Source organism: Pseudomonas sp. HMWF032 (genome assembly GCF_003060885.1).
Lineage (GTDB): Bacteria > Pseudomonadota > Gammaproteobacteria > Pseudomonadales > Pseudomonadaceae > Aquipseudomonas.
Map to the genome: position 1 here is coordinate 1 of NZ_QAIG01000007.1, position 115,343 is coordinate 115,343.

At 57.9% G+C, this 115,343-nt stretch carries 103 protein-coding genes and 1 pseudogene (1 of these 104 running past the window's edge); 40 read left to right on the forward strand and 64 right to left on the reverse strand.

Annotation, left to right across the window (positions count from 1 at the left end):
• On the forward strand, positions 1-1,976 hold a 1,976-nt coding region (gene mnmC, locus DBR00_RS11085; RefSeq protein WP_256582992.1), incomplete at its 5' end, for a bifunctional tRNA (5-methylaminomethyl-2-thiouridine)(34)-methyltransferase MnmD/FAD-dependent 5-carboxymethylaminomethyl-2-thiouridine(34) oxidoreductase MnmC.
• 97 nt (positions 1,977-2,073) lie between these two features.
• Here mnmC and rlmKL read toward each other — a convergent pair.
• Positions 2,074-4,347 (reverse strand): bifunctional 23S rRNA (guanine(2069)-N(7))-methyltransferase RlmK/23S rRNA (guanine(2445)-N(2))-methyltransferase RlmL, encoded by a 2,274-nt coding sequence (gene rlmKL, locus DBR00_RS11090; protein ID WP_108488215.1) that lies wholly within the window; start codon positions 4,345-4,347, stop codon positions 2,074-2,076.
• A gap of 425 nt (positions 4,348-4,772) precedes the next feature.
• On the opposite strand from rlmKL, the gene rmf reads away from it, so the two are divergent.
• Positions 4,773-4,988 (forward strand): ribosome modulation factor, encoded by a 216-nt coding sequence (rmf, locus tag DBR00_RS11095; RefSeq protein ID WP_090255928.1) that lies wholly within the window; start codon positions 4,773-4,775, stop codon positions 4,986-4,988.
• 170 nt (positions 4,989-5,158) lie between these two features.
• On the opposite strand, the gene DBR00_RS11100 is transcribed toward rmf, so the two are convergent.
• Both DBR00_RS11100 and DBR00_RS11105 read right to left on the reverse strand, forming a co-directional pair.
• Complete coding sequence (locus DBR00_RS11100; RefSeq protein ID WP_108488216.1) at positions 5,159-6,193, reverse strand: quinone-dependent dihydroorotate dehydrogenase; 1,035 nt, start codon at positions 6,191-6,193, stop codon at positions 5,159-5,161.
• A 90-nt stretch (positions 6,194-6,283) separates the two neighbouring features.
• Positions 6,284-6,505 (reverse strand): DUF2835 domain-containing protein, encoded by a 222-nt coding sequence (locus DBR00_RS11105; RefSeq protein WP_108488223.1) that lies wholly within the window; start codon positions 6,503-6,505, stop codon positions 6,284-6,286.
• A gap of 225 nt (positions 6,506-6,730) precedes the next feature.
• Here DBR00_RS11105 and DBR00_RS11110 point away from each other — a divergent pair, with 225 nt between their 5' ends.
• Positions 6,731-7,609, forward strand: a complete 879-nt coding sequence (locus tag DBR00_RS11110) for a DUF6685 family protein (RefSeq protein WP_108488217.1) — start codon at positions 6,731-6,733, stop codon at positions 7,607-7,609.
• Between the two features lie 113 nt (positions 7,610-7,722).
• Here the strand turns inward: DBR00_RS11110 and DBR00_RS11115 are convergent, their stop codons facing one another.
• Positions 7,723-19,599: a retention module-containing protein gene (locus DBR00_RS11115; RefSeq protein WP_146180688.1), complete on the reverse strand. Its 11,877-nt coding sequence runs from the start codon at positions 19,597-19,599 to the stop codon at positions 7,723-7,725.
• A 438-nt stretch (positions 19,600-20,037) separates the two neighbouring features.
• On the opposite strand from DBR00_RS11115, the gene DBR00_RS11120 reads away from it, so the two are divergent.
• Genes DBR00_RS11120 through DBR00_RS11130 form a run of 3 tightly spaced genes read left to right on the forward strand, consistent with a single transcriptional unit; the run spans position 20,038 to position 24,944 of the window.
• Positions 20,038-21,393: a TolC family outer membrane protein gene (locus DBR00_RS11120; RefSeq protein ID WP_108486401.1), complete on the forward strand. Its 1,356-nt coding sequence runs from the start codon at positions 20,038-20,040 to the stop codon at positions 21,391-21,393.
• Positions 21,394-21,426: 33 nt separating this feature from the next.
• Positions 21,427-23,577, forward strand: a complete 2,151-nt coding sequence (locus DBR00_RS11125; protein ID WP_108486402.1) for a type I secretion system permease/ATPase — start codon at positions 21,427-21,429, stop codon at positions 23,575-23,577.
• 8 nt (positions 23,578-23,585) lie between these two features.
• On the forward strand, positions 23,586-24,944 hold the full coding sequence (locus tag DBR00_RS11130; protein WP_108486403.1) for an HlyD family type I secretion periplasmic adaptor subunit: 1,359 nt from the start codon (positions 23,586-23,588) through the stop codon (positions 24,942-24,944).
• Positions 24,945-24,950: 6 nt separating this feature from the next.
• Here DBR00_RS11130 and DBR00_RS11135 read toward each other — a convergent pair whose 3' ends face one another.
• The 5 genes from DBR00_RS11135 to aceK all read right to left on the reverse strand — a co-directional run bounded on the left by DBR00_RS11135 (position 24,951) and on the right by aceK (position 31,368).
• Entirely contained in the window at positions 24,951-25,559 is a 609-nt protein-coding gene (locus tag DBR00_RS11135; protein ID WP_108486404.1) for a tRNA-uridine aminocarboxypropyltransferase, read from the reverse strand.
• Positions 25,560-25,635: 76 nt separating this feature from the next.
• Positions 25,636-27,201 (reverse strand): PAS domain-containing methyl-accepting chemotaxis protein, encoded by a 1,566-nt coding sequence (locus DBR00_RS11140; protein ID WP_108486405.1) that lies wholly within the window; start codon positions 27,199-27,201, stop codon positions 25,636-25,638.
• 176 nt (positions 27,202-27,377) lie between these two features.
• Positions 27,378-27,503 carry a PA1414 family protein gene (locus tag DBR00_RS21045; RefSeq protein ID WP_256582993.1) on the reverse strand — a complete coding sequence of 42 codons (126 nt, stop codon included), beginning with the start codon at positions 27,501-27,503 and terminating at the stop codon, positions 27,378-27,380.
• An 89-nt stretch (positions 27,504-27,592) separates the two neighbouring features.
• Positions 27,593-29,632, reverse strand: a complete 2,040-nt coding sequence (locus DBR00_RS11145) for a TonB-dependent receptor (RefSeq protein WP_256582994.1) — start codon at positions 29,630-29,632, stop codon at positions 27,593-27,595.
• 5 nt (positions 29,633-29,637) lie between these two features.
• Entirely contained in the window at positions 29,638-31,368 is a 1,731-nt protein-coding gene (gene aceK, locus DBR00_RS11150) for a bifunctional isocitrate dehydrogenase kinase/phosphatase (protein ID WP_108486406.1), read from the reverse strand.
• A 202-nt stretch (positions 31,369-31,570) separates the two neighbouring features.
• Here aceK and DBR00_RS11155 point away from each other — a divergent pair, with 202 nt between their 5' ends.
• Positions 31,571-32,464, forward strand: a complete 894-nt coding sequence (locus DBR00_RS11155) for a DMT family transporter (RefSeq protein WP_108486407.1) — start codon at positions 31,571-31,573, stop codon at positions 32,462-32,464.
• An 81-nt stretch (positions 32,465-32,545) separates the two neighbouring features.
• Here DBR00_RS11155 and DBR00_RS11160 read toward each other — a convergent pair whose 3' ends face one another.
• Complete coding sequence (locus tag DBR00_RS11160; protein ID WP_108486408.1) at positions 32,546-32,848, reverse strand: DUF1883 domain-containing protein; 303 nt, start codon at positions 32,846-32,848, stop codon at positions 32,546-32,548.
• Positions 32,849-33,003: 155 nt separating this feature from the next.
• On the opposite strand from DBR00_RS11160, the gene DBR00_RS11165 reads away from it, so the two are divergent.
• Positions 33,004-34,038, forward strand: coding sequence for an RNA methyltransferase (locus DBR00_RS11165; RefSeq protein ID WP_108486409.1), 1,035 nt, complete (start codon positions 33,004-33,006; stop codon positions 34,036-34,038).
• Positions 34,039-34,061: 23 nt separating this feature from the next.
• Here the strand turns inward: DBR00_RS11165 and DBR00_RS11170 are convergent, their stop codons facing one another.
• Positions 34,062-35,039, reverse strand: coding sequence for an alpha/beta fold hydrolase (locus DBR00_RS11170; RefSeq protein WP_108486410.1), 978 nt, complete (start codon positions 35,037-35,039; stop codon positions 34,062-34,064).
• A gap of 219 nt (positions 35,040-35,258) precedes the next feature.
• Positions 35,259-36,089: an undecaprenyl-diphosphate phosphatase gene (locus DBR00_RS11175; RefSeq protein WP_108486411.1), complete on the reverse strand. Its 831-nt coding sequence runs from the start codon at positions 36,087-36,089 to the stop codon at positions 35,259-35,261.
• A 383-nt stretch (positions 36,090-36,472) separates the two neighbouring features.
• On the opposite strand from DBR00_RS11175, the pseudogene DBR00_RS21475 reads away from it, so the two are divergent.
• The 8 genes and pseudogenes from DBR00_RS21475 to DBR00_RS11210 form a co-directional block, all read left to right on the forward strand.
• Positions 36,473-37,183 (forward strand): annotated as a pseudogene (locus tag DBR00_RS21475) (cache domain-containing protein); the annotation flags it as partial.
• A 123-nt stretch (positions 37,184-37,306) separates the two neighbouring features.
• Positions 37,307-38,041 (forward strand): methyl-accepting chemotaxis protein, encoded by a 735-nt coding sequence (locus DBR00_RS21480; RefSeq protein WP_371920653.1) that lies wholly within the window; start codon positions 37,307-37,309, stop codon positions 38,039-38,041.
• 7 nt (positions 38,042-38,048) lie between these two features.
• Positions 38,049-38,666 (forward strand): hypothetical protein, encoded by a 618-nt coding sequence (locus DBR00_RS11185; RefSeq protein WP_108486413.1) that lies wholly within the window; start codon positions 38,049-38,051, stop codon positions 38,664-38,666.
• Between the two features lie 425 nt (positions 38,667-39,091).
• A complete protein-coding gene (locus DBR00_RS11190; RefSeq protein ID WP_108486414.1) occupies positions 39,092-40,750 on the forward strand; it encodes a nitrite/sulfite reductase in 1,659 nt (552 codons plus the stop codon).
• Positions 40,734-41,231, forward strand: coding sequence for a DUF934 domain-containing protein (locus tag DBR00_RS11195; RefSeq protein ID WP_108486415.1), 498 nt, complete (start codon positions 40,734-40,736; stop codon positions 41,229-41,231). Before DBR00_RS11190 ends, DBR00_RS11195 begins: the two co-directional genes overlap by 17 nt.
• 118 nt (positions 41,232-41,349) lie before the next feature.
• Positions 41,350-43,179, forward strand: a complete 1,830-nt coding sequence (locus DBR00_RS11200) for a hypothetical protein (protein ID WP_218276615.1) — start codon at positions 41,350-41,352, stop codon at positions 43,177-43,179.
• Between the two features lie 104 nt (positions 43,180-43,283).
• Entirely contained in the window at positions 43,284-45,152 is a 1,869-nt protein-coding gene (locus DBR00_RS11205; RefSeq protein ID WP_108486416.1) for a class I SAM-dependent DNA methyltransferase, read from the forward strand.
• On the forward strand, positions 45,124-46,098 hold the full coding sequence (locus DBR00_RS11210) for a restriction endonuclease subunit S (RefSeq protein ID WP_218276616.1): 975 nt from the start codon (positions 45,124-45,126) through the stop codon (positions 46,096-46,098). Before DBR00_RS11205 ends, DBR00_RS11210 begins: the two co-directional genes overlap by 29 nt.
• Positions 46,099-46,506: 408 nt before the next feature.
• On the opposite strand, the gene DBR00_RS11215 is transcribed toward DBR00_RS11210, so the two are convergent.
• Positions 46,507-47,265, reverse strand: coding sequence for a GntR family transcriptional regulator (locus DBR00_RS11215; protein WP_108486417.1), 759 nt, complete (start codon positions 47,263-47,265; stop codon positions 46,507-46,509).
• A 605-nt stretch (positions 47,266-47,870) separates the two neighbouring features.
• Between DBR00_RS11215 and DBR00_RS11220 the strand changes: the two genes are divergently transcribed.
• The gene (locus tag DBR00_RS11220) at positions 47,871-49,220 is read left to right on the forward strand and encodes an NCS2 family permease (protein WP_108486418.1); all 1,350 of its coding nucleotides are present in this window, start codon (positions 47,871-47,873) and stop codon (positions 49,218-49,220) included.
• Between the two features lie 69 nt (positions 49,221-49,289).
• A complete protein-coding gene (locus DBR00_RS11225) occupies positions 49,290-49,916 on the forward strand; it encodes a LysE family translocator (RefSeq protein WP_108486419.1) in 627 nt (208 codons plus the stop codon).
• A gap of 150 nt (positions 49,917-50,066) precedes the next feature.
• Here the strand turns inward: DBR00_RS11225 and uraH are convergent, their stop codons facing one another.
• Positions 50,067-50,450 (reverse strand): hydroxyisourate hydrolase, encoded by a 384-nt coding sequence (gene uraH / locus DBR00_RS11230; RefSeq protein WP_177479977.1) that lies wholly within the window; start codon positions 50,448-50,450, stop codon positions 50,067-50,069.
• 380 nt (positions 50,451-50,830) lie between these two features.
• Between uraH and puuE the strand changes: the two genes are divergently transcribed.
• From puuE to DBR00_RS11260, 6 genes are all read left to right on the forward strand, one after another.
• Complete coding sequence (gene puuE / locus DBR00_RS11235; RefSeq protein ID WP_108486421.1) at positions 50,831-51,772, forward strand: allantoinase PuuE; 942 nt, start codon at positions 50,831-50,833, stop codon at positions 51,770-51,772.
• Complete coding sequence (gene uraD, locus DBR00_RS11240) at positions 51,769-52,299, forward strand: 2-oxo-4-hydroxy-4-carboxy-5-ureidoimidazoline decarboxylase (RefSeq protein ID WP_108486422.1); 531 nt, start codon at positions 51,769-51,771, stop codon at positions 52,297-52,299. The genes puuE and uraD overlap by 4 nt, the downstream gene beginning before the upstream one ends.
• Before the next feature lie 49 nt (positions 52,300-52,348).
• Complete coding sequence (gene alc, locus DBR00_RS11245) at positions 52,349-53,344, forward strand: allantoicase (RefSeq protein ID WP_108486423.1); 996 nt, start codon at positions 52,349-52,351, stop codon at positions 53,342-53,344.
• Positions 53,345-53,403: 59 nt separating this feature from the next.
• Complete coding sequence (locus DBR00_RS11250) at positions 53,404-53,907, forward strand: ureidoglycolate lyase (protein WP_108486424.1); 504 nt, start codon at positions 53,404-53,406, stop codon at positions 53,905-53,907.
• Between the two features lie 47 nt (positions 53,908-53,954).
• Positions 53,955-55,262 carry a urate hydroxylase PuuD gene (locus DBR00_RS11255; RefSeq protein ID WP_108486425.1) on the forward strand — a complete coding sequence of 436 codons (1,308 nt, stop codon included), beginning with the start codon at positions 53,955-53,957 and terminating at the stop codon, positions 55,260-55,262.
• A 605-nt stretch (positions 55,263-55,867) separates the two neighbouring features.
• Positions 55,868-56,740: an outer membrane protein OmpK gene (locus tag DBR00_RS11260; protein WP_108486426.1), complete on the forward strand. Its 873-nt coding sequence runs from the start codon at positions 55,868-55,870 to the stop codon at positions 56,738-56,740.
• 221 nt (positions 56,741-56,961) lie between these two features.
• Here the strand turns inward: DBR00_RS11260 and DBR00_RS11265 are convergent, their stop codons facing one another.
• Both DBR00_RS11265 and moaA read right to left on the reverse strand, forming a co-directional pair.
• On the reverse strand, positions 56,962-57,783 hold the full coding sequence (locus DBR00_RS11265; RefSeq protein WP_108486427.1) for an ABC transporter substrate-binding protein: 822 nt from the start codon (positions 57,781-57,783) through the stop codon (positions 56,962-56,964).
• Between the two features lie 52 nt (positions 57,784-57,835).
• Positions 57,836-58,828, reverse strand: a complete 993-nt coding sequence (gene moaA, locus DBR00_RS11270; RefSeq protein WP_371920650.1) for a GTP 3',8-cyclase MoaA — start codon at positions 58,826-58,828, stop codon at positions 57,836-57,838.
• Between the two features lie 215 nt (positions 58,829-59,043).
• On the opposite strand from moaA, the gene DBR00_RS11275 reads away from it, so the two are divergent.
• A complete protein-coding gene (locus DBR00_RS11275) occupies positions 59,044-59,688 on the forward strand; it encodes a TetR/AcrR family transcriptional regulator (protein WP_108486429.1) in 645 nt (214 codons plus the stop codon).
• A 170-nt stretch (positions 59,689-59,858) separates the two neighbouring features.
• Here DBR00_RS11275 and DBR00_RS11280 read toward each other — a convergent pair whose 3' ends face one another.
• Complete coding sequence (locus tag DBR00_RS11280; RefSeq protein ID WP_108486430.1) at positions 59,859-60,299, reverse strand: heme-binding protein; 441 nt, start codon at positions 60,297-60,299, stop codon at positions 59,859-59,861.
• 338 nt (positions 60,300-60,637) lie between these two features.
• Between DBR00_RS11280 and gcl the strand changes: the two genes are divergently transcribed.
• The 6 genes from gcl to DBR00_RS11310 all read left to right on the forward strand — a co-directional run bounded on the left by gcl (position 60,638) and on the right by DBR00_RS11310 (position 68,178).
• On the forward strand, positions 60,638-62,413 hold the full coding sequence (gene gcl, locus DBR00_RS11285) for a glyoxylate carboligase (protein ID WP_108486431.1): 1,776 nt from the start codon (positions 60,638-60,640) through the stop codon (positions 62,411-62,413).
• A gap of 62 nt (positions 62,414-62,475) precedes the next feature.
• On the forward strand, positions 62,476-63,258 hold the full coding sequence (hyi, locus tag DBR00_RS11290; RefSeq protein ID WP_108486432.1) for a hydroxypyruvate isomerase: 783 nt from the start codon (positions 62,476-62,478) through the stop codon (positions 63,256-63,258).
• A gap of 17 nt (positions 63,259-63,275) precedes the next feature.
• Positions 63,276-64,166, forward strand: coding sequence for a 2-hydroxy-3-oxopropionate reductase (locus DBR00_RS11295; RefSeq protein ID WP_108486433.1), 891 nt, complete (start codon positions 63,276-63,278; stop codon positions 64,164-64,166).
• A 241-nt stretch (positions 64,167-64,407) separates the two neighbouring features.
• Positions 64,408-65,694, forward strand: coding sequence for a glycerate kinase (locus DBR00_RS11300; protein ID WP_108486434.1), 1,287 nt, complete (start codon positions 64,408-64,410; stop codon positions 65,692-65,694).
• The gene (pyk, locus tag DBR00_RS11305) at positions 65,691-67,106 is read left to right on the forward strand and encodes a pyruvate kinase (RefSeq protein WP_108486435.1); all 1,416 of its coding nucleotides are present in this window, start codon (positions 65,691-65,693) and stop codon (positions 67,104-67,106) included. Before DBR00_RS11300 ends, pyk begins: the two co-directional genes overlap by 4 nt.
• A gap of 121 nt (positions 67,107-67,227) precedes the next feature.
• The gene (locus DBR00_RS11310; protein ID WP_108486436.1) at positions 67,228-68,178 is read left to right on the forward strand and encodes an urea transporter; all 951 of its coding nucleotides are present in this window, start codon (positions 67,228-67,230) and stop codon (positions 68,176-68,178) included.
• An 8-nt stretch (positions 68,179-68,186) separates the two neighbouring features.
• Here the strand turns inward: DBR00_RS11310 and argR are convergent, their stop codons facing one another.
• The 10 genes from argR to DBR00_RS11360 all read right to left on the reverse strand — a co-directional run bounded on the left by argR (position 68,187) and on the right by DBR00_RS11360 (position 79,817).
• Positions 68,187-69,167, reverse strand: a complete 981-nt coding sequence (gene argR, locus DBR00_RS11315) for a transcriptional regulator ArgR (RefSeq protein ID WP_108486437.1) — start codon at positions 69,165-69,167, stop codon at positions 68,187-68,189.
• 67 nt (positions 69,168-69,234) lie between these two features.
• Positions 69,235-69,999, reverse strand: a complete 765-nt coding sequence (locus DBR00_RS11320; protein ID WP_108486438.1) for an ABC transporter ATP-binding protein — start codon at positions 69,997-69,999, stop codon at positions 69,235-69,237.
• A gap of 18 nt (positions 70,000-70,017) precedes the next feature.
• On the reverse strand, positions 70,018-71,130 hold the full coding sequence (locus DBR00_RS11325) for a succinylglutamate desuccinylase/aspartoacylase family protein (RefSeq protein ID WP_108486439.1): 1,113 nt from the start codon (positions 71,128-71,130) through the stop codon (positions 70,018-70,020).
• A gap of 10 nt (positions 71,131-71,140) precedes the next feature.
• Positions 71,141-71,839 carry an ABC transporter permease gene (locus DBR00_RS11330; RefSeq protein ID WP_108486440.1) on the reverse strand — a complete coding sequence of 233 codons (699 nt, stop codon included), beginning with the start codon at positions 71,837-71,839 and terminating at the stop codon, positions 71,141-71,143.
• Between the two features lie 15 nt (positions 71,840-71,854).
• Positions 71,855-72,544, reverse strand: coding sequence for an ABC transporter permease (locus DBR00_RS11335; RefSeq protein ID WP_108486441.1), 690 nt, complete (start codon positions 72,542-72,544; stop codon positions 71,855-71,857).
• Positions 72,545-72,720: 176 nt separating this feature from the next.
• Entirely contained in the window at positions 72,721-73,500 is a 780-nt protein-coding gene (locus DBR00_RS11340; RefSeq protein ID WP_108486442.1) for an ABC transporter substrate-binding protein, read from the reverse strand.
• Between the two features lie 524 nt (positions 73,501-74,024).
• Positions 74,025-75,980, reverse strand: coding sequence for an acetate--CoA ligase (gene acs, locus DBR00_RS11345; RefSeq protein WP_108486443.1), 1,956 nt, complete (start codon positions 75,978-75,980; stop codon positions 74,025-74,027).
• Positions 75,981-76,247: 267 nt separating this feature from the next.
• The gene (locus tag DBR00_RS11350; RefSeq protein ID WP_108486444.1) at positions 76,248-77,111 is read right to left on the reverse strand and encodes a DUF4824 family protein; all 864 of its coding nucleotides are present in this window, start codon (positions 77,109-77,111) and stop codon (positions 76,248-76,250) included.
• The gene (locus tag DBR00_RS11355; protein WP_108486445.1) at positions 77,108-78,181 is read right to left on the reverse strand and encodes a DUF2157 domain-containing protein; all 1,074 of its coding nucleotides are present in this window, start codon (positions 78,179-78,181) and stop codon (positions 77,108-77,110) included. Before DBR00_RS11355 ends, DBR00_RS11350 begins: the two co-directional genes overlap by 4 nt.
• Before the next feature lie 82 nt (positions 78,182-78,263).
• Positions 78,264-79,817: a sigma-54-dependent transcriptional regulator gene (locus DBR00_RS11360; RefSeq protein WP_108486446.1), complete on the reverse strand. Its 1,554-nt coding sequence runs from the start codon at positions 79,815-79,817 to the stop codon at positions 78,264-78,266.
• Between the two features lie 257 nt (positions 79,818-80,074).
• Here DBR00_RS11360 and phhA point away from each other — a divergent pair, with 257 nt between their 5' ends.
• The 3 genes from phhA (at position 80,075) to DBR00_RS11375 (ending at position 82,502) form a co-directional block, all read left to right on the forward strand.
• Positions 80,075-80,860, forward strand: coding sequence for a phenylalanine 4-monooxygenase (phhA, locus tag DBR00_RS11365; RefSeq protein ID WP_108486447.1), 786 nt, complete (start codon positions 80,075-80,077; stop codon positions 80,858-80,860).
• A 95-nt stretch (positions 80,861-80,955) separates the two neighbouring features.
• On the forward strand, positions 80,956-81,309 hold the full coding sequence (locus DBR00_RS11370) for a 4a-hydroxytetrahydrobiopterin dehydratase (protein WP_108486448.1): 354 nt from the start codon (positions 80,956-80,958) through the stop codon (positions 81,307-81,309).
• Positions 81,306-82,502: an amino acid aminotransferase gene (locus DBR00_RS11375; RefSeq protein ID WP_108486449.1), complete on the forward strand. Its 1,197-nt coding sequence runs from the start codon at positions 81,306-81,308 to the stop codon at positions 82,500-82,502. The genes DBR00_RS11370 and DBR00_RS11375 overlap by 4 nt, the downstream gene beginning before the upstream one ends.
• Positions 82,503-82,554: 52 nt before the next feature.
• Here the strand turns inward: DBR00_RS11375 and DBR00_RS11380 are convergent, their stop codons facing one another.
• The 4 genes from DBR00_RS11380 to DBR00_RS11395 all read right to left on the reverse strand — a co-directional run bounded on the left by DBR00_RS11380 (position 82,555) and on the right by DBR00_RS11395 (position 86,040).
• The gene (locus tag DBR00_RS11380; RefSeq protein ID WP_108486450.1) at positions 82,555-83,937 is read right to left on the reverse strand and encodes an ATP-binding protein; all 1,383 of its coding nucleotides are present in this window, start codon (positions 83,935-83,937) and stop codon (positions 82,555-82,557) included.
• Complete coding sequence (locus tag DBR00_RS11385) at positions 83,934-84,611, reverse strand: response regulator (RefSeq protein ID WP_108486451.1); 678 nt, start codon at positions 84,609-84,611, stop codon at positions 83,934-83,936. Before DBR00_RS11385 ends, DBR00_RS11380 begins: the two co-directional genes overlap by 4 nt.
• Before the next feature lie 60 nt (positions 84,612-84,671).
• Positions 84,672-85,277, reverse strand: coding sequence for an outer membrane beta-barrel protein (locus DBR00_RS11390; protein WP_108486452.1), 606 nt, complete (start codon positions 85,275-85,277; stop codon positions 84,672-84,674).
• A gap of 154 nt (positions 85,278-85,431) precedes the next feature.
• Positions 85,432-86,040: a short chain dehydrogenase gene (locus tag DBR00_RS11395; RefSeq protein ID WP_108486453.1), complete on the reverse strand. Its 609-nt coding sequence runs from the start codon at positions 86,038-86,040 to the stop codon at positions 85,432-85,434.
• Between the two features lie 92 nt (positions 86,041-86,132).
• On the opposite strand from DBR00_RS11395, the gene DBR00_RS11400 reads away from it, so the two are divergent.
• On the forward strand, positions 86,133-87,044 hold the full coding sequence (locus DBR00_RS11400; protein WP_218276617.1) for a LysR substrate-binding domain-containing protein: 912 nt from the start codon (positions 86,133-86,135) through the stop codon (positions 87,042-87,044).
• Between the two features lie 491 nt (positions 87,045-87,535).
• On the opposite strand, the gene DBR00_RS11410 is transcribed toward DBR00_RS11400, so the two are convergent.
• The 33 genes from DBR00_RS11410 to DBR00_RS11565 form a co-directional block, all read right to left on the reverse strand.
• Positions 87,536-87,997, reverse strand: a complete 462-nt coding sequence (locus DBR00_RS11410) for a DUF1353 domain-containing protein (protein ID WP_108486455.1) — start codon at positions 87,995-87,997, stop codon at positions 87,536-87,538.
• Entirely contained in the window at positions 87,994-88,500 is a 507-nt protein-coding gene (locus DBR00_RS11415) for a hypothetical protein (protein WP_108486456.1), read from the reverse strand. The genes DBR00_RS11410 and DBR00_RS11415 overlap by 4 nt, the downstream gene beginning before the upstream one ends.
• Positions 88,497-88,805 (reverse strand): phage holin family protein, encoded by a 309-nt coding sequence (locus DBR00_RS11420; protein WP_108486457.1) that lies wholly within the window; start codon positions 88,803-88,805, stop codon positions 88,497-88,499. The genes DBR00_RS11415 and DBR00_RS11420 overlap by 4 nt, the downstream gene beginning before the upstream one ends.
• Entirely contained in the window at positions 88,798-89,169 is a 372-nt protein-coding gene (locus DBR00_RS11425; RefSeq protein WP_108486458.1) for a putative holin, read from the reverse strand. The genes DBR00_RS11420 and DBR00_RS11425 overlap by 8 nt, the downstream gene beginning before the upstream one ends.
• Before the next feature lie 24 nt (positions 89,170-89,193).
• On the reverse strand, positions 89,194-89,646 hold the full coding sequence (locus DBR00_RS11430) for a hypothetical protein (RefSeq protein WP_108486459.1): 453 nt from the start codon (positions 89,644-89,646) through the stop codon (positions 89,194-89,196).
• Positions 89,646-90,749, reverse strand: a complete 1,104-nt coding sequence (locus DBR00_RS11435; protein WP_108486460.1) for a hypothetical protein — start codon at positions 90,747-90,749, stop codon at positions 89,646-89,648. The genes DBR00_RS11430 and DBR00_RS11435 overlap by 1 nt, the downstream gene beginning before the upstream one ends.
• A 24-nt stretch (positions 90,750-90,773) precedes the next feature.
• A complete protein-coding gene (gene terL / locus DBR00_RS11440; RefSeq protein WP_108486461.1) occupies positions 90,774-92,396 on the reverse strand; it encodes a phage terminase large subunit in 1,623 nt (540 codons plus the stop codon).
• Positions 92,386-92,724: a hypothetical protein gene (locus tag DBR00_RS11445; protein WP_108486462.1), complete on the reverse strand. Its 339-nt coding sequence runs from the start codon at positions 92,722-92,724 to the stop codon at positions 92,386-92,388. Before DBR00_RS11445 ends, terL begins: the two co-directional genes overlap by 11 nt.
• Before the next feature lies 1 nt (position 92,725).
• The gene (locus DBR00_RS11450) at positions 92,726-95,167 is read right to left on the reverse strand and encodes a hypothetical protein (protein ID WP_108486463.1); all 2,442 of its coding nucleotides are present in this window, start codon (positions 95,165-95,167) and stop codon (positions 92,726-92,728) included.
• Between the two features lie 366 nt (positions 95,168-95,533).
• Positions 95,534-97,447, reverse strand: a complete 1,914-nt coding sequence (locus DBR00_RS11460; protein WP_108486465.1) for a hypothetical protein — start codon at positions 97,445-97,447, stop codon at positions 95,534-95,536.
• Positions 97,444-99,468 (reverse strand): hypothetical protein, encoded by a 2,025-nt coding sequence (locus DBR00_RS11465; RefSeq protein ID WP_108486466.1) that lies wholly within the window; start codon positions 99,466-99,468, stop codon positions 97,444-97,446. The genes DBR00_RS11460 and DBR00_RS11465 overlap by 4 nt, the downstream gene beginning before the upstream one ends.
• Entirely contained in the window at positions 99,468-100,016 is a 549-nt protein-coding gene (locus tag DBR00_RS11470) for a hypothetical protein (protein ID WP_108486467.1), read from the reverse strand. Before DBR00_RS11470 ends, DBR00_RS11465 begins: the two co-directional genes overlap by 1 nt.
• Before the next feature lie 2 nt (positions 100,017-100,018).
• Positions 100,019-100,477 carry a hypothetical protein gene (locus DBR00_RS11475; protein WP_108486468.1) on the reverse strand — a complete coding sequence of 153 codons (459 nt, stop codon included), beginning with the start codon at positions 100,475-100,477 and terminating at the stop codon, positions 100,019-100,021.
• Entirely contained in the window at positions 100,474-100,929 is a 456-nt protein-coding gene (locus DBR00_RS11480; RefSeq protein WP_158271564.1) for a GNAT family N-acetyltransferase, read from the reverse strand. Before DBR00_RS11480 ends, DBR00_RS11475 begins: the two co-directional genes overlap by 4 nt.
• Before the next feature lies 1 nt (position 100,930).
• Positions 100,931-101,374: a GNAT family N-acetyltransferase gene (locus tag DBR00_RS11485; RefSeq protein ID WP_108486470.1), complete on the reverse strand. Its 444-nt coding sequence runs from the start codon at positions 101,372-101,374 to the stop codon at positions 100,931-100,933.
• Between the two features lie 10 nt (positions 101,375-101,384).
• Positions 101,385-103,535, reverse strand: a complete 2,151-nt coding sequence (locus tag DBR00_RS11490) for a hypothetical protein (protein ID WP_108486471.1) — start codon at positions 103,533-103,535, stop codon at positions 101,385-101,387.
• Positions 103,535-104,116, reverse strand: coding sequence for a hypothetical protein (locus DBR00_RS11495; RefSeq protein ID WP_218276618.1), 582 nt, complete (start codon positions 104,114-104,116; stop codon positions 103,535-103,537). The genes DBR00_RS11490 and DBR00_RS11495 overlap by 1 nt, the downstream gene beginning before the upstream one ends.
• 69 nt (positions 104,117-104,185) lie before the next feature.
• Positions 104,186-104,710, reverse strand: a complete 525-nt coding sequence (locus DBR00_RS11500) for a hypothetical protein (protein ID WP_108486472.1) — start codon at positions 104,708-104,710, stop codon at positions 104,186-104,188.
• 61 nt (positions 104,711-104,771) lie between these two features.
• Positions 104,772-105,635, reverse strand: coding sequence for a phage capsid protein (locus DBR00_RS11505; protein WP_177479973.1), 864 nt, complete (start codon positions 105,633-105,635; stop codon positions 104,772-104,774).
• Between the two features lie 181 nt (positions 105,636-105,816).
• Positions 105,817-106,656, reverse strand: a complete 840-nt coding sequence (locus DBR00_RS11510; RefSeq protein ID WP_108486473.1) for a hypothetical protein — start codon at positions 106,654-106,656, stop codon at positions 105,817-105,819.
• Positions 106,653-106,910 (reverse strand): hypothetical protein, encoded by a 258-nt coding sequence (locus DBR00_RS11515; RefSeq protein WP_108486474.1) that lies wholly within the window; start codon positions 106,908-106,910, stop codon positions 106,653-106,655. The genes DBR00_RS11510 and DBR00_RS11515 overlap by 4 nt, the downstream gene beginning before the upstream one ends.
• Entirely contained in the window at positions 106,907-108,496 is a 1,590-nt protein-coding gene (locus DBR00_RS11520) for a portal protein (protein ID WP_108486475.1), read from the reverse strand. The genes DBR00_RS11515 and DBR00_RS11520 overlap by 4 nt, the downstream gene beginning before the upstream one ends.
• The gene (locus DBR00_RS11525; protein WP_108486476.1) at positions 108,493-108,711 is read right to left on the reverse strand and encodes a hypothetical protein; all 219 of its coding nucleotides are present in this window, start codon (positions 108,709-108,711) and stop codon (positions 108,493-108,495) included. The genes DBR00_RS11520 and DBR00_RS11525 overlap by 4 nt, the downstream gene beginning before the upstream one ends.
• A 4-nt stretch (positions 108,712-108,715) precedes the next feature.
• Positions 108,716-109,153: a hypothetical protein gene (locus DBR00_RS11530; RefSeq protein WP_108486477.1), complete on the reverse strand. Its 438-nt coding sequence runs from the start codon at positions 109,151-109,153 to the stop codon at positions 108,716-108,718.
• A gap of 115 nt (positions 109,154-109,268) precedes the next feature.
• Positions 109,269-109,496 (reverse strand): hypothetical protein, encoded by a 228-nt coding sequence (locus DBR00_RS11535; RefSeq protein ID WP_108486478.1) that lies wholly within the window; start codon positions 109,494-109,496, stop codon positions 109,269-109,271.
• Between the two features lie 469 nt (positions 109,497-109,965).
• Positions 109,966-110,241: a hypothetical protein gene (locus DBR00_RS11540; RefSeq protein WP_108486479.1), complete on the reverse strand. Its 276-nt coding sequence runs from the start codon at positions 110,239-110,241 to the stop codon at positions 109,966-109,968.
• A gap of 2 nt (positions 110,242-110,243) precedes the next feature.
• On the reverse strand, positions 110,244-110,483 hold the full coding sequence (locus DBR00_RS11545; RefSeq protein ID WP_108486480.1) for a hypothetical protein: 240 nt from the start codon (positions 110,481-110,483) through the stop codon (positions 110,244-110,246).
• Complete coding sequence (locus DBR00_RS11550) at positions 110,477-110,932, reverse strand: RusA family crossover junction endodeoxyribonuclease (protein WP_108486481.1); 456 nt, start codon at positions 110,930-110,932, stop codon at positions 110,477-110,479. Before DBR00_RS11550 ends, DBR00_RS11545 begins: the two co-directional genes overlap by 7 nt.
• Entirely contained in the window at positions 110,925-111,053 is a 129-nt protein-coding gene (locus tag DBR00_RS21050; RefSeq protein WP_256582995.1) for a hypothetical protein, read from the reverse strand. Before DBR00_RS21050 ends, DBR00_RS11550 begins: the two co-directional genes overlap by 8 nt.
• Positions 111,046-111,618, reverse strand: a complete 573-nt coding sequence (locus DBR00_RS11555) for a hypothetical protein (protein WP_108486574.1) — start codon at positions 111,616-111,618, stop codon at positions 111,046-111,048. Before DBR00_RS11555 ends, DBR00_RS21050 begins: the two co-directional genes overlap by 8 nt.
• The gene (locus DBR00_RS20545) at positions 111,560-112,534 is read right to left on the reverse strand and encodes a DnaT-like ssDNA-binding domain-containing protein (RefSeq protein WP_146180689.1); all 975 of its coding nucleotides are present in this window, start codon (positions 112,532-112,534) and stop codon (positions 111,560-111,562) included. Before DBR00_RS20545 ends, DBR00_RS11555 begins: the two co-directional genes overlap by 59 nt.
• A gap of 2 nt (positions 112,535-112,536) precedes the next feature.
• Positions 112,537-112,845 carry a CII family transcriptional regulator gene (locus DBR00_RS11560; protein WP_108486482.1) on the reverse strand — a complete coding sequence of 103 codons (309 nt, stop codon included), beginning with the start codon at positions 112,843-112,845 and terminating at the stop codon, positions 112,537-112,539.
• Between the two features lie 2 nt (positions 112,846-112,847).
• The gene (locus DBR00_RS11565; protein ID WP_108486483.1) at positions 112,848-113,081 is read right to left on the reverse strand and encodes a helix-turn-helix transcriptional regulator; all 234 of its coding nucleotides are present in this window, start codon (positions 113,079-113,081) and stop codon (positions 112,848-112,850) included.
• Between the two features lie 108 nt (positions 113,082-113,189).
• Between DBR00_RS11565 and DBR00_RS11570 the strand changes: the two genes are divergently transcribed.
• The 5 genes from DBR00_RS11570 to DBR00_RS11585 all read left to right on the forward strand — a co-directional run.
• A complete protein-coding gene (locus DBR00_RS11570) occupies positions 113,190-113,843 on the forward strand; it encodes a LexA family transcriptional regulator (RefSeq protein ID WP_108486484.1) in 654 nt (217 codons plus the stop codon).
• A gap of 196 nt (positions 113,844-114,039) precedes the next feature.
• Positions 114,040-114,270: a hypothetical protein gene (locus DBR00_RS20550; protein WP_146180690.1), complete on the forward strand. Its 231-nt coding sequence runs from the start codon at positions 114,040-114,042 to the stop codon at positions 114,268-114,270.
• Positions 114,271-114,693: 423 nt separating this feature from the next.
• Entirely contained in the window at positions 114,694-115,011 is a 318-nt protein-coding gene (locus DBR00_RS11580) for a hypothetical protein (protein WP_108486486.1), read from the forward strand.
• On the forward strand, positions 115,008-115,148 hold the full coding sequence (locus DBR00_RS20670) for a hypothetical protein (protein WP_158271565.1): 141 nt from the start codon (positions 115,008-115,010) through the stop codon (positions 115,146-115,148). The genes DBR00_RS11580 and DBR00_RS20670 overlap by 4 nt, the downstream gene beginning before the upstream one ends.
• On the forward strand, positions 115,145-115,343 hold the 5' portion of the coding sequence (locus DBR00_RS11585) for a hypothetical protein (RefSeq protein ID WP_108486487.1). The gene runs 116 nt beyond the window's last position; the window shows 199 of its 315 coding nt (coding positions 1-199); its start codon is at positions 115,145-115,147; its stop codon lies beyond the right edge, outside the window. The genes DBR00_RS20670 and DBR00_RS11585 overlap by 4 nt, the downstream gene beginning before the upstream one ends.

The following is a 115,343-nucleotide window of genomic DNA, read 5'->3' on the forward strand; positions in this document are numbered from 1 at the left end:
TGCCCACCCCAGAAGCCCCCACCCAGCACGCACACCTTGAATGGGATGAGCAGGGCCAACCGCTGTCCAGCCAGTTCGCTGATGTGTACTTTTCCAACGAGAATGCGCTGGCCGAAACCCGCTATGTGTTTCTCGCCAACAACCAGCTGCCGGAACGTTTTGCCGCGCTGACGGCTCATCAGCAACTGGTCATCGGCGAAACCGGCTTCGGCACCGGGCTGAACTTCCTCTGTGCCTGGCAGCTGTTCGAGCAACACGCCACGGCAACTGCGCGCCTGCACTTTGTCAGCGTGGAAAAATACCCGCTACACAAAGCCGATCTGCAGCGCGCACTGGCGCTGTGGCCAGAGCTGACGCCCTACGCCGAGCCGTTGCTCACCCAATACGTGGCGCTGCATCCGGGCTTTCAACGGATCGTGCTGGCGGGTGGGCGCATCGTCCTGACGCTGCTGATCGGCGATGCGCTGACCCTCTTCGGGCAACTGGACGCCCAGGTCGACGCCTGGTTCCTCGACGGTTTCGCCCCGGCGAAAAACCCAGACATGTGGACGCCGGAGCTGTTTGCTCAACTGGCCAGGCTGTCCCACGGCGATACGACGCTGGGCACTTTTACCAGCACCGGTTATGTGCGCCGCCGGCTCAATGACGCCGGCTTCAAGATGAAGCGCGTACCGGGTCTGGGAAAAAAATGGGAAGTGCTTAAAGGCACTTTTATCGGCACCGCTGACTCGGCAGAAAAACCCTGGTTTGCACGCCCCACAACGGTCACAGGCGCACGCACAGCACTGGTGATCGGCGCGGGGCTGGCCGGCTGCGCCACCGCCGCCAGCCTGGCGCAGCGCGGCTGGCAGGTCACCTTGCTGGAGCGTCACCATGGCATCGCCCAGGAAGCCTCGGGCAATCCGCAAGGCGTGCTGTACCTCAAGCTGTCCGCCCATCACACCGCTCTGTCACGCTTGATTGTCAGCGGCTACGGCTACACGCGTCGTGTGCTGGAGCACCTTCACAAAGGACAGGACTGGGACAACTGCGGCGTGCTGCAACTGGCCTTTGATACCAAGGAAGCCCAGCGTCAGGCACAACTTGCAGCGGCTTTTCCCGCCGATTTGCTACTGGAACTGGCGCAAGCCGAGGCTGAGAATATAGCCGGCACAGCCCTGAGCAGTGGCGGCCTGTTTTATCCCGAGGCGGGCTGGGTTAATCCGCCGGCGCTGTGCCAGTGGCTGAGTCAGCAGCCCAGCATTGACCTGCAACTGCATCAGCAGGCGCTGGAGTTGCGTCGGGTTGACGACCAGTGGCACGCCTGGAACGGTGAGCAGTTGCTGGCCAGCGCCAGTGTGGTGATCCTGGCCAGTGCCGCCGAAATCAAAGGCTTTGAGCAGGCCGCGCACTTGCCGCTCAAACGTATTCGCGGCCAGATCACCCGCCTGCCTGCTACTGCCACCAGCCGCGCCTTGCGCACGGTGGTGTGCGCTGAAGGTTATATCGCACCGGTACGCGAAGACGAACATACCTTGGGCGCGAGCTTCGACTTCAACAGTGACGACCTGACGCTCAACAGCACTGATCATGCGAGCAATCTGCAGTTGCTGGGAGAAATCTCACCAGAACTGAGTCGCCAACTAAACGCCCCCGAACTCGACCCAGAGTACCTGCAAGGCCGCGCCGCGTTTCGCTGCACCAGTCCGGACTACCTGCCGATTGTCGGCCCACTGGCTGACGCTACGGCATTTGCCGACGCCTATGCCGTGCTGAGCAAGGATGCGCGCCAAGTACCCAACACACCCTGCCCGTGGCTCGATGGCCTGTATATCAACAGCGGGCATGGTTCGCGCGGGCTGATCACCGCGCCACTGTCCGGCGAGTTGATCGCCGCCTGGCTAAATAACGAACCGCTGCCCGTGCCTGTCGATGTGGCACAGGCCTGTCATCCGAATCGTTTTGCCTTGCGTTCGCTGATCCGCAATAAACCCTAGGTTGGGTCGCGCGGGCGTTCCGAGGCGCGCGGCGACAAAGCCCTACGGAGGCGGCCCCAATCGCAGCCAAAAGCCCCGCCCACAAGGCATGGCGATTTCAACCGCGCAGGCTAAACCGCCAAGCACGGTGGATTTTCGGGTTACGGGCAAAGTCCGGATCAAGGGTCGAGGCGCTGATTTCTTCCACCTGATAACGCGCGGCCAAGCTCTGATCGAGCTCAAACTTGCGGAAGTTGTTGGAGAAATACAGCACACCGTCTTTAGCCAGACGAGCCATGGCTAAGTCGAGCAGCTGCACGTGATCACGCTGCACATCGAAGATGCCTTCCATGCGCTTGGAGTTGGAGAAGGTCGGCGGATCGATAAAGATCAGTTCGTATTCACCACGGTCTTCGCCCAACCAAGCCATTACGTCGCCCTGCTCCAGACGGTTCTTGTCGGAGAAGCCATTGAGCGACAGGTTGCGCCGCGCCCAATCCAGGTAGGTTTTCGACAGATCGACACTGGTGGTGGTGCGTGCGCCGCCCTTGGCGGCATGCACAGTGGCGGTAGCCGTATAGCAGAACAGATTGAGGAAACGCTTACCGGCAGCCTCTTGCTGAATACGCAAACGCAGCGGCCGGTGATCGAGGAACAGGCCGGTGTCCAGATAATCGGTGAGGTTGACCAGCAGTTTCACGCCGCCCTCACTGACTTCCAGAAACTGCCCCTGCGTGGCCTGCCGTTGATATTGCTTGGTGCCACTCTGGCGTTCGCGGCGTTTGATCACCACCTTGTTCTTGTCGACGCCCAGCGCTTGCGGAATCGCGGCGATGGCATCAAACATGCGCGCCTTGGCTTTCTCAGGATCAATCGACTTGGGCGCGGCATATTCCTGCACATGCACCCAATCGCCGTACAAATCCACCGCCATGGCGTATTCCGGCATGTCGGCATCGTACAGGCGGTAGCACTCAACGCCCTCCTTACGCGCCCACTTGCCCAATTGCTTGAGGTTTTTCTGCAGGCGGTTGGCAAACATCTGCCCGCCTTCGCTCAAGCGCGCCTGTTCAACCACAGGCGCCGGTGCTGGCGCAGGTTTGATCGGATTGCCGTTCTTGTTGTACTGACGCTCCAGCGGCGCAAGCGGTGCCTTATCGACCTCGGCCTGTTCGCGCTCGCGTTCACGCTGCTCAGGGGTACGGCGCTCGCCCGTGACGAACTGCTCGGGCTGCACTTTGATCAGCAGCAACTTGCACGGCAACGCGCCGTTCCAGAAGGCGTATTGCTTGTGGCTGCGAATGCCCATGCGCTTGCCCAGGTCCGGCGCGCCGGTAAACACCGCTGCTTCCCAGCCCATGCAGGCCTGACGCAAACGCTCGCCGAGGTTCTGGTAGAGGTACAGCAAACTGGCCTCATCACCCAGGCGCTCGCCGTAGGGTGGGTTGCAGATCACCAGGCCTTTTTGGTTCTGATCCGGGCGCGGCTCGAAGGTCGCCACTTCCCCCTGATACACCTTGACCCAATCACCCATGCCGGCACGCTCGATGTTATTACGCGCCGGCTGAATCAGCCGTGGGTCGGCCTCATAACCGCGAATCCACAGCGGTGGTTTGGCCATGCCCGCTGCTGCGCGCTCTTCGGCCTCGGCATGGACTTTCTTCCACAAGGCGGGCACGTGGCCCAACCATTTGCTGAAGCCCCATTGCTCACGGGTCATGTTCGGTGCGATGTCGGCGGCGATCATCGCCGCCTCGACCAAGAAAGTACCCACGCCGCACATCGGGTCCGCCAGTGCACCACCTTCGGCAGCGATGCGTGGCCAGCCGGCACGGATCAATACGGCGGCAGCGAGGTTTTCCTTCAGCGGCGCGGCGCCCTGCTGGAGACGATAACCGCGCTGGTGCAGGCTATGGCCAGAGAGATCGAGGGAGAGAATCGCCTCGCCGCGATCCAGACGCAGGTGCACGCGCAGGTCCGGGTTGAGCTTGTCGACCGAAGGCCGTGTGCCGTCTTTCAGGCGCAGCTTGTCGACGATCGCATCTTTGACCTTCAGTGCGCCGAAATGAGTGTTATCGATGCCCGAGCCATTGCCACTGAACTCCACCGCCAGGCTGCCGCTGGATTCGAGGTGTTCGAACCAGTCCACTTCCAGTACGCCTTCATACAGGCTCTGAGCGTCTTGCACGCTGTAGCGCTTGAGCACCAACAGCACGCGGTTGGCCAAGCGCGACCATAAACACAAGCGATAGGCGGTTTCCATGTCGGCCATACCGCGAATGGCAGAGGTGTGCTCACGTGCGTCTTCAAGGCCGAGGCCGCTGGCTTCTTCAAGCAGCAGGCCTTCAAGGCCCTTGGGGCAAGTGAGGAAGAGTTCGTAACGATCCGACATGGGAGTTTCCAGTGCCTAAGGCAATCAACGGCGCGCAGACAAATCAGCACGGCCAAAATAAGTGACAAAGCGTCGCAACGCGACCCTTCGTCGGAATAAACAACAATCTCAATCGCTACACATTCGCGATAGCACAACACCAGCACACCCGACGCATACGCCCACAGCATAGGCGCTGCAGCGGAAAATCCAGGCGCTGGTCATGGCGGCTTATGGCCTGACCAGCAAAAAGGTTACGGCCTTATGACGAAACGGTCATTCACAGGCCCCCACGCATTCGTTAGAAATCTACTCAGGCCAGCACCGCAATGGTGCTTGCAAGGAGGCTCGCGACGCCGGCAGCGGACTCCGTAGGCAGACCATTTCTGCCTGACCTTGCTTCAAGGTCTAAGGGACATAACAGTCAACATTGAGGGCTTCACCCTATGAGAAGACTTAAGCGTGATCCGTTAGAAAGAGCTTTTTTGCGCGGCTATCAATATGGCATCAGTGGCAAATCCCGCGAACTCTGTCCATTTACCCTCCCCTCTGTCCGCCAAGCTTGGTTAAACGGCTGGCGCGAAGGGCGCGGTGACAACTGGGACGGCATGACCGGCACCGCCGGCATCCATCGCCTCAACGAACTTCACGCTGTCGGCTGATTCAGGAACCTACCGACTCACCATGCGCGCTCCATCCGAGCGGCGGGCGCGAGCCCAGGGGCTCCTTTAGGGAGCCCTTTTTATTGCCTGCCATTCATGGGAGCAACCCTTAGGGCCGTCGCGAAGCGACGTTAAAAATGGCTCCACGCCATTGTTTATTGACCCCAGGTTTAGGCCTGAGGCTTTTGCGGCAGCGCCGCAATCGCATCGACCGCTTCGCGGATCAATGCCGGCCCCTTGTAGATAAAGCCTGAGTAAATCTGTACCAGGCTGGCACCTGCGGCGATCTTCTCAGCTGCATGCTTGCCTTCGGTAATCCCGCCCACGGCGATGATCGGCAAACGGCCTTTCAACTCAGTGGCCAATACTTGAACAATGTGCGTGCTCTTCTCACGCACCGGTGCACCGGACAATCCACCGGCCTCGTCGGCACACTCCAGGCCATGCACACCCTCGCGGCCCAGGGTAGTGTTGGTGGCAATCACCGCATCCATACCGGCTTCAATCAGCGCATTGGCCACCTCGATGGTTTCCTCATCGCTCATGTCCGGCGCGATCTTGATCGCCAGCGGTACACGCTTGCCATACTGGACAGCCAGATCTTCCTGACGCTTACGCAGGGCTTCGAGCAATTGTCTAAGTGAGTCACCAAACTGCAGGCTGCGCAGTCCTGGGGTATTCGGCGAGCTGACGTTAACGGTGACGTAGCTGGCGTGTTGATAGACTTTGTCCAGGCACAGCAGATAGTCATCCACCGCGTTCTCGACTGGGGTATCGAAGTTCTTGCCGATATTAATGCCCAGCACGCCGTTGTATTTGGCTGCCTGCACACGGGCCAGCAGGTGATCGACGCCGTGGTTGTTAAAACCCATGCGATTGATGATCGCCTCAGCCTCAGGCAAGCGGAACAGACGTGGCTTGGGGTTACCCGGCTGCGGACGCGGCGTTACGGTGCCAATTTCCACAAAACCGAAGCCCAATTGTGCAAAGCCATCAATGGCGTCGCCGTTCTTGTCCAAGCCAGCCGCCAAACCGACCGGATTGGGAAAGTCCAGTCCCATCACCTTGACCGGCAGCGCGGCTGGGCTCTTGGTCACCAAGCCGTTAAGCCCCAAACGACCACCGGCACCGATCAAGTCGATGGACAGTTCATGGGAGGTTTCGGGGGAAAGTTTGAACAGCAGCTCGCGGGCCAGGGTATACATGGGCAGGCTTAGCTCGATAAAGTTACAAAGGCCGCGATTATAGCCGCCTGCGTAGCTGATAGGCGAGGCACACGGCACTATCAGCCCAGATCAGCCCAGGCGGCGCAGACTGAGTAACTCACCGGACAAGCTGAACTCAAGTTCGAAGGAACCATAGACACCGTCATGGGTCAGAAAGGGGCGGAAATGGTGAGCCGGCACACTGACACTCCGCCCGTCGCGACTTTGCACTAATATCCGGTTGGCACGCCCTTGATAAACCACGCGCAAGCGCTCGGCCGATAACGCAATATCAAACACCAGACTGGGCATGGAGGCACCTTTGCAACTGACTGCAGCAATCTTGCCACACACCGTGCGCCTGCCCGGTAAAAAATGGCCGGCATCCCTTCTTGGTACCACCTGCGGCGTCCTGTCGGACCGTCACCCATGCTATATAAACCTTAAAATACCTGCCCAAACCGCCGATAAAGCCTGTGCAGCGCCTTGCAGCGTCTGCCAAACTGCTTACGGTGATTATGGAGTTTGTACCTGGCCATGAGTTTGTCTGAGCAGCCTTCTACCCTCAGCTCACGCCTTGGTGCTTTGGCGCAACGGCTAGGCCTTATTGGTCGCGGGCAACGCCAGATACTTGAACGTGCCAGCCACCTACGCCTCCCCTTTAGCCCCCTGCCTGTCCCACGCCAAAACATCTGCTGGCAAAACGCTCCGCAGCTGCATCGCCTGGTCGATCTGCCCCGCAGTGCGTTGTCCGGACCGGTTCAGGAAGACAAGGCACAGGCTCACGCCATGCTCGTGCGCGTAGTAGAAGTCCATGAGCAGCCATTAAGCTCCTTCGATCTACGCCTGATTGATGGCCTCTCCACCTGCAGCCCACAACAAGCCGAGCAGCAGAGCTTCGAAACCTTTGCCGCCAGCGAGAGCTGTCGCCAAATTCGCATCATCAGCTACAAGGATTTCGTCAAAACCATCAGCCTCGCACTACCGCGTTTTTTAGCCGGTGAGTGCATCAGCCTGAGCCAGGCAAGCTGGCGCGGTGAGCGAGTGTTCTGGACTGGCGATCACCACAATGAGGCCTTCGCCTGTGCGATTGCCTATGCGCGGCGACGCGAGCTTGAGGTCAACTTGCCTGCGGTGATCAGTCATTACCACCTCAGCGAACAAGGTCTGAACAGCCTACAGCAGCGCTATCATGTACTGGCCATGCCCAATGCGGCCTGGAGTGACCCCGCCTTTATGGCCCTGCTGCTGGATAACGGCCTGCCTTATGCGCGCCTGTCACAACTTGGCGGTCCTGGGTCACCGGAGTTCCTTCTTCTTCCCAAACATTCAGCCGAAGCCACTGCCTTGGGGGAAGGCCTGCGTCTGGCCGGGGCACCCGACGTGGTGGGATATTTACAAAAACTGCACAGCTAGACCGAGCGTTACTCAAACACCCCTTAAACACATGGGATAAAAAACCGCCACCGGTCAGAGTGGCGGAAGTCTTCATGAAGGTGTCAAATCTGTTCCAACACCCGACCTGGTTATCACGCTACTTTCAAAGCATTGTCATCGAGCATTCCACTGATAATGGCCGCGGTGTCTGCACTGCCGTAATACGCACTGCTGGATAGATCCACACCCTCAAGCACGATCGTCTGATCGACAGCCCCTCCATCACCAGCTTTATCCACACTGATTGTCGTGCTGCCACTGGCAAAACCAAAACTCAGGTAGCTGCTCAATGCACTGGCTCCGGGCTGATCTGGGAGTCCCGAAAGCAGGTCTGAAAGATCCAGCATGTCAGAACCGATACCGTTAATGTCGACCGAGAAACCAAACACCCGATCCACACCACCCTCCTCTCCAGCGCGCCATACATAAGCATCCTTGCCGGCGCCACCGGTCAGTGTGTCGTTGCCCAGACCTCCAATCAGAATGTCATCGTCGGCATCGCCCAGCAGATTGTCATTACCGGCCCCTCCGAGTAGCGCATCACTGCCTGCGCCGCCATAGAGCTGATCATCGCCAGCACCGCCTTCAAGAATATCGTTGTTGTCATTACCGTTGAGGATATCGTCTCCAGCGCCTCCTACCAGGTGATCATTGCCCGAACCACCACTGAGGGTATCGTTTCCAGCGCCGCCATAGACGATGTCGTTGCCGTTCAGCCCATTCAGGGTGTCATTGACATCCTCACCCCCAATGAAATCACTGCTGTTCGAAGCTGTTGCAGGGTAATTATGATCCACCAGGTTAATGGTCAGTATCGCACTGGACGTGCTGCCATCAGCATCAACAATGCTGTAGAAAAAACTGTCCGATGCACCTGTGTGGTAGTCCTGCTGATGCTGTGTGTAGGTGTACTGGCCATTAGAGGCTATTTGCAGCGTGCCGTAGTCCCCAGCAATGCTTACCCCACCGACCACAACTGCAACACCGTCAACGGCAGTGACCTTGAGACCTGCATCGGCACCGGGTTGGTCATTGGCGAGTAGATTGCCACTCAGCATGGCTGCGACCCACATCAGTGCCGGTGCAGTAACGTTCACTGTTTGAGTACTAGGCTGGGTGTAACTGTAACTACTGTAAGAGAATCTACTGATATCAAGATCCGCACGGTTACTGGTGGAGTTATCGAACACTGTAAACCTTACGTAATAGGCTCCAGACTCGGTTATCCCGCCGATGGTTTTGTTCGCCACACTACCAGTCTGCCCCAGCAGCTCAGCAACAGGAGAAGAAGAACCGACTTTGAATACCTGAGCCTGCCAACGGTCGGCACTGTTGAAATCATTAACGGTGGCGTTAAAACGTATCTCAACTGGATGAGCCGTATCTGCAACGACAGTAAACCCTGACGAATCACTGGATTTCTGACCACCGTTGGGTGTGTTGGAAATATCACCACCTGTCAGGGACTGAGACACTGGAGTAACACTCCAGCTGCCGTCTACCTCAAACACTGCCGAGTAGAGATCATTGCCAATACCCACGGCCCAATGACCTTCGTTCAGACTGCGAACATCATTGACTGCAAGGGGAACACTGTCCGTTACATTGATAATCAGATCTGCACTGGAAGCATCACCATCGCTATCAGCAATCGTGTAGGTAATAACTTCCTGTACGCCTGAGACAACGTTACCTGGTGAGCTGTAATGATAAGAGCCTGTTTTATCGATGCTCAGCGTACCACCCAATGGGGTTTCGATAATCAGATCGCTGCCATTTGCCGGAACATTGAAAGTCACCATCGTGGTTGTGGAACCAACCACCAAGGTAGCGCCCTGCCCCTGATACTGGGCCAACAACGTCAGGTTGGCATTATCTACAGCAAAATTGATCTGGGTGAGCGTCACAGGCAAATCATTGCCTGGTAGGTCTTTCCCAGCCACGCTATCCACATCCAGAATCACGTTGCCATCAATTGTTCCGGGCACTGTCTCACCGAGCGCGGCAGAGAGTTCAGCCGGGTTCTGCACCAGTACAGCTTCCTCGCGAGCATTTGCGACTTCTTTGAGCTCATTCTCTGCATCGGAGCCGTCGGGGATTTGAATCCCGACGGCAATCACATCAATGCCATTACCATCGACAAAGCTCTGCCAGTCATCCGGCGCATCTGCACTGCTCGGGTTTGGCTCACCGTCAGACAGGAAGTAGACCTTGTGCTGGTAGCCCGCCAGGTACTCAGAGCCACCTGGGGTCATTTCATCCTCAATCTCACTGCGCGCCATATTCAGTGCAGCAGCGTAGTTAGTGCTGCCGCTGGCCCCCAGAGAACCATCGAGAATGGCCTGCTTGGCCGCAAGCAGATCATTGCCCTCATAGCGCAATGAGGCATTTTCGCTGAAGGCAATAAAGTTGATATTGAGCAGCCCCAGATCACCCAGTGCAGCATAGCTGTCAATCAAATTCACCAGCGCCTGTTTCGCTACCTGCAGCCGAGTTGTATTTTCCAGAGTACCGTCACCATCCAGATCGGCCTTAATGACGTCATCATCCATACTGCCTGAGCGGTCCAGAATCAGGGTGAGGCTGAATGGACGCAAACCACTTTCCTCAACACTGACGGTATTGTTCCGTGCCACCGGTGCACCATCCTCGATGCACACAGTCAGCTTGGCTTCAGAACTGCTGCCATCGGTATCTTTGACGCTATAGGTGAAGACCTCTTGGCTATCCCCTGCGACATTGGCGGGTGCACTGTAGGTATAAGTCCCGTCCCCCGCGACTTTGAGCAAGCCACCTTTAGGGGTGTCAATTAATCCAGTCGTGCCCCCCTCAACCTTGTAGGTGACCAGAAACTGTCCTGCGCCCAGATTGGCCACGCTATCGGCATCATTACCGCTACCATCCTGGTAAGCCGACGCGTCAGCAACAATGAAGCTGATATGTGTCACCGTAACCGGGCCGTCAGCTCCTGGTAGATCAGCGCCTGCCACAGCGTCCACATCGGTGATCAGGTTACCCGTAACCGGATCAGGCACAGTGGCATCGAGAGCGGCAGATAATTCATCTGGATTCTGCACCAGCACGGCCTCTTCAGTGCCATTGGCGACCTCTTTGAGTTCTCCTTCCGCATCAGAGCCGTCAGGGATTTGAATACCCACAGCAATGACGTCAATGCCATTACTGTCGACGAAGGGTTTCCAACTGGCCGGGGCATCGTTACTGCTTGGGTACGGCTCACCGTCAGAGAGGAAGTAGACCTTGTGCTGATAACCGGGGAGGTATTCGCCACCGGGGCTCAGTTCATCTTCAAGATCACTTTTCGCCAGGTTCAGTGCAGCTTCGTAATTAGTCGTGCCATTGGGGCTCAGACCGGGATCAAGGATCGCCGCTTTGGCAGCCGCCGCATTGCTTCCTTCATAAAGCATGCTGGCGTTGCTACTGAAACCAATGAGATTGAAATTAACGGGTACACCCAGCGACACATAGCTATCAATCAAATTGACCAATGCCTGCTTCGCGACTTGCAACCTGGAAACCGTATCAAGGTCACCATCACCGTCAATATCGGCCTCTACCAAGGAAGACATACTGCTGGATCGATCGATAATCAGGGTGACACTGAACGGTGGCAACCCCGTTTCTGGAACGCAGATCGAATTATCCTTAGCGATCGGTACGTCATCGACAATGTCGATAGTTAGCTTGGCCGGCGCAGAGGTTTCTGATGCGTCACGGGTGGTCAACGTAAACTCATCCTGCTCAGGGCCAGGTACATTCTCGGTGCGCTCCGTCAACTCATAACGGTATTGCGCAACACCTGTCTCCGTGTCGTAAGCCGTTATAGTCAGAGTGCCGTGATTCCCAATTATTGGGTTGTTAGTGCCCAGAGCGCCGATCAGGATTTCCTGTCCATTTATGGTTACCGCCAGGATCTCACTCAGGCCATCGGGGTCAGAGACCTTGAATGTACCCACAGCAAACTCACTGCTACTCAATGCTTCAGTTCCGCTGCCATCAAGCCCCGCTTCGAAGACTTGGTTACTCACCGGATCAACACTAATTTCTGGAGCACTGTTATTGCCCACAATAGTGATGGTCAGCTTGGCGGTAGAAATATCCCCGTCCGCATCACGCATGCTGTACTTCAGACTCTGGGCGATGGTCTGACCATCAAGCAGGTTGATGACATCCGTATCGCTGTTGTCCAGAACAAAGCTATAGCCACCACTGGCATGGTTAAGCACCAGAGTTCCGTAGCGGGCCAATTCGGCTATCGCTGCGCCATTGGCAGCATTATCCCAGGCCACAAAAACCTTGCCGCCATCATTACCAGCAGCATCATTGTCCAGAACGCTCCCAGAGACTTGGCTAGCCGCCGCACTGCCTTCCACCAGCTCGGTTGGATTGTCATCAACGGCCAATGGCCCATCATCCCTGAAGCTGACGACCTTGCCGATGTCGAGGTTAGCGCTGCGGGTATCTCCATCGCCGTCAGTAACAGTGGCTTTCAGGCTGACATACCCTGCGCCAAGGAATTTGGCTTCATTCGCATCACCGGTGGGGTGCATTACCGCGCGCACTTGATTCAAGGTGACAGTGCCGCCAGCATCCACCGAAAGGGTAAACACCAGTTCACCATTTGTGCCCGCGCGCCCTTCTATTACGCCAGCAGGATTGACACCGAGCACGACAGGCTTGTTAGTGAGCGTGTCAACCAGACCGGTGGTAGTGGTTTGTACGGTCAGCTCATAATCGACTTTCTTCAGGCCATCGGCGCCAGCCTGAACATTGAATACACCGTTGAAATTGGCCTTGGCATCAACATCGAAATTCGATTCGTCAACCTGCAACGATGAACCCCAGGTAACACTGGTGCTGACATCGTTGTAGTCGTAGTCAGACGTTTCAGTCTTGTCTTCCCAGTTCTGATTCCCTGCGTTGCTGGTGTCTTGCAGGTGTGAACCGCCAGGATTGAGCCCAGCTGCGCTGAACAGCACATTGGCACCATCTGCGCCGGTCAGCGGGTTCCCACCTAGCATCGCGGTCCATTTGCCTTCAATCAGTTTGAAGGTCAGGTCAGTATTATTAGCCAAGCCTGGGTTGACCCCACCATTCGGGATGATGAAGAAGCCAACACTGTTGGGGTCCAAACCATTCAGGCTGGCGGTATCGCCTGCCTCTTGATCGTGCACATTTGCCCAGATCACTTTGCCGCTGATGGGGGAACCATCAGGGCCTTTTATATAATACCCGTAACTATTGGCGTAACCCGCATCCGTGCCATAGAAAGTGACATAGGAGCCCGTATCAATGTTGCCGGCCTGGATGGTGGGGGTGTCATCATCAATCGTGACGACCAGAGAACCATCAACATGGTCATCGTCACCGTCAGTTACCCTGTAGCCAATATTAAGGGTTATGTTGTCTTCGGTATCCGCAACAGGGTGCATCAACGGTTTCAACAGATTGACGGTATAAGCCCCCGTAGCCGGATTGGTCAGCGTTACGTTAACCAGAAGCCCGCGAACACTGCTGATACTCAGCGTGTTTGTGGCTGCATGCCAGGTTGAGGTAACAGCTTCACTGCCCAGACTAAGTGGCCCGCTGAGCACAATGCTCTTGAGTCCATCAGCCCCTGCACTGTAACCCAGAGAACCGCTGATACTGGTCAAGGCTTCCGCAACATCAGCGTCACCGCCATTGATGCCACCCGGCAAGCCTTCATCGTCCAGGGGTTTGGCCGCAGTGACATGACTGGCCGTTGGCGTGTCGTCATCCACGTCGATCTGCAACATACCGTTAGCGTAATCACCGTCCTTGTCGGTAACGCGGTAGTTCAAGGTAAAGCCGATATTGTTCTCGTTGTTACCAGCCTCATGGCGAATGGCTGCTAACTGGATAACCCGGTATTCGCCCGTGATGATATCCAACTCGATACGCAGTACATCGGTGCTGCCCTGCTTGATCAAGAGGTCGTCACCATCCTTCACATAGCTGAAACCAGCTGGGGCTGTTCCACTTTCAAGCAGCTGCACACTGCCCGCGCGATCTGCTCCAAAATCATGCCCGAGAATGCCCTGCAAGGGCGAAACGCCATCGTCGCCAGTGCCGCCAGGCAACCCAGCCGGGAGATCATCGTCATCCAATTGCACAAGGCTGTTTGGCGTCGAACGCGGACCATCATCGCGGAAACTGATCACTGCCCCCAGGTCGATGCTGGCATTGGCAGAGTCTCCGTCCTTATCTAAAACTGTGGCGGTGAGTGAGATATGACCTAAGCCAAGGAACCTGGCCTCATCAGGATCTACTGTGTTGTGAAAAATTGCGCGCTGTTGGTCGAGGGTGACTTTACCCGCGGTATCAACGCTGAGTTTGAATACCAGCTCACCGCTACCCGCCGTGCGCCCTTCAAGTACACCAGACTCATTGACACTCAACATCACGGCTTGATTGGTAAGGGTATCGACCAGCCCACTGTCACTGTCGTTGACATCGAATTGGTAGCTCAGGCGTTGCAGCCCATCCGCTCCGGGCTGCACATTGAAGACGCCGCTAAAATTGGCACTGACATCAATATCCAGGCGTGTTTCATCAACCTGCAGCTGCAAGCCACTGCCCCAAGTGACATTTGTGCTGACGTCGTTGTAGTCATAATCAGAGCCAGTGGTCACATCCTCCCAGTTCTGATTGCCAACGCCGCTGTTGTCCTGCAGGTGTGAGCCACCTGGATTGAGGGCGGCATCACTGAACAAGACATTGGCCCCCAAATCACCGGTCAACGCCGTTGAGCCAAGGAACGCTGTCCATTTACCCGCCACCTGCTGGAACGTCAGTTCAGCACCATTGATCAAGCCGCTATTGGCGCCGCCATTGGGGATGATGAAGAAGCCGACTTGGGCCGGGTTGAGTCCAGCCAGGCTAGAGGTATCGCCATCGACCTGATCCTGCACATTGGCCCAGATTACTTTCCCAGTCTGTGGCGTGCCATCGGCGCCCTTGATGTAGTAGCCATAACTATTGGCATAGCTGGCATCAGTGCCGTGATACGTCACAAACGAATCGGTAGAAAGGTAGCCTGCCTGAATGGTCGGCGTGTCATCGTCGATACTAACTACCAGTGAACCGGTCGCTGTGTCGTTATCACCGTCCGTCACCTTGTAGCCAATATTCAGGGTGATATTGTCCTCAGTGCCACTTGCGGGGTGCATCAACGGTTTCAACAGGTTGATGGTGTAGGCACCGGTAGCGGGATTGGTCAATACAACGGTCACCAGCGAGCCACGTGAGCTGCTAATGGTTAGCGTATGACTCACGGCATCCCAGCTGGAAGAAACCGTTTCAGTGCCCAGCGTTGCCGGCCCACTGAGAGCAAGTGACTTCAAGCCATCAGCCCCTGCTGCAAACACCAGATTACCGCTGGTGCTCGTAGCGGCTCCTAGGGTGTCTGCCGGGCCACCATTGATCCCACCAAGCAGGCCTTCGTCATCCAGCACAAGCGCAGCCGTGGTTTGACCGGCGCTTGGGGCGTCATCCTCGAAGCGAATCACATGGCCGATATCGACTTTGTCCACCGCGACATCACCATCACCATCAGTAATGGTCAATACGGCCTTGATCTTGCCGCTGAGTGTCCGGGCTTCATCAGCACTGCCGCTATCAAGGTGCTGAATGGAAATGTACTGCGCCACACTCAACTTGCCGTCACTGCCAATTGCAACGGCAAAGGCAGCTTTTCCGTTCTCGCTGCCACCATCCACTCGGCCGACGACAAGTGAGCCTTCAACACTCAAGCGAATGGTAAAACCGTCAGTCGTCTTCAGACCGGAATCTTGCCCATTACTCCCCTGCAGAGCCAGGCTAAGCACGGACGTCGCACCTTCCTCGTCCTGGCCGACAGAACTCCCTGCCGTACTCACCACTGAAGTGGCGCTTTGCGCATAACCGGTTGTACCGAGATCAGTGCCCGGATGCATTACACCACTGAACAAGGCAGACAGATCCGCCACGTCGTTATCATCTGCATCCCCCACAATTGAGGGAGTCAGCACTGCATTCTGCAGGCCTGCTGACTCGTCATGGGTCACAGACGCATTCCGTACCAGGCTGATGCAAGCGGTGGGGCCGTCATCCTCAAAACGGATCACGCTGCCAATATCAACTGTATCGACCGCTACATCATCGTCGCCATCGGTCACTGTAACCACGGCGAGAATCTTGCCAGCTAGTGTTTCGGCATCGTCGTAGTTGCTACCACCGAGCGAATGCCGCAGCGACACATACTGAGCCAGGCTCAATGAACCGTCTGCGCCAATAGCTATCGCAAACGCAGCCTTGCCAGTATCGCCGCCACCAACAATACGCCCAACGACCAAGGCACCCTCTAGATGCAGCGTAATGGTGTGGCCGTCAGTGGTTTTCAGGCCAGAGTCTGTTCCATTGCCATTTTTGACCAGCAAGCTGAGCTGGGTGGTAGCCCCCTCTTCATCCTCGCCATAGCTGCTGCCCTGGGTCGTCACTACAGGCGTCGTGCTTTTGGCATAACCGGTGGGGGTGATATCAGTGCCTTTATTGGCCACACCGTTAAACGCTGACAGGAACGCCACATCATCATCGCCGATATCACCGGGCGTCCAGGTCGTCCAGAAGTTCTGCAATCCGGCCGTTTCATCGTGGGTGACGTCGACCCACGGGCCTTTGAGATTAATGTTCGCGCTGGGGCCATCATCCTCGAAACGAATAGCGCTACCGATCTGGACCTTGTCGATCGCAACATCGCCATCACCATCGGTCACCGTCAGTACTGCCTGCACTTTGCCTGCGAGACTTATCGCTTCGTCATAGCTACTGCCACCGGTAGGATGCTGCAGCGAGACATATTGCGCCACGCTGATCGTTCCATCCGCGCTGATGGCAACAGCAAAGGCTGCCTTGCCATTATCTGGCCCACCCACAATACGACCGACAACCAGGTCGTTTTCCATGTACAGCTTGATGGTGAAACCCGCAGTGGTTGTACGCCCAGAATCAACCCCATTACCCCCAACAATCGCCAGGCTGAGTTTTGAAGTAGCACCTTCCTGATCCTGGCCATAGCTGCTGCCAGCGGTACTTACCAAAGGACCATTGCTTTGCGCATAACCTTTAGGGGAAAGATCACCACCTCTGTTGACCACACTATTGAACAGGCCGGATACGCCATTACTGTCATGGTCATTGGCATCCTCAGGAGCAGCAGGTGTTGCGCTGGCATTCTGCAGCGCATGCGATTCGTCATGTACAACGACCGCCCCCTGAATCAGTTTGACGCTAGCAAGCGGGCCATCGTCCTCAAAACCGATCACATGGCCAATACTGACCTTATCCACTGCCACGTCACCATCGCCGTCGGTGACAGTCACGACTGCTTTGATCTTGCCAATCAGATTCACGGCTTCGTCATAACTGCTGCCACCAGCCGGGTGCTTCAGTGACATGTACTGGGCCACACTGATCGAACCATCGCCACCAATGGCCACCGCGAAGGCTGCTGGACCAACAGCGTCGCCACTGGCAACACGCCCCACGATCAACGCACCCTCAAGGTAGAGGTTGATCGGTTTGCCATCGGTGGTTCTGAGGCCCGAGTCACTGCCTTGGGCACCGCTCAGTTCCAGACTGAGCACAGTACTGCCCTTGCCATCCGCGCCATAACTGCTGCCGAAAGTACCGACAATTGGCGTCAGACTCCGGGCAAAACCAGCAGGATCAATGTCAGAGCCTTTATTGCTCACACCATCGAAAACAGAAGCTGAGCTGACATCATTGTCCCAGTCTCCCGGCTTCCACCAGGAAGTGAAGAAGTTCTGCTGCCCCGCACTTTCATCATGTACGACCTGTGCCCATGGACCTTTCAAATGGATGCATGCCTGCGGGCCATCGTCTTCAAAACTGAATGCCCCGGCAGCACCAAGGTCGATCGATGCGCTGTCGCTGTCGCCGTCACCATCGGTCACGGTCTGCGTCAGCAGCAGTGCATTTTCAGCCAACTTCAGCACTTCGCTGTCATCAGCATCCGCAGTGTTGTCATGCCAGATGTTATCCAGCAGATCCAAGGTCACAGCACCGCTGACTGGGTCGATAGTCAGGGTAAAGTAATCCACACCACCGGCACTGCCAGTGATGATATTGCCGAGTTGATTCAGAACAATGGGCTCGCCCTTGCCTTGCGGAGCATCCGCATTGACCGCAAACAGCCCGCTCGGCACATCCTCCCCGCTCAGCTCCAGGCTGTACACCGTGCCGGCATTGCCTGCGGCAGCACCATCAGCGCCGAACACACTGGAAAACTGCGACTGCACTATCTCGCTACTCAGGACAGCAGAAGCATTGCCATCGGAATAGACGCCACCTAGAACCGCCAGACTTTCATCCACCGGTTTAGCGACTAGCTGACGAGACTCTTCACTGAGTTGAGCCAATGGGCCATCGTCTTCAAAGCTGAATGCCCCGGCAGCGCCAAGGTCAATCGACGCGCTGTCGCTGTCGCCGTCACCATCGGTCACGGTCTGCGTCAGCAGCAGGACATCTTCCGCCAACCTCAGCACTTCGCGGTCATCGGCATCCGTGGTGCTGTCATGCCAGATGTTATCCAGCAGATCCAAGGTCACAGCACCGCTGACTGGGTCGATAGTCAGGGTAAAGTAATCCACACCACCGGCACTGCCAGTGATGACATTGCCGAGTTGATTCAGAACGATGGACTCGCCCTTGCCTTGCGGAGCATCCGCATTGACGGCAAACAGCCCACTCGGCACACCCTCCCCACTCAGTTCCAGGCTGTACACCGTGCCGGCATCGCCTGCGGCAGCACCATCGGCACCGAACACACTGGAAAACTGCAACTGCACAACAGCCGCGCTCAAGACCGCCGAGGCCACACCATCGCCCAAGGCACCGCCCAGGGTCTCCAGACTTTCGTCCACCAGGACAGAGGGCAACTCGCCAGCTTGCTCACTGACGGAAGCCACTGGTCCGTCATCATTGATGAGAACATCGATAAAGGCCGTTGGAGATACATCACCATCCAGATCAAACACGCGCACAGCAAAACGATCAGTGACCTGATCATCAGCGCCTGTAGCATTGGGATTGGTGTGATCGAACGTGTTGCCGGTCAGCGTATATGTCCAATTACCGGTTGCATCAACACTCAACGTGCCGTACTGGCCCTGTACAACACCACCAACGGTGACATCTATCCAGTTGCCATCAACGTCTTGAACCTGCAAAGCAGAAACGCCATCAGGCGAAGTGATGAGAATGCTGCCATTGGCCTGCTCAGCATTGCTTGCTGAGTTGCTCCCATTTTCCAGTCCCTCTTCATCCACCACCACCGGTCCTGCAAAAACAGTCCCGCCCACATCCTCGTACTGCACATCAACGGCTGGGCTGAAATCTGGCGCTTCATCAACATCAACAGGATCGGGGTCTGGGAACTCCGGTCCGTTATCCAAACCTTCGGTCGCAAAACCGATGATCGGATCCAAGGCTCCACCCGTTTCCCCCAGCAACACAAAAGAATGGCCACCGCCTGCGCCACCGGCACCACCTGCACCACCAGCGCCTGGACCAGCCGCAGTGGCTTCACCTTCCAGCGTAGGGTCTACGCCAGCCTCAATAGCGGCCTGCAGCTGCTCCACATCGGTCAATTCCCCATCGTTCGGGGTCGCCGGTGTCGAATCCGCATCAGAATTTGCCGGATTGCCACCTGCAGATACCATCTGCTCGATGAGGTTCAGACTGCTGTCACGCCCCAGCGTTAATTGCTGTCCATTGCTCATGGCAACCGCAATAGATCCAGCGACTCCAGTAACGATCTGCTCCCCTGCAAATACTCGATCACCATCACTGAGTGGCCGACGCGTTCCATCGCCAGCTACTGCATAGACTTCGCCGATAACCTGGCTGACGACACCAATCAAAGTAGCCATGATTCCATCCTCACTACAGCTGTCGACCACCGTCGACACGTATGCCAAAAAAGGCCGGAATACCTTTCAAGGAGAGAACAAAACCACTGGCCGATCACAACGACGTAAAACTTAAAAACTCTAACGACAAAAAAATGTCACCCCAACCCGCGCCGTTTACCGCACCAGCAAGATCCCGCCCCTTTGTGTATCTGACCGCTTGTTTTAGCCGCGTAAAACCCACGAAAAGCACGAAGTACACGGCTTCTGATTGAAAACAATGTGCTGGTTTTCGCAGTCTGCATAAGATTTTTTTCTCATATGCGTAGTAGCAATTTTTTCTTAGCTACGCTGAAAAGTGTTCTTAGCTATGAGGTTACAAACTCAGAACAAAACATCAGGGAAAAGAGCCATTTTTTTGGCGACTGGATTGATACTTTAATAAAGGAGAGTTACCAGATGCGCTCACTCAACCCTCTATGGAGCAGTATTGTGTTGGCCATGGCCTGTACACAGGCACAAGGCATAACGTTATCGGAAGCGATCCAAAGTACGCTGGACAACCACCCAGAAATTCATGCAGGCGTCAACAGCCGTCTTTCATCAGATGAAGAAGTCAAGATTGCCAAAGGCGGCTACCTCCCGACTGTTGACTTGTTGGTGGGCTATGGCCGTGAACATACCGACAGTCCCAGCACGCGAGCCTTGGGTAATCACAACACTGAAACACTGAACTACGGCACGTCGGAGTTACGCCTGCGGCAAATGCTGTTTGATGGGTTCAACACCCCCAATGAAGTTGAACGCACCAAAGCCGTGGTCAACTCTCGGGCTTACCGCCTGCTGGGTACATCTGAAAGTCTGGCATTGCGTACTGTTGAGGTGTATCTAGACCTGCTGATGCGCCGCGAAATGGTCGAGCTGGCCCGCAATAACCTGCAGGCTCACCAACGCATTAATGATCAGATCAGCCTGCGTAGTCAGCAGGGTGTAGGCAGTACGGCTGATCTCGATCAGTCTGAAGCGCGCCTGGCCCTGGCAGAAAACAATCTCTATACCGAAAAGGTCAACCTGGCCGATGCCGAAGCCAATTTCTTCAGCGCCGTTGGTCGTATGCCAGATGAACTGGACTCGCCCGCCTCACTGAAAGGCTCACTGCCAGCCACGCTTTCCGATGCGCGCCAAACGGTGATCGAGAACAACCCTTTCCTCAAGTCGGCACAAGCTGACGTGCACGCCGCTGAGAAGCAATATGAAGTCGCCAAATCCACCTTTTACCCACGCGTAGATCTCGAACTGGCCACCAATGCCGATAATGACACTCAAGGTGATGAGGGGCACACCAAGGGTTGGCGGGCCGCGGTGGTGATGAATTACAACTTGTTCAACGGTATGCGCGACAAAGCACGCCTGCAGTCAACCGCGCACCAGATCAATGAATCGATGGATATCCGCAACAACGCCCTGCGTGTACTCAACGAAAACCTTTCCCTGGCTTGGAACGCCATGGAGAACGCCCAGCTGCAAACCCCGAAAGCCCGCGATTATGCGGATTACACCCAACGCGTCCGCGAAGCTTATCAACAGCAGTTCAGTCTCGGTCAACGTACCCTGCTCGACCTGCTCGACAGTGAGAACGAGCTGTTCACTGCCAACCGTCGCTACACCGAAGTGCGTTTTCTCGAAGAGTTTTCCATGTACCGCGTAACCACTGCGATGGGGGATCTGTTGCGGCAGCAACAAGTAGTCGTACCGGTAGAAGCAGTAGCCCTCACCGAAGTGAAAAGTGAGGCGCGTCTGCCGGACATGAAGTAGAACCGGCATAAGGAGTAGTAGACCTTGACCACCATGGAACGGCCAGGGCCAGCCAGCGATCCACGCCTCAACCACGATGACCCGCTGCTAGATGGCTTGTTGATTCTTTGCAAACTCCACGGTTGTTCAGCCAGCCGTGGCAGCCTGAGTGCTGGCCTGCCATTACCTGAGCAGCGCCTGACTGCCGATCTACTGCCACGAGCTGCAGCAAGAGCGGGATTGCAGGGACGCCTTCTGCAACGCGACCTGACAAGCATCTCGACCCTCAACCTGCCGGTATTACTGTTATTAAAAAACGGTCGCAGTGCCGTTTTGCGACAGTGGGGGCCTAATAATCAAGCGCAGATTTTACCGTGCGAAGCTGATGGCGGCGAACAGTGGGTCAGCCTCGAACAGCTTAAAGCGGAATACAGCGGTAAAGCGTTTTTCGCCCGTCCACGGCATGAACTGGAAGAAACACGAAACCCATTGGTGCCGCGAATTGAAGCCTGGTTTCGTGACACCCTCAAGTTGTCACGCTGGCTGTACACCGACGCCATTCTCGCCAGCCTGCTGATCAACCTGCTTGGCCTCATGGTGCCGCTTTTTGTCATGCAGACCTACGACCGTGTCGTACCCAATCAGGCAACCTCGACGCTGTGGGTTTTAAGTATCGGCTTGCTGATCGGAATGGGCTTTGAACTACTGCTGAAAGTCCTACGCTCGCACCTGCTCGATACGGCCGGAAAAAAAACCGATGTCGTACTCTCGGCAACACTCTTCGAGCGAATAACCGGCATGTCCATGAAGGCCCGGCCGGCGACCATTGGTGGTTTTGCGCAGAGTATTCATGACTTCCAGGGATTACGAGAGTTTCTTACCGCCGTAACCCTGACCAGCCTGATCGACCTGCCGTTCTCGATTTTGATGATTGTGGTGATCTGGCTTATTGGCGGCTGGTTGGTTGCCATCCCCTTGCTGGCTTTCCCAATTACAGCCTTGTTTGCCTTCATCATTCAGGCCCGAATGCGCGATACGGTTGAGAAAAGCCTGCAATTGGCCTCACAACGCCAGGCACTGCTGATTGAAACACTTGGCGGCTTGGAAACACTCAAAGCCTGCAGCGCGGAAAGTGAGCGCCAACACCAATGGGAGAAAACCCACGGCGCACTCACCCGTCTGGATGTACATGCCCGCTCTCTGGCCGCCATAGCCACCAACGGTACCCTGTTTCTGCAACAGTTTGCCGGTATGGCCACCATCATCTGCGGGGTGTACATCATTATTGCCGGCAACCTCAGCGTAGGCGCTCTGGTCGCCTGCTATATGCTGGGAAGCCGTATTCTTGCGCCCTTGGGGCAGATTGCCGGACTTATTACCCGCTATCAGCAAGCGCGCCTGACCATGACCAGCACCGACGCGCTGATGGCCTTACCCCAGGAACGTCAGTCGAAACAGCGCCCATTGGATCGTACCCAATTACACGGTGCCCTCGATGTACGTGACGTGACCTTCAACTACCCTGGGCAAAGCACCCCTGCCCTGGCCGGCGTAAGCCTGCGTATGACAGCTGGCGAGCGGATTGGCATCATCGGCCGCAGCGGCTCTGGCAAGAGCACGCTTGCCCGCCTGGTAATGGCCTTCTACAGCCCGGACAAAGGGCAGATTCTGCTCGACAACCTCGACCTGCGTCAGCTTGATGTAGCCGATCTGCGCCACCAGATTGGTTATGTCGCTCACGATTTGCCATTGCTCGCTGGAAGCCTGCGCGACAACCTGACGCTAGGTGCCCGCTACGTCAGTGATGCGCGCATGCTTGAAGTGGCCGAGTTAACCGGTGTCGTTGACTTGGCGCGGCAACACCCACAAGGCTTTGACCGCCCGGTGGGTGAACGCGGTCAATTGCTTTCTGGCGGCCAACGGCAAGCCGTACTGATGGCCCGTGCGTTGCTACTCGATCCTCCCATCCTGTTGCTCGATGAACCCACCAGTGCAATGGACAATACGAGCGAAGAAATTCTGCGTAACCGCCTGCAAACCTTCGCTCAGGGCAAGACCATGCTGCTCATTACCCACCGCGCTTCCATGCTCAGCCTGGTTGATCGCCTGGTGGTACTGGATAACGGCCACATTGTTGCGGACGGCCCGAAAGAAGCAGTGATTGAGGCGCTACGCAAAGGTCGAGTAGGCCCAGCAGCGGTATAGGAACAGCCATGTCCACACGCCACTCGATTCGCGATTACTTTGCCAGCATGCACCAGCGCAAGCAGGATACCGAGTTCATGCCAGAGGTCGACGGGGCCATTCTCGAAGACTCACCTTGGTTCACCCGAATCACCATCTGGGTGGTCAGCACCTGCCTGTTAGCGGCATTGGCTTGGGCCCATTTCGCCATTTTGGAAGAAGTCACTACCGGTGAAGGTAAAGCTATTCCTTCTAGCAAGATCCAGGTCATCCAGAATCTTGAAGGCGGCATTGTCAGTGAAATTTTCGTGCGCGAAGGCCAAGTGGTGGAAAAAGGTGCCGTGCTGTTGCGCCTGGATGACACACGCTTCCTCTCCAACCGTGGTGAGACCGAAGCCGACCGACTGGCCCTGGTCGCCAGGGTCGAACGCCTGACGGCTGAGGCTGAAGGCCGACCACTCAATATGCCCACCGATATCCTGAACCAGGCACCGCAGCTGGCCGAGGATGAATTGGCGCTTTACCAGTCGCGGCAAAATCGGCTGCAAAGCGAGCAACGCACACTCGGCGAACAACTGCGACAGAAGACTCAGGAACTGGCCGAGTTTCGTGCCAAATCCCAGCAGTACCGTTCCAGCATGGGCCTTTTGCAGCAGGAACTGGACATGTCGCAACCATTGGTAGCTACCGGTGCCATTTCGCAGGTAGAAATTCTCCGCTTGCGCCGTAGCCTCGTGGAAATACGCGGCTCACTAGACGCGACCAACCTGGCCATTCCCAGAGCCGAATCGGCGATGGATGAGATCAAGAGCAAGATCGAGGAGTCAGAGCTGAGCTTCCGCTCGGAAGCCTTCAAAGAGCTCAACGAAATCCGCACGGAACTGCAAAAAATTACCGCCACCAGCCTAGCCATCGATGACCGGGTCAGCCGCACGACAGTAGTTTCACCCGTACGTGGCATCATCAAGCAGCTCAAGGTCAACACCATTGGCGGCGTTGTCCAGCCCGGTAGTGACATGCTGGAGATTGTCCCGCTGGATGACAGCCTGCTGATTGAAGCCAAGGTACGGCCACAGGATGTAGCCTTTCTGCACCCGGGCCAAAAGGCCATGGTTAAGTTCACCGCCTATGACTACACCATCTATGGCGGACTCAAGGCCAACCTTGAACTGATCAGCGCCGATACCATCACCGACGAAGAAGGCAACAGTTTCTACCTGATCCAGGTGCGCACCAATAAGAGCCATTTGGGCAGCGAGGAACGTCCACTGCTAATCATCCCCGGCATGGTCGCTACCGTGGACATCATCACCGGAGAGAAAAGCGTGCTCGACTACCTGCTCAAACCGGTACTCAAGGCGCGCTCAGAAGCCATGCGCGAACGCTGAGGACACTTAGCCCACCGCATCAGCATGGTTACGCTGAAAGGTGTGCTCACCCATCGCCTGGATCTGTCCCTCGATCAACGCCTCGAATGGCGCAAGCAGTGTATCGAAACAACTGGGCGCCTCAATAATGTTGAGCGCTGACACAATCGCTTCGATAGTCGATATCGCCCCTGGCATGGGCGCTTTACGCAAGCGATAGCGCGACTGCAGCCCCGGCGGCAACATCACCCGCGGCAAAGCTGCCAGAAGCGGGTTCAGGTGCAACAGTTTACGAGCCTTACGCCAGGTGCCATCAGGCACTACCAAAAGTAACGGGATGTCATGGCTCTGTTCGGCAAACGGCAATAATGCCTCGGCCTGCTCTCCAGGGAACAAGAGGCAGGCACGATAGCCAGGCTGCTTGAGCAACGCAGGCAGCGTGTCGAACACTTCACCTACCCACAACTCAGCATTGGTCAATCCCAATACAGCCAGACGTGCCGTGTTAAGTGCATGCTGCACCTCACTCGGGTGCTGCAATATCAACACCCGAGTACGGCTCGGCAAATGGGGAATCAGCGCACAGAGGCAGCGATTGCTTGGACGGGTACAGCGCGGGCATTGCAGGCGTGGCATGGTGTTCTCCTCTGCCACGCAGTGTGCCACAGACACTATTCGGAGGCGCCAACCTCACAGGGATCTGAGGCTGACTTCAGCGGTTGAATCGTTCGGCCAGGCTATGCAGGTAGTCAGCCATGTCCTCTAGTTCCTGACCAATCTGCGCGCCCTGATGCGCTTGATCAGCACTGCGATCAGATAGCTGGGCAATCTGAGTAATCTGCCGACTGATGTCTTCAGCCACATGGCTCTGCTCTTCGGATGCGGCAGCCATCTGTTGGCTCATACTCGTAATACGGCTTACCGCCTCACTTATTCCAGCCAATGCGGTACGCACAGATTCGACACTACCGACACTTTGCTGGGATATCTCCTCGCCTTTACCGGCCGTGACCACTGCACGTTCAGCACCAGCCCGCAGCGACGAGATTATTTGATGGATTTGTTCAGTGGACTCACGAGTACGCGAGGCCAGCGAACGAACCTCATCGGCTACCACGGCAAAACCTCGTCCTTGCTCACCAGCCCGAGCCGCTTCGATGGCGGCATTTAATGCCAACAGATTGGTTTGCTCAGCAATTGAGGTGATTACATCTGCCACACTACCGATGGACTGTGTTGAATTAGCCAAATCATTTACAGCCTGACCAATATCCATCACCGCGTTGGCCATCTGCTGCATCGAACTCAGACTGCCACTGGCCAACGCCAGCCCCTGCTTGGCCAACCGATCAGCATCTTCGGCCGCATGTGAAGTGTTTTGCACGTTGTGCGCCACCTCTTGAATGGTGGCGGCCATTTCGTTGATCGCCGTCGCTGACTGATCCGTCTCAGTGCGTTGTTGATCCAGCATCTGTGCGCTGGAACGAGACAAGTCGGCAGAACGTGCGGCATGTTTCTTGACGTTATTACCGGCATCCTCGATCCGTGTAAGCGCTGTCTGCAAACGCGCCTCTTCGCTGATCATGGCCATATCGAGCAGCGCTTGCGCGCCACGACTGTCGGTATAGGTAAGCGCAACGAGGGCGCTGGTAAAGGCTTTGGGATGTTCTGCCAGCGTCCTACGTATAAGGCTGCGTTTGCTGTAAAGCTGAAAAGAGCCGAGACCAAACATGGCCGCCACGATAAACCCTAATAACCAGAGATCGGTCAATACAAAGTGTGCCCCCAGAATAATCAGACCAATGAGAATAAGCGGCCATGACTGAATAATGTCGAGGGTCCAGTACTCAAGCTTCGGCACCGGTGATTTACCTTCACGCAAACGCTTATATAAGTCATCTGCACGACGCTTCTGGGCATCGTCAGGTACTGAGCGGACTGACTCATAACCCACAACGCGCCCATTTTCGTAAATGGGCGTAACGTATGCACTGACCCAGTAAAAATCACCATTCTTCGCACGGTTCTTGACCATGCCCATCCAGGGTTTGCCCTGTTTGATGGTCTCCCACATATGAGCAAAAACGCTGGGAGGCATATCAGGGTGGCGCACCAGATTGTGGGGTTGCCCCAGCAACTCTTCGCGGGTAAAGCCGCTGATTTCTACAAACGCATCATTGCAATAGGTAATGATGCTGTTGATGTCGGTTGTGGAAATAAGCCGTTCATCCTTGGGGAAAGTTCTTTCTCGCCGGGTCACTGGAAGGTTCTGGCGCATCGAAGCTATCCCTGTTTTACGATTTACAACTCTAGGTCTAGCACAGCCCCTCAAAGCCGCTAGGTCATGCGCCGTTGAATATGTATTTATGATGACTTGGAGCAATTCACAGACAATACGACACAGCAGCTAAATACATGACTGCTGTGTTGAGGATAAACAGAGTGAATGGGCGGTTAGTGACGGGGGCCTTTCGGGTTCACCGCATGGTTATGCACAGGAATCGGCTGCAGTTGCGGTTGCCTACGCAAGCCGAGAATAACTAACAGATCCAGCAAGACAGTCTGCAACTTGGTATTCATGAAATTGCCTCCAGCCAGGAACATCGGACAGGTGCATGCACACCTGTCTCAAGCCTAGATCAGGCCTGAGTAATCTGCTGGCACAACCGTTAAAACATCACCCGCACGCCGGCATACACAGTGCGCCCCGGACCTGGCTCGAAGTAGCGCGCATTGCCGTCATTGATACGCAGGTTGTCGAAGTAGTCGCGCCCCAGCAGGTTATCGATGCCCAAGTACGGCTCCAGGCTTTGCTCGGCAAACTGCAGACGTTTGCCAAGCCGCAGGCTGAGCAAGGCATGCCTAGGGGCAGACTGAGTATTTCGGTCATTGGCGTAGACCTGCGTCTGCGCTGTGACGCCCAGGCGCAGATAGAAGTCTTGATGTTCATAAGCCACTTCACTGAACAGGCTCTGCGCCGGAATACCCGGCACACGCTTGCCAGAAAAATCCTCAGCCTGGGCCTGATAATCGATAAAGCGGTAGCGGTTGTAGGCATAAGCCAGGGACCAACGCCAGGCATCGGCAAGCTGCCAGTCGAGGCTCAGCTCCACACCATCGCGCCGTGATTGCCCGGCGTTGCGGTAAAAGTTGCGTCCCGGTTGCGCCGGCAAGCTAAACGCCAGCAGTTCATCCTCCAGATCGATGCGGTATAGCGCCAGGGCATAGCGCAGCGCAGGCCATTCCCCCTTGATGCCCAGTTCACGACTGAACGCCTGAGCCGGTTGCAAAGTGCTGTTGAAGCCTGCGCCTTGGGGGTTCCCCAGCTCGTTGATGGTGGGCGTTTCGAACGAACTGGCCAGACGCGCATAGAGTGATTGCTGAGCGCTGAAGCGATAACTCAAACCGCTGCTGTAATTCCAATCAGCCAGGCGCCGTGAACCAGAGTCATCACGGTTATCGATCAGGTAGGCATCATCCACCGCCAGGCGCACGCGGTCGTAGCGCAGCCCGAGCGCCGCCTGCCATTGCTCGCTGAGGTCGATCTGATCCTCGACAAACAGCCCCTGACTCAGCGCCGACTCCTCCTGTTGCTGGCGCAACGTGCCGCGTTCGCCGAGTAGGTTGTCATGGCGCAGCCGATCGTCGCGCTGCGCCTCCAGGTCAAAACCGGCGCTGAGTTTATGCGCCAGACCGGCCACATCACGGTAATGGCTGTACTGTCCACCCACGCCGCTGAAATAGCGCTCAAAGGTGGTCTGCCCGTTTCGCTCAAAACCCAGGCGGTTGCCAAACTCGCGATGCCCCAGGTAACTGCGCAGCTGATACTGGTCAGCTCCCGCGCCATAACCCTCCCAGACCAAGCCAAGGCGTTGCTGGCGGATATATTCATCAGCATCAAAGCGCAGGTTGCCGGCTGCCGCCTGGCGGCGATCTGCCTTGACTTCAGCTGCCGTCAGGCCACCTGGGTCTTCAGCGCGGTTGTCGATGGCATTGACGCTTAAGCGCAGTTGGCCGTTAGGCGCATACCAGCGCAGCTTGCCGGTCAGGCTGTTGGTCTGCGCGCGGCTGTGCTCACGGTAACCGTCCAGCTGGCTGCTGTTGAAGGCCAGCAGACCACCCAGATTGCCATCACTGCCGCCCAACTCACCACGCCAGCGCTGATAACCTAACCCGGCTGCGCTCAGGTCCAGCTGCATGGACGGCAGACTTGGCGGCTCGCGGGTGTCGATGACCAGTACGCCGCCAGCGGCATTGCCATACAGCACTGAGGCGGGGCCGCGCAGCACCTCCATACGCTCGACCAGGCCAAGGTCGAGGCCATCGAGTTCAGTCTGGCCATCCGGCATGGTCAGGGGCACACCGTCGACCAGTACCCGAATCCCACGCACACCAAAATTACTTCGCGCGCCAAAACCGCGAATGGCCGGACGCAGCCCTTGAGCCAGGTTGTAGCGGTTGAGGCTAAACACACCGGGCACGCGGGCCAGCCAGGCACCCAGGGCGAGGGACTGCTCGCCCTGGGTGGTCGATGCGTCAACCACGGTTACCGCAGCAGGCGTACTCAGCCAGCGCACATGGCTACGCGGGCTGGTAATCAGCAGCGGCGAGAGTTCTACCGCCGTCGCCTCGACCTCGGCCGCCAGCAGCTCTGGGCGCTCCGCCAGTAGCCACAGCCCGGCAGTCAGTGCGGCACAGGCAACACGCACGCGGCTCAATACTCCTTGTCGGCCTGATCCTTGCGCCGATAGGGGAATACGTCGATCACCTTGCCGGCACGAATGGCCTCCTGCAGGCTCTTCCAGTAATCGGCGTCATACAGGTCGCCATGCAGTTCGCTGAACAACTTGCGCTGCTTGATATCGGCAAACAGGAACGGCGGAAACTCCTCGGGGAACACATCCAGAGGGGCCACCGAATACCAGGGTTCAGAGGACATTTCATCCTCGGGGTAGCGCGGTGGCGGAATGCGTCGAAAGTTGGCTTCGGTGAGGAAGCAGATCTCGTCGTAGTCGTAGAACACCACACGGCCGTGGCGGGTAACGCCGAAGTTCTTCAGCAGCATGTCGCCGGGAAAGATGTTTGCTGCCGCCAACTGCTTGATCGCCAGGCCGTAGTCGTCCAGCGCCTCGCGCACCTGAGCTTCGCTGGCACTTTCCACATACAGGTTGAGCGGGGTCATGCGCCGTTCTGTCCAGCAGTGGCGCACCAGCACCGTGTCGCCATTGACCTCGACGGTGGACGGCGCTACTTCCAGCAGCTCCGCCAGGCACTCGGGGTCGAACTTGCTTAATGGGAAGCGGAAATCGGCAAATTCCTGGGTGTCAGCCATACGCCCTACCCGGTCGACGGTTTTCACCAGGCGGTACTTCTCAATCACCGTGGCGCGGTCGACGTTCTTCGAGGGTGAGAAGCGGTCCTTGATGATCTTGAACACGGTGTTGAAGCCCGGCAGGGTGAATACGCTCATCACCATGCCACGCACCCCCGGGGCCATGACGAACTTGTCGTCGGTGGTGGCCAGGTGGTTGATCAGCGAGCGGTAGAACTCCGACTTGCCGTGCTTGTAGAAACCGATCGAGGTGTACAGCTCGGCAATGTGCTTGCCCGGTAGGATGCGTTTGAGGAAGCCGACGAACTCCGCCGGATAGCCGACCCGCACCATGAAGTAGGAACGGGTAAAGGAGAAGATGATCGACACTTCGGCTTCGTCGGTAATCAGCGCATCGATCTGAATCCCCTGCCCTTCGCGGTGCAGCAACGGAATCACCAGCGGCCATTGCTCGTCGCGGGTGTAGATACGCCCCACCAGATAGGCACCCTTGTTGCGGTACAGGCGCGAAGCGAACAACTCGATGCGCAGATCAGGGTCCTTGCACACCCAGTCCGGCAGGCTGTCGCGCAATTGCTTGAGCAGGCGCGCGAGGTCACGCTCAAGGTTCTCGTAGCCGACTTCGAAACTGAAATCTTCGAAGATCTGCCGCAGAGCCGGCTCTACATCGCCCTTGGGCTCGTACACGCGGGTTTGCGGGGCGCGCTCATTGACCCGCAGAGCCGGGCGGGTGGTGTGGATGAACATGCAGCCGTCGTTGATCTGATCATGGCTGAACAGGCCGCAGAAGATCGAGTTGAACCAGGTTTCCGCCAGTTCATCGTCGTAGCGCAGGTCGATCAGGGCGATATAGGCCGACTTGACCAGCGGCCACTGTTCCACATCCAGCAGCACGTCCGCTTCATAGGCCTTGCGCAGGCGCTCGCTGACCGCCGTGACATATTCTTCATACAAGGCAATCCGGGCCGCAGATGCCTGCTGGATCTCCTGCCACTGGGCCTGTTCGAAACGCACCCGCGCCCCGTTGGTAATCTGCCGGAACTGCTCGCGGTAATCGTCGAAGCCTTCGAGGATAAGTGCGGCAATCGCGCTGGCCGGCCATTGTTGTGGCATAAACGAACCCCTACAGAAGAAATGCGGATAATCCGCCGAGCTTATCCAGTGGCCGCGCCAAGTAAAAGCCGGCAATGCATGGATAGACGCTTATCTACAAGGAAATATTGCCAGTTCAGTACTTTGAAGGCGTATTTCGGATTGCCTTGGCAGACGCTCCCGGCAACACTGCTCGGCCTGTTTCGCTGTCGTGGAGTCTGTTGTGCGTCTTGCTGACCTGATCCGTCTGCTATTGCTTGCTGCCATCTGGGGTGCCAGCTTTCTCTTCATGCGCATCGTCGCGCCGGTACTGGGCAGCATGCCGACCGCGTTTTTCCGCGCCAACCTGGGCATGCTCGGCCTGCTGGTGATTCTCCTGCTGATGCGCGTGCGCTGGGACTTCAGTGGCAAGCTCAAGCACTGCCTGATGCTTGGTGTGATCAACGCCGGCCTGCCCTCGGCCATGTATTGCATGGCCGCGCTGGTACTGCCGGCCGGCTATTCGGCGATTTTCAATGCCACCACCCCTATGATGGGCGTCCTGATCGGCATGCTGTTCTTCGCCGAAGCCCTGACCCTGAGTAAGGCGGTCGGCGTGGCCATCGGTCTGTTCGGGGTGGCGGTGCTGACCCGCACCGGCCCGGTGGAATTCGACCTTAATCTGCTGCTGGGCGCGGCCGCCTGCCTGGTGGCGACCGCCTGCTATGGCGTTGCCGGTTTTCTCACCCGCCGCTGGATTGGCCAGCAAGGCGGTCTGGACAATCGCCTGACGGCCTTCGCCAGCCTGTGTGGTGCCAGCCTGTTTCTGCTGCCCTGGTTTGCCGGCTCCCTGGTGATGCAGGCACCAGCCAGCTGGGGCGGGCTGGAGGTCTGGCTTTCGCTGGCCGGGCTGGGCTTTATCTGTACAGCATTCGCCTACGTGCTGTATTTCCGCCTGCTCAGTGATATCGGACCGATCAGGGCCAGCACCACCACCTTCCTGATCCCGCCCTTCGGCGTACTCTGGGGCGCCTTGCTGCTCGATGAGCCGCTGTCCTGGGCCTACCTGTATGGCGGAGTACTGATCGCCATCGCCCTGTGGCTGGTGGTTCGCCCGACAGCCGGAAAACCCGCTTGATGCCAGCTTGGGTCAGGAAAAACCGCATAAAAAAGCCCGCTGTGATGCGGGCTTTTTTATGCAAAACCGCTCAAGCAGCGCTCAGCTCAGGCGCGAGGTCGACTTGCGAATGATCTTGATCGAATGTTTGAGTGTCGGCTTGCGCGTCACGCTGATGGCACGGCGAGTCACGGTGTCGATCGTGATATTCCAGAAGCCGCTGCTAGGCACAGTGATCTTCGCTGGGAAGGTGTCGAATGCGCCACCGTGGTAGGTATGCCGACCGCCATTTTTAAAGCTGCGGAAGTTGGCATCACTCATCAGGCGAATGTTGCAGGTCTGCGAACACTCGATCACGACGATATCGTCTTCGTTGAGGTGTTCGCGCTGGTGTATAAATTTCATTTACCGCTCCGCACAGCTGGGTCAGGCCAATCAGGTTGCCAGTATGAGTGCCCGGCGCGGCTTGAGCAAAGGCTAGTCGTTTTGTATGCGCATCCGATGCTTGTCCATCTCAACGCATACCACCGCAACCTGGCCGGTGGTAGCATGCGCGCCCCATGCATATTCACGAATTTCAGCAACGCCTGACCGACCTCGGTGCCAAACCCATGCACATCGGGCGCATTACCCGTGCCTGGCTGCGCGGGATGCCGCTGGACACCGGTACGCGAAACCAGAAGACCGAGAACTTTCTGCCACTGGCAGTGCGCAATGCTCTGCCCGAAATCAGCAGCGAACTCGATGGACTGGCGCGCCTCAGCTCCGAGCACTCAGCAACGGACGGGGCGGCACGCTTGCTGGTGGAGTTGGCCGACAAGCAGATGGTGGAAAGCGTGCTGCTACCACGCGATGGCCTGTGCGTCTCCAGCCAGGTGGGTTGCGCAGTGGGCTGCGTGTTCTGCATGACCGGCAAGAGCGGCCTGCTGCGCCAGCTGAGCACCGCCGAGATTGTCGCCCAGGTGGCCCTGGCGCGGCGCTTTCGTGCAGTGAAAAAGGTGGTGTTTATGGGCATGGGTGAGCCGGCGCACAACCTTGATAACGTGCTCGAAGCGATCAATCTGCTCGGCACCGAGGGCGGTATCGGCCAGCGTAATCTGGTGTTTTCCACCGTCGGCGATCCACGGGTGTTCGAGCGTTTGCCGCAGCAGCAGATCAAGCCGGCCCTGGCGCTTTCGCTGCATACCACCAATGCTGAACTACGCCAGACGCTGCTGCCGCGCGCGCCGCGTATCGACCCTGAAGAGTTGGTCGAGCTGGGCGAAGCCTATGCCCGACAGATCGATTACCCCATTCAGTATCAGTGGACACTGCTCAAGGGCATCAACGACAGCCAGGCGGAAATGGATGGCATCCTGCGTTTATTGAAGGGCAAGTACGCGATCATGAACCTGATTCCCTACAACAGTCTGGAAGCGGATGCGTTTCAGCGCCCCGAGGGTGACCGTATCGTGCAGATCGTGCGCTACCTGCACAGCCGTGGCGTGCTGACCAAAGTGCGCAACTCGGCCGGCCAGGATATTGATGGCGGCTGCGGACAATTGCGCGCCCGCGCGAGTGAACTCGTCAGCAAGCGCAAGACTCGCACTGAATAGCCGGGCCAGGTTTTCTCTAATGCTTACGCCGTAGCCGGCACATATTGGCGCTGCAAAAAATCCAGCAGTAAGCGGTTAACCTGCTCGGCCTTCTCGTTCTGAATCCAGTGCCCGCACTCACTCAGCACATGCTGCTCCAACTGGGGCACACGTTTGGGCATCTGCTTGAGGGTGTAAGCCTCAAGAGTGCCGACCGGGTCCTGATCACCCAGAAGAAATAACGCAGGCTGTTCAATCTGCCGATCCGCCAGGGCCTCAGTGCGCAGCCAGTTGCGTTCGAAATTGCGGTACCAGTTCAGCGCACCATAAAAGCCGCGACCCTCGAAGGTTTTCCGGTAGTGATCGAATGCCGCGTTATCACACCAAACAGGCAGAGCGCCGGGGTCGAGCATGCCCTCGAACAGCCCTGCCCCAGCCGGCTTTTCCTGCAGAAAGTGGTCCTTGGGCACAGCCGCCGACGTGTTGTGCATCATCATGCGCAGGGTGCTTGGGATGTCAGCATCCATTTCCGCCTCGGCTACTCCAGGCTGCTGAAAATGCAGGATGTAGTGAAAACGTTCGGCGTACAGCTGACGCATGATCTCGATGGCCGGTTGCCTGGGGCGTCCGCCAAACGGCACCGCCATGCCGACTACGGCCTGCACCCGTTCAGGTTCAAGCAAGGCCAGGTGCCAGGCAACGGGTGCGCCCCAATCGTGGCCGACCACGCACACCTGTAACTGGCCGAGTTGGTCCATGGCTGCCTGGATATCGGCGCAGATGGTCAGCAGATCGTAAGCCGCAGGATCACGCGGCGCGCTGCTCTGGCCATAGCCGCGCATTTCCGGAATCTGCACGCGATAACCGGCAGCCGTTAACGGCTCGATCTGCTGGCGCCAGGAATGCCAGCACTCGGGAAAGCCGTGCAGCAACCAGACCGGTCGCCCAGTCGCGGGACCGGCGCTGTATAGACTCAGGTCAATGCCGTTGACCTGAAGGATGTGCTGCTCGAGCTGATGCATATAAGCCTCCATTAACCGAGGCCACTATGACAAAGGCACATCCAGGAGTGGGCCTTTATTTATCCGCCGAATATCTGGAGCTTGTTGCCGTTTCGTTCGCGGCCGCGCCGTCGCCTGTTTTAGCGCGAGGCAAGGCACGAGACACGAAGTTTGGTTGTTGCAAATGAGTGTCGAGAATCCAGTACCGCGCTAAAACAGCGCCAGGCTCTTACCCAGCAATCAAGATTGCGCCGTGCTCCAGTCAATCCACTGCAGCTGCCAGGTCGCCAGAATCAGCAAGCCAAAGCCGATGCGGTACCAGGCAAACGCCGCATAGCTATGTTTACCGATAAAACTGAGCAACGCCCGTACTGCAATCATGGCGAAGATAAACGAGGTGACAAAGCCAATTACAAACACCGGCAAATCACTGGCCTGAAACAGGTCACGGTACTTGTAGCCAGAGTACACCGCAGCACCAACCATGGTCGGCATGGCAAGGAAGAAGGAAAATTCGGTCGCAGCCTTGCGCGACAGACCGAACAGCAGGCCACCGATAATCGTCGCGCCGGAGCGTGAAGTACCGGGAATCATTGCCAGGCACTGCGCGAAACCGATCTTCAGCGCATCCTGCCAAGTCATGTCATCCACGCTCTCGGCGTGTACCAGATGCGTACGCTGCTCAGCCCAGAGCATGATCACCCCACCCACCACCAACGCCAGCGCCACGGTGATCGGGTTGAACAGGTAATGATGAATAAGATCGGCGAACAGCACGCCCAACGCCACGGCCGGCAAAAACGCAATCAGCAGATTGGCGGTAAAACGTTGTGCCTGCGGCTCTCTAGGCAAGCCGACAACAATGCCGAGAATCTTGCGCCGGTACTCCCAGACCACAGCAAGAATCGCCCCAAGCTGAATGATGATATTGAAGGCCATCGCCCGCTCACCGCCAAAACCGATCAGATCAGCAACGATGATCTGATGCCCGGTGCTGGAAATCGGCAGGAACTCGGTGAGCCCTTCCACTACGCCCAGAATCAATGCCTGAGCGGCAACCCAAAGATCCATCCCACTCCCCCAAAATGTGCGTTACCCCGCACGACACAACGATGATGAATCCGCGAGGGCTTCTACAGTCTGTCCGAATGCAGGGATTTAAAAGACACAAGTCCAGCCAAATCACAGGCTTAACGTACAGCGGCGCAAATCCTAGCAGAGAACATGCGCCCCAGTACGGGCAACCGTGTGTCTTGTACCCACCTGACTTGCTGCAGCCAGCGGCTCTCTACACGGCGTTTATGCCCTGATTGGCCTAATGTCTAACGTAAGAAACGGCGCAGCACGCTTGTAAAAGCGCCTCATGGAAAAACACGGGAGCATCCCCCATGAATAGCTTACGCAGTCTGCCCATCAATCGTCGTCTTTGGCTGATACTGGCAGTGGCGATCATCATGCTGGTAATCCAGGGCGGCCTGTTACTTAAGCAGATTCACACCGACCTGCACGCAGCGAAAAGCGAAAAAACCCAGCATGTTGTACAGAGCGCAGCGGGCATCCTGAAGTTCTTTCAGGATCAAGAAGCAGCCGGCAGCCTTAGTCGTGAGCAAGCGCAGAAACAGGCGATGGAAGCCATACGCAGCATGCGCTATGCCGGCCAGGAGTACTTCTGGATCAATGATCAAACGCCAACGATGATCATGCACCCCACCAATCCCAAGCTTGAAGGGCAAAACCTGTCAGGTTTCAAGGACCCTGATGGCAAGGCACTGTTTAACGAGATGGTTGCGATCAGCAAGAGCCAAGGCTCAGGCCAGGTAAACTATCGCTGGCCCAAGCCTGGGGCCAGCGAGCCAGTCCCCAAGATTTCCTATGTGCAACTGTTCAAACCCTGGGGCTGGATCATCGGCTCAGGCGTCTATGTCGATGATGTGCAGGTCGAGTTCCAAGAGCACGCGCTGCACGCAATGTTGATCGGGCTGGTCATTACCGCGCTGGTCGCGCTAATCATTGTGTTGATCATTCGCAGCATCACCCAGCCACTGCAGCAAGCCGTTAACGCGATGATCAACATAGCCAGCGGTGATGGCGACCTTACACGCCACCTCGACACCCATGGCAGCGATGAGCTGTCCACCCTGGCCAGGCACTTCAATGCCTTTACCGAAAGACTGCGCCTGGTCATTCGACAGGCACTGGCATCTGCTAGCAAACTGGATAGTGCAGCCCGCGAACTTGGGCTGGTATCCAACCAGGCGCAACACTTCAGCGAACAACAATCACAGCAGATGCAGCAGATCGCCACAGCCATCAACGAGGTGACATATGGCGTACAAGATGTCGCGAAGAACGCAGAGCACGCCTCTTCGGAAGTGCATAACGCCGAAGAGCAGACACAGCAAGGTCAGCAAAACATTGAAAGCAGCCTGCGTCAGATCAATGATCTATCCACAACCATCAGCCAAGCGGTCAGCGTGATTCAGGCCTTGGCCCAGGAAAGTACACAAATTGGCAGCGTGCTCGAAGTAATCCGTTCAATTGCCGAACAGACCAACTTGCTGGCGCTCAACGCCGCGATTGAAGCGGCTCGCGCCGGCGAGCAAGGGCGCGGATTTGCGGTGGTTGCCGATGAGGTGCGCCTATTGGCTCAACGCACGCAAAAATCCACAGCTGAAATCCAGGTCATGATTGAACGCCTGCAAGGTAACTCTGAGGCGGCAGTAAAAGTTATCAACGAAAGCAGTCAAGCCTCACACCTGACGATTGAACAAGCCAGCCAAGCTGGCGGGAGCCTCATTCAGATCGCAGGCGGCTTGCGCAAACTCAGCGTGCTCAACACTTCCATCGCCAGCGCGACACTGCAACAATCCCACGTCGTCGAAGACATCAATCAGACTATTACCCAAGCGGCAGGCCTGGCTCATAACAATGCACAGGCCGCTCAGCAATCCAGTGTGGCGGGACAGCAGCTTGGCCTACTTGCCGAGCAGCTCAATAAACTCCTTGGGCAGTTCAGAGTATGAGACGTCGATGAGCAGCATGGAACATCAGGAAGTTGACCTGAGCAAACCGCAGAATCAGGACCTCATATGGGACCTGGACAGCATTGCGAGACGCGAGCTGGCGGAACGCTTTATCAAGCTGTTTGAGAACCGTCTATGCGTGTATTCGGAATCTACACGCCAGCTCTATACCAACTATGACCTGCATTTTCCCAGTGATCTGGGCCGCAAGATGGTCGTGTTACCAAACCCTTATGCCTTTCATGACACATTGCATGGCATCGAAGCTCATGCCGTACGCAAAACCGGCCTATGCGTTCTCCCCGGTATCGTGCTGCAAAAGCCCGGCTTACTACTAACCACGGTCATCAAAGACGGCGGTCCAACACCAAAGACCATGCCATTCAAACCCGCACTGGCGCAAATCATCAGCAACCAGAAAAAGACGGGGGATATTTTTCTGCCCATTATGATGAAAGGCGACCTACGCGAATTTGATCAACACATGCCCTACATCCACCTGCATCGCCTGCAGATCGGCCGTCTTGCACGCCTATCAACCTTCGAGCGCGATGATATCCAGCAGACCATTACTCGAAAGCTGCTGATGCTCTACCGCCAGGCCGACAGCCTGAGTTGCCATTGAGGCTGAGCGCAGGGCAATAAAAAAGCGAGCACCAGCCCACTGATGCCCGCCTTGTTGTATTGGTCGCCGGGTCTTACTGCTGACTGACCCAGAACACCGCAGTGGCGACAAAGATCAGAATCAAGGCAAAGATGGCCCTGGCATCGACCACGCTGTCAGCATTATCCGGTTCACTGTGTTCGGTCATGGACTACCCCTCTTGTTGTGTTTATGGGTGAAGCGCCTCTAGCAGTTAAGACCAGCGTGCGGGCTTCCTCAAGCCGTCCGGCTATGTTGGCTCGCGTCCTTATCACTTTAAGTTCTGTCCATATACTCAAACATCACTTTTGCGCATATCCCTGAACTGATATCTTCCACCGGCTCCGCAGGGAGTGCGCGGCCGTGCGCGCTGATTAGCTGTAAAAAGCCTGATAACAGGACACTCCATGTACGTATACGACCAGTACGATCAAAAAATCGTCGAAGACCGCGTTAAGCAGTTCCGCGATCAAACCCGCCGTTACCTTGCCGGTGAACTGAGCGGTGAAGAATTCCGCCCGCTGCGCCTGCAGAATGGCCTGTACATCCAGCGCTTTGCGCCCATGCTGCGCGTTGCCGTGCCGTACGGTCTGATGTCGTCCACCCAAGTGCGCATGATGGCCAAGATTGCCCGTGACTACGACAAGGGTTACGCGCACATCAGCACCCGTCAGAACGTCCAATTCAACTGGCCAGACCTGGAAGATGTGCCTGACATTCTTGCCGAGCTGGCCACCGTGCAGATGCATGCGATCCAGACCAGCGGCAACTGCATCCGCAATACCACCACCGACCAGTTCGCTGGCGTGGCCAAGGATGAAATCCTCGATCCGCGTCCGTGGTGCGAAATTATCCGTCAGTGGTCAACCTTCCACCCCGAGTTCACCCACCTGCCGCGCAAGTTCAAGATTGCCGTCAACGGTGCAGTGAGCGACCGTGCCGCGATTGAAGTGCACGACATCGGCCTGGAAGCGGTACAGAACGACACTGGCGAACTGGGCTTCCGTGTTTCCGTCGGTGGCGGCCTGGGCCGCACCCCGATCGTTGGCAGCTTTATCAACGAGTTCCTGCCATGGCAGCACCTGATCAGTTACCTCGACGCCATCCTGCGTGTGTACAACCGCTATGGCCGTCGTGATAACAAGTACAAGGCGCGCATCAAGATTCTGGTCAAGGCGTTGACCCCTGAAATCTTCGCCGAGCGAGTCAATGCTGAGTGGATCCACCTGAAAGACGGTCCGACCACCCTGACCGAAGCTGAAGTGGCTCGCGTTGCCGCGCACTTTATCGACCCGGCTTACAAAGCCCTCGAGGATCAGGATGTAACACTGGCTGCCCTGGATGCCGAACACCCAGGCTTTGCCCGCTGGCGTCAGCGCAACACCTTCGCCCATAAGAAACCGGGCTATGTGGCCGTGACTCTGTCGCTCAAGCCAACCGGCGTGGCACCGGGCGATGTCACCGACAAACAGTTTGACGCGATTGCCGACCTGGCCGACCGCTACAGCTTTGGCGAAGTGCGCAACAGCCACAACCAAAACATCATCCTCGCGGATGTTGAGCAGGCGCAGCTGTTCACCCTGTGGGGCGAACTGCGTGAAAACGGTTTCGCCACGCCGAACGTCGGCCTGCTAACCGACATCATCTGCTGCCCCGGCGGCGACTTCTGCTCGCTGGCCAACGCCAAGTCGATCCCAATTGCCGAAGCCATCCAGCGTCGTTTCGACGACCTGGATTACCTGTTCGATATCGGCAATATCGATCTGAATATCTCCGGCTGCATGAACGCCTGCGGTCACCACCACGTTGGCCATATCGGCATCCTCGGGGTGGACAAGAAAGGTCAGGAGTTCTATCAGGTATCGCTCGGCGGCAGCGCCGGTCGCGACGCGAGCCTGGCGCAGATCCTCGGCCCCTCCTTCGCCGAAGCGGACATGGCTGACGTGATCGACAAGATCGTCAAGGTCTATGTTGAGCGCCGCACCGAAGAGGAGAGTTTCCTCGACACCTTCCGCCGTATCGGTGTAGACCCGTTCAAGGAGCGCGTATATGCAGCGAATCATTAAGAACGCTCAGCTGATTGACGAAAGCTGGCACCTGCTGCCCAAGGACGCCACGCTGGACGGCATTCCCAACTGCGACGACCTGATCGTACCGCTGGGCTTGTGGGTCGAGCACAGCACCGCGCTCAAGGCCCGCGATGGCGGCCTGGGAGTGTGGCTGGATGCCGGAGAGGAAATCGAGGAAATCGCCGATCAACTGGATAACTTCCAGGTCATCGCGCTGAACTTCCCTGCTTTTACCGATGGCCGCCACTGCTCCACCGCCTACCTGCTGCGCAATCGTTACGGCTATAGAGGCGAAGTGCGCGCCATCGGCGATGTTCTGCGTGATCAGTTGTTCTCCTACCAGCGCGTTGGCTTCGATGCCTTTGCTCTGCGGGAAGACAAAGACCCAGTGGACGCTTTGAAAGCCTTCGAGGAATTCAGCGAGGTGTATCAGGCCTCCACCGATCAGCCGCTGCCGCTGTTCCGTCGGCGTGCCTGAAGACCTGGACCACAATAAAAAGCCCCGCATAAGCGCAAGCCGTTGGGTTAATCTGTTGAAAAAATGAAACGCATAGTCTTGAATGAGGCTGTGCGCTTCGTCTTTTCAGGGGTTGACTGTGCAGAAAAAATCTTCTGCGGGTGATGGTGATGCCATCAAGCCCTCAACCGTCCCCTCTCAAGCCACTAAAGGGGATCTGCACCCCGAGCATCCTCGGCGTCACAAGCGCCGCACCCCGGATGAATTCCATGGCATCCAGGTCAACTACTGTAAGAACCCACAATGCTCCAATTTCGGCGTGCCCATTGGCAAGAAAACAGCCATAGGAACGAATGCCTACCGGATCGTAGCCTCAGCTAAAGGTTTTCCGCAGGGGCATTGCAATGGCTGTGGCGAGCACTTTCCGCTAAAGAGTAATCAGGGCATCTACGAGGAGCTTTCACGCATGATGAAGGCTCTGGAGCCTGCTGAGCCAGCACCTTCTTGCCCAGTCACTTCATGTCGGAATCATGGGACGGAGGTTTCTCAGGGAAAAGCCTTCTACTCGTCGTTTGGTGTCACCTCCACGGGTAGTCAGCGCTACAAATGCAAAGCCTGCCAGAAGACCTTCTCCGTCAGCTCCAGGCCCCAGACTCGGCAGCGCCTGTCGCATAAGAACAAGACCCTGTTCAAGCTCATCGTCAACAAGACCCCGATCAGGCGAATGGCCGAAATCGCCGATATGGACGTCAAGACCGTCTATGCCAAGATCGATTTCATTCACCGTCAGTGCATGGCATTTGCGCAAAGCCGGGAATCTAAGCTGCCGGTGATGAGCTTTCCGCGCCTATATGTCAGCGTTGACCATCAGGACTATGTGATCAACTGGGTTAAGCGCGAAGACAAGCGGAACACTGTTCTAACAGCCGTCGCGACCGCAGAAAACACGACCCAATACATCTTTGCCATGCATCTGAACTTTGATCCCTCTGTTGATGCCATGGCAACAGAGGAAGATGCCGTTCAACGCTGTGATCATGAACTGCCGGCACCTTATAGGCGCTATGCAAGGCTATGGACGCAGGCTGACTATGAGAAGACAGTCAAAATTTCAAAAGCCGCCAAGAGCAAGAAAACCCTTTCAAGCTCCATTGAGTCCACATACCAGGCGGCTGAAGAGCGTGATGACATTGAAAGCCCAGACGAAATAATCTCAACCGAGAAGCTGCCCGAAATGGGTATGCAGGTGCACTCGGAATACACGCTGTATGCGCACTTCATGTACCTGAGCCACCTTTTTCAGGGTGCTGAGAAAGTCCGAATCTTCATGGATCAGGACTCAGGCATCCGAGCGGCTTGCCTTGCGGCCTTCAAAGAGCGCATCAAGGAGCGAGCTGCTGACTCCTTTTATGTGAGCATCAACAAGGAATTTACGGTTGATGAGAAGCGCCGCGCAGTAGCTGAGGCCAAGAAGACCATTGCCAAGCTCATGAAAGATGAGGGTATTGAGAACAAGCAAGATGCCATCCTCACGCTACTCAAGAGAAGAATTTCGGAAGCGCAGATTCTGGGGAAGTGGAAAGATCGCTGGGTATTTCACCCATTAGCAACGATGAGTGAGCCCGAGAAGGCCATGTGCCATCTGACCGACCTAGGTGGGTATGACGAAAATCATTTAGCCTGGCTTTACAACAAGGCCAGCCTACATGGTGTGGATGCGTATTTTAACCAGGTCAGGAGGCGTCTCTCACTGCTTGAGCGGGGCATTCACACCAGCTCAAACTCTGGGCGCGTTTGGAATGGTTATGCCCCCTATAACCCAAGCATGGTTCAGAAGATGCTTGATGTGTTGAGGGTTGTTCACAATTTCACGCTTGCAGGCGCGACAGATAAGAAAACGCCAGCAATGCGAATTGGACTTGCAAATGCCGTGATAACTTATGAGGACATTCTGTATTGGAAATCATAACTATTTATTTGCGATTGACAACCTGATTTCGTTACATGTTAATTGACCGCTTTCGAATGCGACTATAAAATCGCATAATACTAATAGAACGCGGCGAATCCCCAATGGCTAACGAAAGAATTACAGAAAACCTAATACGAGAAAAGCTAAGGGCTCTTGGGCATGGCTCTCCATCTGGCGACACAATAATAGAAGAACAGAAAAGCCAGATAGCTGAGGTCACAAAGCTATTGAAAAATGCCAGCAAGCAAGGCGCTGGAGGAAAGGGGGCTCCGGAATTTATTGTCAGTTCCGCATCCTCTCCTGACTTTATTATTGTAGTCGAATGCAAAGCAAAAACGCTCCAGCACGAAAGCACGGGAAGAGATAAGCCTGCCGGCTATGCAGTCGATGGAGCGGTTCATTATGCAAGTTTTTTATCAAAGTCATTCAATGTTATATCAATAGGCGCTAGCGGTCAGTCTGACGCCGAACTGATGATTTCTACATTCCTTTGGCCGAAGGGCGTTGACTCATACAAGGAGTTGACAAATGAGGCGGGTGAGTCGGTAAAAGAAATAATTAAGTTTGACGACTATGTACGACTTGGGTCATACGATCCAGAGGTTACCCATAAACGACATCAAGACCTCATGGCCTTTAGTCGTGATATTCACGACTTCATGAGAGACCATGCAAAGCTAACAGAGTCTGAAAAGCCACTTCTTGTGAGTGGTACGTTAATAGCATTAAAGGATCCCATTTTCTCCAAGACATTTGAGATGTACGATCCGGCTGCCTTGCAGAAGCGCTGGATCGCAGTTATTTCGGAGCAGTTAAAGGCAGCAAAGATTCCAGGCGAGAAAGAAATAAACATGGTACAGCCGTACTCAAGTATAGCTGTACACCCAGAGCTTGGGAGAGCAACCGCTAAATTCCCTAAGGGCATCCTTTTCGAGTTGATACGGATGTTAAATGAAAAGGTATGGCCATTCGTTTCTATATACCATGACTTTGACGTAGTAGGTCAGTTTTATGGTGAGTTCTTGAAATATACGGGAGGGGACAAAAAGGCACTCGGTATTGTGCTTACTCCCAGGCATGTCACTGAGCTATTTGCTCATATAGGTGACGTAAAAAAAGACTCGAAAGTACTTGATACCTGCACCGGGACAAGCGGTTTTCTCATTTCTTCTATGCAAAAAATGCTCCGTCAAGCATTAACAGAAGAGGATCGAGAGAGCATCAAGAAGAATGGCCTAATAGGTGTTGAGCAGCAGCCAGGAATGTATGCTCTAGCAGCCTCAAATATGATATTGAGAGGCGACGGAAAGGCAAATCTTTATCAAGGATCGTGTTTTGACAAAGCAATAACTGAAGCGGTGAAAGCACACGAGTGTACTGTTGGCATGATTAATCCGCCTTATTCCCAAGGCGATGTGGACTTGCACGAGCTGAGATTTATAGCTCACATGCTCGACTGCCTTAAAGAGGGCAGTCGAGGGATCGCAATTGTTCCAATATCTTGCGCAATATCGCCGAACCCCGTGCGCGACGAAATACTTAAAAACCACACCCTTGATGCTGTCATGTCCATGCCGCAAGAGTTGTTTTATCCTGTTGGCGTTGTCACTTGCATAATGGTATTTATTGCGAAAAAACCGCACGCAGAATCCAAGAAAGACACCTGGTTTGGGTATTGGAAGAATGATGGCTTTGTAAAAACTAAAAACAAGGGGAGAATTGATATTAACAATACATGGTCTAAAACCATGGAGCGCTGGATAGACAATTATGAGAACAGAAGGGTCATTCCTGGTGAGAGTGTTTCCAAAAAAGTAACTGCCAAGGACGAATGGTGTGCTGAGGCATACATGGAGACTGATTACTCAGGGCTGTCAAAAATAGACTTCGAAAGGGAGCTTAAAAAATATGTAGTATTTAAAATATTAAGTGACTGTGAAGATGATGGTGATGACAATGATGAGGCTTGATAAATTATTTGAAATTACCTATGGAAATAAATTCGACTACAACAAAATGACAGGATCATCAAATAAGGATGATGGAATTAATTTTGTCGGACGGTCAAGTAGAAATCACGGCGTAAGTGGCGTTGTTGAAAAATTCAAAAACGTTGAGCCATATGATAAAGGGCTTATTACCGTATCGCTTGGCGGATCAAAGCTTCTATCTGCATTCATACAGGACGCCCCATTTTATACGGCCCAAAATGTCGCAGTTTTGAAGCCTTTGCGCGAAATGTCTTTTCAGCAAAAACTTTATATTTGCCTCTGTATACGACACAACAGATTTCGATATAGCGCGTTTGGCAGAGAGGCTAATAGAACGCTCAAGTCAATAATAATTCCCGCCTTAGATGATTTTCCTGATTGGTTGTCTCAGGAGCCTGATCTTGAGATTGAAAGTCTTAGATCTAGTGCAAATAATGCATTCATTGATCTTGATGTCAGTAAGTGGAAATATTTTTCACTTGGCGATCTATTTTCAATAAGCAAAGGAAAGCGCCTGACAAAAGCAAATATGACAGAGGGCTTAACACCGTACATAGGAGCGTCAGATTCCCACAATGGTGTTACAGCTAGAATTGGGCAAGAAGCAATTCACAAGGGAGGCACAATCAGCGTAAGTTACAATGGGTCGGTTGCTGAAGCGTTTTATCAACCCAGTCCATTTTGGGCCACTGACGATGTAAATGTTTTAAATCCAAATTTTGAAATGAGCGCAGAGACTGCTATTTTCTTATGCACAATAATAAGAATGGAGAAATATAGATACAATTTTGGAAGAAAATGGCACTTAGAGCGCATGAGGGAATCGTTTATTAAGCTTCCAGCTGTTGGTGATGGCCAGCCAGATTATGATTTTATGGAGCGCTACATAAAAAGCTTGGCTTACAGCAGTCAAATTGGCAACTAGATTAATTATTAATATTGCATCAGAGTTTTCCGCAATGGAATCCACGAGAGGCTGACCAGTAATACTGGTCAGCCTTTATTCCATCTACCCCTCTCAAAGATTGCTCGATAACCCATGATGTTTAAATCTTTTTATCCTCCGCAGGAGCAAGCGGTTGCTAAACGCAAGAGTGGCTTTAGCAAATGCGAAGTAACCTGATTGAATATAGGGGAAGTTTTGATTGGCGGCGTGTAGCGCTACTACGCCGTTTGACGTGTTCAGCTTAGTTAACGGAAGGCGGGGTGAGGTTTTCCCAACCCCGCCGCCGCTTACCATTTTAGCGCTGAAATAACGGCTAAATTTTTCAACAGATTAACCCAACGGCTTGGCATAAGCGGGGCTTTTTATTGTGGTGAACTCACGGCCGAATTAGCGGCCTGACGCTTTTTTCTTCCCGCTGGGCAATAAGTGGGAAAACACTGCATGCAAGTCGTCTGATGCGGTTTCGCCATCCAGATTGAGCTTCGCATCCACACTGTCCATATGACGCATCATCAGGTCGACCGCCACATCCACATTGCCGGCTTCAATCGCATCGATGACCTGATCATGCTCGGCATCCGAACAATGAGTGCGACTGTTGCTTTCGTACAAGGCGATGATCAGTGAGGTCTGCGAAATCAGGCTGCGCAGAAAGCCCAGCAAGGTCAAGTTGCCAGCCGCTTCGGCGAGCTTCAGGTGGAACTCACCGGACAGACGAATACCCATGCCACGGTCACCACGGGCGAAACAGTCGCGCTCATTGATCACCATCTGGCGCAGCGCGGCAATCTGCTCAGGCTTGGCATTCTTGCAGGCCAGTTCGGTAATCGCGCGCTCGATCATCCGCCGCACATAGAAGATCTGCCGGGCTTCTTCCGCCCCCGGGCTGGCCACTACCGCACCACGGTTCGGGCGCAGTAGCACCACCCCTTCATGGGCCAGGCGCGACAGTGCACGGCGGATGATGGTGCGACTGACGCCGAAGATTTCACCGAGCGCCTCTTCACTGAGCTTGGTGCCAGGCGCCAGACGCTGCTCAAGAATGGCATCAAAGATATGGGCGTAAACGACATCGTCCTGAGTCCCGCTGCGAGTGCTTTTGCCTTCGCGCGTCTGCTTCTTTAGGGGCTGCAATTGTTCGTTCATTGTGGCTCGCGTGATCTGGATTCGGCGTTGCTGATGCAACTCTACTGTGTGTTACCCACTGGTTGGCAAGGTAAGTCAGTGAAAAGTCACAGATAAAAGCCATTGCATTGTACACAATGTGATCAGCGCGTACACAGCCATCACGGCATAACACCCCTGCAATTGTGCATTAGCAGACCTTTTCTGGCCTTGGTGCACAGGGCTGCGCGCGCAGCAGGAAAGAACACCGCTCGCGGCATACATCTTCTCTGCACAAAAGCCACCTGCGCATCACCGTAAACGTCTTGTGGTGTACGACAGATGTTGCGCCAAGCCAGGAGAAATGGGCACTTGGCAGGTTTCGCCCGCCTTTCTCTAACCCCGGCCACCGTGATCTCGGTAACTCATCTGTTTTGCATAGATAAAAACCGAGTACATCCTTTATTTTAAAAAGAAACATTATTTGCTTTTTTTGTATACAACATCATAATCGGCGCAGTGCGATTTATTGACCAGAAAGTCAGCTAAGCGCGCCAGCAAGCCCTAAAGCACCACCTACCTCAAGAGTCGAGCAGTGCGCAGCACAGGCTCTGGGTGGCACACAACAAGAGATGAGGAGCACCCCTGTGGAAAGCGCTAAACAAGAACAACACGCAACCTACGCAGTGACCCCGCCAGGCGCTGGTTTAATTGAACGCCTGTTCAAACTCAGCCAGCACCGCACCACAATCAAGACCGAGCTGGCCGCCGGCCTGACCACTTTTATCACCATGGCCTACATCATCTTCGTCAACCCCAACATCATGGCCGATGCCGGCATCGACCATGGCGCAGCCTTTGTGGCTACCTGCCTGGCAGCTGCAGTCGGCTGCTTCCTGATGGGCCTGTATGCCAACTGGCCAGTCGGCCTGGCACCAGGCATGGGCCTAAACGCTTTCTTTACCTACACCGTAGTCGGCGAGATGGGCTACAGCTGGGAAACCGCGCTCGGTGCAGTGTTCCTATCTGGCGTGCTGTTTATGATCCTGACCTTCTCGCGGATCCGCGAATGGCTGCTTAACAGCATCCCCAGCAGCTTGCGTTTCGCCATGGGCGCAGGGGTTGGTCTATTCCTTGGGCTGATCGGCCTGAAAACCGCTGGTATCGTAGTCGCCAGTCCGGCAACCCTGATCAAGTTAGGCGACCTGACCAGCGCCGGCCCTCTGTTGGCGGCCATCTGCTTCCTGATGATTGCCATTCTTGAGTACCACCGCGTGTTCGGCGGCATCCTTATCAGCATCCTCGCCGTCACCCTGGCTGGCTGGGGTTTGGGTATGGTCGAATACGGCGGCCTGTTCTCTATGCCACCGAGTCTGGCCCCAACTTGGCTGGCGATGGATGTAGCAGGTGCCTTCGAAGTGGGCATGATCAGCGTGATTCTGGCCTTCCTCTTCGTGCACATGTTCGACACCGCCGGCACCCTGATGGGTGTTGCGCAACGCGCCAAGCTGGTGGATGAGAACGGTCATATCGAAAACCTCAGCAAGGCGATGAAAGCCGACAGTACCTCTAGTGCACTGGGTGCCCTGGTCGGCTGCCCGCCTGTCACCAGCTACGTGGAAAGTGCCGCCGGCGTTGCAGCCGGTGGTCGTACTGGCCTGACCGCAGTCACCGTCGGCGTGCTGTTTATCGCCGCGATGTTCTTCGCCCCACTGGCTGGCATGATCCCGGCTTACGCCACTGCTGGCGCGCTGATCTATGTTGCGATGCTGATGATGAGCGGCATGGCGCACATCGACTGGGAAGACCACACCAACACCATCCCGGCCATCATCACCGTGGTGATGATGCCGCTAACCTTCTCGGTTACCGATGGTCTGGCGCTGGGCTTTATCACCTTCGTGGCACTGAAACTGTTTACCGGTCGCTATAAAGAAATCACCATCAGCCTGTACGCACTGGCGGCGATCTGCCTCGCCAAGTTCATCTTCCTGTAAGGTTTACTGACGAGCACCCGAGCCCCTGCGCACTGCGTCGGGGCTTTTGCATATGTGGAGAAATGCGCAATGAGTCTGGAAACCTGGCTGCTGTTCAGCAGCGCCGCCTTGATCGTGATCCTGATCCCGGGGCCACTGTCGCTGCTGATGGTCAGCAACAGCCTGAACTACGGCCTGCGTCGCTCGGCCCCAGCGTTTCTGGGTGGTGTATCGGCGTCCATCTGCCTGCTCAGCGCATCGGCGCTGGGGCTGGGTGCGCTGCTGCTGGCGTCCGAGCAGCTGTTCAGCCTGTTGAAGATTGTCGGCGCGCTCTATCTGTTCTACCTCGCCTGGCAGAACTGGCAGGAATCACGCAAAACCGCCAAGCCGGTGACGGCCGAAGAGCAGCCGGTTAACCCGAGCGTTCGCGGCATGTTCTGGAAGGCCTTTGGTCTGGGTGCCAGCAACCCTAAGGACATCCTGTTCTTTGCCGCCTTTCTGCCGCAGTTTATCAACGCCGAACGGCCCATGCTTAGTCAGTTGCTGGTAATGATCGCCACCTGGGCGGCGTTGGATCTGGCCTGCAAGCTGTTCTATGGCCTCAGCGCCCAAGGCGCCGCGCATTACCTGCGCTCGGGCAAGGGCCAGGTGTGGTTCAACCGCATCAGTGCTGCCTTGTTCGGCGCTGCTGGCGCTGCATCGCTGCTTAGTCGCTGACGTTAAGACTGAACTCGCGAAGTCCGAAGTCCTGGGCTTCGCGCACCTCCCCCGCCCTACTCAGCCCCTCAAATCGCAGGCCAAAAAAAGCCCGCAGTGTGGACGGGCTAGGGACTCTTAAATTGAGTCAGAGGGTGACAAGCATTCGGTTCAGCTACCGCGATAGGTGGAATAGCTGTACGGAGAAATCAGCAACGGCACGTGGTAATGCTCCTGAGCAGCATCGATACCAAAGCGCAGCACTACCACATCCAGAAAAGCCTGCTCAGGCAATTTGACGCCGCGCGCACGGTAATAGTCGCCCGCATGGAAATGCAGCTGGTAAACCCCGCTGCGGTAGTCTTCACCTTGTAGCACCGGGGCATCACAGCGCCCATCGTGGTTGGTGACTACGCTGGTCAGCAGCTCTAGCTGAGCCCCTTCAACGCGATACAGTTCGATCTTCAGTTCGCTGCCAGGGCAACCGTGGGCAGCATCCAGTACGTGTGTAGTCAATCGTCCCATTGCATATGGGCATCTGCCTGAACCGGCCAGCACAGACGCCGCACCTCCTCTACTTTTATTTAAATTCGCCAGAGCAGTCAGAGCAGCAGCCGTAACGACTGCTCAGCAGAGCATCTGAACCAGAGAATAAGACATTCGCACCAATAATTGTACACAATAATTCGATATTTATGCTTTAAGAGTCGGCTTAAAGCAAACCTAAATCATGGATAAGCGCTTGCCAGCTCTGGTTTTATCGTAAAACTCCTGACGCCCTGGACAAATTCGTCGACAACGCACTTTTTCACAAAATAAGTGAACTTTCGATTTACAAGATGCAGATCACTTTGTATACAATTAGCCCATCACGGTCGTGCAGCGTATCCATGCCTGCCCAATGACCGCCACAAACAGCAAGAAGGAAGACTGCAGTGAGCGCTGACTACCCACGCGACCTGATCGGTTATGCCAACAACCCGCCCCATCCGCACTGGCCCAACGATGCACGCATCGCCCTGTCGTTTGTTCTCAATTATGAAGAAGGCGGTGAACGCAACATCCTGCACGGCGATAAGGAATCCGAGGCGTTTCTCTCGGAGATGGTGGCAGCGCAACCGCTGCAGGGGCAGCGCAACCTGTGCATGGAATCGCTCTACGAGTATGGCAGCCGTGCCGGCGTCTGGCGTCTGCTTAACCTGTTTCAGAAGCACAACATCCCGCTGACCATTTTTGCCGTGGCCATGGCCGCGCAGCGTCATCCAGATGCGATCAAGGCGATGGTCGACGCAGGCCACGAGATCTGCAGCCACGGCTACCGCTGGATCGACTACCAGAACATGAGCGAGGCCGAAGAGCGCGAGCATATGCTCGAAGCCATCCGCATCCTGACTGAATTGACTGGCGAACGCCCGGTGGGCTGGTACACCGGCCGCCTCGGGCCGAACACTCGCCGCCTGGTCCGTGAAGAAGGTGGCTTTCTGTATGACAGCGACACCTACGACGATGACCTGCCCTACTGGGACCCGGCCAGCACCCTGGACAAACCACACCTGGTGATCCCTTACACACTCGACACCAACGACATGCGTTTCACCCAGGTGCAGGGCTTCAATAAGGGCGATGACTTCTTCGAATACCTGAAAGACGCCTTCGATGTGCTTTACGCCGAAGGCGTGGCCGGCGCGCCGAAGATGCTTTCGATCGGCATGCATTGCCGCCTGCTCGGCCGTCCGGCGCGTCTGGCATCACTGGCGCGCTTCCTTGAATACGTGCAAAGCCACGAACAAGTCTGGTGCGCCCGCCGCGTCGACATTGCCAAACACTGGTACGCGACCCATCCGCTGCAAGAGCCATCCAAGGAGAGCTCGAAATGAGCCGTTTTCAAACCCTGACCCCGTCCCGTTTGAGCCGTGAAGACTTCGTCAACGTCTTCGCCGATATCTACGAGCACTCGCCCTGGGTCGCCGAGAAGGCTTTTGACCTAAGCCAGGACGCCGGGAGCCCGGACGCCAGCATCGACGAAATCAACGGCCTGCATCAGCGCATGGCCGACCTGTTGCTCAGTGCCAGCCACGCTGCACAGCTGGCGCTGATCAATGCTCACCCGGATCTGGCCGGCAAGGCAGCCGTTCGTGGTGAGTTAACTGCCTCTTCGACGTCGGAGCAGGCTGGTGCGGGCATTCATGAATGCACCGCAGAAGAGTTCGCCCGCTTTACCGAACTGAACGATGCCTACAAGGCCAAGTTCGGCTTCCCCTTCATCATGGCGGTGAAAGGCAGCAATCGGCACCAGATCCTGGCGGCCTTCGAGGAGCGGATTCACAACTCCCCGGAGCAGGAATTCGCCTGCGCCCTGGCCGAGATCAACAAGATCGCGCTGTTCCGCTTGCAGCAGCTGTAGGCCGCAAGCCCACCGCCCTCCCCAACGCCACCACTAAGGCAGACATTTCATGAAAGCTTACGCCGTACCCTTTGAGAAATACGTCAACCTCGCCGACGCACGCCTGGGCACCAAGGCCATCTCGGTCACCGACGACTGGTTCGCCGACGTCAACCGTCTGTTCCAGCCGACTCCGGCCGTATGGAAGGAGGGCGTGTTCGATGACAACGGCAAGTGGATGGATGGCTGGGAGTCGCGCCGCAAGCGCTTCGAAGGTTACGACAGCGCGGTGATCCGCCTGGGCGTACCGGGCTCGATCAAGGGTGTGGACATCGACACCAGCTTCTTCACCGGTAACTTCCCGCCGTCGGCATCCCTGGAAGGCTGCTTTGTCGCTGAAGGCGACCCGACCGACGCCACCGAGTGGACTGAAGTACTGGCCGCAGTCGAGCTGCAAGGCAACAGCCACCACTACCACGAAATCAATAACGCCCAGGCCTTCACCCACCTGCGCTTCAACATCTACCCGGACGGTGGCGTCGCTCGTCTACGCGTCTACGGCGTACCGTTCCGTGACTGGTCGAACGTAGGTGACAACGAAGAAGTTGACCTGGCTTCCGCACTTAATGGCGGGCGTGCGCTGGCCTGCTCGGATGAGCACTTCGGCCGCATGAGCAACATCCTCAATCCGGGCCGTGGCATCAACATGGGCGACGGCTGGGAAACTGCACGCCGCCGTACGCCAGGTAACGACTGGGTGATTGTCGCCCTCGGCCATCCGGGCGAAATCGAGCGCATCGTCGTCGATACCTTGCACTTCAAAGGCAACTACCCGGACAGCTGCTCGATCCAGGGCGCCTTCGTCAAAGGCGGCACCGACAGCCAGATCGAAACCCAGAGCCTGTTCTGGCGCGAGCTGCTGCCAAGCCAGAAGCTGCAAATGCACGCCGAACACGAGTTCAGCGAGCAGATCAACGCCCTCGGCCCAATCACCCACGTACGGGTGAACGTGTTCCCGGACGGTGGCATCAGCCGTCTGCGCCTGTTCGGCAAAGTCGCCAAGTAAGCCATTAAACCCCTCTCCCATTGGGAGAGGGGCATAAACGAACGAACAAGAAGACCCACATGCGCACATTGATCATCGAGCCGCTGAGCAAAGAAGCCTTCGCCCCCTTTGGTGACGTTATCGAAACCGAAGGCAGCGAGTACTTCATGATCAACAATGGCTCCACTCGCCGTTATCACAAACTGGCTACGGTCGAGACCGCACAGCCAGAGGATAAGGCGATCATCAGCATCTTCAGTGCCGAGGCACTGGATATGCCGCTGACCATTCGCATGCTGGAGCGCCATCCGCAGGGCAGTCAGGCGTTTATCCCACTGCTCGGCAACCCCTTTCTGATCGTGGTCGCGCCACTTGGCGATGCACCTGAATCAGAGTTGGTCCGCGCCTTCCGCAGCAACGGCAGGCAGGGCATTAATTACCATCGCGGCGTTTGGCACCACCCGGTGCTGACGATCGAAAAGCGGGATGACTTCCTGGTGGTTGATCGCAGTGGTTCTGGCAACAACTGCGATGAGCATTTCTTTACCGACGACGAGCAACTGCTCCTCGCCCCCCACCAATAAGAGAAGCCCAGCATCGGCGTGCCGGCACTGGGAAAGAGGTACTGATTGTGGAAGCGCATTTGACTGAATGGCTGAACCTGGGCATCCGCTGGATCCATATGATCACCGGCATCGCCTGGATCGGCGCATCCTTCTATTTCGTCTGGCTGGAAAACAACCTCAACCGCAGCAACCCGCGCGAAGGCCTGTCGGGTGACCTCTGGGCGATTCACGGTGGCGGTATCTACCACCTGGAAAAGTACAAGTTGGCTCCGCCCAAAATGCCGGAAAACCTGCACTGGTTTAAATGGGAAGCCTATTTCACCTGGCTGTCGGGTGTGGCACTGATGCTGGTGGTCTACTACCTCAACCCGAGCCTGTACCTGGTTAAACCGGGCGTTGATCTGGCCCCGGAAATGGCCATTGCCATTGGCTTCGGTTCGATGGTGGCGGGCTATGTGGCGTATCACTTCCTCTGCGACTCGCCGCTGGGCAAGCGCCCGGCCCTGCTTGGCGCCGTGCTGTTCGTGCTGATCATCGCGGCCGCTTATGGCTTCAGCCAGATATTCAGCGGCCGCGCTGCCTATATCCATGTCGGCGCGATCATCGGCACCATCATGGTCGGCAACGTGTTCTTCACCATCATGCCGGCCCAGCGCGCGCTGGTTAAGGCCATCGAAGACAACACCACGCCGGACCCGACCCTCCCAGCCAAAGGCCTGCTGCGTTCACGCCACAACAACTACTTCACCCTGCCGGTGCTGTTCATCATGATCAGCAACCACTTCCCGAGCACCTACGGCAGCCCATACAACTGGCTGATTCTGGCGGGCATCGCGATGCTAGCGGTCCTGGTACGCCACTACTTCAACACCCGCCATGACAGCAGCAAATACGTCTGGACTCTACCTGCCGCCGCACTGGGCATGATCTGCCTGGCGTTTGTCACCGGGCCGAGCATGAAAGCCGCCAGCACCGAAGCGCCCCAAGCAGCCGCTATTACCTATGCAAAAATTCCGGCCACTGCCGTAAGCGGTAATCCGCAGGTAGCGAAGGCAGCTGAACCCGCCAGCACACCTGCTGAGCCAGCAGCCACCGCACCAGCGGTAGCAGCTGTCGAGTTTGCTAAGGTCAGCAGCGTGATTCAGGAACGCTGCAGCGTCTGTCACTCGGCCACACCGAGCAGCCCACTGTTCAGCGCACCACCGGCCGGCTTCATGCTCGACACCCCTGAGCAGATCAAAGCGCAAGCCGCAAAGATTCATGCGCAAAGCGTGGCTTCACAGATCATGCCGCTGGGCAACATCACCCAGATGACCCAGGAAGAACGCGAGCTGATCGGCTCATGGATCGACCAAGGCGCACAAATCAACTGATTAACAAAAAGCCGCATCCTCGGATGCGGCTTTGGCTGTCCCTTATGCGCTGCTTTTGTGCACCAGACACACCCACCCCAAGCCCTCGACCTCCCCTCGTAAACCCTCTCCAACATTGTTGTAGACCACGACTGACGTGGCCTGCAGGCAACTTCGTCGACACCTACTTTTTGTGCACAATGTTTAAATAAATTGTTTTAAAGGCTGTAAACAAATTGTTATAGTTAGACCCTTCTGACCCGCAGGACAACTTCCTGCCTGATCAGCTGGAGGCACCGTGAAGCCTCGTGTAAGCCAATGACCAAGAACAACAACTGGCAGGCTATGACATGACCACGCTCGCAGCATCCATACCCCAGTCACGCCTGGACTCCGCTGGCATACAACGCCACAGCCAGCACATCTCAGTTTTTCACCCCGCCGCGCAGTCGCTTTCCAGCGGGGCGGCAAGCCCCCAACAACTGCCGCGATGCCAAGCACCGCCTGCCCATACGCAGTTCCCGCGTACACGACTGATTTACCGTTTCTCCGCTTGATCCACTGTCTGGTTTTGCGGCTTGCCGCAGAGACGAGCAACCTTGTAAATCCACAATAAGGAAAACGTGATGAAACTGAAGCACCTGCCCCATTGCATCGCCCTCTCAGCCGGTCTGTTTACCGGCCAGCACGCCTTCGCCGAGGGTGCCTTTCTTTGGCAAGACACTAGCCTCTCCTACCTTTATGGCAGCAACTTCCAGCGCCTGAACAACAACGCCGAAGAGCAGCGTTCGCAAAGCACCTTCACCTTGGAAAACGCCAGCGGCTGGACGTGGGGCGACACGTTCTTCTTCCTCGACTACGTAGACGCTGACAACCGGCAGGCACGTGGAAGCAACTTCGGCAACTTGAGCGTCAAGGAGAAGAGCAGCTTCTACTACATGGAATTCTCGCCACGCGTCAGCCTCAGCTGGCTCACCGGCCAGGATCTGTCCGCAGGCCCGCTGAAGGATGTCTACGCAGCCTTTACCTATGAAAAAGGTAACGGCGGCCCTGGCACCGAGAACTACCTGTACGGCATTGGCACCGCCTGGAACGCTCCAGGCTTCGCCTACCTGAACGCCAACCTGTATGCAGTGAAGGTCAATAACCACATCTTCTTCGATCATGACTTCAAGGCATCGGACAAGGGTAACGGCCACACCTATCAGCTGACAGTGAACGGCGCTTATCCGTTTGCCATTGGTGAACAAGACTTTGTGGTCGACGGCTACATCGACTGGCGCGCCCCATCCAAGGATGCCGGCACCCAGACTTCGGTCGGCTCCTCAATCCAGATCAAGTGGGATGCGGGCAAAGCGCTATTCGGTGAAGGCCGCAAACTGTACGTCGGTACCGAGCTGAACATGTGGCACAACAAATACGGCATCAAACCAATCGACGGTTCCACCCATGGTTTTGATCAAACCGCCGTGCAGGCCTTGGTTAAATACCATTTCTAAGTAGCGGGATGACCATGCGCTTGCTGGGTAAGCGGCAAACGCAAAAAACGGGGATGGCGGCAGTGCCATCCACCGTTTTTTAGCGCGTGGCAAAAGTGAAACAAAAACCTAAAGCCCGAAATGCGAGCATGCTCCATTGCAATTCACGCCGGCACACTGCATCCGAAACACCATTCGCACCAGACCGTGAACCGCACACACATTGGCACTGCCGGACTCGGCTACTGCGATTGAGCCTCCTTGAGTTTTTTCCGCTCCAGGAAGTCTAATTTCCATTGCTCCAGGCCAATATGCTCGGGGTCCAGGTTAGCCTCGACCCGATACTGCTGCTTGAGCGCAGCGATTTCGGCCTGGTACTCGATCAAGAAGCGATCAAAACGTTGCATCAGCTGAGTCTGTTTGATCGTCGAGAGCTTGAAGCTACCCCGGTTGTGCGGCAATGTCGGATCAAAGATCAGTGCCCCTGGCCGTGCCCTGATGTTATCCAGGTAATGAGTGGCCACCACCACGTTGAAATAGGCGCCATCTGTGTCTTTCCTGAGCGCCTGGCGAATCATCTGGCGCAGGTCATCGCTGTAGGTCAGTTCAATCTGCCCGCCATCGATACGCTCCTGATAGCCCCAGGGTGTCCAGCCATTGACCATGGCCAGGCGCTTGACCTGCTCAACCGGCAGCCCCAGACGCTGTGGCGCAACCAGCACGCCATCGACATACTCGACCACGCCCTGGCTGTAGCTCAGTGACTTACCAGTCTTTTGCGCCTGCGCCCAAGTCTCGCTATCCGGATATTTCAGATCCACTTGACCCGCCAACAACGCAGGGAGCAACTGCTCGACCGGCAGCACCTTGTAGCTCAGCTCTATCCCGCTTTTTTGCGCAAACAAATCGAATAAATCGCGCGCAAAGCCCTGGTACTGGCCTTGTGCATCGACACTGTAATGCGGTGCGAAAGCCAATTTCTCGACACCTATCACGTAGCTTTCTGCCTGGACGGCGGTGGAACAGACTACGGCGAGCAAACTGCAGATGTGCAAAAGCTTCACAGCAAACCTCCTGTTAAGTGTGACGTGGGTGGGTAATGGCAAGTGATGCGGTCTAGCCGCCGGTCATGCTCATAAAGCGTACGACTTGAACCTGCTCATCGCTCTGGAAGTGGTGGCGTTCGGGCTTGAGTTGCAGCGCATCGAGCAAGGCCTGGCGCAAGCGTTGACTGTCACCCGGGTGGGCGCGCATCAACCCCTTCAGATCCAAGGCATTTTCATGCCCCAGGCAGAGCACCAGCTTGCCCTCTGCGGTGACGCGAACGCGGTTGCAGTCGCCGCAGAAGTTGTGGCTATGAGGCGAGATAAAACCAACCTGGGTGTCGCTGCCGACCACTTGCCAATAGCGCGACGGCCCGCCAGTCAGCTTGCTGCTGCGCACCAGAGCATGGCGCTGCTCGATGCGCTCACGCACTTCATCGCTCGAGCAGAAGGTCTGCTCGCGCTGATGGCTGGAAATACTGCCCAACGGCATTTCTTCGATAAAACTGATATCCAGGCCCCGCGCCATGGCGAACTCGAGCAGGTCGAGCACTTCGTCATCGTTACGGTCTTTCTGTACCACGGCGTTGAGTTTGATCTTGCGAAAACCCGCAGCACGGGCCACCTCGATACCGTCCAGCACCTGATCGAGTTTGTCGCGCCGAGTAAACGCAGCAAAGCGCTCGCGCTGCAGCGAATCCAGGCTGACATTCAGGCGCTTGACCCCAGCCGCATGCAGTTGCGGCGCCAGCTCGGCCAATTGCGAGCCGTTGGTGGTAATGGCCAGGTCGTCCAGTTCCGGGCGCTGGCCCAGGCGGCTCAGCAGGCTGAGCAGATTCTTGCGTACCAGCGGCTCGCCGCCCGTGATGCGGATACGTTTGACCCCAAGACCAATAAAGGCATCAGCCACGCTATACAGCTCCTCCAAGGTAAGGATCTGTTCACGTGGGGTGAACACCATGTTTTCGCTCATGCAGTAGGTGCAGCGAAAATCACAGCGGTCAGTAACTGACAAGCGCAGGTAGGTGATACGTCGACCGAACGGGTCAACCAGTTGATTGATCACGACGTGTCTCCTGGAGCTCAATGAGCCGAGACTTTTTGTTATGAATACATGGGGCGAGATAAAAACAGAAAAAATAAATTTTGTATACAACAACCTGACCTGCAAGTCAGATAGCCCGCCAGAGCCCAGGCCACAAGCCTTGAGCGCCGCGCAAAGCCGGTGCTACCATCCCGGCGCAGCCCAGCGACGGGCGTTCGACAAAAGCAAAGAGGCTTATGACCAGTATTCGCGAGCGTAACAGAGAGCTGATTTTACGCGCAGCCAGCGAGGAGTTCGCCGACAAGGGCTTTGCTGCCAGTAAAACCAGCGATATCGCCGCCAAGGCTGGGGTACCCAAGCCCAACGTCTACTACTACTTCAAGTCGAAAGAAAACCTCTACCGCGAAGTGCTCGAAAGCATTATCGAGCCGCTGCTGGAAGCCTCCGCGCCATTCAACCAGCCGGGCAAACCGGCCGACGTACTGCGCGCTTATATCCGCTCGAAAATCCGCATCTCCCGCGAGCTGCCGTTTGCCTCCAAGGTATTCGCCAGCGAAATCATGCACGGCGCACCGCACCTGTCTGCCGACCAGACTGCGCAACTGAACGCGCAGGCCAAACACAATATTTCCTGCATCCAGGGCTGGATCGACCAGGGCCTGATGGCCAAGGTTGACCCGCATCACCTGCTGTTCAGCATTTGGGCTGCGACCCAGACCTACGCCGACTTCGATTGGCAGATCTCCACCGTCACCGGCAAAACCAGCCTGGACGAAGCCGACTATGAAGCTGCCGCGCAGACCATCATTCGTCTGGTGATCAAAGGCTGCGAGATCGACGAAGCCCAACCCAGCCCGTCCGAGCAGGTCACCAACGCCTAAGCCTGGTTATCCGCCCTGCCCTTGGTTTAAGGCCGCAATAAATAAAAACGGTGAATGCCGCAAAGCATTCACCGTTTTTTATTGCCTGAAACCACTGTGGGAGGCGCTTTAGCGGCGCGCTTTTATGCGCAGTTGTCGCGGCTGAAGCCCCTCCCACAAGCCGTGCACTGTCAGGCGGCGATACCCGCGTCCGCCTTAAGCCCCACCGACTCAACAGCGCTCACCCCGCACTGCTCATCGATATCCGACGTATCACCGGTGATGCCCACTGCGCCAATCACCTCGCCGCGCTCATCACGAATCAGCACACCACCCGGTGCCGGCACCAGCTGACCGTCTGCCAGGTTGTTTACCGCGCCGATAAACGCTGGGCGCTGCTGCGCGTCGGCAGCGATCAGCCGCGAACCCTTGCCCAGAGCCAACGCCCCCCAGGCCTTGCCGATGGCAATTTGCGGGCGTAGCAGGCTGGCGCCGTCTTCGCGCTGCAGGCTGATCAGATGTCCGCCGGCATCCAGTACGGCCACGGTCAGCGGTGCGGCGGAAATTTCCCGGCCGACCGCCAGGGCGCGATTACTGATGGTGGTGGCGATTTGCAGATTCAACGTACTCATCTTGGGTCTTCCTCAATGCTGATAAATCCAACGAAACACCCAGTGCTGCGCTGCCTGCAGGGCGATTGACAGCAACCGGGCAATCCAAAGCTCGACACCACTATCCCACCAGAAACAAAAAACTCAATAGACGAATACAATAGAAGCATCGATTGTATACATTTATTCAAGATATTTTCCGCACAAAATCAAGCAACCCAGCTAAAACGCTTGTTTTAAAAGATTTTTTACCAGGCAACGCCTCGACGACAAAACGTGTTGACCAGAAGGTCAGGCCATGAATAGAATCCAAGCCAGCTTTTTTGTATACAATCTGATAACAAACGAGGCACAAGAAAATGGCCAAAATGAGAGCAATCGAGGCCGCCGTACTGGTGATGCGCCGCGAAGGCGTTGACACTGCGTTCGGCATCCCCGGCGCCGCCATCAACCCCCTGTACGCTGCACTGAAAAAAGTCGGCGGTATCGACCACGTCCTGGCTCGCCACGTCGAAGGTGCCTCGCACATGGCTGAGGGTTACACCCGCACCCATGCCGGCAATATCGGCGTGTGCATCGGCACCTCCGGCCCTGCAGGTACTGACATGGTGACCGGGCTGTACTCGGCATCGGCCGACTCCATTCCAATTCTGTGCATCACTGGTCAAGCCCCGCGTGCCCGTATGCACAAGGAAGACTTCCAGGCCGTCGACATCACCAGCATCGTCAAACCGGTGACCAAGTGGGCGACTACCGTGATGGAGCCAGGCCAAGTGCCGCGCGCCTTCCAGAGAGCCTTTTATGAAATGCGCAGCGGTCGTCCAGGCCCCGTACTGATCGACTTGCCGTTCGACGTCCAGATGGCCGAGATCGAATTCGATATCGACGCCTACGAGCCACTGCCGTTGGCCAAGCCGGCTGCCAACCGGGTGCAGGCGGAAAAAGCCATCGCCATGCTCAACGACGCCGAGCGCCCGTTGCTGGTTGCCGGTGGCGGTATTTTCAATGCCGACGCCGCCGACAAGCTGGTGGAGTTCGCCGAACTGACCGGCGTGCCGGTAGTACCGACCTTGATGGGTTGGGGCGTGATCCCGGATGACCACAAGCTGATGGTCGGCATGGTCGGTCTGCAGACCTCACACCGTTACGGCAACGCCACCCTGCTGGCTTCCGACCTGGTGTTCGGTATCGGTAACCGCTGGGCCAACCGCCATACCGGTTCGGTTGAGGTCTACACCGAAGGCCGCACGTTCATTCACGTCGACATCGAACCGACGCAGATTGGCCGTGTATTCAACCCGGACCTGGGCATCGTGTCCGATGCAGGCTCGGCGCTGGACGCGTTCCTGGAAGTGGCCCGCGAGTGGAAAGCCGCCGGCAAACTGAAAGATCGCAGCGCCTGGCTGGATAGCTGCCGCGAGCGCAAGCGCACCCTGCAGCGCAAGACCCACTTCGACAACGTGCCGGCCAAGCCGCAGCGCGTCTATGAAGAGATGAACGAAGCGTTCGGCAAGGACACCTGCTACGTCACCACCATCGGTCTGTCGCAAATCGCCGGTGCGCAGTTCCTCCACGTCTACAAGCCGCGTCACTGGATCAACTGTGGCCAGGCCGGCCCGCTGGGTTGGACCATTCCGGCAGCGCTGGGTGTGGTCAAGGCCGACCCGACCCGCAAGGTCGTGGCGTTGTCTGGCGACTATGACTTCCAGTTCATGATCGAAGAACTGGCGGTGGGTGCGCAGTTCAACCTGCCGTACATCCACGTGCTGGTGAACAACTCCTACCTGGGGCTGATCCGTCAGGCGCAACGCGGCTTCGAGATCGACTACTGCGTACAGCTGGCGTTCGAGAACATCAACGCGCCGGAAATCAACGGTTACGGTGTTGACCACGTTGCCGTGGTGGAAGGCCTGGGCTGTAAGGCTATCCGCGTGTTTGACCCGAACGAACTGCAAAACGCCTTTGCCGAAGCCAAGCGCCTGATGGCCGAGCACCGCGTACCGGTGGTGGTGGAAATTATCCTGGAGCGTGTCACCAACATCTCCATGGGTACCGAAATCAACGCCGTCAACGAGTTCGAAGAACTGGCCGAGCGCGGCGTCGACGCCCCGACTGCCATCTCGCTGCTCGACTAAATCGCCTTCTGAACCAGCAGCCCGGATGCTTTATCCGGGCTGCGCAAGACAAGGAGCACACCATGCCCCGTTTTGCCGCCAACCTGTCCATGCTGTTCACCGAAGTGGACTTTCTGGACCGTTTCAACGCTGCCGCCGATGCCGGCTTTAGCGGTGTCGAATACCTGTTTCCCTATGATTGTCCGGCTGAAGTGATCAAGGCACGCCTGGATGCCAACCGTCTGGAGCAGGTGCTGTTCAACCTGCCCGCCGGCGATTGGGCCAAGGGCGAGCGTGGTATCGCCTGCCACCCCGACCGCGTTGAAGAGTTCCGCGCCGGTGTCGATAAGGCCATCGCCTACGCCAAGGTGCTGGGCAACAAACAGATCAACTGCCTGGCCGGTATCCGTCCGCAGGGTCTTGATTGCGCCACCGTCGAGCAGACCTTTGTCGACAACCTCAAGTTTGCCGCTGGCAAGCTCGAAGCCGCGGGCATCAAGCTGGTCATGGAAATGATCAACACCCGCGACATTCCCGGCTTCTACCTGAACACCACGAAGCAGGCGCTGGCCATTCGCGACAAGGTCGATAGCAGCAACCTGTACCTGCAATACGACATCTACCACATGCAAATCATGGAAGGTGACCTGGCGCGTACCGTCGAGGCCAATCTGTCTGTGATCAACCATGTGCAGTTGGCCGACAACCCGGGCCGCAACGAGCCGGGCACGGGCGAGATCAACTACCGCTTCCTCTTCGAGCACCTGGACCGCATCGGCTACCAGGGCTGGATCGGCTGTGAATACAAGCCGGCCACCACCACCGCTGCCGGCCTCGGCTGGATGAAAGCGCATAACGCAATCTGAATCAGAGGATAGTTCTCATGGCAAAAATCGGATTTATCGGCACCGGCATCATGGGCAAGCCTATGGCGCAGAACCTGCAAAAAGCCGGGCACACCCTGTTCTTCTCCGAGCATTTTGAAAAAGCTCCAGCCGACCTGATCGGCGACAACGGCATCGGCCTGGCCAACCCACGTGAAGTGGCGCAGGAAGCCGAATTCATCATCGTCATGGTGCCGGATACCCCGCAGGTTGAAGACGTACTGTTCCGCAAGGACGGCATCGCCGAAGGCGTTGGCGCGGGCAAGGTGGTGATCGACATGAGCTCGATCTCCCCTACTGCCACCAAGGTCTTCGCCGAGAAGATCAAAGCCACTGGCGCTGCCTACCTCGACGCGCCGGTATCCGGCGGTGAAGTCGGTGCCAAGGCGGCCACCCTGTCGATCATGATCGGCGGCTGCCCGAATGCCTTCGAACGCGCGCTGCCGCTGTTCCAGGCCATGGGCAAGAACATCACCCGCGTTGGCGGTAACGGGGACGGTCAGACCGCCAAGGTCGCCAACCAGATCATCGTTGCTTTGAACATCCAGGCTGTGGCTGAAGCCCTGCTGTTCGCCGCCAAGAATGGCGCCGATCCAGCCAAGGTGCGTGAAGCGCTGATGGGCGGTTTCGCCGGTTCGAAGATCCTTGAAGTGCACGGTGAGCGCATGATCAAAGGCACCTTCGACCCAGGCTTCCGCATCAGCCTGCACCAGAAGGACCTCAACCTGGCCTTGGCCGGCGCGCGCGAACTGGGCCTTAACCTGCCCAACACCGCCAACGCCCAGCAAGTGTTCAGCACCTGTGCGGCCATCGGTGGCAGCAACTGGGACCACTCGGCGTTGGTCAAAGGCCTGGAGCATATGGCCAACTTCAACATCCGTGGTGAGTAAGCAGCACCGTAGGATGGGTTGAGCCTGCGATACCCATCGGAGGAACAACACCACGTGATGGGTATCGCTTCGCTCAACCCATCCTACACAACCCTTTCGATCTGCCCGGCAGGCGGTGTCACGGCCTGCCGGCCGGGTGGGTCGATTCCAGTGCGCAGCGTCTTGGCCCAGGGCGCTGCGCACTAGAATCGAACGTGCTCAGCAATAAGAATTTGCTCCGGCCCTATCAAGAGAGATCGCCATGTCCATCGATCCGTCTTTCAATCCAACGTCTCTGCTGCGCGAACTGTTCGCCAGCGCCATCGACGCCGCCCACCCGCGCCAAGTTCTGGCTGACTACCTGCCGGCAGATCGCAGCGGCCGCGTTATCGTGATCGGTGCCGGCAAAGCCGCCGCGGCCATGGCCGAAGTGATTGAGCAGGAATGGCAAGGCGACGTCTCTGGCCTGGTGGTCACCCGTTACGAGCACGGCGCCAACTGCAAAAAAATCGAAGTGGTAGAAGCCGCCCATCCGGTGCCGGACGACGCCGGTGAGCGCGTGGCGCGCCGCGTATTGGAGCTGGTCAGCAACCTGAGCGAGTCCGACCGGGTGATCTTTCTGCTGTCCGGCGGCGGCTCTTCCCTGCTCGCCCTGCCCGCCGAAGGCATCAGCCTGAAAGACAAGCAGGCGGTTAACAAAGCCCTGCTCAAATCCGGCGCCTCGATTGGCGAAATGAACTGCGTGCGCAAGCACCTTTCTGCCATCAAGGGCGGCCGCCTGGCCAAGGCCAGCTGGCCAGCCAGCGTCTACACCTACGCAATTTCCGATGTGCCGGGCGATGAAGCCACGGTGATCGCCTCCGGCCCAACCGTGGCCGACCCGACCACCTCCGCCGAAGCCCTGGCGATCCTCGCGCGCTACAGCATCGATATCCCAGCCAATGTGCGTAGCTGGCTGCAGAACCCGGCCTCGGAAACCGTCAAACCGGGCGATCCGTGCCTGGCGCGCAGCCACTTCCAGCTAATCGCCCGGCCGCAGCAATCCCTCGACGCCGCGGCCGCCAAGGCCCACGCCGCCGGTTTGCCGACGCTGATCCTCGGTGATCTGGAAGGCGAATCGCGGGAAGTCGCCAAGGTGCACGCCGGCATCGCCAAACAGGTGCGCCTGCATGGTCAACCGATCAAAGCGCCCTGCGTGATTCTCTCCGGCGGCGAAACCACGGTGACCGTGCGCGGCAATGGCCGTGGCGGACGCAACGCCGAATTTCTCTTAAGCCTGAGCGACAGTCTCAAAGGCATGCCCGGCATCTATGCACTGGCCGGCGACACCGACGGCATCGACGGTTCGGAAGACAACGCCGGGGCCATTATGACCCCCGACAGCTACGCCCGCGCCGCGGCGCTGGGGCTAAGCAGCCGCGACGAACTGGATAACAACAACGGCTACGGCTACTTCGCCGCCCTCGATCAACTGATCGTCACCGGGCCGACACGTACCAACGTCAACGATTTTCGCGCCATTCTGATCCTTGAGAACTCTGCCCAATGAACGCCAACAAGAAAGTAAAAATCCTCGCCACCCTTGGCCCCGCGATCAAAACCATCGATGACATCCGCCAGCTGGTGGAGGCCGGGGTCAACCTGTTCCGCCTCAACTTCAGCCACGGCGAACACGCCGACCACGCCCAGCGCTTCGACTGGGTGCGTGAAGTCGAGCAGCAGCTGAACACCCCAATCGGCATCCTCATGGACCTGCAAGGGCCGAAGCTGCGCGTCGGCCGTTTTGCCGAGGGCAAGGTCAACCTGCAACGCGGCCAGACCCTGCGCCTGGACCTCGACAGCACCCCGGGTGACGTCAATCGGGTCAACCTGCCCCACCCGGAAATCATCGAAGCGCTGCAGCCGGGCATGAGTCTGTTGCTCGACGATGGCCGCCTGCGCCTGCAAGTCACCGCCAAGCACAGCGATGCGGTAATCACCGAGGTGATCGCCGGTGGCGAGCTGTCCGACCGCAAGGGCGTCAACGTGCCGGAAGCCGTGCTGCAACTGAGCCCGCTGACCGAGAAAGACCGCCGCGACCTGAGCTTCGGCCTGGAGCTGGGCGTGGACTGGGTGGCGCTGTCGTTTGTGCAGCGCCCGGAAGACATTGTCGAAGCCCGTCAGCTGATCGGTGATCGCGCCTTCCTGATGGCCAAGATCGAGAAGCCGTCTGCGGTGATTCACCTCGAAGCGATCACCCAGCTGTGCGACGCAATCATGGTCGCCCGTGGCGACCTGGGCGTGGAAGTGCCGGCCGAGAACGTGCCGCGCATCCAGCGCGACATCATCCGCACCTGCCGCCAGCTCGGTAAGCCGGTGGTGGTGGCCACGCAGATGCTCGAGTCCATGCGCTTCTCCCCTGCACCGACTCGCGCCGAAGTTACCGACGTGGCCAACGCCGTGGCCGAAGGCGCCGATGCAGTCATGCTCTCGGCGGAAACCGCCTCCGGCGACTACCCGCTGGAAGCCGTGCAGATGATGAGTAAGATCATCCGCCAGGTGGAAAACGGCCCGGACTTCCAGGCCCAACTCGACGTCAGCCGCCCGCAGGCCGAAGCCACTGCCTCGGATGCAATCAGCTGCGCGATCCGCCGCATCAGCAGCATCCTGCCGGTGGCCGTGCTGGTGAACTACACCGAGTCGGGCAACTCCAGCCTGCGCGCTTCACGCGAGCGGCCGAAAGCGCCGATCCTCAGCCTGACGCCGAGCCTGGAAACCGCGCGACGCCTGAGCGTGGCGTGGGGTGTGTATTCGGTGGTCAATGCACGCCTGAGCAAGGTCGAGGAAGTCACCCGCACGGCCCTGGAAACCGCCCGCAGCGCAGGCCTGGCCAACACCGGCGACACCGTGGTGATCACTGCTGGCGAGCCGTTCGGTCAACCGGGCAGCACCAACAGCCTGCGGATTGAAATCCTGCATTAAACAGCTACAGGTTCGTAGGGTCCCACGCTGGCTTTGCCAGTTTTGCAGGCACTCACTGTTCCCGCGGCGAGTGCCTCTTTTTATTACCAGCCCCGGTGATTGTTTATTCAGGTTCGTCTGTATGTCGCCATTACCGCTCACCACCCACGCCTTGCAGGGGTTTCGCACCCTGCTCAACGGTTTTAGCCAGATCTTTCTGCAAGCCCATCCCGGCTGCGGCTTGCTGGTGCTCCTGGCGATTGCGATCGGCGCACCACAGCTACTCGGCGGCGCCCTGCTCGGTGGTCTCAGCAGCACCCTGACGGCGCAGCGTCGCGGTTATACCAAAGCCGACATCGAACTCGGTTTGTACGGCTACAACGGGGTTCTGCTGGGCATGCTGATCAGCCTGCAGTTTGCCTGGTCAGCGCTGTTGCCGCTGCTGATCATCGTCAGCGCCGGAGCCTCAAGCCTGCTGCTGAGCGCCTGGATGCGGCGCATGCGCGAACGACAGTGGCTGCCTGCATTCACCTTCCCTTTTGTCGGCCTGAGCTGGCTGCTGCTGTGGCTGGCACCTGTTCTGCAGCTTGATCTGACACACGCCGTAGCAAGTAATGCACAACCACTGGACTGGTGGGCCAGCCTGATCGCCATGGCGCGCGGCTTGGGCCAGGTGATTTTCCTCGATCATCCACTGGCCGGCGTCGGCCTGTTACTTGGCCTGCTTCTGGCGGATCGACGCGCCGCCTGCTGGGCACTGCTCGGCTCAATGGGCGGACTGGCGCTGGCGTTGTACCTGGGGTTGCCACAGCACAGCGCCCTCACCGGCCTGTACGGCTATAACACCGCCCTGGCAGCCATCGCGCTCAGCCAGGTGCATCGCCGCCCTTGGCTGCCAGCCCTTGGTATCGCCCTGGCGCTGGTGTTGCAACCGGGATTCAGCGCCCTCGGCCTACCGGCGCTGACCATGCCGTTTATCCTCACCTGCTGGTTGGTCAGCGCCACCCAACGCCTGTTACGCAAAGCGGCGGCCGACTGCTCGCCGCTACCACCAACCGGCAAGGACAGGATTCATCGAAACAGAATGCCCTGAAAGGAGACTCAGCCGCGCTCGATGGGCGTCGACGTCAGCTCGAATGGGCTGTTGCTGCGCCGTTGGTTGCGGTCTTCACGTGGGGTGGCGCCAAAAAAATTGCGATAGGCGCTAGAGAAGTGCGGGCCGGAGGAGAAGCCGCAGGAAAGGCCGATCTGAATGATCGATTTGCTGGTTTGCATCAGCAATTGGCGCGCTTTATTCAGGCGCAGTTCCAGGTAGTACTGGCTGGGTACGCGGTTGAGGTATTGCTTGAAGATGCGCTCCAGCTGACGGCGCGAAACACATACGTGTTGGGCAATTTCGTCGGTGGTCAGCGGCTCTTCGATATTGGCTTCCATCAGCAGCACGGCCTGAGTCAGCTTGGGGTGGCTGGAGCCCAGACGATTCTGCAGCGGAATGCGCTGACGCTCACCGCCCTCACGGATACGCTCGACCACCAACTCTTCGGATACCGCACCGGCCAATTCGGCGCCGTGATCACGGGCCAGCAAGGCCAGTAACAGGTCGAGCACGGCCAGGCCGCCACAGGCGGTCAGGCGATCACGGTCCCAATCGAACAGATGGCTGGTGGCGATCACTTTAGGGAAGCGCTCGCTGAAATCATCCTGCCAGCGCCAGTGCACCGAAGCGCGGTAGCCATCGAGCAAGCCCAGCTGCGCCAGCGGGTAGACCCCGGCGGCAATCGCACCGATCACGCAACCGCCGCGCACCAGTTGCTTGAGCGCGCCGGAGAGTGCCGCCGGCATCGGCCCTGGCGGCTCGTCGGCGAGCAGAAAGAGCTTCTGGCAGCCTTCCAGCTTACCCACCCAGGATTCCCCTGGAAGCCGCCATGCACCTTCGAGCGGTGCCTCAGCCTGCAGAAACACCAGCTCATAGACCACCTCGGGGTGGACGCGCTGGGCAACGCGCAGCGCTTCTTCTGCCAAGGCCAGGGTCAGGGGCTTGGTGTTGGGCCAAAGCAGGAAGCCAATTCGGTGGGCATTCATGGGGGGCAGTTTAGGCTCTGTTGGCGATTATGGGCATAACGTGGGTGCGTGCGGATGTTGCCGCGGGTTATTTGAGACTGCCAGAGAGGAACTGCTGCAGACGTTCGGATTGCGGATTGACCAGCACTTCTTTCGGGCAACCCCGCTCTTCCACCACACCTTTGTGGAGGAACACCAACTGATTGGAGACTTCACGGGCAAAGCCCATTTCGTGGGTCACCACCACCATGGTGCGGCCTTCCTGCGCCAGGTCCTGCATGACTTTCAGCACTTCACCGACCAGCTCAGGGTCCAGCGCCGAGGTCGGCTCGTCGAACAGCATCACCTCAGGCTCCATGGCCAGGGCGCGAGCAATCGCTACACGCTGCTGCTCGCCGCCGCTCATGTGCGCCGGGTAGGCATCTTTACGATGGGCCACGCCAACCTTGTTCAGGTAGTGCTCGGCCTTTTCCAGGGCTTCCTTCTTGCTCATGCCGAGCACGTGCACCGGGGCTTCCATGACGTTTTCCAGGGCGCTCATGTGCGACCACAGGTTGAAGTGCTGGAACACCATGGACAGGCGCGAGCGCATGCGCTGCAACTGTTTGGGATCGGCCGCTTTCAGACCACCCTCCTTGTTGGCCACCAGTTTCAGCTCTTCATTGTTGAGCAGAATCTTGCCACCGTACGGTTGTTCCAGCAGGTTGATACACCGCAGGAAGGTACTCTTGCCCGAGCCGCTGGAGCCGATGATGCTGATCACATCGCCGGCTTTGGCCGCCAGAGACACGCCTTTCAATACTTCGTGGCTGCCGTAGCGCTTGTGCAGATCCTGAACTTCAAGTTTGTACATGGTTTCCACTCTCTTGAATCAGTCGCTGAGCAAGCGACCCTGGCGAATAGGGGTACGACCGGCCACTTTGGCCAACCACAAACCGGGTTGGGCAAAGCGCAACCGCTCGCGCGCATAGAGCACACCGTCTGTGGCGGCGCAGACAGTCGTGTGGCGATCGTCCAGCGGATCGATCACTTCAAATAGGGGGTCACCGGCCAAAACCCGCGCGCCCACCGGCTGCAGAAAGCTCACCACACCGGCATGCGGGGCATAAGCGTATTGCGCCCCAGCAAACGGCGTGGCTTCGCAACATTGATCGGGTGCTGGCGACCAGTCACCGGCAATCAGGCCTTGCTCGGCAAGGAACGCCAGAATGCTTTCGGCACGGGCCTCGGCCTCGAGCTTACCGGTATCGGCCATGCCACCCAGCTCGACTGTTACCGCCAGGCATGCCGGAGGTACAGCCGCCTGAGGAAAATCCTGCGCCAGCTGAACCCAGGGCAAGGCGCAGGCCTCATCAAAGGAATTACCGCCGGAGTCCTCGACGGTCAGCGCCGCACCGGCCTGCAGGCGAGCAGCCAGGGTGCGCAGCTGTGGCCACTGTTGCGGCAGCAAGTAGAGATGCACTGCGGCGTCAAAATCACAGTGCAGGTCGAGCACCACATCGGCATCGCAGGCATGCTTCAGCAACAGGCGCTGCAAGCCTTGCAGCTCCGAGCCGGCGGGTGGCAAGGCTTCCAACGCCGCTTGCATGGCAGCGCGAATCAGCCGCACATTGCTCGGTCCGTCCTGACCCAGGCAACCGTACAACGCCGGTGCAATGGCGGCAGCCAGGTCAGGGAAATCACGGTTGAAGTTTTTCCCGCTGCCCAGCTCAAAACGCCCCTGATGGCTGGCCTGAAACATCTGCCCCAGACCAATCGGGTTGGCCACTGGCACCAGTTCGATCACCCCGGTCAACCGCCCCTGGGCTTCCAGCTCACGCAGGCGGCGCTTGAGCTCTACTGCCACGCGCATTCCAGGCAGCTCATCGGCATGCAGCGAGGCCTGGATATAGGCCTTGCATGGGCCATGGCCGAAACGAAACACACTCAAGCGGCGTTCGGTTCCGGGGCAGCCCCAGGGCAGTGGATGATCAATACGCTGCATGCTCTGTTCCTCAGGCCTTGCGCGGGGCCAGGTAGGCCAACCAGCGGCGTTCGGCCAGCTTGAACAGGCGTACGAGGATAAAGGTCAGGCACAGGTAGAACAGGCCGGCCGTGATAAATGCCTCGAACGGCAGGTAGTACTGCGAACTGACAGTGCGTGCTGCGCCGGTGATGTCGATCAGGGTGACGATCGAGGCCAGCGAGGTGGTGTGTAGCATCATGATTACTTCGTTGCTGTACTGCGGCAGTGCGCGGCGCAGCGCCGACGGCAGCAGGATTCGGCGGTACAGCTTGAAGCGCGACATGCCCATGGCCTTGGCGGCCTCGATCTCACCATGCGGTGTGGCCTTGAGGCTGCCGGCGAGAATCTCCGCGCTGTAGGCGCTGGTGTTGATGGCAAACGCCAGGCAGGCACAGAAAGTGGCACTGGAGAAATACGGCCACAGCGCACTCTCACGCACCGCCTCGAACTGGGCAAGACCGTAATAGATGAGAAACAGCTGCACCAGCATCGGCGTGCCGCGAATCACGTAGGTGTAGAGCCAAGCCGGAAAGTTCACCAGCGCCGACTTGGAGACGCGCATCAAGCCCAGGGGGATGGCAAGAGCCAGGCCGCACGCCAGGGAGATCAGCAAAATTTTAAGGGTAACGCCTACCCCGCTGATGTACAGCGGCAGGTTTTCCCAGATTACGGTGTAGTCAAAAATCATCGCTGCGCTCCCCGCTTACAGATCAGCGGCTTTGATGCCGACCGAGTAACGTTTTTCCAGGTAACGCAAGGCCAGCAATGACACGCTGGTCAGCACCAGGTACAAAGCCGCAACAGCCAAGTAGAAGGTGAATGGCTCGCGGGTGGCATCAGCCGCGCTTTTTGCCTTGAACATCATGTCCTGCAGACCAACCACGGAAATCAGCGCGGTGGCCTTGGTCAACACCAACCAGTTGTTGGTAAAACCGGGAATGGCGAAGCGAATCATCTGTGGCACCAGGATGCGGAAGAACACCTGCATGCCATTCATGCCATACGCCGCGCCTGCTTCAGCTTGCCCTTTGGGGATGGCCATAAAGGCGCCGCGGAAGGTCTCCGACAGGTAAGCACCAAAGATAAAGCCCATGGTGAACACGCCGGCAATAAAGGGGTTGATATCGATGTAGTCGTCATAGCCGAGCAGCGGTGCGATACGGTTCACCATGTCCTGGCCACCGTAGAAAATCAGCAGAATCAACACCAGGTCGGGAATCCCGCGGATCACCGTGGCGTAGGTTTCACCCAGCAGCGCCAGCCACTTGATTGGTGACAGGCGAAACGCCGCACCCACCAGACCCAATACGATGGCCACGGCCATCGAGGTCAGCGCCAGAATCAGGGTGAGCCAAGCACCCTCCAGAATGGTCGAGCCGTAGCCGTTGAGCATGCTCTGCTTACCTCATGCAAACGCCACATGGCGCCTGGGAGTACAACAAAAATAGTACCGGGAGCAATGTCACGTCGCTCCACGACAGCATGATGGGTGGTCACAAAAAAGTGGCGCAAACATGAGGTTGAAGCCAGTTTGCGCCACTTTCAGTGCAAGCGATTAAGCGAACTCAATCACTCGCCGTAGACGTTGAAGTTGAAGTACTTGTCCTGAACTTCCTTGTACTTGCCGTTGGCACGGATTGCCACAATGGCAGCACTGATCTTGTCAGCCAGGGCCTTGTCACCTTTACGCACGGCAATACCGGCGCCCATGCCGATATATTTCTCGTCGCTGAAGTCCGGGCCGACCAGGGCGAAGCCTTTACCGGCGTCAGTCTTGATAAAGCCATCGTCGATATTCACGACATCCGCAAAGGTGGCGTCCAGACGACCGGAAGCCAGGTCGAGGAAGGCTTCGTTCTGCGAGCTGTAACGTACGATCTCGATACCGGCAGGGGCAAAGATATCGGTGGCGTAACGGTCGTAGGTGGAGGCGCGCTGTACGCCGACTTTTTTGCCTTTCAGATCCACCAACGGGTCGTTGATCACGGTGCCGGCCTTCATCGCCAACTTGCCCGGGGTCTGGTAGTACTTGCCGCTGAAATCAACTGATTTCAGGCGATCTTCGGTGATGCTCATCGACGACAGTACGGCGTCAAACTTGCGTACCTTCAGGGCCGGGATCAGGCCGTCGAATTCCTGCTCGATCCACTTACATTCCACTTTCATCTCTTCGCACAGGGCGACGCCGATGTCGTAGTCGAAACCGCTGATGGCGCCTTCAGGTGTTTTGAAGGCAAACGGTGGGTACGCGGCTTCGATACCGATGCGCAGAGGCTTGGCCTCTTCAGCCATGGCCAGCGGCGACAGCATGGACAGCGCCAGTGCGCCGAGAAGTGCAATCTTCTTCATTTTGTGACTCCTTCGAATGGGAATGGCATCGGTTGGCAGAGATTGTGAGGGTGCATCCGGCCTTGCATGAATTGTAGTGAGTCACCGCCAACCTGCGCGCTGCGCATCCGCTGGACGGCCCTAGCCGGGTGAGCGGCATTCTAGCGACAGCTCGAAAGTCGATATTTCTTCAATGCGACAAGTAATTACAAAAGACCCGGACGGGTATAGCGAGGATATTGACAGCCCCTGAAAAACATGCAGAGACAGAAAAGACAGATAACCCGTTAATAAAGCAATTAGCGCGCCCAAAATCTGCAAACCCACTGATTTAGCGGTTTGCTCGACGATTCTATTTTCCAGCCCACATAAATCACCGCACTATTTTGGCGCAAAATGTTCCCGCACACCCCATAAAAGTGCGCACCGTTACACCCAGGTGACAGCCAACTACCCAGATGAAAATCGGTAACAGCGCACAACGCACAACGCCCTGCCCGGCTTGTGGCCGAAACAGGGCGTTGTTTACAGACAGCTGAGCGGGCTCAGGCCGCCTGCATCTCGCGGTGAGTGTCGATAAGGTGCTGCACCACGCCAGGATCGGCCAGCGTGGAGATGTCGCCGAGTGCATCGTATTCGGCGGTGGCGATCTTGCGCAGGATGCGGCGCATGATCTTGCCCGAGCGGGTTTTCGGCAGGCCAGGGGCCCACTGAATCACGTCCGGCGAGGCAATCGGCCCGATTTCCTTGCGCACCCAGTTTTTCAACTCTAAGCGCAATTGTTCGGAAGGTTCTTCTCCACCATTCAAGGTGACGTAAACATAGATACCCTGCCCTTTGATATCGTGCGGCACACCGACCACAGCCGCCTCGGCGACTTTCGGGTGGGCGACCATGGCACTCTCAATTTCGGCGGTGCCCATGCGGTGGCCAGATACGTTGAGCACATCATCAACGCGACCAGTGATCCAGTAGTAACCGTCTTCGTCGCGGCGCGCACCGTCACCGGTGAAGTACATGCCTTTGAAGGTCTTGAAGTAGGTATCGACAAAGCGGTCGTGGTCACCGTACAAGGTGCGCGCCTGGCCCGGCCAGGAATCGATGATCACCAGATTACCTTCAGCCGCGCCATCGATCAGGTTGCCCAGGTTATCGACAAGTGCCGGCTGAACGCCAAAGAATGGACGGGTTGCCGAGCCCGGCTTGAGCGCGGTGGCACCGGGCAGCGGGCTAATCAGAATGCCGCCTGTTTCGGTTTGCCACCAGGTATCGACAATCGGGCAACGCTCTTTACCGACGGTTTTGTAATACCAGTTCCAGGCTTCCGGGTTGATCGGCTCACCGACCGAACCGAGCAAGCGCAGGCTGGAACCGTCAGCACCGGCTACCGCCTCCTGGCCCTGAGCCATCATGGCGCGGATCGCCGTGGGGGCGGTGTAGAGGATATTGACCTTGTGCTTGTCGATGATCTTCGACACGCGAGTAATGTCCGGGTAATTCGGAATACCTTCGAACAGCAGCGTGGTCGCACCGTTGGCCAGCGGGCCGTAGACGATATAGCTGTGACCGGTGACCCAGCCCACGTCGGCGGTGCACCAGTAGACGTCACCGGGTTTGTAGTCGAACACCCGCTCATGGGTCAGCGCGGCATACACCAAATAGCCGCCAGTGGTGTGCTGCACACCTTTCGGTTTACCGGTGGAGCCGGAGGTGTAGAGGATAAACAGGGCTTCTTCAGCGCCCATTTCTTTCGGTGCGCAGTGGCTTGAGGCCACGGCCATCAGGTCTTCGTACCAGATGTCGCGATGCTGGTTCCACTTGATCGGGCTGGCGGTGCGCTTGCAGACAATTACTTTCTGCACGCTGCTGGTTTCCGGGTTGGTCAGCGCGTCATCAACGTTGGCTTTGAGCGGGGTTTTCTTACCGCCACGCAAACCTTCGTCTGCCGTGATCACCACTTTGGACTGGCAGTCGATGATGCGGCCTGCCAATGCCTCCGGGGAGAAACCGCCAAACACCACCGAGTGGATCGCGCCAATGCGGGTACAGGCCAGCATCGCCACCACGGCCTGCGGGATCATCGGCATATAAATGGTTACGACATCGCCGCGATGAACATCCTGACCGCGCAGGGCATTGGCGAACTTGCACACTTGCTCATGCAACTGGCGGTAGGTGATTTCCTGATGTTCGGACGGGTCATCGCCTTCCCAGATGATCGCCACCTGGTCACCACGAGTTTCCAGGTGGCGGTCCAGGCAGTTGTAGGAAACGTTCAGGGTGCCATCGGCGAACCACTTGATATCAACGTGATGATCGTCGAAGGACGTCTGTTTGACCTTGGTGAACGGCTTGATCCAGTCGATACGCTTGGCCTGCTCTCGCCAGAACCCATCAGGATTGATCACCGATTGCTGGTACATGGCTTTATAGGTCGCCTCATCCGTCAGCGACTGGGCAGCCACCTCCGGGCGCACGGGATACAAGGACGCAGCACTCATCTGAAACACCTCAGTGGGTAGTTGTTGTTCTATGTGCCATTTTGTAGCCCGCGCTCTACCAGAGGGCCATTCGACCATGGTCTTAACGCTCTACGGCGATCGTGTTAGGGGTTTTAGCAGGCAAAAAGGCGACCTGAGAGGTCGCCACACACATCATTCCGGGGGAGGAATGGAGAAGCGCTTGCACCCAAGCCATTCAGGAATGGATCGCCTCAGTCTCCTCTGCACGCGCACACCGAGCCATTGCACCTTGGTCGTAGGGAACAACTAACGGGCCGCCAACTCGACAAACCAGGGTTCCAGACGCCGGCCAAAGGCTAGTTCGGCGCTAAAGCGCTTGGCATGCCCCGCTTCCGTTTGCACGTCGTATTCCTTCAGGTTGGCGAAAGTCGCATGCCAGCGCCGCGGCAGATTGAGGCTTTGCAGACCAGGCGTGTCGGCCGAACCGCCGAACTGCCAGACCCAGCGCTGCGCTTGCGGACGCGGGTCATCGCCCTCACCGGTCCATTGCGTGACCACGCTGCTGGCCTGCGCCTCAACAATCGCGCGCACGATGGCATAGCGCTGACGGTCCGGGTAACGCGCCCGCAGCACCTGCTGATCGAGCCCGACATCCACCACCAGCAAGCGACTGGCGCGCTGCTGCTCTTGCTCAAGTGCCTTGCCGGCATAGTCAGCCGCCTCGCGCAGCTCCTGGCTGTCCGGTACGGACTTGGCCAGGCGCAGCGCCTCGGCATAGGCCGCCTGGGCCAGGGCCACCTCACGCTGATAGGCCGGCCCATCCAACTCCAGCACCAGTAATGCATCGCGATCCAGCTGCCGACGGTAGCGGCGCACGCTCTCATCGTTCAACTCACCAGGCAAGGCAAACCCCAGCTCGGCCATTTTCTCGGCGCTGATCGACAAGTAGTCATGCTCGCTGTCGCGGCTGGGCCAGCGGTAATCCAGGCGCAGCGTCAGGCTGCTGTTGTCCTTGCGCCAATAGGCGTAGGTGTTGCCCAGCTCGCGCTCGCTCAGCTGCAGGCTGCTTTCCGCCGGTTCCTCGCGATTCCAGGCCGCGCCCAGCAACGCGACTGCATTGACCAGGCCGATCAGCGCTAGGCCGGCAACCAGGTAACGTAGATGGCTCATTGCCCACCTCCCAGCAGCCCATGGCGGCTGCGCAAGCGCCGCAGTAGCAAGAGAATCAGCACTGCACTCAAGCCCAGTACCAGGAAGAACAGGTACTTGGGCATGCTGTCCCACCACCAGTCGAACAGCTTGGTGTAGAGGAAGATCACAAAGAAGCTCAGACCAGTATTGACCACATCCGTCCAGCCGCGGCGCACGCCCAGCCAGATCACCAGCGCAGCCAGGATAAAGCCAGCCGACTGGTAAGCCGTCTCGATCACCTCCACCGGCCAATCCAGGTAACTGGCCGCGCCCCAGTAAGCCAGCACCAGTACAGGCAGAAACACCCCAAGTAGGCCAAACACCCGGTAGATCACGGCAAAGCCATCGAAGCGGCGTTGATCAATCAGCAGCGGCAACGCGAAGATCAGCAGCGCAGCCGGAATGAAGTTCTCCGGACGCTGGGCAAATCCCAGCCAGAAGATGCCGCCCCAACTAGCGATCCGCGCTGCGGCAAAGGCCAGCAAACAGCTGAGACCGGCCGCCAGCAGCAGCCGCGCACCGCAGGCATAGGCCAGCAGCAACCCATAAAGCGCCCAAGGCAGTAAGGCGTTATCCGATGGCGTGATATTGAATATCTGCCCGAGCATGACGATGTTCAGCACAAAGCAGGTAAAGGCCACCAACGCCGCCAGCTTGCTGAAGTAGCCCGAACTATCGAGGCGTTGCACCCATAGCGTCAAACCAAACGAAGCGATGCTCGCTGTCAGCAGAATCGCCACTTGGCTCTGAGTGCCGAACAGCCCCCAGAATTGATAAAACAGGAAAAATACACTGGCCGCCAACGCCAGCGCCCCCAGGAACGAGGCAATACGCATCCCCAGCGACAATTGCCGGGCCTGGGTGTCGTGGTCGATATCAAAGGCGGCCAGGTAGCGATTGAGCAACTGCTGCTGGTAGTCATGCAGCTTGGCACGCTGACTGTCATTCAGGCTCAGAACCTGTTCGGCCTCGAGGCGCGCCAGTTCACGGTTGAATACGCCGATCTCATCGGCGCGTTGCTGGGCATCACTGCGATTTATGTTCAGCATGGCAATCCTTGCGGCGGCACCGCTGCGTAAGCGGTCTCAGCACACTCTAGCGCTAAACCCTATTGTCTTCGAGGCCAGAACCCTATTCCTTCCCCAACCCATGCTGACGCAGCTTGTTGGCGATGGTGGTGTGCGAAACGCCGAGGCGTTTGCCCAGTTGACGACTGCTCGGGTGGTCATGGAACAGGCGCTCCAGCACGGCTTTCTCGAAGCGTCCAAGAATTTCATCCAGATCACCTTCCACGGAAAACTCGCCCAGCGGCTGCGGCGCGCCGTAGTCGGGCAGACGAATATGTTCGCCCTTGACGACCCCGCCGTCGCACAGCGAAACCGCCTGAAACAGGACGTTCTCCAGTTGGCGCACGTTGCCCGGCCAGTGGTAGTGGCTGAGCTTGTCCAGCACCTGCGGGGCCAGTTTGGGCAGCGGGCAACCGATCTGTCGGCTGGCCTGGTCAAGAAAGTGCTCCACCAGCGGCGGCAGGCCATCCAGGCATTCGCGCAGCGGTGGAATGTGCAGGCTGAGTACGTTGAGGCGGTGATACAGATCCTGGCGGAACTCGCCCTTGGCACAGAGTTCGGACAGATCCACCTGAGTGGCGCAGATCACCCGCACATCCAGGTACACCTCCTCGTCACTGCCGACCCGACGGAAGCAGCCGTCTTGGAGAAAACGCAGCAGCTTGGCCTGCAGGCGCGGGCTCATCTCGCCGACGCCATCGAGAAACAACGTGCCACCGGCGGTCAATTCCAACAGGCCCAGCTTGCCTTCCGGCCGCGCGCCTTCAAAGGCACCCGGGCCGTAGCCGAACAGCTCAGTCTCGGCCATGGATTCCGGCAAGCCGGCGCAGTTCAGCGCCATAAACGGCGATTGTCCACGCGGACTGGCCAGGTGACAGGCACGCGCCAGCAACTCCTTGCCGGTGCCGGTTTCGCCCTCGATCAGCAACGGCGCATCCAGCGGGGCCATGCGCCGCGCTTCGCGCACCACAGCAGCCATCACCTTGGAACTCTGAAAAATCGAATCGAAACCGCGCAGCTCCTGCTTGCGCACGTTGTAGATGCGCTCACCCACACGGTCAGCGCGATGCAAGGTCAACACCGCGCCGGCCATGGCATCGCTTTCGTCATGCTCGGTTTGCAGTGGCGCGATATCGGCGAGAAACACATCGCCCTTCACTTTCACCCGCAGGCCATTGATCCGCGACTTGTTGGCACGCACCAACTCCGGCAGGTCGAAGTCCTCGGCATAACGCGACAACGGAATACCCGGCACTTCATCCACCCGCACGCCCAAGAGCTGAGCGGCGCTGCGGTTGGCCGCGACGATTGAGCCGCCCATGTCGATCGACAACACCGGGAAATCCAGCGCGCCAAGCAGCGCATTCAGTTCCAGATGACGGCGCTCGCTGGGCATCAGGCCGACGCGCTTAACGCCGAATACCCCGGAAATCGCCTCGAACTTCGGCCGTAGTGACTGGAACTGCAGGTTGATCAGGTTCGGACAGTGCAGATAGATAGCATTGCCCTGCTCGCCACCGACTTCGCCACGGGCGACGTTGATGCCGTATTCGACCAACAGGTTGAGGATGTCGCGCAGGATGCCAATTCGGTTCTGGCAGTGGACTTTGATACGCATGGCAGGGCTCTTATGGGTCTTGTTATGGCCGCCAACGGCGAACAATCGATGAAGGCGACGGATTATTCGTCAAGAATATGTGACAGATTAGCGCAGCAGCAAGACGACAGTTCGCCACACAGCCGACCACGTAACCATTTCTTTACGAAATAACAGCCCTTTCCTCCTGCATCAGACCCAGACCTGGGCTGCATAACCGCACGAGCTGGCGTATTCCTGAATCCAATAAAACAACAAAGCCCCAGCAGGAGGCCGCGATGAAAAGCACGCAGTACCAGGCGCGCGAACCGGATGACAGTGGCTTTATCGATTACCCGGAGGCCGAGCATCAGGTGTGGAATACCCTGATCACCCGCCAGCTCAAGGTGATCGAAGGTCGCGCCTGCCAGGAATACCTGGACGGAATCGAGCAGCTCGGCCTGCCCCATGAGCGCATTCCGCAGCTCGGCGAGATCAACCACGTGCTGCAAGCCAGCACCGGCTGGCGCGTGGCGCGGGTGCCGGCACTGATTCCGTTTCAGACCTTCTTCGAACTGCTGGCCAGCAAGCAATTCCCGGTAGCGACTTTTATCCGCACACCCGAGGAGCTGGACTACCTGCAGGAGCCGGATATCTTCCACGAGATCTTTGGTCACTGCCCGCTGCTGACCAACCCCTGGTTCGCCGAATTCACCCACACCTACGGCAAGCTCGGCCTGGCCGCCAGCAAGGAAGAACGCGTATACCTGGCGCGGCTGTACTGGCTGACCATCGAGTTCGGCCTGCTCGACACCAGCCAGGGCCAACGCATCTACGGCGGCGGCATTCTCTCCTCGCCGAAAGAAACCCTCTACTGCTTGTCCGATACGCCACAGCGTTTGGCCTTCGACCCGATTGAGGCGATGCGCACACCCTACCGCATCGACATCCTGCAGCCGCTGTATTTTGTCCTGCCCGAGCTCAAGCGCCTGTTTGAACTGGCCCATGAAGACATCATGGCCATGGTGCAGCAAGCCATGCGTCTAGGCTTGCATGCGCCGAAGTTTCCGCCGAAAGCCGCGTAAGGTGGACATGCCGCTAGGATGTCCCGGCACTCCAACAGACGGTGGACAAGCCGCGCATGTCGACCCTACAAAATCTCATATCTAGGAGAATCCCCATGTCCCTTGCCCAAGCACAATGCGAAGCCTGCCGCGCCGATGCGCCGAAAGTCAGCGATGAGGAGCTGGCCGAACTGATCCGCGAAATCCCGGACTGGAATATCGAAGTGCGTGACGACCATATGGAACTGGAGCGGGTTTACCTGTTCAAGAACTTCCGCCACGCCCTGGCTTTTACCAACGCAGTCGGCGCCATCGCCGAGGAAGTTGGCCACCATCCAGCACTGCTCACCGAATGGGGCAAGGTCACCGTGACTTGGTGGAGCCATGAAATGCGCGGTCTGCACCGCAACGACTTCATCATGGCCGCACGCACCGATGTGTTGGCTGCAGGTGCCGAGGGCCGCAAGTGAGCCATTTCCACAGCATTGTGCGCGTGCCGGGCGATCCGATTCTCGGCCTGATGGACGCCTACCGCGCTGACCGTAACCCAGCCAAACTCGACCTCGGCGTGGGCGTCTATAAGGACGCTCAAGGCCTGACGCCGATTCCACGCGCGGTCAAGCTGGCCGAACAGCGGCTGGTGGAAAGCGAAACCACCAAGAGCTATATCGGCGGCCATGGCGACCCACTGTTCGGCAGGCTGCTCAGCCAACTGGTATTGGGCGCCGACAGCCCACTGTTGGCTGAACGTGCGGGTGCCACCCAGACCCCTGGCGGCACCGGGGCGCTGCGCCTGTGTGCGGACTTTATCGCCCACTGCCTGCCGGGCCGTGGCGTCTGGCTGAGTGACCCGACCTGGCCAATCCACGAAAGCATCTTTGCCGCTGCTGGTCTGCGCGTTGGTCATTACCCTTACGTTGGCGCGGACAACCAGCTGAATGTCGAGGCGATGATCGCCGCCCTCGCCCACGTGCCCAAAGGCGATGTGGTGCTGCTGCACGCCTGCTGCCACAACCCCACCGGCTTCGACCTCACCCCGCGTGACTGGAAGCGCGTACTGGAGGTGGTCAAAGCCCGTGAATTGCTGCCGTTGATCGACTTTGCCTATCAGGGTTTTGGCGACGGCCTGGAGCAGGACGCCTTTGCCGTGCGCCTGTTTGCCGCCGAGTTGCCCGAACTGCTGATCACCAGTTCCTGTTCGAAGAACTTCGGCCTGTACCGCGAGCGCACTGGCGCGCTGATCGTCTGCGCCGCGACTGCAACAAAGCTGCAGGATGTGCGCAGCCAGCTGGCCTCTATCGCGCGCAATCTCTGGTCCACCCCACCCGCCCACGGCGCGGCAGTGGTTGCCAGCATCCTGGCTGACAGCGAGCTGCACAGCCTGTGGGTCAGCGAACTCGACACCATGCGCCAGCGCGTCGCCAGCCTGCGCGCCGGCCTGGTGGAGGCCTTGCAACCGTATGGCCTGAGTGAGCGCTTTGCGCATATCGCAGTGCAGCGCGGCATGTTCTCCTATACCGGCCTGAGCCCAAGCCAAGTGCAACGTCTGCGCGATGAGTTCAGCGTGTACATGGTCAGCTCAGGTCGGGCGAATATGGCCGGGTTGGACGCCGAGCGCCTGGATCAGCTGGCCAGCGCCATTCGCCATGTCTGTAAACAGTAATGAGAGCATGTGGCGGTGAGCACAACCCACGGCCACCCGCTGCGAGGCAATTTTACAGGTGCAGCCGCACACAAAAACTCGCTCCGCCCAAGGATGCGTCGCCCAGTCGTAACTCACCGTCGTAGCTTTCGATGATGTCCTTGATCACTGCGGTACCGATACCCTGCCCCGGATGCTGAGTATCCAGCCGCTCGCCACGGCGCAGGATGCGTTCGCGCTGATCAGCCGGCACGCCAGGGCCGTCGTCGTCCACACACAGCTCGAGCATGCAGCCCTGCTGACGCACGCTCACACGCACCTGGCCAAGACATAGGCGGTAGGCGTTTTCCAGCAGGTTGCCGAGTAACTCCAGCAACGCGCCGCGTTCCATTGGCAGGTGCTGTTCGCTGGCAAAATCGCGCAGCACCTGCACCTGTTTGTCGCGGTAGACCTTGTCCAGTGCGCCGCAGAGCGTATCGAGTAACGGCCCCAGGTGTGTGCTGTGGCGGATCAAGCCGCTTTTGCGCAGGCTAGCACGCTGCAGTTGATAGCCGATCTGCTGGCTCATGCGCTCGATCTGCTGCTGCAGCACCTGCGATTGCTCGCGGTTCTGCGCCTGCTTGTCGATCACTTCAGCCACGCTTTGCAGCACTGCCAAGGGGGTTTTCAGGCTGTGCGCCAGGTCGTCCAGGGAATGCCGGTAACGTTCGCGCTGCTGACGTTCGCTCTCCAGCAGGCGGTTGAGCGAGCCCGTCAGGCGCAGTAACTCTCGCGGGTGCTCTTCACTCAGGCCGGCGCGGGTGCCCGCCTCCACCTGATCCAACTCGGCACTAAGCCCGCGCAGGCTGCGAAAGCCCCAGGTCAGGCCGAACCACAGCAGCCCAAGCAACACCAGCAGCGCACCACCGAGCCAGAGGTAGAGCTGGCCCATAAAGCCGTCGTACATGGTCTGATAATCACTGGCCGGCTGCATGGTGACCACGCTGAAGGCCGCGCGCTGTTCGCGCAGCAGGTCGATTTCCACGTCATAAACGAAGAACTCGCGACCCTCAGCATCGTGAATGCGTACAAACTCGTGGCCACGGCCGTCATAGCGCGGGCGGTAGCTGACACTTTCATCCAGCGAGGAGCGTGACTGCCAGACCAGTTTGCCCTGGCGGTCGTAGATAAAACCCAGCAGCTTGGCTTCCAGGCTGTCGAATTCTTCAGCCGGCAGTTTGTCCGGCATGTTCAATCGACCCTGCTCGGTACGCGCGGCAGAAACCAGGCCGGCGGCATCCGAAGCCAGACGTTTTTCGATGGACTGCTCCAGGGCGATGACAAAAGCGCCACGCAAGGCCGGCAACAGCGCCAGCATAAACAGCACGGCAAGCACCGCTGTACCAAGCATCAGGCGTAGACGCAGGGATTCGCCGCGACGGCCAGTGAACGACTCGCTCAGCTCGGCCTCACTCATCGGCAGCGCTCGGTGAACAGGTAGCCTTGACCGCGTACGGTTTGGATGGGTTTGAAATCCAGCTGACCTTCAAGCTTGCGGCGCAAGCGGCCGACCAGCACTTCGATGACGTTAGGGTCGCGCTCCTCGTCATCCGGGTAGAGCTGCTCGATCAGCCGCTCCTTGGCCACCACCTGCTGCTGGTGACGCATCAGGTATTCAAGGATGCGGTACTCGTAGGCCGTCAGTTGCAGGGCTCCGCCATCAAGCAGCGCCTGCTTGCGGTTGAGGTCGAGCTGCAGAGGGCCGGCGACAATGCTGGCCTGAGTAAAGCCCGAAGCGCGGCGTAGCAAGGCGTTCAGGCGCGCTTCCAACTCTTCGAACTGAAAGGGTTTGACCACGTAATCATCGGCCCCAGCGGCCAGGCCTTCGACCTTGTCCTGCCAGTTGCCACGGGCGGTGAGTATCAGAATGGGAAAACTTTTGTCCTGACTGCGCAACTGGCGAATCAAATCCAGCCCGCTCATGCCCGGCAGGCCGAGATCGATCACCGCCAGATCATGGTTGTATTCGGCAGCGCGGTACAACGCTTCTTCAGCATTGGCCACGGCATCGACCACATGGCCCTGCTCACCCAGCCGGCTATAGAGGTGGTGACGCAGCAACGCTTCATCTTCCACGACCAACAGTTTCATCCTGCAAATTCCTCCAATAAAGCGGCCGGGCATTATGCCCGGCCCTTTTGGCCTACCTGCTTAGAACTTGTAGTTGGCACCCAGGTAGAGCTGGCCGCTGCTGTGCAGGTCCAGCGAGCCAGCTTTGCCTGCACCGTGTGGTGCCATTTCCGTGCTGGCATTGGTGCGCAGGTAGCGGTAGCCAGCTTCAATCGAGGCATTCTGGTTGATGTCCTGAAGAATGCCAGCCTGCAGGCCGAGGGCAAAGCCGATATCGCTGTCACGCTTGAAGCCCTTGCTCTCCTGCTCCAGCTTGACCAGGCCAGCGGTTGCACCGCCGAACAGCTTGGTGTTGTAGTCGCCAATCGGCAGGAACACATCGTAGCTACCAAACAGATTCTGCTGACGCAGCTTGTTGCCGCTATCGGTGTCCGAGACATTTTCGTAGGTCATGTAGTAACGGTTTGTATCGCTGACCTGACCGGCACGCACGCCCCAGGTGCCGGTATCGTTGATCACCTTATCGAGCTTGGGGTTGTTCAGGTTGCTGTTGAGTGCACTGGATTTCTGGATGTTGTTATCGGTCTGCCCCCAGGTCAGGCCAACAAAGTTGTCGCCGGCATTGGCCGCAGCCGCAGCGAAGGTCAGGGAAGTCGCCAGGGCCAGTTTGCTAAGAGTGCGGTTCATGGTGTGTCCTCAGTGGTTAGTCGGTGTTGCTTAACTCGAGGTCCATGTTGCCTACCCCTAGCTGAACGCCCACTGAATCTTTGCTTAACAAACACTGAACAGTAAGGGCGGGCCAAAGACGTGATCGTCTTCAGCCACCTTGTGGTCTCCCCTGTCAGGCATCTACGAATAGAACCTGGCCGGTGATGAACCCATCAACGGACCGCTCGAAGGCTTTGCCTACCAGTACGCCGGGAACAGGCTGGAAACCAGGCATCATTTCACCATATACATTCCAGGCTTCTTCCAGAACGGTCGGGTTTACTACGTTGATCCTAATGCCACGTGGCAGCTCGTGGGCTACGCACTGTACAAAGGTGTCGATGGCACCGCTGGTGGTGGCGTCCGCGATTGCCATCGGAATGGGTTTGATATTGAGAATGCCCGAAATCAGCGTGAAAGAGCCGCCATCGTTGATGTAGTTCAGGCCCACATTTACCAGATTGATCTGGCCGACCATCTTGCTTTGGATAGTCGTGTCCCACTGCTCATCGGTCATTTCGCTGAAACTAGCGTATTCGCAGTAGCCAACTGTATTAACGACGGCATCGAACGGCCCCACCTTTTCGAACAGAGCCTTGATCGACGCCTTACAGGTGATATCGACCGTGTGGTCGCAGCCTGTGCCGGAGCGGCTAGCGGTGATGACGTTGTGGTTCTTGAGGCCGGTCATGGCGGCTTGGCCCATGTGCCCTTGGGCACCAATCAAGATTACGGTTTTCATGGCAATGCCTCGTTAAGTCTTAAGGAGGCGATACTCTAGGTGCGCACTGATACAATGAAAATCACGATTGATTTGTATGAGATACAATCAAAATGATTGAGAAAATCGATATCAGGCACATGCGGGTTTTACTGCATCTCGTACGCGAGAAAAACGTTTCTCGCGTTGCCGAGCGGCTTGAGATATCACAACAGGCGGTTAGCAACTACCTCAAGCGCATGCGTGAAGTGTTTCCCAATGAGCTGTTCCTGCGCCAGAGCGCAGGCCTACAGCCAACCGACTATGCGTACGAGCTCGCGGCTAAATTCGAGAAAATAGTTGAAGAGGTCGACGGCATCTTCAATTCATTCCCATTCGATCCCGCAACAAGTGAGTACGTATTCAGAGTCATCGCAAATGAATATGCACAACTGTCTATCATCCCATCGCTTTCGTTGCTCATACGCGAACGCGCACCCGGGGTAAAACTTGAAGTCATTGACTTCAACCCCAATCAGCATGCCAAGACGCTGGCGCAAGGAGAGGCTGACCTGGTGATTGGTTTTTCTGACTACGTCGATCCGGGACTGGTACGCAATACACTGAGACGCGACCACTACTGCTGCGTCGCTCGGCAAGGTTCGCCGCTACCCCGGCAGATAAAGGCGCTTGCCGATGTGTCCTTCCATCCTCATGTGGATTTCGCCAGTGGCGTAGGCAATCTGGGGAGTCGAGTAGATGATTTCCTTAGTGCCAAGGAGGTCCGCCGCACCGTGATTGCCACTTTGCCCTGCTATACATCGCTGCAAGCGTTTATGCACGTGAATGACACGGTGGCGTTCATACCCTCGGCCATTGCTGCTGCCGGTGGTTTCCAAGTAATTGACATAGACATGTCTTCCTTAAATTTCAATGTCGTTGCAGGATGGCATAGAAGAGCTTCGGGCAGTGCATCCCGAGATTGGCTTGTACGGGTTATTGCCGATTTAGATACGCCTACAGGAAAATTGCGCCCTGCGACTTAACCAAGCCCCATGTACGCGAATTTGCCTATGTCAACGCGTTTCTTCGCGATTCATTATCTAGTTTTGTACCCATGGAGTGGGTCGCCCGCCAGCTAGGGCATACCGATACAACGATGGTTAAGAAGCACTATGGACGCTGGATACCGCGCGACATAAAAAGCATGACCCACTCAGTCTCAAAGATGATGGGATTTTGATGGCTAGAAACGGTTTAGAGCGGACTGAGGCGAAGTGTTTTTGTTCAAATTTTGCCCAAACACCAAACCATGGAAACGAAAAGCCCCCGAAACTCTAGGAATTTCAGGGGCTTAGACGATCTATATGGCGGGAAGATAGGGATTTGAACCCACCAATACCGGTCGCCTGTACGCTGTAGGCCGCATTATTCCTGATGGTAGATATTCTAAGCCGTACAGAGCCGGACTGGTACGGACTCTGCTTCGCCCTAAAAACGTCCTAAGATTTTCCCGCCCCGCCCGTCCTGGGCATGATCACCCTACCCACTTCGATTCAAGTTCACGCTTCAACGCTGTGTTGCTCGGCTTGCTCACCATCAGCAGGCGGCGATTCGCTTCAACTGCAGCACGCACCGGGGCAATCTCACGCTCAGTACCGCCCAGCACTTCCATGGCCACGTACAGCAGGCTATCGGCCCGTTCCCGGCTAATCCGGTAAGGCTTGCCGCCCACGGTCAGCGACAGGTATTCGCACAGCTGGTCATGCAGCCCATACGCCTGTTCGAACTTACCGTCACGCGGAACCACCGGCCAAGCCGCGCGAGGCACCGATCCTTTATCGGTCAACGTGCCTGCTGGTACGTGCGCCCATTGCCGCTGACTAAGCCGAAGGTCGTACGACTCCATGTGCCGCCAGTAGTCGGCCCCCAGGATGCGACTGGCCTCGGCGTCGTAGCGCAGCACGCAAGCCCCGTCGAAGTATGGATAGGCGCTCATGCCACTGCATCCATAGCTTTGGCGTAGTTGAGCCCCCACTTTTTGCGCAAGCTGGCTTTCTGGGCATCAGTGCCGCGGCTGTACGCGCCAGGCCGCCAGGTGCGCAGATAGAGCTGAAGCGCTTTCTCGACCTCACCAATCGCTGGCAGCGGGTAGGCGTCAGTCCACAGCAGCAACCGGCCAAACGCCATGGCCAGCACATCGTCGTGCTCGAGCGCGGCATACACCTGCTCGGCCACAGGCTGCACCTGGCGCAGGTCGCAGACCCTGACGGCATGCTCGCGGCTGGCCACATGCCGCAGCACACCAGCAACCCCGCCGCCTTGCTCAAACTGCAGCAGCCCGCGTGCTGGCCCGGTTGGCCACTGCCGGCGCTTCTGCTGTGGATCTTCCTGCAGCTGGATGGCCAGCAGCATTAACACGGCCTGCCGGCTATTCATGCGCGCAGGCAGCAGGCGCAATGCCGGCTCAACCGCTGATTGTCGGATCTCGGAAAGATTCACCGTGGCAACCTCCGGCGTTCATGGGCAGGCCAGGCCCACTCAAGCCGAACGATGCTGGCCACATTCCCGCGAGCCCGATACACCAGGACGCACAGCAGCACCAGGATGCCCAGCACAAACGGCGATTCGATGGGGTACATGCCGAGCAGCGATGCCAGCGACTGGCAGCCGGTTGCCATGGCCAGCAGGTAGGCCAGCACCGAAACGCCAAAGCGATAGCGCTGCCCGTCGCGACGGAACGCTACCAGCCGAACGCAGATGGCCATGCAGACCACTGCAGCGAGGATCGAGACGAGGTTACCCATCTTTCTTACCTCCAAGCCATGGGATGAACCGGAACCAGAACGGAGCCTTGCCGCCCTTCAACCACTCAAGCGCCCCAGTTGCGGCAATGACGAACACCGCAGCGCTGCCTAGGGCCACCAATGGCGGAATGACTGGCACCCCACGCGCTGACGACTGGGCCGCCATGAAGTAGCCGAAGATCCAGCTGCTAACCAGGTAGCCGAGACTGGCCTTGAAAGATCGATCGTTGGCGAACACGACGAAGAACAGAGCCCCCGCGAAACCGCCGACAATCGCCCCAACGTCAACGCCGGGGACTGCCGCCAGCCCCACCCCGGTGGCTGCCGACACGGCTATCGCCGTTGTGCTGCTTGGTTCAGCCATGTGTTTGCTCCTTGGCGTGATTGATCATTGCGGCCGCACGAAAGCGGGCATTTCGGAAAGGAATTGCTCGATAGTCGGCTGGGTGCGTTTACCGCCGGTAACGTCAGCCAGAATCTGGTAGCCCTGCACGTTGCAGGCCTCCATCCAGTCATAGAACGCGGTGCCTTCGGCCTCGAATGGACCGGGGCGGTGAGCGCGCAGAGCGCAGGTCTGCCAGTTCAGGTAACCCATGGATTGAGCGGCGCGGTCGTACATGCCCATCAAGGCGGCGTCGTAGTCTTGCAGGCTTGGCGGATTGGCCTCGGGAGTTGGCTCCGGTTCTGGTTCCGGCTCAGGACCAACGCTGAAACCACTGTCAATGCTGACTACATGGCCGGCGAGCATCCCTTCAAGGGCGTCTGCATACTGGCTCTCAGTGATCTCAATGCCACCCAGAATACGGTCGCGGCTGATCTGCCCGTTTGCGGCAAAAGGCATTATCGAATCCTCATGTAATAGGTGGCACCGATGTTTTTGGGGCGAGTTTCATCGGCGGTCCTGGCAACGCGAGAGGCGTCAAAAGTCAGGTCAAACCCGCTAGCGTTCCCGAAACTCGGAAACAGGGCTTTAGCCGCACCTTTAGCGAATACACCTGTCGAGTTGTCTGAAGGAGTGGTTAACCCGCTACCGGCGCTAGGCGATGCAGTGCCTGTGAGGTTTTGTAAAGCGTCAGCCTCGATAGTGCCGCTTGAGCCAGCTCGCAAAACCCGTCGCTCTGTATTGATGAGGCGAATCGTCTGCCCATTCATCGGACTGGCTAAATCGCTAACCACCGCAGTGGCCAGCACTAAAGGAGCGGAGCCACTGACAGACTCACCGGTAAGCACGCCAGTGTTGTAACTGTCACTGGCGGTTAGTTTGATGTATCGGTAGTTGGCGCTATCAGCGGGCGGTGCGGTTACGCCAGTTAAATGGTTGAAAATCGCGATTGGCACGCCAAGCGGTTGGAAGTTCCAAGGATCTCCAGCAAAAGAAGCAGACGCCGCAGCCGACTGCGCCGCAGCCTCAGCGTTAGCCGCGGCAATTTGAGATGCCTCGGCAGAGGCCAGAGCCAGGGCCGGCTGTTCCTCGAGCTGAGCCAGTGTCAAGCTGGAAGCTATCGGGTTGCTGTCGACGTCGAACGCCAGCAACTTAAGCGCCCGCGCTGCCTTCAACGGCAACGGTGCTACACCCTCAGGCTCTGAAATATCGGTGGACAGCGCCCGGTCGTTGCTGCCGATCAGTTGCTTGAGCGCGAGCCAGATTCGATCAAGGTCGCGGTTGATGGTGACGGCCAGCAGATCGCCGTTGGTTTGGTAGTCAGTCAGGCGCTGGAATGGCAGCACCAGCTGGAACAGAAGGTCTCCAGCTGGTGGAACATCGAAGGTGCATGACGTCGAGTCACCGCCAAGCGGGCCAAGGGTGAAGCCTGATGTAACCAACACGTCATTGAGCGTGATCTGCAGGTCGCCGGCATCCATCACTTTGAAGGGAATGGCGTAGAGAACGGCTATCCCGTTGGCGGCATATCGTTTGAAAATTGGTCCCGCTTGAACTGACATGCTAAGCCTCCGGTGTGGGCGGGCTTAGTAATCGACTTGCACCTCATGCACGCCCGCATCTGGTCGCCAATCCTCGCGCTGACGTTCTGTCGGTTTCCCGACTATTCGCCCAATGCGCACAGGTGTTTGGCTGATCGCGCCGGCACCGCTGTCGATGTAGTCATCGTCCTGGGTGGTGATGGCGGGGTTAAAGTCGCGCATCTGATCCCACATCGGGCCGCGCAGCACGTCGACGTGCGCCCACAGGAAACGGGCCGACAAGGGCGACTCGAAGGCATCAAGGATGCGCTTCTGCTTGTTGGTGCTGGAGTGCTCTTCCCCTACCCCGCAGCCGGTGCCTTTGAGCGCCTGCTTGAGGATGTTCGGCACGAAACCGCCGGGGCCGTTGGTTTCCACCACCACGCGGGGGATGTTGTATTTGATTACCAGCTCGCGCACCTGCATGACCTGGCCACCAATGATCCGGTCCTTGTGGTCGAACTCGGCGAGCTCTCCGGTAAGGCCCTCGCACACATGCCAGTAGAGCTGGCCGCGCTGGTCGGTCAGCAGCAGGGTGAAGGCCGATGCGTCGGATTTGATCTTGCCCAACGAGCAATCCCAGTAGGCCACCGCGCCGACGATCTGGGTGGAGCCAAGCCACATGGAGACAGCATTGTTTGCCGAACGGATAACCGGCTGCAGGTCGTAAGGGATAATGCGGGCAGGGTCCAAGCGCACCTCCGTGACGGGCTTGGAATGGAGCTGGTACTGGCTATCCCATTCGTTGATGGTGCGGGTCTTCTTGCGGCGCTTCTCCAGCTCTTTCAGGTCGAACCGTTCAGGCCAGGCGCTGCCGGCGTAGCAGTCAACCAGCGTGCCGGGTGGCGTAAAGAAGGCGATTCCCGTTTTGGTGAGCTGATAGTCCTTGCCCAGCACCAGCACCCGCGCATGCTTACCGATGCCAGAGAACACCACGTCAGGCACGAACGGCACGTTGTAGCTGTTGAGGGTTGCCGACTCGATGCGGTGTTCCTTGGCGAACATGCGGATGGTCAGGCAGTCCGCGCCCATGCTCTCCATTTCGTCGTACAGGCTGTCATGGGTGTGAGGCGTGCCGATGTAAAGCGTTGAACCGCCCGGCACCAGGATGTGCGTTTGCTCGCCCAGGCGGTACCGCAGCTTCTCGCGTGCCTCGGGCGTCTGGATGTTGCGCGGCACCTCAACGTCATCGTTCTGGCACTCGTCGGCGCGGGCCGAAGTCACGTTGGACAGAATGCCCTTTGCGAACATCGAGGCGTTACGAAAGTCGGCGGCACCCTCAACCCACCACTGCTCGACCGTGCCCTGGTTGGGCGGCAACAGGTGGCGGGTAAGCGGGTGATTGCGGATAACGTTCTGCGTGTCGCGGCTGGTCTTGTAGGCCGTGGGGTCAGACTCGGACTGGTGCAGGATGCGAAACGTAGGGGCGCGGTAGTAGCGCCAGGCGTTGTAGATCGCCAGCAGCGTTGATTTACCGAAGCCACGAAAGCAGCGCAATACAGCCAGGTCTTCCTTGTGTTCCAGCCACACCAAAGCCCGGACGTGAATGTCCGGGACTTGCCACCGCATGCGCTTGGCCCATATCAGAAAGAAAACGAGCAGCGAGACCTTTGGCGGCTCAGTGGGCATGACTACCTTTCTGCATGCGATCAATGATCGCTTGAGCCTCGCGCTCGGCCGCAGCCAACTCGCCGTCCAGTTCGTCTATGGCGTTGCCAGCATCTGGAGCAGGCTTCGTTCTGTTGAGCACGCCAGCAATGTTTACCACCTTGAGCAGCAGGGTCATGGTCGCCGCGGCGTTCTTCTTGCACCAGTACCGGTCGCCCCGCTCCTGCTGGGTAAGCTCTGCAAGGGTCTTCTCAGCGCCAGGCCACTGGTGTGGGTCGACCTCGTTGATAACAACCTCGCCCAGTCGTTCGCTGAGCGCCTGCAATCGGGTGATCTGATCGTCTCGCATGTCACTCTCCTACTGCTGCGCCAAGGTCTGGTGCACGGTCTGGCAGCTCGTCGCCGGGCTGCCACCAGAACGACTGGTTGAATTCCTTCTTCGCGCGGCGCTCCATGCGGCGCAGGTAGCCTGGCGATAAGAGTTCTTGCATGTCATGGAACACGGCATGTTCGAAAGCAGCCTTGGTGTACCAGCTGCGAATGAATGGGGTGTTCTGGTAGCCGATACGCAGCATGTTCGCCCCAATATCAGCGGGCTCGGTGCCTTCTTTAAAGACGCTGCCGGCGGTAAGACCGATATCGGCGGCCGTGCCAACCACTGGGCCAAGCAGCCCGGTCAGGTTTGACTGTCCACCACGGTTATCGCCGCCAAGACCTGTGTTGAGAATGTCGCCGAAAATCCCTACGCCGCCGCCACGAAGCATGGCCTGCAGCCAAAACTTGCCATCGCTCATATCACGCGGATCGCGCCCGTTGATTATGTCCATGAGCTGGTTGGTCATTGCTCCGGCCATCAATAGCCCGGTGAAAAGGGAGGCGGAATAGGCAATCTTGCCGGCCGTTGATTCGATCTGCGCCGCTCGCTTCCAGTGGCGCTCAAACATCGCCACGCCGAAGGACTTGAACAGCGTTAAGTGGCGCAGGGACTCCCCGCCCAGACTACCGGCCTGTGTGCCCTGACGAAGCGTTGCCCGAGTCATCAGCCCAGGCTGGAGGGATGTGAACTCAGATTCGTTTTGGATGTAGCCCAACAACTTGCCTATGGCGTCATTCTTCTGCCTGGCACTGAAACCTGTAAGCGCGCCGATGGACTCAGGGGTTAGCATTTTCTGGCCGCGCCAGTCTTCGGGCATCGCCGCCTGCCATACCGCCCAGTCGTCTTGGTTGATGCCGTACCGCTCGAGCCGGCCCTGTAGCTTGGCATCAGAGCCCCACGCCCCCCGAGTGTCAGCAGCTAACCGAGACATGATTTCGACTGAAAAGCCACGACGCATGGCCGTGGTCCACCCTTCCAGCAAGGTGACTTTCATGGTTGCGTTGGCGAGCTTCGACGTCCAGCCGGCCGACAGATTGTCCGTGTGAAAGGTCACCATGTCGGAGGTGATGCTATCCAGGCCGAGGGACATACGTGAGGCCTCAGCCCGATAGTCCGGCGATACGCTCTTAATGGCGCTGACCAGTGTTTTGCCAATGGGTAACCCGTGGTAGGCGCTGGTGATCGCAAGCGACTGAATGTCGCCAATCACCGAGGCGATCAGCGTTGCCTGGAGTTTTGCCGCGACCATAAAGTTTCGGATGCCCTGGTTGAACTCAGCAAAGCGGGCGTTGACCGGAACCCCCAGACTTCCGTTCAGTACGTTCCACACCATGTCTGGCGTTGCACCGAACTCGGTACCGGAAAAGAAGCTGTCACCAATTCCGTCCTTCACTTGGGCCGTGTCTTTTAATAGCCGGTAGGTCTGCGCTGAGTTGGGGCCGAATTGTTCGATCATCACTGTGTCTTTGATCTGCGCGTGGACAGAGCCCTGCATCGCCTCAAACACCGACGTTGGGCCGAAATCGCGCATGTATTCAAGATAAGCGTCGCCATCCTTGAAGTGGATTTGGCGATGGGCATCGTCGTGCTTTGCGGCCCTGCTCGCGCCTCCTACCGCCCCCGGCGTCATCTTGTTCAGGCCGTCTGTTTTAAGGGTTTCGTGTGCCGCCAGTAGGAAGTCGATCACCGCAGAATCATTCATCTGCGTGCCGTCTTCGTTCAGATAGCGCTTCCGATCTAGCCGGCTAAGCACAAAAGATGACCAGGCATCAGCGGATGCAGCGCGTACCTTCACCAAGCTATGTGGCTGCGGCAACCACCCGTAATCAAGCCGGCCGATGTTTGCACCAGCGGCGTTCTGGCGTTCACGAATCGCATCCATCTGCTCACGCCAGACTTTGGCCCCCTTTGCAGCTAACTGGTTGCCGGTGTTTCGCCCGAAAACCTCATGCACGAAATCACGTTCGGCGGCCTTGTTGGTGATCATGCCCAAGAACTTTGGCGCTGCCGCGTCGATGGTCTCCATGATCGAGCTGAACGCCCGGTTACGCTCGCCCTTTATCCGGTTATCTACCTGGCGCAGGCGCTCAAACAGTGCAGAAGTAAACGGCTGTTTCCCACCCAGCACAGCGGCGCGCTGCTCCTGGTTGGCTAACTCGCGAGTCTGGGCTAGGAGGTTCTGCCCTTTGCGCTGGGCTGCTTTGTCGACGGCAGAAATATGGTCAGCCATGGCCGCCTGAGCAGCAAACAGCTGTCGCTGCTGTTCGGTCATGGTGTTGAATTTGGTGGGGTCGGTGCGGGCCAGGTCTCGGACGTGAAAACTGATTTTGTCCTCGATAGCCTGGGCTTCTGCCTTATTGAGCGGCCGACCAATTGCCTGCTCAACTTCTTTGATGCAATTCGCGCGCATTGCCATGGGCTTGCCTCCAAGTTGGTGCGGCAAGCCTATGGGGTTGGGTTAGTCGGTTTCCCGACTATCGTGAAGGGACGCCCTCGTCAGGCAATGGTTTTTTCTTGAAAATCCGAGAAACGGCGTATACCCCAAGCACGGGTACAACAAATATTTTTACACCGCTAGTAAGACTATCGATGGGGGCAAGGTCATACGCTGGGAATAAAAGCATAGCGAGCCCATTAGGAATGGCCACGACAAAAGCAGATAGCAGCCACCAACCAAATTTTATCTTGCTGCTACTCACAAGCCATATAAACAAGGCTGCAAAGAAAGACCAAACAAACGCAGTCACTATATAACCAACAATTATCGCCCCGGTGCCCATATCTACCCCCTCAACATACATGTAATCGCAGCCATGTAAGACTGCGCTTCCCTGACCCCTACTTGATACTCCGCTTCAATCTCAGCCAGCGCATCTGCGGCCTTGACCTTGACTGGATTTCCATCAACATCGAAGCCGGAATTTACCACGGCATCCGGGCTCCGGTTCACAGCGTCGCGCAACAGCTGCAGCTCTGGTGGCTCAGCGCCGGCAGCCGATTTCGCTGCACCTTTTGCCTCTGGTGTCGCAACTTTTGACGAATCTGTTGCAGGTGTTGCACCTTTTGTTGCAACAGCATCAGGCTCTGCTACTTCCTTTTGCCCTACAGGTTTACCACCAGGCGGTGCATCAGGCTCGCGCGGCAAAGTAGCCTCATGATCACGCACTAGGGAGTCAATTTCTTCCCGTGCTGTGCGCTCGTTGATCTGGCGCGGGCTCAACACCTTGTTTGCGTCAGCAACACCAGATGCCAGCGGCTTACGCTGGAAACCCTGAGCAATCTCATCTGCTCGAGCATTCAGGCGCTCTTCAAAGCGCGCCGGTATCTCGCCACGGTCTAGAGCATTGATTTCGGCCCGCGCCTGTTCGGCGGTGCGGTTACCGGTGAGGCTGTCATTCAGCGCGGCTTGCCGATCGGTCAGCTCCAGGCGCTCCGATGCAATGGTCTCGCGTGCAGATGCCTCAGCCTGCTTACGGCTTTGGCCCTGCTGCTGAAACTCTTTTGCTCGAACGCGGAAAGTGGCGTCCAGGCCATCAATGGATTTGCTCAGCATGGCCAATTCGGCGCGCACGTCTTTGACGTTGGGTAGGATGCCAGCGGCCTCCTGCTCCAGTTCCGACCGCAGGGCCGGGGCAAGGTCTTGTCGTGCACTGGCCAACGCCTGGTCACGACCTGGCGCAATGGGCGGAATATCGTCAGCGGCGCGCACGAACTCAGCAGAATTGATGCTATCCGGCAGCACCACCGGTTCACCGCGACTGAGTTGCTCAATTGCAGTACGCAAAGCATCCTGATGGGCAACTGCTGACCGTGGGTTGATCGGCGCACCTGGTGCGGTGTCGACGTCAAAGTGTTGGGCATTGCGTTCGGTCAGAGCTGCATTGATCTGTTCAGTGCTCGGCCGGCGCATGCTGGCCCGGCCAATACCGAAGAACGCGGCTCCGAGAACGGCATCAGTAGCGATGGCCAGCCCATCCATGGCCCGATACTGAGCGGCCTGTGCGTGGTATCCCCCCCCTTCCAACAATTCAGCAGTGGTGCCGCGCCCAGCCATGCCCAGCCCTACGTTGGCACCAATGGCAATGCCCAGGTCACCAAGCACCGGTTTAACGAACTTGGCCGCCGGCAGGATTGCGCCGACGCCAATGGTTGCCGCATCGATCACGCCCTTGAGCGTTGCGGTCGATTCGTCCAGGCCCTCGGCTATGCCCACATATTTGCCGGTGAACCCGGCAGGCGCGCCAGCAGCAACAGCGCCAAGGACAGGGCCACCTGCAAGGGTGGCCAGGGCGGTGCGCGGCAAGATGGCGGCGGCTTCGCCAATGATCTGACCAGCCATGCCAACGCTGGCAGGGTCTGGCCGCAGCGATATGGTCGCCTCTGCGGTGTCAGCCCCGATGGCATCAACCCGCTGCTTTACTGCGGCTTCCTCTTCCTCGTTGATCGAGGATGCCCCATCACCACCGCCAAGCACGTTGCCGGCGGTTATATCCATGGCGGCCAGGTTGCCGGAGCCCTGCGCCATCAGCCCTTCGATAGCGCCGAACCCTTCAAGACCACCGCGCACCAGGCTCGGGCCGATCACATCCAATGAGCCGGTAAAGAAGCCTGGTTCCAGCTTTTCGCTGGTGAACTCCAGCTGCTGGGTCTGGTTAAGAATGTCTTTCTCTTCGGCCAATCCGTTGAGCCAGCTCATTTGATGATCACCGTCATGGGTTGCTGGGTGGTCGGGTCAAGCTGCACCCGACCTGCGTTCATCAGGTAATAAGCCCCTTCCTTGCCCGGAACTGGTGACAGCGGCATATCCTCCAGCTGGCCCAGGTCAAAGCCGGTGCGCGCGGCAAGGCCTTCAAGCTCGGCATCAACAACCGAGTCAAAGGCCTTGTCATCCATGCCATAGGGTTTAACCACCTTGGCACCAGCACGCTCACCGATACCACCAGTAGCCATCTGCACGGCTTCCTCGACCAGGTCATCGTCAACCATCGGCTGCGGGCCGTCATGGCGAACACCGCGCGGCCCGGACAACCCGGCATACAGCGACTTGAACGCAAGATAGGCCTGCTCGCGCTGCGGCGTGCCGCCGGCAATGGAGTTGCCTACCTGCTCTTCGAACGCCATGCGCAGATCACTTTCGCCGGGCATCGGCGTCGACTTGTCCGCCAGTACCTTGCTACCGGCCAGCAACACCTTTGGCACATCGGTGCCGTCAGCGCCCTTGAGTCCACGGAACTGAGCCAGGCCGGCAAGCATGGTCGCTGGTTGATCAGCGGCGATGGCCTTCAACGACTCTGAGTAATCCGAGCCAGACGGCGCAGCACGGGCCAGCGCGCTCAACAACTGCAGCTTGGCACCGTCATCAGCCTGGGCAACGAATGACTTGAGCATTGACGCCTCTTCGGGCCGCCATGGGTTGCGAGAAACCTCCGGGCCGTACTGGTTGCGCAAGGCGTTGACGGTATCGAAGCGTGTGGCCAGCTGATCAGCGATTTGCTGCTGACCTTCCGGGGTGGCAATGCCGGACAAGTCGAGCGGCGGCACGTCTTCCCCGGTGCGCTGTGCGTTGAACAGCAAAGGCTGCTCGCGCATCAGCTGGGTATTGGAGTCGACGGCGCGTTGCAGGCGCTCGACGTTGGCCTGGTCGGCCACGCTGCCGCCGTTCTGCGCCATCTGCTGGCGCTTCTGCTCCAGGTACTGAGACTGCACAGCCAACGGCTGGCGGAGCAGCTTCTGCACCTCGTTCATTTCAACTATGCGGGTGTTGTACTCAGGCGCAAGCGATGTTCCGGACAGCGTGGCTTGCCAGCGCTGCTGGTCAGCGGGGGTTGGCGGCAGGCCTGATGCTGCCTGCTTATCCATCTGATCAAGCGCGCGCATGGCCTTCATTTCGCGCATTTCGCCCTGCCGCTGCTGGTGTTCCTGCACCTGGAAGATTCGCCCGGTGACGGTGTTCAACAGCTGGTTGCGCTTCTCCGGGTCGAGCTTCTTGGCGTAGAAACCATCCTCAGCGGTCAGGTCGTTCTCGATCTGCTTAAGAGTCTGCAGCCCATCACGTGCACCGATAACACGCTGGGTGGCGTGAGTGGTCCAGTTGCTGTCCCTGAACTCCTGTTTCTTGCTGGTCCAGGCCTCGCCAAATGCCAGGCGACCAGCTGCGTCGATATCCTCGTTGTCCATCCGCGCGTTGATCTGGTCAATGTTGGCGTCAGGCAGAGCCGCGTCCTTGCCGAGCATGTCCATGCGGCTGACCAGATCAGCCTTGGCGGACTCAATCCGGGCACCAGATACCGCAGCGCGGATACGATCGACTCCACCGACCTGCATCCGCTTCAACGAATTACCAAACTCACCCCGAGTGACCTCATCAAGGCCAGGGGTATCAATGGGGGCAAGCTTGGTTACCGCTGCGTTGTAGACCTCTTCGGCCTTGTCATACGGAACCACGCCGGTGCGCATCTTCTCGCCAAGGTCAGCGGCAATAGTCTTTATCTGCGACTCACGGTCAATCAAGGCATTGCCGGCTTTCACCCGGGCCAATGCCTGGTCTTCCTGAGTCTGCCGGGCCTGCTCGCGCAATGCGGTGTTGGCAACGTCCTGCAGCCCACCAGCGATGGCCTGGCCACCGCGATTCAGTGACTCAGGGTTGGTGGTGACTACCTGGACCTGCCCTGTCTGGGGCATTACCTGCGGCGGAGCTCCAAGTGGGATCTGTGCCATTAGGAATTCCTCACCCATGCAGCATTGGTGTTAAGGGCCTTGGTTTGCCCCTGCATATCTCGGTTGGCACTACCGGAAGTAGCGCCTTTCCACCCTGAGTAAGCGCTAGAAGCCCCTGAAATGAGAGTGCTTGCGGCCTGACCACGATATGCGGCCTGTGCCTGCGAGCCGGCAAGCGCGGTGTTGCTGGAATCCACATACCCCTGACGTTTCTGCCGCTCGCCGTTGAAGATCGTCATCGTCGCGTCTTCCTCGGCGTTGCCGACAATCTCTTCGTTGATGTTGATGGCCGTGCCCTCACCCACTTCAACGCCAGAGGCTGCCAATGCGGCGTTTGCTTCGCTCGCACGGTTACGCGCCAGCCGGCGGATGCGATCAGCCTGCACGGTGGCTGCACTAGCGGCAGTGTCGGCATCGTTCTGCTGCTGCTCGCTCTGAGCCTCAGCGTTGTACCTTGCCTGCTTCCCTGCCTGCTCGGACGAGTAGACGGAATAGGCCGTACCTGCGATAGCAGCAACGGCGGCAACGGCAGCGGTATATCCAGACATGGTTACTCTCCAGTGGTGAAGATCATGTCGCCGCTCTGCTGGCGGGACATGAGCAGGTTGGTTTCTTCGGTGAACTCGGCTTCGGCCTGTTCCACCGTGGTGGCCTGGGTGGCAAAGATCATGGTGAGGTCGGTGTCGGCATGAGCGACAAACACCTGCTTGCGGCCTGCCTGACCTGGGAGGATGTGATAACCGCGCAGCTCTAGCGGCTCACCACCGGTGAACACCGACACATGCCCGGAGACAATCAACAGGGTCGGGATGCTGATCAACGCCCCGGTAATCATTACGCCAGCAGGAATACGGATGGTTCGGGAGTACAGGCCGGCGTGGAAGTGGTGAGCGGTTTGGATGGCCACCTGCTCATGCTCGAGCATCATTGATTCCAGGCGGTGGACCTTCTCAACGTCTGCACCGGTCATGGCTGGCAGGCCAGGCGCTACAGGCTGAATGCTGCTCATGCCAGCCCCCGGACAAACACCCGATTGGTTTCGCGGTAGCCAGTGCGCGGCAACACGCTGGCCAGACGCCCACCCACCGGAGCACTAACCATCAGCGCGGCGGCCCCCAGCTCACGTGCCTGGGCCTCAGCGGCACGCAACAGCTTGAGGCCAGCACCACCACGGCGAGCAGCCGGAGCGACAAAGAACGATTCCATGGCGCACACGCGGCGGCCGGCGTAATGCGGCAACCCGTACACCAGCAACGAGGCCAGGCCGATCAGCTCAGGGCCAAAGGCACCGATGATATGCAGCGCCCCGCTGGCCTCCATCTGCCGATACTGCTCGAAGCTGGCATTCACCTTGCCCAACTCCGAAATGCTGGACTCCGCCCCGTAGGCGGCAAGCAGTTCTTGCAGAGCTCCAGACTGCTCGACCTCGGCAACAGTGCAGCTCCGGATAATCAAACCCATGTCAAAGCTCCTGAACGTAGAGAGGGCCAGCCAAGCGAAAGCCGGCGCTTTCATAGAGCCGGCTGATGGCGTCGACATTGACCACAGTGCAGATGCCCATTTGCACCTGTGCCGCGCCCTTGATCCGTGCCCACTCGATAAAGGCATTGATCAAGCGCAGGGCAATGATTCCGTTACGGCGCGAGGGCTCGACGAATATCGAGTAGTCGTAAGCGATCAGGTCATGGGAGAACCATTGATCAACGATGCCGCCAGCCATGGCACCGACCACCACCCCATCGACCTCAGCGGCAAACACAACGCCTTCGCCATTGATCAACTCCAGCAGGAACGCCGCGGCCTTCTCATGCACATAAGGCTGACTGGCATAGCTGGTGGTGGCGTGCAGCGTGATACCGAGTTCAATGATTCGCGGAATGTCGGCCGGGGTTGCTGCTCTGATCATGGTCTTGGCCTCAGTCGTTGAAGGTGGCTTTCTTGATGACGGACAGCAGGTGGAACGGCAACGGCTGGTCCTGGGTGATGGTCAACTGGGCCTCGCCACGCTCCCACCCCAGGTTCTCCATGCGGTGCACACCACTGAACGCCTGTAGCGGCGTATCAAGTACCCCGACCCCGAAGTTACGAAAGGCGATTTCCTGGCCATTGATCTGGCAACCAATGGTATTGAGGAAACGTAGGGTGACTTCGGCTATGCGCATGCTGCTGCCCTGGGCGGTGCCAGTCGGGCCAGCCACTTCCGGGGTTAGCGTCTTGATGGTGCTCTTGTAGTGCAGGCCAATGGCGACGTTGAATGCAAGACGGGGAATGGTTACCTCACCGCCGGTAACGAGTTGCTGCTGCATCACCACGCCGTCAGCGACGATATCGACCATCTTGCCTTCCAGGTGTCCAAGGCCACCCCACACGGACTGGCCGCCGACACTGGTACCAACCACCCCGCTGTCGACGTTCACGCCGCTGGTAAAGCGCTCGATGTATCGCTTGGTCACGCCGCCAATGGTGCGGTTGACGATGGCCCACACCTGCTCCCCGTTTGCGGTTGGGATGGTGGCCACGGACTCGAACAGGCCATCAGTGGTTTGCCGTGCCCATCCGATAACGTCCTGGTCTCGGTCGACGGTGAGCGTTGCCATAACGCCATCGGCGCGGGGCATGAACAGGATCGATTCGGGCTCCTGCTGATAGGCCATATCGACGATGCCTGACTCGGTGATGTGCTCGGACAGCACCGACATGTCAGGGGCTCCGTAGGCATCGGAGTCGTACTTGTAGGCCATAGCCCGCAGCTTCCGGTTGGCGCGCTGCATGAAATACAGTTCGTTGCCGATACGCACAGGCTTGACCTGGTTGCAGCCATACACCGACTGGTTTTTAACCTGAATGTTGGTTGGCGTGATGGGCTTCTCGACGCCGCCGGTAAGGCTGAACTCCCCGCCGTAAGTGAGCGCGATAAGGGCCTTGATCTGCGCCATATGGGTGATGGGGTTGATCTGGTCGCTCGACACGGTGAATGACATGGCATCGTCATCCTTGGTACCCAACTCGAAGTTGAGGTATTCCCCAGTGCGGGATTCCCAGATGGTCTGTGGATAGTTTGGCGAACCGGCTGCAACAAGGCGCTGTTCGTGCAGCGTGCCGGTGGCTGGGTAGCCATCGAAGTCATTCCACACCGACGCTTCCAGCGACCAAGCATTAGCGGGTGCCGCTACTACCGCATCCATGGCGGCGCGGATCACCCCTGTGACGCTGGTGGCCGAAACATAGGCGGTGATTTCAGCAAGCCCGCGGTTGACCTTCACGAACTTGCCCACGTCATCTGCTCGCCACCCTGCCGCGCCAAGCGTGAGCGTGAGCGCCGCGCCTACAGGGTCTTTAGCGCCAGGTGTGCATGTGGTTTGCGGCGAGCCCTTGAGCGCCCAGGTTGGCTGAGAGGTACTCTCGAAAGCTGTAACCACGTCGACGGTGGCCACGGTAGCGCTGGTTACGCCGGTGATGCGCGCAACGCCAGTACCGCCCCAGATTTCCCGACCTACATCAGCAGCCAGAAACGCAGAGACTGCCGACGTTGCAGTGCGCCCCGTACCTACGGTGGCGTTGCTCAAGGTTAAGGCCGTGGCGAAGTTGATGCCCTTCTCGTCGAATGGCCTGGTAACGAACGGTGCCGGGGCAAGACTCCACTGCACATCTGTCGAGCGGCGCAGGCGGTGGATAGGCACCTGGGTGTTGTACAAAAACATGGTGTCCGCGCCCTGCACGTAGTCAATCGCGCTGAGCATCGCTTCGGTGTAGGGGCTGACCAGCTCAACGCCGGTATAGGTGCCATCGAGCCGGTAAATCCTGATGTACAGGTCGCCGAACTCAACCATGTAGGCCTGGGACTTGTTGAACACGTAAGGGATCAGGCGCGAGCGCTTGGCTGATGTTTTCGTTTCGGCGGTGAACAACAGGCCGTCACGGCGTAAACCGCCACCATGGATCAAGGGCCAGGCGTTCTCGATCAGCTCGGCACCGTTGGCATACCGGGCGATATCGACACGGCCGTACATGCGCGGACTGACTTCGCCGGCAGTGAAGTTGGTTTGAATCAGCGCTACGCGGGCCATCAGCTAAAGCCCCCAAGCCGTGCGCCGTACAGACGTTCATCGCCCAAGGTCTGCGCCGGCTCTTCCTGACCATCGATCGAGCGGGCAACCTTCTTGGCCATGGACAGCTTCTGCTCCATGTTGGCCTGCACCGATGCCGACTGAGTGATCGGGTATGCAATTGCGGCAGCCATGGCCAGGGTGAGCAGCATGACCAGGCCGGCGTCCCACGTGTTCTCTACCTCGTTGCGGTACACGTAGCGCAGCTGCAGGGAAGACGAATCAGCGAGGATGCTGCGGCCTTCCAGCAGGTAATCGATAAACACGCCGTTGTCGGTTACCTCCAGCACCCGCAAGAAGTCAGACGGCAGCTCAAACTTGGACGAGTAGCCGAACGCCGGAGCGTCAGCATCTGGTGCCAGCAGCACGCGCTTGATGGTGCAGTTCCAGGGGTGGGAGCGCAGCAGGTCATCCCGTACGGTGGGGTACAGGTTGGAACAAATCTTTGCCCGGTCTAGCGGATCGTCCAGGCTGTTGATGGTCTGCGCGCCGAGCATCAGCAGCGCGTTTGAGCAGATCGATACACCAGTTGCCATGCCCATGCTCACACTCCAGATAAAAGAACCGGGGCACTAGGCCCCGGCTGTTAATGCGCCATCCATGGCTGTCGGTCAGTTCCCGTCGACGTACTGCACCTTCAACGCCACGGTGCCAGCGGAGCCGGCGGCAGCGGTCAGGGTTACGGCAATGTCGTACTGCTTGCCCGGGTCAGCGGCCAGGCCAAGCGCTTGCCACAGCGGCTTTTCAACGTCAGCCAGGCCGAAGCCTGCACCAGCGTCTGCGGCGTCCGCTTCGTGGGTCACGTCCTGATTGACCAGGGCCGTGGCCAGCGACTGGGCCGAGGCGAAGAAGTCAGCGTCGACAACCGCGCCAGCGTTCACCGAACTGATGTCGTAGATGCCAACGTCAGCGGCGCAGGTGGTGATCGCATCGCACGACAGCAGCACGCGACTGATACGGTCACCGGACCCCACGCGGGCCATGCGGTAGATCGAAGCGATGGAATCACCGCTTACCGCCTCGATAACACCAACGCGCTCGCGCAGGCGGCCGCCATCGATCTTCTGTGCAGTGAGGGTTTGAGGGAATGCGTCACCAGCGGTGACCGCCGTGGATTTGGTGGTAACTACAGCCATGATGTGTGCTCCTGAATCAATGGGGTGGAAAGTGGAACGGGGCCATCACTGGCCCCTGCTGTCACGGATCGTTGGCCGCGATTTCCACAACCTTTTCTTCTTCCACCCGAACGGCACCGATGGACATTTTCCCGTAGATACGGACGTTGAAGCCCTTGCCAGGGTCCTTGCCAACCTCGGTCATGATTTCCGCACCCTTGCCAAGCGTTACGCCGGTCTTGGCGTAGGCGTAGCAGTAGCGGGTTGCACCGGACTTCGGCAGGCGCTCGGATGGAATCCAGTTAAAGCCCATCCACTTGCCCTTGAGCGTGCCGCTCTGGAGCATCTGAGCCGCCAGGAAGTCAGCGGAGGTCAGAGTGGTGTCGGCCAAAATGTCGTTGAGCGCCTGGGCGTGGTAGACCATGAACAGCTCTTCGCCGGCTTCCTCGTCCGCTTCGTTCAGGCGGAACATCTTCTTGGCCTGAATGATCTTGGTCTTGGTCAAGCCAGTGCCACCAACCGCAATTTTCTGGCTGGCCGGCAGGATGATGCCGCCGGTGGTTGCGCGAGAGCTGGAACCGAGAGCCGAGATAATCACGTCATCCTTGGCGCGATTCAGCGAGGCAATCATGGCCTTGACGTACTCCGAGCTCGGGTCAGTGAGCATGCGGATTTTGTCCTGGTCATCGACCATGTCGCCGTCTTCCCAGTCGTAGAGGTCTACGAACCGAGTCGAGTGCGGTTGATCGTTGATCGGGGTGTCACCGTGGCGCTGCGTGCGGCGCTTGGCAGTACGCTGACCAAGACGGTTGATCGACTTGGACATGCCGACGATGTTCGGCTCGATGGTGACAGTAGGCTCAAGCCGCGATGTAGCCTGCTGAGCCAGGTGCATGAAGTTGTCCGCGAACTGCTGGACAAAGGCTTCGGTGATTTGCTGGGACATAAGGTGCACTCCAATGCAGTAAGGGATTGCCTGCAGGGTGTCCACTGGGTGGGCCTGTATTCCTGGCGTGCATCGGCTTTGCTGCGCCTCGGGGCTATCCGGGTATCTGCGTTGCCACCGCAGGCCGGCCCATTGCTGGGATGCCTGCGATGTTTGTGCATCGAGGGTGTCGGTTTCCCGACTATTTGAATTTGCCACCGCCGGTTGGGTAGCGACTTGCGTACATGCCGTCGAGCTGGGCTTTCACCGCGGCGCGCTTCGGATCATGGATCGGCATTTCCTCCAGCTGCTTGCGCAGCTCGGCGGCTTTCACAGCAAAGTCAGCCTCGCTGGCTGGGTTGCCGGAGACTGGCACGTCTTCGCGCAGCTCTTTGCCAATGTTGGCGGTGAACGCAATGAAGTCGGGGTCATTGCCATACTTGGCCATCAGGGCATCGAAGTTGCCCGGTGCAGTGCCTTCGCTGGCAAAGGCCTGGGCTGCACGGTAGGACGCGCTGACGCCTGCTTTCATCGACTGGTCATCGGCCCACACGGTTTTCAGCGCTGCGGTGCAGTCCTGCTGCGAGAGAATCGCGCCACCCTCGACCAGTCCGGGCGCTGCTTTCAGGTACTCGCCGATCACATACGACACCTGGTCGTTGGTCAGCCCCTTGGCATGCGCACCTTTCAGGAACGACTTACCAGTCTCGTCGGCCTTGAACTCGTCGAAGTTGAAGCCCTCCACCTCGATCTTGGGCGCGTACTCTTCGGCGGTCTTGGGCGGTGCGTCGCCACTGCCGAAACGCTTCTCCAGATGGCTGTAGGACTCGGCCAGCTTGCGGCTGGACTGTTCCAGATCAAGCTTGCCGTCGGCACCGTTGACGCGGTACTTCTCGGGGATGTAGTCCGTGGTGGTGTTGCCCTGGTCCAGCACTGTGGCGGCTGGAGCGGTTGCAGCGGCAGCGCCGGCTCCAGGGTCGCCACCTTCGCCAGCCTCTGCCATGAAGAAATGGCCAAGCATGCGGTGCACAAAGTTATTCATGGTTGCTGTTCCTCTTCGTCGTTTTTGCCATCGTCCCGCAGGCCGTTGGCGATGTTGATTTGGTTCATGATGTGATCCAGCACCTTGCGGCTGCCGTCCTGCTGGTAGGTCTTGAGCACGGCATCAATGCCGCCAACGGTTACCGCGTTGCGGGCAAAGCGCTGAATCAGGATCTCCAGGCACATGCGGCCTTCGTGGTGATCCTCAAACACGCGCTTAAACATCGCGGCGGTTTGCTCTGGGGTCATGGTCATGCAGCACCTGCCTTCTTCGTTGCGGCTTCGGCAACCTGCTGCTGCATTGCTACCTGCTGCTCTTGCTGCTGCGCCGCCTGGGCATCAGCTGCCCGCTGCTCACGCCTGGCGCTTACATCTGCCTTGCTGCGAATGACTGCGCTCGGCACGCCCAAGGCTTCACCACGGATGCGCTGCGCTTCGTCCAGGTCAACGTTGTCCATGACGGTGGGGTCAATGGCAGCAGCAGCCACGGCACCACCCACGAACTGGTCAATGGCGGTGACCTCTTCCAGCTTCTGCGAGCGGGCAAGCGGGCTGATGTAGCGAATGGAGTAGTTACGGCCGGCAAGCGACTGCGGGGGCTGGCCAAGCACGCCGGCGCGGTAGGCGATGCCAAAGCAACGGGTGATCAGGGGTTGCAGGTACTCGGCTTGCAGGCGGCCATAGACCGGGCCAAGCAACTGCCGAATCAACGCCACCCGCACATGCACCTCGGTGGCGGTCATTGCCGGGCCGTCCTGGGCCTGGAGCTGATCGGCCATCAGAATCTTGCGGATGCTGGCCTGCAGGCGGGCAATCTTGGTTTCCGCGTACTGGAAGTTCGAACCGCTCTGCAGCGGTTTCATCGAGTCGACGGAGTTGGCAACGATGATCTTGCGCGGGCCAACTTTGACGCTGCGCGGGTTCAACACGCCGTCATCTTCGGCAATCCACATGCCGGCAATGGCCAGGTCACCGGCAGCAAGGTCCATCTTGCACAGTTCGTTCAGGGTGCGGGCGTCAGGCAGGGCATCCATCACCGGGCCTACCGCATACACGCTGTCGGGAATCAGCATCCAGCGCGGCACAACAACCGGCATTTCGTGATAACCCGACTCACGCACCAGCTTCTTGGCCGCAACCTCGACCTGGCATGAAGCAATGGGCATGTTCTTCGCCAGTTTGGCCCCGACCATGTACGTGCTGCGCGGGTAGATCGCGTGCACGAACTCGACCAGCTCGGCCGGCTTGTCCTTGGCCAGCTTCTTGGTGGCGTCGCTCAGCTCTTCGCCAAACTCGTTGAACGCCTGCTCAGCGGTGATCTTGTAATTGCGGTAGACGATATCGATCGCACCGCCAGCCTTGGAGGCTGCGCAATACACGCTCGCAATGGGCCACAGGTCGAAGGTGTAACCGCCCTTCTCCCGGTCTTCATCGATGTACAGGGCAAACCAACCAGCATCGACAACGTCAATCAGCCCCTCAAAGGCTGCCGCGTCGAAGTTGCTGGCGTGGATGTTCTCCCAGATGAAGTGGCTGGAGTCATCGAGCCAGCGGCGTTCCTCTTCGCTTTCCTGGCCCACGTCCATGCCGAACCACAGGGAGTTGGCCGGGGTCATGCCGCCCATGATCGCGCTCGCCAGGATGCGCGCCGCATCGGTCAACGTAGAGTCGATGATGCGTGCACGACGACGAAGCGCCTCGTCGGCGCTCATGACGTTTGAATAGAAACCCGACCCACGGATCGGGTGGCTAAGGTCGTAACAATCCCGCCAGACCGACTCATGCGGCGAGCGTTGAGACTTCATGTTGCTCAGCGTTTTGGCGATCTGGTCTGCGGTCATGATCCGAGGGTGCTCTTGCCTTGGGATAGGACGGTGCCGGAACCCTGCGCACCAGCAGACGAAAGCAAACTGCTCTCGGCCCTGCGCTTCTTGCGGGTGGCGGTCTCTTCGTTGGCCTTGACGGCTGCAGCATCGGCGGCCTTCTGGGCTTCAACGGCGGGATCTGGCTGTGCTGGTTGAGCCACAACCTTTGGCTTCTTCGGCTTGCTTCCCATGGGCCTACTCCTTCACGACCGGCTCAGGGCAAAGCCAGCCCTCTGCGGTCATGACTGGTTGCTTGAGCGTGGTGGGATCGACAGCGCCTGACGCCTTGGCGGTCGGTTTGGCTTCTTCGGCTGGCTTAGTCGGGGCCGTGGCAGCGACATAGGGCTCACCGCCAGCGTTCAGGCGCTCGGCCTCGACCAGGGCGGTTGGCTTGTCGCCAACGAAGTCGCTAAACCAGTCGGCTTTGCCCTCCGTTGGCGCGAACCAAATCTTCCAGCGGCCGGCACCGTTGTGCTTGGCGGTGAACGCTGGGCCACCCAGGTTGAACGCTGCATCTGCAGGCTTGGCTGGTTCTTCCAGTTGTTCGTTGGCTGGCTTGGTCGGGGTTTCGGTTACCGCTGGGGTCAGGTTTTCGCCTGGGGTCTGTACGGCGAGGTCTTCGGGGGCTGGCATGGGCTGGGTCTCCGGGGCATTTGGTATGCAAGGGAGCTCAGCTTCTGAGAGGTGGGCTGTCGGGTTCCCGACTATTTGGCGGGCACAAAAAACCCCGCCGAAGCGGGGTTCCTGGTCAGTCGTCGTTGGCGGCTGGCGGGAGGCTGAATGTCGTGAGACGCCCCTCGATCTGCTTGATGTAATCATCAAGCACCCAGAGCGAACCCATCACGCCCCGGTGGTTGATCGTGAAGCCATCAACGCTGATACCGTTCTCGCACAGCAAGGACAGTACAGATCGAGCCTTCTCCGTTGCCTCTTCCAAGGCGCTTACCAATTCAAGTACAGCCTTGCGTTCTTCCATTCGTGGTCCCTTTCATCAAGCTGAGGAACCTCCGGTCGCTTTACCACCGCAATTGCGCCGATATATTTAGGCGTATATTGACGATACGTACTTACGTAAATACAGTTCATACACCTTCTGCCCTAGGGCGAAGTGTGAGTCGAAGTCTCCTGCAATAACTTCTGCTGTACCCGGAGGGGCTACTGGAATCCCGTACCACTCCACCAAAAACCCTCGACGTTGCCGCGTTGGGGGTTTTTTTATGGCTTCGAGTAGGGCCATACAGCGCTTCGGATGGGGGTTTTCCTTTGTCTTTACCCCAATCCTGGCACTGTACGTTTCACCAGCTGAACCCACGATAGTCAGCTCTCATGCGCTCTGCAATGGGGTCGACACGCCTGCCTGTGGATAACTGTGTGAACAAACCCTGAATAACTCTGTGTACTTTGATCTAACGTGCGCCCGCTCTGGAGCATACCGTTCGTCGGACTTATGGCCTGTAGCCAGCACTTGAGTGGTAGGACCACCAATCGCCAACGCCAACCAGTGGTAACTGGTCACGACTGTGCGAGGTCACCTGGCACCAGAACGCCACCAGGCGCTCCCCTTCGCTGTAACGTGGTTCGGCACCCTGCTTCCAACCCAGCAGCGTTGAACGGGCAACCTTGATGGCGTCAGCAACGGACTGGGGCGAATAGCCGGCACGCGAAAGCCCAGTGATCACTTGGAACCAGTCAACCCGCAGTTGCTCGGCCGTTGCCCGCATAGTCACCCCCCAAACGCGCGCGCACGCGAGGCAGGCAGTGGTTGAGCGACTGCCAGCGCCCGCTGCTGCATTTCAGAAATCGTCAGCCAAAAGGCTTCGGGGTCTTCGTCGAACACGAACGGATGCACGGCGTAGCGCAGGCCGGCCATGGCTTCGGGTGAGTTGTCATCGGTCAGGCATACGTCAACGGCGATCATTACCCAGCCGTCATGCAGCCGCTTGCAGTGCCAGCGCATCAGCATGCCCCCTCAATCAGGGGGATGACGCGCACCTGCACGCCAGGCACATCGCCATAGCGCTTGCGCTGCCTCCCATCAACGGCCTGTACGTCATCAACCCACACCACGCCGTTGAGCCCGTCATAGATCGCTTTGATGATGTTGTCCTTGTCGGGTTTCTTGACTGGGAATATCTGGCCCGCAAGGGCCTGCAGCTTCCGCTTTTTCGACCAGGATTGAGGCACGCTGACGGTGATGAACAGTTCGACCATCACGGCGCCAGTGATGAGTGAACGCCCTGCCATCGCTTGATGCGCAGCGTGTGCAATCAATCCCTCGTAGTTGGCTGTCTTCTCTGGCGTGTAGTGCCGAGTGATGACTTTGTCGCCGACTTTCCGAGCGGACGTCTTCGGCCTTCCCTTCCCTACTGGCTCACCTGGTACCACGAACGCAACTGGCTTGAGGTCAGACATGGGCTTGCTCCTTTGGCTGCCACGTAATCAGCACGAACAGTGCAATGGCCAACAGAGGGTGATCCTCTGCCAGCAAGACGCAGGCGAGGCCCGCGGCGAATGCATGCGCGACTTTACGCATGGGTTTCACTCCGCTTGATGCCCATCTTGGCCAGCAGCAAAGAGCGTGCGGCTTTCGGGTCGGTTGGTAGGTTCTGGGCTGCGATCAGATCGCGGGCCTGTTGATGCGATGCGGCGTACTGGACCTGCATCGGGGTCTTGGTCTGGTGCTCGATGGCTTCGGGAATGCTGTCATCCAGTGGCTTTCCCATCACGGCGCGTGCACGAACGATTGCGTAAGCCCGGTTGAAACGTTCGCGCAGGCCCTTGTCATGGCGCTTTGCGCTCTTGAGGTCGAACGTTCCGGTTGCCTCAGCAGCGACCTTGACCGCCTGGTGGCCGTATTCGCCGCGCAGCGCCTGCTCCCACGCTTCCGGCTCAGTTGGTAGCCCTGGTACTTGCTGGCAGAGCTGGCGGAACTGCGGTGCCGATGGCGGCCAGCCGTTGTTGTCTACGGTGTCGAGCTGGGCTAGACCGTTGGCAATCTGCTTGCCGGTGAGGCCGGTGAGGTACTTTGCCCAAGCGTGCTCAAGCGTTGGGCTCTCGCCAAAACTCGACGTCCAGCGGTGGCCGTAGGTCTGCACCATCGTCAACCACAACAGCTCCATGCGTTCCAGGCGCTGTGCGTCCGCTAGCGTCAGCTCGCTCTGCGCGGTTTCGCTCAATGGCTTGCTCGACTCTACCGACTGCTGAGACAGAGCCCTTACGGCTATGGCTGCTGCCGATGGTGCCGTTCGGATGGGTTTTTGCTTGGGCAGATCCTGGTCGTTGTGCATTTCGCACCTCGCGCTTGAGCTTCTGTGCCAGTTCGTGTTCCCACTGGCCTTGGGATTGGTACTTGTCTGGGCGGTTGATCCAGTACGAACGAAACTCCATCAGCAGCTCTTGGCTTACAGGCTTTGCGCCAAGGCCGTTTCGAAGTGCTGTTGCTTTCCAGCCGCTGCTGGTGGGTTTCCAGTCGTCATGCATCGGGAATCGGTCTGCAGGCTCGTGCACGCGGTGACGTGACGTAGGAAGAGAACCGGATACCGGAGGTAGGTTGTTGTTCAGGGGGGCGGGTGTTTCTGATGCGGTTGCTGATACGTTGTCGCCGTCGCCGCAAGCCCCGTCATTGCTGGCCTGAGCGTGGTTCTCGTTCGGTTGTTGATGGGGTTGCTGATGTGGTTGCTGTTCGGTTGCTGATGTTTCGGGCAGACCATCCCTGCTGGCGAGTGGAAGCAGGTAGACCATCGGCCCGCGCAGCTCCAAAACCCCGAGGGTTAGCAGCCTGTCGAGAACCGAGCGAACACGCTGGCGGCTGGGCGATCCGGCTTCGTGCCGGCCCCGAGTTGGGGTGATGTACAAGACCTCGCGCAGCATCTGCTCGCTGATACGACGACGAACGCCGGCAATGCCGGTTCCGTAGTCCATAAAGCGCCTGATCGAGCAATACAGCAGGAACACGTCGCCCGGCTCTTCAACCAGGGCTGACCACTCTGCATCGTTGATCTGGAAGGCCGGCATCGTCAGTCGAACTCCAACTGATCAACACCCTGGATGTGCTCCATGTAGCGCTTGGCCTGGTGCAAGATCGTCTCGATGTCGCGCTCGTTAAAGCAGCGCATTTCCTTCGGGACAATCTTCAAGTCGAGCACGGCCAGGATCTGGCACAGCTGCTCGAATTTCTCCGGCTTCATGCGGCTGATGGTTGCTTCATCGCAACCCACTGCAAGCGCAACCGGTGCGTTGCCTATCGACGCAAGGCGCTGCATGAGAACCGCATAGTTCTTGCGGGCCCTTACCGTCTGTTCCTGGCTCAATAGCTCCGTAGACATGGTCACGACGCCATTGCTGCTGGTTGCTGGTCAGTCTCTGGCGGAAATACATCCACCAGATCGCCTGCAACACCAAGGGCGTTGAGTGCGGCAACAATTGCGCGGGCATCACCGAGGCTGGGCGTACGAATGCCAGCCTCGTAATTGGCTAGCCGCGGCTGCTTCCAGCCGAGCTTGCGGTACAGGGCAGACTGGGTCACGCCAGCGGCCTCCCTTACCTCTCGAATACGGTTCATCACATGGCTCCTACTGAGTCGTTGCCCAAAGGATAAACACGATACGTGATTACTGCAAACACAATAAGTGGACGGACGCCATTACGTACCGTGATTACAATTTCGGGCATGAACACACTCGGCTCACGAATCGCTCACTACCGGCAGCTTTCCGGCATGTCCCAGGCCAAGCTGGCAAGGGCCTGTGGCTGGTCATCGCAGTCACGGATTGGCAACTACGAAAAAGACTCCAGGGAGCCGACGCTTGCTGACATTGAGTTGATATCGAAGGTGCTTGGCATCAGGCCTGAGCAGTTGATGGCTCATGAGCCAATTAACGAGCACTCCAACCTATCGCCTGCGCTGCAGCCGCATCGCAGTGCGCAGGCATACCCGCTGATCAGCTGGGTAGCTGCAGGTGAGCGCGCAGAATCGCCGGATAATTATCATCCGGGGGACGGAGAAGAACTGATCGAGTCGACTGAAAACGCCGGTGCTACAGGCTACTGGCTGAGTGTTAAGGGGCAGTCAATGAAGTCTGATGGCTCTCCAAGTTTCCCGGACGGGATCAAGATTCTGGTCAAGTCTGAGGGCTTCGACGTGATCAATGGGAAGTTCTACATTGCCAAGCACCGCGATGGCGAAACGACCTTCAAGCAATACACCCGCGATGCTGGAACCGAGTACCTGGTTCCGCTAAATCCGGCGTTCAAGACTGTCGAAATGGACGGCGAGTGGCGGATTATCGGGCGGGTGGTTGACGCGAAAATAACAGGGCTCTAACAGTGGAAAAGATACTTGGCAGCCTGAGAACCCCAATTAACAGGCTCGGATTCGCCATTTTTGTTGTGGGTTTGGCGATGATCCTTACTGGATTGCTGGGTAGCATCGACTGGCTCGATCACTACGGGAGATGGGAGCCTAATCTTCCGTCACAGAGAGCGTTGTTTGATATCCATTACCCTTATCAGGCTGGGTGGTGGCGGCCGACATTTCGATGGGGCTGCGCTTTCGCCATTGTCGGAGCCTGGTTCGCCTGGCTTTTCCAGCCAACGCTTGGAAGGCTTTATCTCTGGATCAAGGGATGAGCTTCAACTCTATGATCTACTGGCTCGACCGCGCCTTTAAGGGCGACAAGCGCCCTCTTCGCGTCATCATCGCCTGGCTTTCAGTTATCGCCCTACTTCTGGTTTTCCTGCTGATGCGCTAAACCTGTGACGCATACGCGACACACTGCATACCTAGTCACGCCCGCGTAACACGACCCAACAACAAGCCCGCCACTAAGCGGGTTTTTTTGCGCCTGCTGAAAAATAAATCACATTACGTGTTTGACAGATCAAACACGTTACGTGATTATTGATTCATCGCCAGCCACAACCGGCCAGCGACGGGCAGCGATGAACCGGCCGCAATGGTTCAGATGGGGAGCCTCACCCAAGGCGTGCAGCGTAAAGCGCCAAAACAGAGTGATCACGGCCACATGGCGCGGTGATCTGTCGGGAACCAAGTTCCCCCGAGAGCCGCAAGGCAGGCCAGCCCACCGTGCCGAACAACGGAGGCCGCAGCACCGACGAATCACTGCTGCACCTGGGCAACCGGGTGCAACGGGATGAACCCGGAGAACACCACCATGCACCACGCAATCAGCAACACCGGCTCGCTTGAGGCTGGTTACTACGCGGCGATTGACCGCGAAGACCGCAGCGGCCGTGCCTTCGATCTGCGCTGCGACCAGGTACGCAACGACCTGGGCTGGCAGGAACTGGAAGAGGCCATGGCCGAAGCGCCAGCTGCCCAGCGCAAAGAGTTTTGGTCGCAGATGCTCGGGCTGATCGACGTAGATCCCCGGTTCATCGCCAAGCAGAACGTTTCATTGATCGCCGGCCCGCTGCAAGAAGCGGTGGCGCTGGCCGTCGACGCCCAAGTCAAAAAGGAGTTCGGACGATGAAAGCCAAATTTCATGAGGTAGCAGGCAAGACCTGGGCTGAGGCAATCAGCCTGGCCACCCGGTACGGCTACGGCGTGCCGACTTTTGCCTCGCGCAGTGAAGGAATCTGGGTGCTGCGGTTTGAGGTGAAGCCATGAGCATCAATGAGCTGAAAGAGCTCTGCGAAGAATTGCATAAAGAACGTGAAACGTTGGAACGCCTCAAGCAAGCGCTTGACGCCTGTCAGCTATCTGGCCATCAACATGGAATCACGCTGAATATTTCGGGTGTCGGATCAATAGTGCTGACCTACAGCGACCGATCAACTGGATGGGGTGAACGCCTTATTCGGG

Coding starts and splice junctions, on each gene's coding strand:
- rlmKL (WP_108488215.1), bottom strand. CDS start 4,347: ATGTCGGATCGTTACGAACTCTTCCTCACTTGCCCCAAGGGCCTTGAA.
- rmf (WP_090255928.1), top strand. CDS start 4,773: ATGAGAAGACTTAAGCGTGATCCGTTAGAAAGAGCTTTTTTGCGCGGC.
- DBR00_RS11100 (WP_108488216.1), bottom strand. CDS start 6,193: ATGTATACCCTGGCCCGCGAGCTGCTGTTCAAACTTTCCCCCGAAACC.
- DBR00_RS11105 (WP_108488223.1), bottom strand. CDS start 6,505: ATGCCCAGTCTGGTGTTTGATATTGCGTTATCGGCCGAGCGCTTGCGC.
- DBR00_RS11110 (WP_108488217.1), top strand. CDS start 6,731: ATGAGTTTGTCTGAGCAGCCTTCTACCCTCAGCTCACGCCTTGGTGCT.
- DBR00_RS11115 (WP_146180688.1), bottom strand. CDS start 19,599: ATGGCTACTTTGATTGGTGTCGTCAGCCAGGTTATCGGCGAAGTCTAT.
- DBR00_RS11120 (WP_108486401.1), top strand. CDS start 20,038: ATGCGCTCACTCAACCCTCTATGGAGCAGTATTGTGTTGGCCATGGCC.
- DBR00_RS11125 (WP_108486402.1), top strand. CDS start 21,427: ATGGAACGGCCAGGGCCAGCCAGCGATCCACGCCTCAACCACGATGAC.
- DBR00_RS11130 (WP_108486403.1), top strand. CDS start 23,586: ATGTCCACACGCCACTCGATTCGCGATTACTTTGCCAGCATGCACCAG.
- DBR00_RS11135 (WP_108486404.1), bottom strand. CDS start 25,559: ATGCCACGCCTGCAATGCCCGCGCTGTACCCGTCCAAGCAATCGCTGC.
- DBR00_RS11140 (WP_108486405.1), bottom strand. CDS start 27,201: ATGCGCCAGAACCTTCCAGTGACCCGGCGAGAAAGAACTTTCCCCAAG.
- DBR00_RS21045 (WP_256582993.1), bottom strand. CDS start 27,503: ATGAATACCAAGTTGCAGACTGTCTTGCTGGATCTGTTAGTTATTCTC.
- aceK (WP_108486406.1), bottom strand. CDS start 31,368: ATGCCACAACAATGGCCGGCCAGCGCGATTGCCGCACTTATCCTCGAA.
- DBR00_RS11160 (WP_108486408.1), bottom strand. CDS start 32,848: ATGAAATTTATACACCAGCGCGAACACCTCAACGAAGACGATATCGTC.
- DBR00_RS11165 (WP_108486409.1), top strand. CDS start 33,004: ATGCATATTCACGAATTTCAGCAACGCCTGACCGACCTCGGTGCCAAA.
- DBR00_RS11170 (WP_108486410.1), bottom strand. CDS start 35,039: ATGCATCAGCTCGAGCAGCACATCCTTCAGGTCAACGGCATTGACCTG.
- DBR00_RS11175 (WP_108486411.1), bottom strand. CDS start 36,089: ATGGATCTTTGGGTTGCCGCTCAGGCATTGATTCTGGGCGTAGTGGAA.
- DBR00_RS21480 (WP_371920653.1), top strand. CDS start 37,307: ATGCAGCAGATCGCCACAGCCATCAACGAGGTGACATATGGCGTACAA.
- DBR00_RS11185 (WP_108486413.1), top strand. CDS start 38,049: ATGAGCAGCATGGAACATCAGGAAGTTGACCTGAGCAAACCGCAGAAT.
- DBR00_RS11190 (WP_108486414.1), top strand. CDS start 39,092: ATGTACGTATACGACCAGTACGATCAAAAAATCGTCGAAGACCGCGTT.
- DBR00_RS11195 (WP_108486415.1), top strand. CDS start 40,734: ATGCAGCGAATCATTAAGAACGCTCAGCTGATTGACGAAAGCTGGCAC.
- DBR00_RS11205 (WP_108486416.1), top strand. CDS start 43,284: ATGGCTAACGAAAGAATTACAGAAAACCTAATACGAGAAAAGCTAAGG.
- DBR00_RS11210 (WP_218276616.1), top strand. CDS start 45,124: ATGATGGTGATGACAATGATGAGGCTTGATAAATTATTTGAAATTACC.
- DBR00_RS11215 (WP_108486417.1), bottom strand. CDS start 47,265: ATGAACGAACAATTGCAGCCCCTAAAGAAGCAGACGCGCGAAGGCAAA.
- DBR00_RS11225 (WP_108486419.1), top strand. CDS start 49,290: ATGAGTCTGGAAACCTGGCTGCTGTTCAGCAGCGCCGCCTTGATCGTG.
- uraD (WP_108486422.1), top strand. CDS start 51,769: ATGAGCCGTTTTCAAACCCTGACCCCGTCCCGTTTGAGCCGTGAAGAC.
- alc (WP_108486423.1), top strand. CDS start 52,349: ATGAAAGCTTACGCCGTACCCTTTGAGAAATACGTCAACCTCGCCGAC.
- DBR00_RS11250 (WP_108486424.1), top strand. CDS start 53,404: ATGCGCACATTGATCATCGAGCCGCTGAGCAAAGAAGCCTTCGCCCCC.
- DBR00_RS11260 (WP_108486426.1), top strand. CDS start 55,868: ATGAAACTGAAGCACCTGCCCCATTGCATCGCCCTCTCAGCCGGTCTG.
- DBR00_RS11275 (WP_108486429.1), top strand. CDS start 59,044: ATGACCAGTATTCGCGAGCGTAACAGAGAGCTGATTTTACGCGCAGCC.
- DBR00_RS11280 (WP_108486430.1), bottom strand. CDS start 60,299: ATGAGTACGTTGAATCTGCAAATCGCCACCACCATCAGTAATCGCGCC.
- gcl (WP_108486431.1), top strand. CDS start 60,638: ATGGCCAAAATGAGAGCAATCGAGGCCGCCGTACTGGTGATGCGCCGC.
- hyi (WP_108486432.1), top strand. CDS start 62,476: ATGCCCCGTTTTGCCGCCAACCTGTCCATGCTGTTCACCGAAGTGGAC.
- DBR00_RS11295 (WP_108486433.1), top strand. CDS start 63,276: ATGGCAAAAATCGGATTTATCGGCACCGGCATCATGGGCAAGCCTATG.
- DBR00_RS11300 (WP_108486434.1), top strand. CDS start 64,408: ATGTCCATCGATCCGTCTTTCAATCCAACGTCTCTGCTGCGCGAACTG.
- pyk (WP_108486435.1), top strand. CDS start 65,691: ATGAACGCCAACAAGAAAGTAAAAATCCTCGCCACCCTTGGCCCCGCG.
- DBR00_RS11310 (WP_108486436.1), top strand. CDS start 67,228: ATGTCGCCATTACCGCTCACCACCCACGCCTTGCAGGGGTTTCGCACC.
- argR (WP_108486437.1), bottom strand. CDS start 69,167: ATGAATGCCCACCGAATTGGCTTCCTGCTTTGGCCCAACACCAAGCCC.
- DBR00_RS11320 (WP_108486438.1), bottom strand. CDS start 69,999: ATGTACAAACTTGAAGTTCAGGATCTGCACAAGCGCTACGGCAGCCAC.
- DBR00_RS11325 (WP_108486439.1), bottom strand. CDS start 71,130: ATGCAGCGTATTGATCATCCACTGCCCTGGGGCTGCCCCGGAACCGAA.
- DBR00_RS11330 (WP_108486440.1), bottom strand. CDS start 71,839: ATGATTTTTGACTACACCGTAATCTGGGAAAACCTGCCGCTGTACATC.
- DBR00_RS11335 (WP_108486441.1), bottom strand. CDS start 72,544: ATGCTCAACGGCTACGGCTCGACCATTCTGGAGGGTGCTTGGCTCACC.
- DBR00_RS11340 (WP_108486442.1), bottom strand. CDS start 73,500: ATGAAGAAGATTGCACTTCTCGGCGCACTGGCGCTGTCCATGCTGTCG.
- acs (WP_108486443.1), bottom strand. CDS start 75,980: ATGAGTGCTGCGTCCTTGTATCCCGTGCGCCCGGAGGTGGCTGCCCAG.
- DBR00_RS11350 (WP_108486444.1), bottom strand. CDS start 77,111: ATGAGCCATCTACGTTACCTGGTTGCCGGCCTAGCGCTGATCGGCCTG.
- DBR00_RS11355 (WP_108486445.1), bottom strand. CDS start 78,181: ATGCTGAACATAAATCGCAGTGATGCCCAGCAACGCGCCGATGAGATC.
- DBR00_RS11360 (WP_108486446.1), bottom strand. CDS start 79,817: ATGCGTATCAAAGTCCACTGCCAGAACCGAATTGGCATCCTGCGCGAC.
- phhA (WP_108486447.1), top strand. CDS start 80,075: ATGAAAAGCACGCAGTACCAGGCGCGCGAACCGGATGACAGTGGCTTT.
- DBR00_RS11370 (WP_108486448.1), top strand. CDS start 80,956: ATGTCCCTTGCCCAAGCACAATGCGAAGCCTGCCGCGCCGATGCGCCG.
- DBR00_RS11380 (WP_108486450.1), bottom strand. CDS start 83,937: ATGAGTGAGGCCGAGCTGAGCGAGTCGTTCACTGGCCGTCGCGGCGAA.
- DBR00_RS11385 (WP_108486451.1), bottom strand. CDS start 84,611: ATGAAACTGTTGGTCGTGGAAGATGAAGCGTTGCTGCGTCACCACCTC.
- DBR00_RS11390 (WP_108486452.1), bottom strand. CDS start 85,277: ATGAACCGCACTCTTAGCAAACTGGCCCTGGCGACTTCCCTGACCTTC.
- DBR00_RS11395 (WP_108486453.1), bottom strand. CDS start 86,040: ATGAAAACCGTAATCTTGATTGGTGCCCAAGGGCACATGGGCCAAGCC.
- DBR00_RS11400 (WP_218276617.1), top strand. CDS start 86,133: ATGATTGAGAAAATCGATATCAGGCACATGCGGGTTTTACTGCATCTC.
- DBR00_RS11410 (WP_108486455.1), bottom strand. CDS start 87,997: ATGAGCGCCTATCCATACTTCGACGGGGCTTGCGTGCTGCGCTACGAC.
- DBR00_RS11420 (WP_108486457.1), bottom strand. CDS start 88,805: ATGGGTAACCTCGTCTCGATCCTCGCTGCAGTGGTCTGCATGGCCATC.
- DBR00_RS11425 (WP_108486458.1), bottom strand. CDS start 89,169: ATGGCTGAACCAAGCAGCACAACGGCGATAGCCGTGTCGGCAGCCACC.
- DBR00_RS11430 (WP_108486459.1), bottom strand. CDS start 89,646: ATGCCTTTTGCCGCAAACGGGCAGATCAGCCGCGACCGTATTCTGGGT.
- DBR00_RS11435 (WP_108486460.1), bottom strand. CDS start 90,749: ATGTCAGTTCAAGCGGGACCAATTTTCAAACGATATGCCGCCAACGGG.
- terL (WP_108486461.1), bottom strand. CDS start 92,396: ATGCCCACTGAGCCGCCAAAGGTCTCGCTGCTCGTTTTCTTTCTGATA.
- DBR00_RS11445 (WP_108486462.1), bottom strand. CDS start 92,724: ATGCGAGACGATCAGATCACCCGATTGCAGGCGCTCAGCGAACGACTG.
- DBR00_RS11450 (WP_108486463.1), bottom strand. CDS start 95,167: ATGGCAATGCGCGCGAATTGCATCAAAGAAGTTGAGCAGGCAATTGGT.
- DBR00_RS11460 (WP_108486465.1), bottom strand. CDS start 97,447: ATGAGCTGGCTCAACGGATTGGCCGAAGAGAAAGACATTCTTAACCAG.
- DBR00_RS11465 (WP_108486466.1), bottom strand. CDS start 99,468: ATGGCACAGATCCCACTTGGAGCTCCGCCGCAGGTAATGCCCCAGACA.
- DBR00_RS11470 (WP_108486467.1), bottom strand. CDS start 100,016: ATGTCTGGATATACCGCTGCCGTTGCCGCCGTTGCTGCTATCGCAGGT.
- DBR00_RS11475 (WP_108486468.1), bottom strand. CDS start 100,477: ATGAGCAGCATTCAGCCTGTAGCGCCTGGCCTGCCAGCCATGACCGGT.
- DBR00_RS11480 (WP_158271564.1), bottom strand. CDS start 100,929: ATGGGTTTGATTATCCGGAGCTGCACTGTTGCCGAGGTCGAGCAGTCT.
- DBR00_RS11485 (WP_108486470.1), bottom strand. CDS start 101,374: ATGATCAGAGCAGCAACCCCGGCCGACATTCCGCGAATCATTGAACTC.
- DBR00_RS11490 (WP_108486471.1), bottom strand. CDS start 103,535: ATGGCCCGCGTAGCGCTGATTCAAACCAACTTCACTGCCGGCGAAGTC.
- DBR00_RS11495 (WP_218276618.1), bottom strand. CDS start 104,116: ATGGGCATGGCAACTGGTGTATCGATCTGCTCAAACGCGCTGCTGATG.
- DBR00_RS11500 (WP_108486472.1), bottom strand. CDS start 104,710: ATGGCTGTAGTTACCACCAAATCCACGGCGGTCACCGCTGGTGACGCA.
- DBR00_RS11505 (WP_177479973.1), bottom strand. CDS start 105,635: ATGTCCCAGCAAATCACCGAAGCCTTTGTCCAGCAGTTCGCGGACAAC.
- DBR00_RS11510 (WP_108486473.1), bottom strand. CDS start 106,656: ATGAATAACTTTGTGCACCGCATGCTTGGCCATTTCTTCATGGCAGAG.
- DBR00_RS11515 (WP_108486474.1), bottom strand. CDS start 106,910: ATGACCATGACCCCAGAGCAAACCGCCGCGATGTTTAAGCGCGTGTTT.
- DBR00_RS11520 (WP_108486475.1), bottom strand. CDS start 108,496: ATGACCGCAGACCAGATCGCCAAAACGCTGAGCAACATGAAGTCTCAA.
- DBR00_RS11525 (WP_108486476.1), bottom strand. CDS start 108,711: ATGGGAAGCAAGCCGAAGAAGCCAAAGGTTGTGGCTCAACCAGCACAG.
- DBR00_RS11530 (WP_108486477.1), bottom strand. CDS start 109,153: ATGCCAGCCCCCGAAGACCTCGCCGTACAGACCCCAGGCGAAAACCTG.
- DBR00_RS11535 (WP_108486478.1), bottom strand. CDS start 109,496: ATGGAAGAACGCAAGGCTGTACTTGAATTGGTAAGCGCCTTGGAAGAG.
- DBR00_RS11540 (WP_108486479.1), bottom strand. CDS start 110,241: ATGCGGGCAACGGCCGAGCAACTGCGGGTTGACTGGTTCCAAGTGATC.
- DBR00_RS11545 (WP_108486480.1), bottom strand. CDS start 110,483: ATGCTGATGCGCTGGCACTGCAAGCGGCTGCATGACGGCTGGGTAATG.
- DBR00_RS11550 (WP_108486481.1), bottom strand. CDS start 110,932: ATGTCTGACCTCAAGCCAGTTGCGTTCGTGGTACCAGGTGAGCCAGTA.
- DBR00_RS21050 (WP_256582995.1), bottom strand. CDS start 111,053: ATGCGTAAAGTCGCGCATGCATTCGCCGCGGGCCTCGCCTGCGTCTTG.
- DBR00_RS11555 (WP_108486574.1), bottom strand. CDS start 111,618: ATGGTGCAGACCTACGGCCACCGCTGGACGTCGAGTTTTGGCGAGAGC.
- DBR00_RS20545 (WP_146180689.1), bottom strand. CDS start 112,534: ATGCCGGCCTTCCAGATCAACGATGCAGAGTGGTCAGCCCTGGTTGAA.
- DBR00_RS11560 (WP_108486482.1), bottom strand. CDS start 112,845: ATGTCTACGGAGCTATTGAGCCAGGAACAGACGGTAAGGGCCCGCAAG.
- DBR00_RS11565 (WP_108486483.1), bottom strand. CDS start 113,081: ATGAACCGTATTCGAGAGGTAAGGGAGGCCGCTGGCGTGACCCAGTCT.
- DBR00_RS11570 (WP_108486484.1), top strand. CDS start 113,190: ATGAACACACTCGGCTCACGAATCGCTCACTACCGGCAGCTTTCCGGC.
- DBR00_RS11580 (WP_108486486.1), top strand. CDS start 114,694: ATGCACCACGCAATCAGCAACACCGGCTCGCTTGAGGCTGGTTACTAC.
- DBR00_RS20670 (WP_158271565.1), top strand. CDS start 115,008: ATGAAAGCCAAATTTCATGAGGTAGCAGGCAAGACCTGGGCTGAGGCA.